Source organism: Knoellia aerolata DSM 18566 (genome assembly GCF_000768695.1).
GTDB classification, from domain to species: Bacteria; Actinomycetota; Actinomycetes; order Actinomycetales; family Dermatophilaceae; genus Knoellia; species Knoellia aerolata.
The window spans coordinates 1-99,067 of sequence record NZ_AVPL01000007.1 but is presented as its reverse complement, the minus strand read 5'-3'; the positions used below and the strand labels follow the sequence as shown (position 1 = coordinate 99,067).

Sequence of the window (99,067 nt, the reverse complement as noted above, 5' to 3'; positions counted from 1 at the left end):
CGCGCCGCTCGACGTCCTCGGCGAGGAGGTCCGCGAGCCGGCCCACTCCCCCGACGAGCCCCGCGAAGGGCGGCCGGGACGCGGCGCCCGCGGACGACGCGGTCGACGAGCTCCCCGAGGTGGCCGGCGGTGGCTCGAGCAGCGACCCGCGGCGGCTCGCGATCTCCCAGACTCCCGGCATCGTCGCGCGCAGGGACAGCCGACGGGCGTGACCGGCATACACCCCGCCGAGCATCGGCTCGACGAGCCGCTCGACGACGGCGTCACCGAGCCGGGCGCCGACGTACTCCCCGACGGACACGTCGTCACCGACCTCGGGCGCGGGGGTCTCGGCGCGCATCCGGCGCTCCTCGGCCTCGTCGAGCAGCCCGGCGACGACGGAGTCGGCGAACGGCACCCCGACCCGGGTGCGCGGCAGCGGGTGCAGGGCTCCTCGCGACCACACGCGCGCCGAGGTCGTCGTCGGGGTGACGACGTCGTGGGGGTCGGCGAGGTCGGCGAGGAGCGCTGTGGCCTCGGGCCGCAGGGCGAGGACGGCCTCGGCCCCGACGTCGACGAGGTGGCCGCCCACCTCGGCGCGACGCAGCTTGCCGCCCACACGGTCGGCGGCGTCGAGGACGACGACCCGGGTGCCCGGTGCGGCGAGCATCACGTCGCGGGCGGCGGTCAGCCCGGCGAGGCCCCCGCCGACGACGACGACGGTGGGCTCGGGGCGGCTCGCGTCGGTCACCTCGTCACTCTCTCACCGGGCGTCACCAAGTCGTGACCCGCACCGAGGAACCGGGTGACGGCCACGCGTCGTCCAAGCCTCGACAACCGCAGCAGCCGGGGTCCGCCCCGAGAAGTGGAGAGCATCATGCGCACCTCGGTCCTTCGCCGGTCCCCCTCCGGGCGTCGCCGTCTCACCGCCCTCTCCCTCGCCGCCCTGCTCGGTCTCGGCGGCCTCACGGCCTGCGCCGGGGCCTCCGACGAGGCAGGCGGCGACACCAGCGGATCGGCGGCGGTCGACCAGTCCGAGGTCGCCCCGCAGCCGACCGACGGCGACCGCACGGCCGGCTTCGCGGGCGGCGCCAAGGTCGAGGTCGCACCCGACAGCATCCGGGTCGGCACCGGCGACAAGCTCGTCCGTCGTGCCAGTCTCCAGCTCAAGGTCGGCTCGCTGCGCGGTTCCGCCGAGCGGATCCGCTCGATCGCCACCAGCCAGGGCGGCGCAGTCGTGGCGGAGGAGCTGTACTCGCCGCGAGGGACGGGCGCCGACACCGCCGGGTCGATCACCATCAGCGTGCCCGCCAGCTCGCTCGAGTCGACGATCGGGCTCATCGAGAAGGTCGGCGACGTGCAGTTCCGGTCGAGCTCGAGCGAGGACGTCACGGCGACCTACGTCGACACGGAGGCGCGCGTGAAGTCGCTCACCGAGAGCGTCGGCCGCATCCGCGACCTCCTCGCGACCGCGAAGAGCATCAGCGACCTCGTCGCCCTCGAGAACGAGCTGTCCCGGCGCCAGGCCGAGCTCGACGCCCTCACCGCTCAGCTCGCGAACCTCAAGGACGCGGTGGCGATGTCGCCGATCTCCATCTCGCTCTCGACCGACGACTTCGAGCCGGTGACGGCGGGCGGGTTCCTGTCCGGCCTGCGGTCCGGGTGGGCGGCCTTCCTGTCGTCGCTGTCGGTCCTGGCCACCGCCCTCGGCGCCGTGCTGCCCTTCGCCCTCGCCGGCGCACTGGTCGGCGTCCCGGCCGTCATGTGGTGGCGGCGCCGACGGGTCGGCGCCGTGCCGGCCCTCGCCCACCCCGGCGGGACGCCCCCCTCGGCCTCAGCGGGCTGAGTGCTCGTGCACGACCTCGACGATCCGGGTGAGGACGTCGGGGTCGGCGTGCGGGGGGACACCGTGGCCGAGGTTGAAGATGTGCCCCGGGGCGGCGCGCCCCGCGTCGAGGATCGAGCGGACCTTGGCCTCGACGACCTCCCACGGGGCGCCGAGGAGGGCGGGGTCGAGGTTGCCCTGGACGGCATACGCGTCACCGAGCCGGGCGACGGCGTCGGTGAGCGAGACGCGGAAGTCGACCCCCACGACGTCGGCGCCGGCCTCGCCCATGAGGTCGAGCAGCTCCCCGGTGCCGACACCGAAGTGGATGCGCGGCACCCCGAGTCCGTCGACGGCCGCGAGCGCGGCAGCGGAGTGGCGCTGGACGTGGGTGACGTAGTCGGCGCGGGGCAGCGCGCCGACCCAGGAGTCGAAGAGCTGGACGGCGCTCGCACCGGCCTCGACCTGGACGCGGAGGAAGGCACCGGAGATCTGGGCCAGGCGCTCGCACAGGTCGTTCCAGAGCTGCGGGTCGCCGTGCATGAGCGCCTTGGTGTGCTCGTGCGTGCGGGACGGGCCCCCCTCGACGAGGTAGGACGCCAGCGTGAACGGCGCCCCGGCGAAGCCGATGAGCGGGGTCGCGCCGAGCTCGGCGACGAGGCGGCTCACCGACTCGGTGATGTCGGGGATCGCGTCGGGGGTGAGGTCCGGCAGGCGGTCGAGGTCGGCGCGGGTGCGGAACGGCGCGGGGACGACGGGTCCGGTGCCCGGGACGATGTCGACGTCGACGCCGACCGCTGCGAGCGGGACGACGATGTCGGAGAAGAAGATCGCGGCGTCGACCTTGTGCCGGCGGACGGGCTGGAGGGTGATCTCGGTGACGAGGTCCGGCGTCCGGCAGGCCTCGAGCATCGCCGTGCCCTCACGCAGCTCGCGGTACTCGGGCAGGGAGCGGCCGGCCTGCCGCATGAACCACACGGGGGTGTGCGGCACGGGCTGGCGGGTGGCGGCAAGGACGAGCGGGCTGTCGGCGATCACCGCGTGATCCTCTCACCACCCCCTTGCGTCTGCGGATGTGGTGGCTGGAGCCACCGCATCCGCAGACGCAAGGGGGCGGCGGATCAGAGGGAGATGACGGCGGCCCCGAGCAGGGCGCAGGCGACACCGGCGACCTGGATCGGCCGGAGCCGCTCCTTGAGGACGAGGCGGGCGAGCAGGATCGTCGCCACCGGGTAGAGCGACCCCAGCACCGCGGCGATGCTCACCTGCCCCCGGGACGACGCCGTCGCGAACAGGGCGTTGGCGAGCAGGTCGGCGCACCCGATGAGGGTCAACGGCACGAGGTCGCGCACCCGGACGCCACCGACCGAGCGCAGCACGAGGGCAGCGACGACGAACCCGGCGACCGACGTGCACCGCATCCCCCACAGCGTCATGAGCAGGGAGTCGCGTGCCCCCCGGTCGAGCGCGAACAGCGCCATGCCGAAGCACGCCGCCGCGACACCGGCCAGGACCACCGGCCTCGCCGACACCTCGCCGGACAGCTCCGGCCCGGACGCGAGGACGATCCCGACGACGGCGACGACGATCCCGACCCACACCCACGGCGACGGCGCCTCCCCCGAGGCGACGCCGAGGGTCACCGGGACGAGCACGCCCATCGACGCGATCGGGGCGACGACGCCCATCGTGCCGCTGGCCAGCGCCGTGTAGAACGCGACGAGGCCGGACGACCCGGCGACCCCGGCGAGCATCGCCCACCCCACCCATTCGCCCCGCTCGGGCGGGTGACCCAGGGCCAGCCGTGCGAGGACGACCACGCTGAGCACGAGGAAGGCGAGCCCCTGCGTCGTCCCCACGACGGCGACGGCGGGCAGACGCTTGGCGACGAGCCCGCCGAAGAAGTCCGAGGTCCCCCACACCGCCGAGGAGGCGAGGGCGAGGACGGCGAGCATGGGCGCAGCCTAGGGGTGACGTGCGGCGTGGCCTCACCCACGGACCCAGCCGACCGGCATACGCTCTCTGGGTGGCAACACGCTCCCTTCCCGGCCGCGAGTCCCCGGAGTTCACCGAGGCCCTCGAGGCCCTCCGGCACGCGCGGTTGCGTCCCGAGGTCCGCATCACCGAGGTGCCGGCTCCCCAGCGCATCGCCCCGTATGCCGTCGCCCTCACCGCCGACGTGCTCGGCGCCGCCGACGACGACGAGGAGCTCGCGTCCGGCCGGTTCGTCCTCCTGCACGACCCGTCGGCGCCCGAGCCGTGGGGCGGACAGTGGCGCGCGGTGACGTTCGCGCGGGCCGAGCTCGAGCCGGAGCTGGCCGCCGACCCGCTGCTCGGCGAGGTCGGCTGGTCATGGCTCATGGACTCCCTCGCGATGCGCGGCGTGCAGGCGACCGCCGAGGCGGGCACCGTCACCCGCGTCGTGAGCCAGAGCTTCGCCGCGCTGGCCGACCGCCCGGCCAGCGTCGAGATGGAGGTGCGCGCGTCGTGGACGCCCATCGGCCCCGACGCGGGAGCGCACCTGCTCGCGTGGTCGGACCTGCTGTGCACCATCGCCGGCCTGCCGCCGCTGCCGGAGGGCGTGGTGGCCCTGCCCGGGCCGCGACGCTGACATGAGCGAGCCCACCACCGCGTCCGCCGTCTCCGAGGAGCCCGTCTCCGAGGAGCCCGTCTCCGACACGTCCGTCTCCGACTCGTCCGTCTCCGCGGGTCAGGACGCGACGGAGGCAGTGGACTCACCCGAGGCGCCCGCCGAGCCGACGGCCCCGCCCTCCGTGCCGCTGGACGAGCCGGCCGACGGCGTCCCGCACGTCGTCGAGACCGAGCGCGGCCTGACCGAGGCGGCCGCCGCGATCGCCGCCGGTGAGGGTCCGGTCGCCGTCGACGCCGAACGCGCCTCCGGCTACCGCTACGGCCAGCGCGCCTACCTCGTGCAGGTGCGGCGCGAGGGCTCGGGCACGTGGCTCATCGACCCGATCGCCTGCCCCGACCTGGCTCCGCTCGACGAGGCCATCGGCCGGGCCGAGTGGATCCTGCACGCCGCGACCCAGGACCTCGCCTGCCTCGCCGAGGTCGGTCTGCGCCCGCGCCAGCTCTTCGACACCGAGCTCGCCGCACGGCTGCTCGGGCTCCCCCGCGTCGGACTCGCCGCCGTCGTCGAGCACTACCTGGGGCTCGCCCTCGCCAAGGAGCACTCGGCGGTCGACTGGTCGACCCGGCCGCTGCCCCAGCCCTGGCTGCGCTACGCCGCGCTCGACGTCGAGGTGCTCACCGAGCTGCGCAACCTCATGGGCGTCGACCTCGCCCTGCAGGACAAGTCCGAGTGGGCCCGCCAGGAGTTCGAGGCGCTGCTGCACTGGGAGCCGACCGAGCGGGTCGACCCGTGGCGGCGCACCAGCGGCCTCAACACCATCCGCAGCCGTCGCGGCGTGGCCATCGTGCGCGAGCTGTGGTACGCCCGCGACGACATCGCCCAGGACCGCGACACCTCCCCCGGCCGCATCCTCCCCGACGCCGGGCTCATCGCGATCGCGACGCAGGCCCCGATGTCGACTGACGACCTCCCGCGCGGTCACCGCGCCATCGCGCGCTACGGCCGCCAGTGGGTGGCCGCGGTCAAGCGCGCGTCGGCCATCGACGAGGCCGACCTGCCGCCTCGCACCCTGCGCTCCGACGGTCCGCCGCCGGCCCGGTCCTGGGCCGACAAGGACCCCGTCGCCGCCGCCCGCCTCAACGAGGTGCGCACCGACCTCACGACCTTCGCCGAGCAGCACCGCATCCCCGTCGAGAACGTCTGCTCCCCCGACCCCCTTCGCCGGGTCGTCTGGCGGCCCCCGGTCGCCCGTGACGTCGAGGGCTTCGCCGACGCCCTGAGGAGCCACGGCGTCCGCCAGTGGCAGGCCGACGTCGTCGCGCCCCTGCTGGCCAAGGCCTTCGAGACCCACCCCGACCCCGCCTGACGCACTGCCGCACTGCCGCACTGCCTCCTGCGTCCGCAACCCTGGTCACCTTCTCGACCACCCTTGCGGACGCTGCCGTATGCCGTCCCGCCCCGCCGCGTTGCGTCCGCAACCCTGGTCGGCTTCTCGACCACCCTTGCGGACGCACGCAACCGGGGGGTGACGGCTCTCACGGCGGGAAGGGTGACGCAGGTGAGCGCTCGCTTAGTAGCCTGACGAGCAACCACCCCTGCTCCGACCAGAGAGGCCCACCGTGCCCCGCACCCTGAATGAGGTCGTCTTCGTGGACGGCGTGCGCACGCCGTTCGGCAAGGCCGGGGAGAAGGGCATGTACGCCCAGACCCGCGCCGACGACCTCGTCGTCCGCTGCATCCGCGAGCTGCTCAAGCGCAACCCCCAGCTTCCCAAGGACCGCGTCGAGGAGGTCGCGATCGCGGCCACGACGCAGATCGGCGACCAGGGCCTGACGCTCGGCCGCCTCGCCGCCCTCCTGTCCGGGCTGCCCAACACCGTCCCCGGCTACTCCGTCGACCGCATGTGCGCCGGCGCGATGACCGCGGTGACCAACGTCGCGTCCTCGATCGGCTTCGGCGCCTACGACGTCGCCATCGCCGGCGGCGTCGAACACATGGGCCGCCACCCGATGGGTGAGGGCATCGACCCCAACCCGCGCCTGCTCGCCGAGAAGATCGTCGACCAGTCCGCCCTGTCGATGGGCAACACCGCCGAGAACCTGCACGACCGCTTCCCGCAGCTCACCAGGGAGCGTTCCGACGCGTATGCCGTGAGCAGCCAGGCGAAGCTCGCTGCGGCCTACGACGCGGGCAGGATCCAGCCGGACCTCGTACCCATGGCGACCCGCCACTCCGAGCGCGGCTTCGGCCTCGCCACGATGGACGAGCCGCCGCGCCCCGGCACGACGGTCGAGGAGCTGGCCGGTCTCAAGACGCCCTTCCGCCCCCACGGGAGCGTGTCCGCCGGGAACGCGGCCGGCCTCAACGACGGCGCCACCGCCTGCATCCTCGCGTCCGAGCAGGCCGCCGAGGAGCTCGGCCTGCCGGTGAAGATGCGGCTGGTGTCGTTCGGCTTCGTCGGCGTCGAACCCGAGGTCATGGGCATCGGCCCGGTCCCGGCGACGGAGAAGGCGCTCGCCAAGGCGGGCCTGTCGATCGAGGACATCGGCCTCTTCGAGCTCAACGAGGCGTTCGCCGTCCAGGTGCTCGCCTTCCTCGACCACTTCGGCATCGCCGACGACGACCCCCGGGTCAACGAGTACGGCGGCGCCATCGCCACCGGGCACCCGCTCGCGTCCTCGGGCGTGCGGCTCATGACCCAGCTCGCCGCCCAGTTCGCCGAGCACCCCGACGTCCGCTACGGCCTCACCGCCATGTGCATCGGCATCGGCATGGGCGGCAGCGTCATCTGGGAGAACCCGCACCACGCCGACTACGGCACGGAGGCCTGACATGACCGCGACCACCACCCCCACCACCACCGTCACCGCCACCAGCGCCCCGCGCGGCGAGGTCGTCACCCGCGCCCTCGTCCAGGACGTCGCCCTCGCCGGTGACGCCGGGACGCTGGCCCTGGTCACCCTCGACAACGGCCTCGACCACACCCGGCCCAACACCTTCGGCCCCGAGGGCATCGCCGCCCTCGGGCAGGTCGTCGGCACCCTCCGTCGCCGTGCCGAGGCCGGCGAGATCCAGGCCGTCGGCATCACCGGCAAGCCGTTCATCTTCGCCGTCGGCGCCGACCTCTCCGGCGTCCCCACGGTGAGCAGCCGCGAGCAGGCGCTCGAGATCGCCCGGGCCGGCCACGCCGCGTTCGCGTCGGTCATGGACCTGCCCGTCCCGACCTTCGCGTTCGTCAACGGAGCCGCCATGGGCGGCGGCGTCGAGCTGGCCCTGTCGTGCGACCACCGGACCATCAGCGCCGGCGTTCCCGCGCTCGCGCTCCCGGAGACCTTCCTCGGCCTCGTGCCGGGCTGGGGCGGCTGCTACCTGCTCCCGAACCTCGTCGGCCCGGCGAACGCGCTCAAGGTCATCATCGAGAACCCGATGAACACCAACCGGATGCTCTCCGGTCCGGCCGCCGCGAAGCTCGGCATCGCCGACGTGCTGCTCGAGCCGGCCGACTTCCTCGAGGAGTCCATCGCGTGGGCCGGCAGGGTCGTCAGCGGCGAGACCACCGTCGAGCGCCCCGTGGTGAGCCGCGACGAGGCCGAGTGGGCCGCCGCGCTCAAGGCGGCCAAGGGCCTCGTGCTCGCCAAGACGGCCGGCCGCTCCCCCGGTCCGCTGCGGGCGCTGGCCCTCGTCGAGGCAGCCCGCACCGCCACGCGTGACGAAGCCTTCGCCGCCGAGGACGAGGCGCTGGCAGACCTGCTCATGGCCGACGAGCTGCGCGCCGGCCTCTACGCCTTCGACCTCGTCCAGAAGCGGGCCAAGCGCCCGGCCGGCGCCCCGGACAAGGCCCTGGCCCGCAAGGTCACCAAGGTCGGCATCGTCGGTGCCGGCCTCATGGCGAGCCAGCTCGCGCTCCTCTTCGCCCGCAACCTCAAGGTGCCGGTCGTCATGACCGACCTCGACGAGGACCGGGTCGCCAAGGGCGTGGCCTGGGTCCACGCCGAGATCGCGACGTCCCTCGAGCGCGGCAAGATAGGCCGCGACCGCGCCAACCACCTCACCGGCCTGGTCACCGGTTCGACCTCCAAGGACGGCTTCGCCGACGCCGACCTCGTCGTCGAGGCGGTCTTCGAGGAGATGTCGGTCAAGAAGCAGGTGTGGGCCGAGGTCGAGGCCGTCGTCTCGCCCGAGTGCGTCCTCGCGTCCAACACGAGCTCGCTGTCGATCACCGAGATGGCCGCCGACCTGCAGCACCCGGAGCGGGTCGTCGGTCTGCACTTCTTCAACCCGGTCGCCGTCATGCCGCTCCTCGAGATCGTCCGGGGCGACCAGACCGACGACGCCTCGCTGGCCACGGCCTTCGCCACCGGAAGGGCGCTGAAGAAGACGACGATCCTCGTCAAGGACAGCCCGTCGTTCATCGTCAACCGCCTCCTCGCCCGCTACATGGGCGAGTTCAGCCGGATCGTCGACGAGGGCACGCCCGTCCCCGTGGCGGAGAAGGCCCTGGCCGGGCTCGCTCCGATGCCGCCGTTCGTCCTCATCGGCCTCGTCGGCCCGACGATCGCGCTGCACAACAGCGAGACGCTCCACCGCGCCTTCGGCGACCGGTTCCACGTCTCGCCCAACCTCAAGAAGATGGTCGAGCTCGGCAGGCCCGGCTACTACCAGCAGGTCGACGGACGTCTCGTCGTCGACCCCGCGCTCGAGGCGGCCCACATCGCGCCCGCGAACCCGGTCGAGCTGGACGTCACCCAGGTCCGCGAGCGGGTCCTCTCCGTCCTCGCCGAGGAGATCCGGATGATGCTCGACGAGGGCGTCGCCCAGGCCCCGATGGACATCGACCTCGCGCTCATCACGGGCGCCGGCTTCCAGTTCTGGAACGGCGGGGTCACCCCGCTGCTCGACCGCGAGGGCGTCTCCGAGAAGGTCACCGGGTCCCGCTTCCTGCCGCCCGGCGTGGCCAGCGTCCCCGCGTGAGGTGAGCGGGCGGCATACCTCCTCAGGGTCGTATGCCGTCCGCTCCGGCCCGTGCGGAGGGCAGACCCGGCTGACCAGCACACTTGCGATATCTCATATGTGACATACGCTGGATCGCATGACTGAGTCCAGCTACCTCACTCGTATCGGCACCCTCATCCGGGACGCGCGCCGCCATCAGGGCCTCACCCAGAACGAGCTCGCCGACAAGCTCGGCACGAGCCAGAGCGCCGTCGCCCGCATCGAACAGGGCCGCCAGAACCTCAGCCTCGAGATGCTCGCCCGCGTCGGCGAGACCCTCGGCAGCGAGTTCGTCTCCCTGGGCCACAGCGGCCCCCAGCACCTGCGGATCGTCGGCGGCGCGAAGCTGTCCGGCTCCATCCCCGTCAAGACGAGCAAGAACGCCGCCGTCGGCCTGCTCTGCGCCGCGATGCTCAACAAGGGCCGCACCACCCTGCGCAACCTCGCGCGCATCGAGGAGGTCAACCGCATCATCGAGGTGCTCACCTCGATGGGCGTCAAGGTTCGCTGGCTCGAGGGCACGAGCGACCTCGAGATCATCCCGCCGGCCGTCCTCGACCTCGACGGCATCGACATCGCCGCGGCCCGCCGCACGCGCACCGTCATCATGTTCCTCGGACCGCTGCTGCACCAGTTCGACTCCTTCTCCCTGCCGTATGCCGGCGGCTGCGACCTCGGGACGCGCACGGTCGAGCCGCACCTCACGACCCTGCAGTCGTTCGGCCTCGACGTCGCGGCCACGCACGGCTTCTACGAGGCCAAGGTCGACAAGAGCAAGCGGCCCGAGAAGCCCATCGTCCTCACCGAGCGTGGCGACACCGTCACCGAGAACGTGCTCTTCGCCGCGGCCCTGCACCCGGGCACCACGGTGATCCGCAACGCGTCGTCGAACTACATGGTCCAGGACGTCTGTTTCTTCCTCCAGAAGCTCGGCGTGACGATCGAGGGCATCGGCACGACGACCCTCACGGTCACGGGCCGCGACTCCATCGACGTCGATGTCGACTACTCGCCCAGCGAGGACCCGATCGAGGCCATGAGCCTCATCGCCGCGGCCGTCGTCACCGAGTCCTCGATCACCATCGAGCGCGCCCCGATCGAGTTCCTCGAGATCGAGCTCGCGACTCTCGACGGGATGGGCCTGCAGTACGAGATCTCCGACGAGTACCTCGCCAAGAACGGCCACACCCGGCTCGCCGACATCACGATCCTGCCGAGCCAGCTCACCGCGCCGATCGACAAGATCGCGCCGATGCCGTTCCCCGGCCTCAACATCGACAACCTCCCCTTCTTCGCGCTCATCGCGGCCTGCGCCGAGGGCACGACGATGATCCACGACTGGGTCTACGAGAACCGGGCGATCTACCTCACCGAGCTCACCAAGGTCGGCGCCCAGGTGCAGCTGCTCGACCCGCACCGCGTGATGATCACCGGCCGCACCGCCAAGTGGCGCCCGGCCGAGGTCATGTGCCCGCCCGCGCTGCGCCCGGGTGTCGTCGTGCTGCTCGCCATGCTCGCGGCGAACGGCACCTCGGTGCTGCGCAACGTCTACGTCATCAACCGCGGGTACGAGGACCTCGCCGAGCGCCTCAACGCCCTCGGCGCGACCATCGAGATCTTCCGCGACATCTGACCGTGACGACCACCTCGCTGGACGACTGGGACGACCTGCGCCGCTGGCCGGACGTCGAGGCACCGAACCTCCAGGCCTGGGACGCGAGCGACCGGCTCGTCCTCGACGAGGCCGGGCCACTGCCCGACGGTCGCGACGACGTCGTCGTCATCGGTGACCGCCACGGAGCCCTGACCCTCGGTGCCGTCGCCCTCGGGGCGTCCCGGGTGCGCGTGCACCAGGACGGTGTCCTCGGCGAACGCGCCCTGGCGGCCAACGCCGCCCGTCGCGGAATCGGCCGGGACGGCGAGGCCCTGCCCTTCGAGCACCACCCGCTCGACGCGACCCTCGTCGACGGCGCACGGCTCGTCCTGCTCCAGCTCCCGCGCTCGCTCGACGAGCTCGACGAGGTCGCCCAGCTCGTGGCCGCCCATGCCCACCCGGAGGTCCGGCTCGTCGCCGGCGGCCGGGTCAAGCACATGACGCGCAACATGAACGAGGTCCTCGCGGCGTCGTTCGGCGACGTGAACGCCAGCCTGGCCCGGCAGAAGTCCCGCGTCCTGCACGCCACCACGCCCCGCCGCGACGTCGCCGGCGACTGGCCGCACCGTCAGCGTCACGAGGATCTGGGCCTCACGGTCGTCGGCCACGGTGGCGTCTTCGCCGGGACGGGCATCGACATCGGCACCCGGCTCCTGCTCGAGCACATCCCCGACATGCGTGCGGCCGAGCGCGCCATCGACCTCGCCTCCGGCAGCGGCGTGGTCGCCGCCGCCCTGGCCCTCGCCCGACCGAACCTGCAGGTGCTCGCCACCGACCAGTCGTCCGCGGCCGTGAGGTCGACCGTCGCGACCGCGGAGGCCAACGGCGTCGCCGCCCGGGTGGACGTGGTCCGGGCCGACGCGCTCGAGACCGAGCCCGACGCCTCGGCGCAGCTCGTCGTCCTCAACCCGCCCTTCCACGTCGGCGCCGCCGTGCACTCGGGGCTCGCCGAGCGGCTCTTCGCCGACGTCGCCCGGGTCCTCGCGCCCGGCGGCGAGCTCTGGTGCGTCTGGAACACGCCCCAGAACTACCGCCCGATCCTCGACAAGATCATCGGCTCGACGAAACAGGTCCAGCGCACCGCCAAGTTCACCGTGACCTCCAGCCGCCGCCGCGCCTGAGCAGAAACCCCGAGCCGAACAGACCCGAGCCGAGCCACCCGGCGGAGGAGCCCGCACGTGTCTGTTCGCCGCTGGCTGGGCCTGGCGGGAGCGCGGAGTGCGCGCAGCGCGCGAGGCGCGGATGGGACTGCGGCGAACAGACACGTGCGGGCGACGACCTGCGGCGCATCGCCGTGTGAGGGCGACAGCCCCGCGCGTCAGTCAGTGAGCGGTCCAGCCACCATCCATCGTGAACGAGCTTCCCGAGATCGAGGCCGACGACGGCCCGCAGAGGAACGCGACGAGGTCGGCGACCTCGGACGGCTCGATGAGCCGCTTGACCGCGACCGGCGTCAGCATGACCTCCGCGAGGACCTGCGACTCCGGGATGCCGTGGGTCTGGGCCTGCGCGCTGATCTGCTTCTCCACCAGCGGAGTCCGCACGTAGGCCGGGTTGACGCAGTTGCTCGTGACGCCCTTGTCGCCGGCCTCGAGGGCGACGACCTTGCTCAGACCCTCGAGACCGTGCTTCGCCGAGACGTAGGCCGACTTGAACGGGCTCGCCCGCAGGCCGTGCACGGACGAGACGTTGACGACGCGACCCCAGCCCGCGGCATACATGTGGGGCAGGCACGCCCGCACGAGCCGGAACGGGGAGAGCAGCATGATCCGGTGGATCCGCTCGAACTCCTCGACGGGGAACTCGTGGACCGGGGCCACGTGCTGGATGCCGGCGTTGTTGACGAGGACGTCGATGTCGGTCGGCAGGCTGTCGTGCCCGTCGAGGTCGGAGAGGTCCATCACCCACGGGGTGACGTGCTCGACGCCGACCTGCTTGACGAGGCCGTCGAGGGCGTCCGCGGCGACGTCGACGGCGTGCACGTGGGCGCCGGCTGCGGCGAGGCGCTCGACGATCGCCGCGCCGATGCCGCTGGCCGCACCGGTGACGAGGGCGGTGCGGCCCTCAAGCATCGCGTCGACCCGGCGTCCTGCCGCGGCTGCGGATCCTGGCCACGAGGTCCGCGACGGTGCCCCAGATGCCCTTGCGGAAGAGCAGGACGATGAGGACGAAGATCGAGCCGGTGATGATGCCGATGCCGTTGAAGCCCGAGGAGGCGAGGTAGTCCTCGAGGAGGACCACGACGGCGGCGCCGAGGGGGCCACCCCACAGGGTGCCGATGCCCCCGAGCACGGTGATGAGCACGACCTTGCCCGAGGTCTGCCAGACGAGCTCCTGCAGCGAGGCGAACCCGTGGCTGACCGAGAACACTCCCCCGGCGAGGCCGGCGATGCCCGCCGAGATGACGAACACCATGATCTTGTAGCGCTCGACGTCGTAGCCGAGCGCGCGGGCTCGGGCCGGGTTGTCGCGGATGGCGAGGAGCACCCGGCCGAACGGCGAGGACACGGTCCGCCAGGCGATGAACGCTCCGAGCAGGATGAGCGGGAGGGCCGCGTAGTAGAAGTAGAACGGGTCGGTCTCGACCGTCTCGATCCCGAAGAACGACTTCGGGATCCCCTGGAGGCCGTTCTCACCTCCGGTGAGGTCTCGCGCCTGGTTGGCGATGAAGAAGATCATCTGGGCGAACGCCAGGGTGACCATCGCGAAGTAGATGCCGGTCCGGCGCACGGCGAGGTAGCCGGTGGGCACCGCGATGAGCATCGCGACCACGGCGCCACCGAGGATCGCGACCGGGAACGGCAGCCCGGACCTGATGGCGATGAGGCCGGTGACGTAGGCCGACGTGCCCCAGAACGCGGCGTGCCCGAAGCTGAGCAGTCCGGTGAAGCCGAGGAGCAGGTCGATCGAGATCGCGAACAGGCCCCAGGCGACGATGTCCATCGCCACCGGCGGGTAGATGTACCAGGGCAGGGCGAGCACGACGAGCAGGGCGAGGAGCAGCAGGCCGGCCCGCACGAACGGGTTGAGCCTGCGGTCCGGGGCGGACGACGCCGCCGTCTCCACGTGCGTCGTCTCGGTGAGCTGGGCGCTCATGAGGCCTCCTCGCGGCCGAAGAGTCCTGCCGGGCGGACGAGGACGACCGCGGCCATGAGGACGAAGATGAGGACCTGCGCGTAGGACGGCGCGTAGGCCTGGCCGTACGCCTCGACGAGCCCGACGAGGAACCCGGCCATGACCGCGCCGAGGATCGAGCCGAGCCCGCCGATGACGACGACGGCGAACAGGATGATGATGAAGTTGCTGCCCATGTCCGCGGTGATCGCGCGGAACGGGGCCGCCAGGACACCCGCGACGCCGGCCAGGGCGATGCCGAAGCCGAAGACGGGGGTGACCCAGCGACCGACGTTGATCCCGAGCGCACGGGTGCGCTCGGCGTCCTCGGTCGAGGCCCGCACGATCATGCCGATGCGGGTCTTGGTGAGGAGCAGCCACACCGCGATGCAGAGCGCCACCGAGAAGAAGGCCGCGAACAGCTGGTAGCTCGACAGGCTGAGACCACCGATGGTCACCCGCCCCTCCAGCCCGGCGGGGAGCTCGTACGGCAACCCGGAGACGCCGTAGCGGCGCTTCACGAGGTCGACGATGAGCAGCGTGAGGCCGAAGGTGAGCAGGAAGTTGTACAGCGGGTCGAGCGCCAGGAGCCACCGCACGAGCAGCCGCTCGACGAGGATCCCGAAGAGGAACAGCAGGACCGGGACGACGACGAGTGCACCCCAGAACGGCACGTCAGCGACGTCGAGGAGCACTGCCGAGCCGACGGCGCCGAGCATGTACATGGCGCCGTGGCTGAAGTTGACCACCCCCATGACGCCGAAGATGACCGCCAGCCCCAGGGCGGCGAGGGCGTAGAACCCGCCCGTCGCCAGACCCTGCAGCGTGTACTGGATGAATGCACTCATCGCCTACCTCAGTGACCTCTGGTGAACCGGTGGAGTGGGGACGTCACATCGAGCAGCCGGACTCGGCCACCGGCTTGAAGGCCTCGGCCGCGGGGATGGTGGCGACGATCTTCTCGTAGTCCCACTCCTCCTTGACCTCGCTGGCGGGCTTGACCTCGGCCAGGTACGCGTCGTGGATGACGCGGTGGTCGGCGGCGCGGACCTCACCGTTGCGCAGGAAGAAGTCGTTGATCTTCTTGCCCTCGAGCTTGGCGACGACGTCGTCACCGGTGTCGGACCCGGCCTCCTGGACGGCCTCGAGGTAGTTGAAGGCCGCGGAGTAGTTCGCGGCGTGCGCGAACGACGGGCGGGTCTTCGTCTTGGCCTGGAACTTGTCGGCCCAGGCGCGGTTCTGCTCGTCGAAGTTCCAGTACCAGGCCTCGGTGAACGTGACGCCCTTGAACTGCTCGGCGCCGAGGCTGTGGATGTCGGTGATGAACATCAGGCCGACCGCGAGCTTGATCTGGTCGGAGATCCCGGCCTGGTTGTACTGCTTGACGAAGTTGATGAGGTCACCACCGGCGTGCATGGTGCCGATGACGTCGGGCTTGTCGGCGGCGGCCTTGGTGATGTACGTCGCGAAGTTGTCGTTCGGGAACGGGGTCGGGACCTTCTGGCCGATGGCGCCACCGGCAGCGGTGATCTGACCCTCGAACGACTTGGTCATGTCCTGACCGAAGGCGTAGTCGGGGTAGACGACGTTCCACTTCTTGCCGCCGTCCTTGGTGAGCGTGCCACCGGTGCCCTTGGCGAGCATGTAGGTGTCGTAGGCCCAGTGGAAGGTGTACTTGTTGCACTGCGCGCCGGTCAGCGCCGTCGTGCCGGCACCGATGTTGATGTAGACCTTCTTCTTCGTCTTGGCCTGCGTCGCGACGGCCAGGGCCGCGGACGAGGTCGGGACGTCGAGGATGATGTCGGCCTTCTGCCGGTCGTAGAGCTCCTGCGCCTTGGTGTTGGCGATGTCGGGCTTGTTCTGGTGGTCCGCGGTGACGACCTCGATGTTCTTGCTGACCGCGTCGTCCTTGTGCTTGGCCTTCCAGTCCTCGACGGCCATCTTCACGGCCTCGACCGAGTTGGGGCCGGAGAGGTCCTTGTAGACGCCGGACTGGTCGTTGAGGACGGCGAGGACGATCTTGTCGTCGCTGATCTTGCCGGAGGCGGCGGCGGGCCCACCGCCCGCGCTGCTGCCGCATGCGGTGAGGACGAGGCCGGAGCCGGCCACCATGGCCGCGAGGCTGATCATTCGGGTGTGTCGCATTTTCCCCTCCTGGGGTGTGGTCTGCCGAAACCGGCGGTCGATGGTGGTGGTGTGTGAGGTGCTGGTCGTGCGTGAGCGGTGGTGCGCTCGGCTACATGCCGAGGTGCTGGAGGAGCTCGGTCGTGCGGGACTGGAACGCGTCGTTGTCGAGGCTCTCGACGACCTCGCCCTGGGCGAGCAGGTTGTGGCGGTCCGCCACCGTGGAGGCGAACTTCACGTTCTGCTCGACGAGCAGGACGGCAACACCCTGGCTGCGGATGTCGCGGATGATCTGGCCGATCTGGCTGACGATCACCGGTGCGAGGCCCTCGCTGGGCTCGTCGAGGAGCAGGAGCCGCGACCCGGCGCGCAGCGGGCGCGCCATGGCGAGCATCTGCTGCTCACCACCGGAGAGCTTGGTGCCCGGGAAGTCGCGTCGCTCGCGCAGGACCGGGAACTGCTCGTAGATCCGGTCCAGGCTCCACGAGGCGTCCTTGTCGACCACCGGGGGGAGGCTGAGGTTCTCCTCGACGGTGAGGGTCGCGTAGATCCCCCGGTCGTCCGGGACCCACCCGATCCCCAGCCGGGCCCGCTTGTCGGCGGACTTTCCGTCGAGGGTCGTGCCGTCGAGCGCGATCGACCCACGGGTGTTCTTGTGCAGACCCATGATCGAGCGCAGCAGGGTGGTCTTGCCGGCGCCGTTGCGGCCGACGAGGGTGACGACCTCGCCGACGGAGACGTCGATGGAGACGTCCCGCAGCACCTGCGCCTCGCCGTGGAAGGCCGACAGCGTGTCGACCGTGAGCAGCCGCTCAGCCATGCTCGCCTCCCGACTCTCCGAGGTATGCCGTGATGACACGTTCGTCGTTCCTCACGTCGTCGTAGGTCCCCTCGGCGAGCACCTCGCCGGACTGGAGCACCGTCACCTGGTCCGCGAGGGACCCGACGACGTGCATGTTGTGGTCGACGAAGACGACGGTGCGACCCACCGACGCCTTCTTGACGAGGGCGATCGTGCGGTCGACGTCCTCGAGGCCCATCCCGGCCGTCGGCTCGTCGAGCAGCAGCAGCGCGGGGTCGTTGGCCAGGGCGAGGGAGATCTCGAGGGCGCGCTTCTGCCCGTAGGCGAGCGAGCCGGCGGTGACACCGCTGCGGTCGGCGAGGCCGACCTCGGCGAGCAGCTCCATCCCGCGCTGCTTGAACCGGCCGAGGCTCTTGCGCGACGTCCAGAACTTGTACCCGAGTCCGGTCGGCGAGGCGAGCGCCAGCTCGAGGTGCTCGAGCAGCGTCATCTGCTCGAACAGGCTGGTGATCTGGAAGGACCGGGCCACACCGAGGTGGGCGATCTCCTCGGGCTGCCGGCCGGAGATGTCGTCGCCGCGCAGGAGGATCTGCCCGGACGTCGGGGTGAGGAAGCCGGTGAGCAGGTTGAAGAGCGTCGTCTTCCCGGCGCCGTTGGGGCCGACCAGCGCGTGGATGGTCCCCTCGGCGACATCGAGGCTCACCGCGTTGACGGCGGTGAAGCCGCGGAAGTCCTTCGTCAGGTCGACGGTCCGCAGGATCGTCGACGGTGTCGACACGGACCCCGGGGACGTCGGGGACGTCGCGGTCGCGGACGTCGATGCGCCAGTCGTCACCAAGCACCTCCTCGTGCGTCACCGTGCAGAGGGCTCTGCAGGCGATGAGGCCTCACCATAGGGCGACCAGCGGACCCCACCCATGTCCTCGGACACCATCGTCCGGCGTGTCTCATGGATGCGCAGCCCATGCGGCTCGTGCCACGGGGCCCTAGGATCGCCCTCATGCCCGACACCGTCGACGCCGGCACGCGACTGCTCGAGTCGCTCGCCTCCGGCGCGTCGCCCGCCGACCTCGCCGCGATCGACGTCGACCCGCACGCGCGGGACCTCGCGATGCGCATCGCCGGCGCCTTCGACGTCCAGCGCCGACGCGAGCAACAGCTCGCCGCGCTCGTCGACACCGCCCGTGAGCTCGCGTCGATGACCGACCCGTCCGTCGTCCTCGACGCGATCGTCCGGCGCGCCCGCGCGCTCATGGGCACCGACGTCGCCTATCTCACGCTCTACGACCCGACCAACGAGGACACCTACATGCGGGCGACCGCGGGCTCGGTGTCCGCGCAGTTCCAGGTCGTGCGCCTCGACTTCGGCTCCGGCCTCGGTGGGCTCGTCGCCCAGTCACGCAAGCCGTACTGGACCGCCGACTACTTCGCCGACGCCCGCTTCATGCACACGAGCTCCATCGACGGCGCCGTGGGCGACGAGGGCCTGGTCGCGATCTGCGGAACGCCGCTCATCGTCAAGGACGAGTTCGTCGGCGTGCTCTTCGCGTCGAACCGCACGCCGCGACCGTTCACCCACGACGAGGTGGCCCTGCTCGGCTCGCTGGCCGCACTGGCTGCGGTGACGATCGTCCAGGTGCGCGCCGCCGAGGACTCGGCCCGGACCCTGGCCGCCCTGTCCGAGGCCACCGAGCGGGTCCACCAGTACGCCGCCGGCATCGAGCGCGCGGCCACCGCCCACGACCGGTTCGCGGAGATCGTGCTCGAGGGTGGCGGGGTCGACGACCTCACGGAGTCGCTCACCCAGCTCCTCGGTGGGTGGGCCCTGCTCCTCGACGAGGACGGTGTCCTGCGCAGCGTGGCCGGCGCCTCCCCACCGACCGCTGACACCCTGCACGACCTCGCCGAACAGGTCGTGCACCGGGCCGAGGGCGCACGGCTCACCCGCATCGGCGACGTCTGGGCGGTGGCGATCAGCGCGACCGAGACGCGGATCGGCTACCTCGTCATCGGTGACGTCTCCACGATGGACGAGTCCGACCAACGCACCGTCGAGCGCGCGGCCGTCGTCACCGCCCTCGTCCTCCTCGGTGAGCGCAACCGCGCCGAGGCCCGCCAGCAGCAGCGCACCGACGTCGTCGCCGGTCTCGTGAGTGGGCACGGCGACCTCGGGGTCCTCTCCGCCGCGGCCCGTTCGCTCGGCGTCGACCTGCGCGAACCCAGCTGCCTGCTCGTCGTGCGCCGCGACGACGGCGGCCCGGCACGCTCGCTCGTCCTCGCCGTCAACGCCGCCCTGGGCGGCCTCGGTCTCGTCGGCGAGGTCGACGGCCACGCCGTCGCCCTGGTCCCCGGCACGGACCCGGGACCCGCGGCGGCCGAGCTGGCTCAGCGGCTCTCCCGCACGAGTGTGGTGACCGTCGGCGCCGCCGGACCCGTGAGCGAGGGGGCGGGCGCGAGCGCCGGCCGCCTCCTCGAGGACCTGGCCGCAGCGCACACCGAGGCCCTGCGCACCGCGGAGGCGCTCGTCGCCCTCGGGCGTCGCGGCGACGGGGCCTCGGCCGCCGACCTGGGCTTCGCGGGACTCATCGTGGGCACCCGACCCGAGGTCGCGGCATACGTCCACTCCGTCCTCGGCGCGCTGGTGGACTACGACGCGTCGCGGGGCACGGACCTCGTCGGCACCCTCGAGGCCTACTTCCTCGCGGGGTCCAGCCCGCGGCACGCGGCGACGCGGCTGCACGTGCACACCAACACCGTGGCGCAGCGGCTGGAGCGGATCAGCCGCCTCGTCGGCGACGCCTGGCAGTCACCGGAGCGCGCCCTCGAGCTGCAGCTCGCGCTCCGCCTGCGTCACCTCGTCGCGAGCTGACCGTCCACGGCGTCGGCCAGCGCCGTGATCGCCGTCGGCTGGAGGATGACCGAGTAGTGGTTCGAGCCCGCCACCTCGCTGGTGCGCAGTCCCGCGGGCGGGTCGAGCGCTCGCAGCCGGGTCTCGTCGTAGAGGCCCTGCGGTTCGTCGAGGAGCCCCCGTTCGGCGAAGAGGAGCTGGGTGTCCACGCCGGCCTCGACCGCGCGTCGGGCGGCCGTGTGCGCATCGGGGTCCGAGAGGACGCCGCGTCCGTCGGCCCGGACGGCGTCGAGGACGCAGCTCGAGCGCCAGCCGTCGCCGCTCTGGACGAGGTCGTGCTCGAGGTAGCGCTGCAACCACCCCCCGGTGGGGCCGGCCAGCAGCGGCCCGATGGCCGGGTGGCGACGCCAGAACGCGAGGTGGTCCTCGGGTGAGTCGAAGACCATGGACAGCCGCGCCATCGCCGGCCCGAGGACTGCGGAGAGCGCGTGGTCGGGGTCGCGCCCTGCCAGCGTCGGGAAGGCCAGTCCCCCGTCGACGAGGACGAGGGAGCGGTAGCGGTCGGGGTCCTCCGCCGCGGCGAGGGCGGCCACGAACGCGCCCATCGAGTGGCCGACGAGGATCGGACGCCCACCGAACGCGGAGGCGATGGCGAGCGTGTCCTGTGCGTGGACCGCCAGCCCGTAGGGGCCGGGCACGTCGCGGCTCGCCGCACGCCCTCTGAGGTCCGGGGCGAGCAGCCGCACGGTGCCGACGCCGTGGCGTCGCACGAGCTCGTCGGCCAGGGCCTGCCAGGCGAGCCCGTTGGCGGTGATGCCGTGCAGGGCGAGGACGACCGGCACGTCCGAGCGCGCCGCACCGGGGATGAGGTCGTGGACCGCGAGCGTTCCCGTCTCGACCTGCACGGTGAAGGCCGGGTCCACTCGCACTCGCTCACCTTCCGCGCCGGGGGCCGCGAAGGTGCCGCCCCAGGCGATGACCGTATGCCGCCCGCCCCCGACCGAGCATGGGCTCCGGCACCACATCCCGCCCGGATCGGTGTGCGGGCGGGACCCGCAGGTCACGCGGTGGCGCCGCCTCCGCGACGGCGGAGCCGGTACCACCGAGGACGCGTCCGGTTCATCGGCCAGCCCAGGCCCTCGGTGGTCGCGGGCTCGACGGTGAGCAGCTCCCACTCCCGGAACGCCCTCTCGACCTCGTCCCGGGAGACCCCTTCCACGAGCGCACGCAGTGCCGTGCGCCCGAAGGCAAGGAGCAGCAGGGTGGCTCCGGGATTCGACAGGGCCGTGACACCCCGGGCCTGCGCGTCACGCTGGCGTGCGTCGAGACCTTGGAAGCAGCCGACGTCGAGGAAGAAGTCGAACGTGCCGAGGTCGGCCACGCGCAGGTCCGTCACGTCCGCCACGACGTGGGTGGCGCCGCTCGTGTCCCTGCGCCGGGCTTCCTCGATCGCGGCCGGGACGTTGTCGACACCGACGACCGCCCAGCCACGTCCCGCGAGCAGCGAGGTGTACTGACCGCGGCCACAGCCCAGGTCGAGGGCCCGACCGGGAGGACGGTCGCGCTCGCTCTCCTCCCGGTCCAGGAGTGTCGCGATGCTGTCCGCCGCCGCGGCCGCGTAGCCCTCCCACGGCGTGATCCCGAGGCGGTACAGGTGGTCGTACTTCGTCATGGCCGTCGCCTCCCTCGACCCATGACAGCACAGCCGAGGGCGTGGTGCGCGTGTCCTGCTGGGTACGAGGAGGACATGAGCGGCACACCGTCGGACGACCCCGCCCAGCCCTGCGTCGACCTGACCGCACGGACGGACGATGAGGCGTGAGCGACCTGTACCGGTCCCCGGCCCACGCCAGGCAGGTCCGCGAGTGGTGTCGACGACGCCTGGGCGTGTGGGACGTCCCACACGACACCGACCACGTCGAGACCAGCCTGGGCCGCACGCACCTGACGTGGGCCGGAGCTCCCGGGGATGTCGTGTGTCTGTACCTGCCCGGCACCAACGTCAACGCGGCGGTGAGCACGACCGTCCTCACGGAGCTCAGTGGTCGCTTCCGGGTGGTGTGCGCCGACCTGCCCGGACAGCCCGGCCTGAGCGCCGCGGGCCGGCCACCCGACGAGGTCGCCGGCTATGGCCGGTGGACGGGCGAGGTCGTCCGGCACGTCAGGCACCGTCACCCTCGTGCGCGGCTCGTCCTCATGGGTCATTCCCGGGGGGCCGCAGCCGCCCTGTCCGTGGACCCACCGGATGTCGATGCGCTGGTGCTCGTCAGCCCGGCCGGCCTTGCCCGGGTGAGGCTCACCCCCTTGGTGCTTCGACGGAGCACTGCCTGGCTGCTGCGGCCCTCCCCCGCCCGGTCCAGGCGGCTGGTCGACCTCATGGCAGGTGCCTCGGGTGACCCGGGCCTCGAGCCGATGGTCGACTGGATGACCGTGGTCGCGAGGTGCACCCGGACCACGGGTGCACCCGGCCCCCTCCCGTCGGACGTGCTGGACCGCTGGCGCGGGCGACCCGTCCGAATCCTGGCTGGAGCGCTGGACGTGTTCTTCCGGCCGGCCCGCCTCGCCGAGGCAGCGGTCAGGATCGGGGCGCGACTCGACGTCGTGGAGGACGCCGGCCACCTGCTCGTCGACCAGAGACCCGACCTCGTGGCCACCGCCGTGACCGAACTCGTGTGACCGGCGTCGAGCGACCCTCAGGAGGGCTGCTGCTGCAGTCGACGGACGGCGACACCGACCTCCTCCTCGGTGACGGGGAAGCCGGGCATGCGGGTGAGGCGGACCAACGGCACCGCGCGCAACATCTCACCGTTGCGGGGGTCGGCCATCAGCCGGGCGAACTCGCTGTCCCCCATGGCCTGGTGCAGCCACGGCCCTCCCTCGGGGTGCGCGAACCACTGGTCGGCGGTCGAATCGGGGGTGAGCGGCGGTGCGAGGTCGTCACCCTCGAGGTCGACGGTGGCCGACAGGCGGACGTCCCGGGACGACGCGCCGACGCGGACGTCGAACGTGCCGCCCTCGACGACCCATCGCCCGAGCGCCGTGTGCCAGAACGCGAAGGCGCGGCGGTCGAGGACGAGGCCCACCTCGGCGGACTCCCCGGCGTCGAGGGAGACGCGGGTGAAGCTGCGCAGCTCCTGATCCGGCCGGTACACGCTGGCGTGCCGGTCGGCGACGTAGACCTGCACCGTCTCGGTGCCCGCGCGGGTGCCGGTGTTGGTCACCGTGAGCCGGACCTCGGTGCGAGGCCCGGCAGGGTCCACGACGTCGACGGTGAGACCGGTGTACGCGAACGTCGTGTACGACAGCCCGTGCCCGAAGGGGTAGGAGACGGGGAGCCGGTGGGCGTCGTACCAGCGGTACCCGATGAGCAGGCCCTCGCCGTAACGCACGTGGCCGTGCTCGCCGGGAAAGGCGCCGATCGTCGGGTTGTCCTCGTACCGGACCGGGAGGGTCTCGGCGAGGCGCCCCGAGGGGTCCGTGACGCCCAGGAGGAGGTCCGCGGTGGCGCTGCCGCCCGCCTGACCGAGGAGCCACCCCTCGAGGACCGCTCGGGCGTGGTGCTGCCACGGTGCGACGGTCACGGCTCCGCCGTTGGAGAGGACGACGACGACCCGGGGGTTGACGGCCGCGACCGCCCCGAGCAGCTCGACCTGCGCGGTGGGCAGGTCCATGGTCGAGCGGTCGTACCCCTCCGACTCCCACGACGGTGGTAGCCCCAGGAAGACGAGCGCGACGTCAGCGGCCGATGCCGCGGCGACTGCCTCGCCCACGAGGGCCTCGTCACCGGAGTCGGCGTCGACGACGTACCCGGCAGCGAAGACCACGTCGCGTCGACCACCGAGCGAGGTGGTGAGCGCGTCCAGCGCGGAGTCGAGACGGGTGGGGTTGACCTGTGAGGAGCCGGCGCCCTGGTACCGCGGGGTTCGGGCCATCTCGCCGATGACGGCGACGGAGCCGGCGCCCTCCGGGTCGAGCGGCAGAAGTCCGCCGTCGTTCTTGAGCAGCACCGCGCTGGCCGTCGCGGCGTCCCTCGCGAGCGCATGGTGCGCGTCGACATCGACCGGGTCGACCTGGACGGTGAGTCCCCGCAGGGCACGGTCCGCCAGCGTGAGGACGCGTTCTGCGGCCCGGTCGACCTCCGCCTCGGCGAGCGTGCCCGAGCGGACGGCATCGAGGACCGTCCGGGTTCCGCCGCCGCTGCTCGACGGCATCTCGAGGTCGAGCCCGGCGGCGACGGCAGCGTCGCGGCGGTTGACGGCGCCCCAGTCGGACACGACGAGGTCGTCGAACCCCCACTCCTCGCGCAGCACGGTCGTCAGCAGCCACGGGTCCTCGGAGGCGTACACGCCGTTGATCCGGTTGTAGGAGCACATCACCGTCCAGGGCCGTGCTCCGGTGACGACGCGCTCGAAGGCCGGGAGGTAGATCTCGCGCAGGGTGCGCTCGTCGACGTCGGCCGAGACCGTCATGCGGTCGGTCTCCTGGTTGTTCGCGGCGAAGTGCTTGAGGGACGTGCCCACCCCTTGCGACTGGACGCCCATGACGAGGGCGGTCGCGAGCTCCCCGGCGAGGTGCGGGTCCTCGCTGAGGTACTCGAAGTTGCGGCCGCACAGCGGCGACCGCTTCATGTTGATGCCCGGGCCGAGGAGCACCGAGACGCCGAGGGCGCGGCTCTCGCGACCGAGCGCCTCGCCGACCCGACGCATGAGGTCGGTGTCCCAGCTCGAGGCGATCGCCGACGCCGGGGGGAAGCACGTCGCGGGTTCGCTGCCGGTCAGACCGAGATGGTCGCCGCCCTCCTGCTGGGTCCGCAGCCCGTGCGGACCGTCGGACACGAGCAGGGACGGGACGCCCAGCCGCTCGATCGCGGTGGTGCGCCAGAAGTCCTCGCCGTCGAGGAGCGACACCCTCTCCTCCAGCGTCAGCTCCGCGAGGACGCGTGGAACGTCCAGCCCCTGCCCCGTCGGGTGCGTGTCGGTCATGACGGCTCCTACCGGTGGGTGGTCAGTCGTGAGGTCCAGTCGCAGGATGATCTCGCCGTCGGGGTCCGTGTCACCCCTCGGGGTGAAGCCGAGCCGGGCGTAGAAACCGGCGGGCCCACCCTCGCCCTGCCCATGGCTGGTGAGGAGCTCGGTGCCCCCGTGGGCACGCACGAGGTCCACGACCTGGCGAACCACCTCCCGGCCATGGCCCTGGTGCTGGTGCCGGTGGTCGATGAGGAGCTTCCACAGGAACCACGGCCCGTTGATGTCGGGAGGCCGGGGTTCCACGTCCCAGCTCACCATGACGAACCCCACCGGCAGTTCGTCGGCGTAGACGGCTCGGTACCAAGGGTTGCCCTCCGGGCAGTCCGCAGCCTCCTCCATCGAGTCCGCCACGGAGCTCACGAAGCGTTCCTGCTCGGGCGTCGTGCGCAGCGCGAGCACGGATTCGAGGTTGGCCGCGGTGATCTGCCGCAGCGTGAGCGTCACAGCCGAAACGATAGCGCTGGATGCGTGCGCCCGCCGGGGCCTCAGCGCGCCGCGACCCGGATCCAGGAGGTCGTGAGGTCGGCGTCAATGCAGACGGACTCCACACCCTGCCGGGCCTGAAGTCCGAGCGGGGTCACCACCACGCCGGTCAGGCGGGCGCCGGGGCGGGAGGCGGCGCATCCGTGAGGTGGGGGGTTCGTGCTGACCAGGGTCAGGTCTCCGGTCGCATCGAGGGCGACCGTGCCTCGGTCGACCGGGTCGCTGGCCAACGATCCCTGGTCGTCCAACCGGTAGGTGGCGAACGCCGGGTTGCGTGCCTCGATGGCCAGGAGCATCCCGGTCCCCCGCATGAGCCAGACCCCGCCGGCATCCGCCACGTCCCGCAGTGGTGTGGCGTCGGTCATGGACGGCATCGCGATCGCCGAACCCGCGGGCGAGGCCGGGGACAGTCGCGTCAGCGTGATGTCGTCACCGAGGTTGCCGCAGTGGTTCAGGACCTCGAGAGTCAAGGAGCCTGCGTCGTACCGGGAGACCACCCAGGAGTAGGCGCAGCCTCCAGGACGATCCCGTGCGCCGATGCTGTTTCCGCTCAGCGTGTAGACCCACGTGTTCTCCGTGGTGTTCGCGTTCGGGCTTCCCGATCCCGACCCGTCGGCGTTGAAGGTCCACAACCACGGGAACCCGCCGAAGAGCGAGTCGGCCTCCACGAGCCAGGTCCCGACGAGCTCGGTCGGGGAGATCAGCTGGGTCGTGCTGGGCCTCGGCGTCGCGGGCTGGAGCCGGTCGCGACCATCGCGGTCACCACCCTGCTGGAACGCGAGGATGCCTCCGAGTGCCAGGATCCCGACGACGACGGCTGCGACGGCCCAGCGGGTGACGTGCCTGAGCCGTTCGGCCCGGGAGGTGCGTGCCACGAACTCCCGGTAGGCCGGGTCGACGTTCGTCGAGGTGGCGTACCCGTCATCGGCGAGCGCCGTCAACGCCCTCTCGATGGCCCGGTCGTCGATGGTCATCTGCTCTCTCCCATCATGGCGTGCAGGGCGGTTCGGGCCCGGTGGGCGTGCTGCTTGACGCTGCTCACACCGATCTCCAGGGCCTCGGAGGTCGCGACCTCGCTCAGCTCGAGGAAGTAGCGACACACGAGCACCTCGCGCTGCCGTGCCGGCAGTGCGCGGATCGCCGCAGCGAGCCGGCGCAGCTCGTCGTGTTCGACGGCGGAGTCCTCCGAGCTCGCGGTGTCCGCGCGGGAAGGCAGCCGCGCCAGGGCACCCCTTCCCCTGATGAGCCGGCGCTGAGTGGTGCGGCACTGGTTGATCGTCGCCCGGCGCAGGTACGCCACCACCGCCCCGGAGCTCCTCAACCCCTCCCAGTGGCGGTGCAGGGACACGAAGGCCTCCTGCGCCGCGTCCTCGGAGGCGGCCCGGTCACCGATGAGGCAGTAGGCGAGCCGCACCAGGCTCGCGTAGTGGTCCCGGAAGAGCTGCTCGAGGACCACGTCCCGGTCGAGCGTGGTGCCGGGGTGCAGTGCCGTCGCCGAGTGATCGCCGTCGTTCACATCCGCCTCCAAGAATCGGCCTCTGAGCAGAGGTCGCCGGAGCACTCCCAGGGTTGACACGAGGCGTTCGCGAGTTCGAGTTATCCGCGTCGGCCGAACGGTCTCCCGAGGACCACGCATCGCGAGAACCATCGTGCCCCTCACGGAGGTTCTGGTCATCCCGTGTCAACCCCCGGGCGGGAGCGGCGACTTCCCGTGTGACCGGCTTTCGCGCCCTCCCCTGATCCGCGGCCCGACCGCATCCCACGCACCACCCTTCACCCACCACCCGACCCCGAAGGACTCCGCCATGTCCATCTCCGTGACGACCAGATCCGCACTCATCCAGCGCACCGCTGTGGTGGCCACCGCGACGAGTGCACTCCTCCTCCTTTCCGCGACCCCAGCGGCCTTCGCTCGGCCGGAACCCGGGCCGAGGACCGTGACCGACATCGGGACCTCCGTGCAGCACTGCCTCCTGCAGCGTGCCGGGACCCAGTACGTCCGGTGCGACGACCTGACCGGCAACGGCGTTCCGGCCCCCACCTGGGTGCCCGAGTACTGACACCCCCCAGGAACCACCCGGTGGACCAAGGGATGACGGCGTCGGGACCGACGGCCGTCAGCCCAGCGGGTCGCTGGCGCGGTGCGAGTCGGCGCCGGCGAAGGTGCTCCGCCTGCGGTGATGCCCGCCGTGCCAGCTCACCAGCATGACGGTGGCGTCGTCCTCGAGGGCGTGCCCGGTGGCATCCAGGACGCTGTCCGCGAGTCGACGGACCGCCTCGCGGGGGTGCAGGTCCGCGGTCTCCGCGATGGCCACGGACAGGTCGATGCCCGCGGCGTTCCGCTCGAGCATCCCGTCGGTGACGAGGACGACGCGGTCCCCGGGCTCCAGTGCCGTCGTGGTGCTGCGGAAGCGGGTGTCGCCGAAGAGTCCGAACGGGGGGTCGGCGGGAAGCGCGAGAGTGGTGACCACCCCTGCGCGCAGCAGGAACGGAGCCACGTGTCCGGCATTGACGAGCTCGAGCTCACCGCTGCGCAGGTCCAACCGTCCGATGAGGCCGGTCACGAAGTCGTCGAGCGCGTTGTCGGCCGAGTGACCCGCCAGCGCGGCGTTGGTGGCCGACGCCTGCTCGAGCAGTGACGCGCCCTGCCGTCGTGCGCCGCGCAGACCCCCCACGCACAGCGTGGCCGTCAGGGCAGCACCGACTCCGTGTCCCATCGCGTCCGTCATCGACAGGTGCAGGACGTCCCGGGCCAGGCTGTAGTCGAAGGTGTCCCCGGCGATCTTTGCCGCCGGCTCCAACCATGCCGCGAGGGTGAAGGCCCCTGCCTCGCAGGTTCGCGGACCGGGGAGGAGCCGCTGCTGGATCTCCGCGGACAGGCTCGACGGACGGCTGCGCTGGCCCCACTCGTACACGTCCGTGTGTCTCCGGTTCGCGATCGCCACGAACGCCAGCAGGTGCGCGAGTCTGGCGATCTCCGCCAGGGCGTCAGTGTCCGGTGCCTGCGGTACACAGAGCTCGAGCAGGCCGATGACCTCCCCGCGCTCGGTCATGGGGGCGAGGACCGTCCACTGTGGCGACCCCGACCCGGGCTCGGTCTCCGATGCCGACACCTGCACGGTCTGGGTGCGCACCGCCTGCTCGGCAGGGCCCCCGTCCAGCGGCACCACCATGGCCCGCTCGCCGGCGTCGCGCCGCTCGCCGGTCAGGCGCGGCGTGGCGTCCGCGGCGTCGTCGGCGTGCTGGAGGGGGATGTGCGAGAGGCGAACCAGGGCGCGCCCGGACTGGTCGACGATGAGGAACGACACCTCGGTGGCGCCCACCGCCCTGCCCAGCTCCTTGGTCACCGCCTCCACGGCATCGACCGGCGAGGCGGCCTCCGCAGCGTCCAGCACACGTCCCAGACTGGTGGACGACTGTTCAGGGGCCATGGGCGGAGCATAGGGGGAGGCCGCGTGTCGGTCAGGCAATGCGGAGAGACCTCCGGTCGACCCAGCGAGGCGTCGTGGCCCGGTAGTCCTCGTATGCCGGCCCGAACTTCTCGAGGAGCGCCGTCTCCTCCGCCCGGATCTGGACGCGGTCGATGAAGCCGACGAAGCCGACCAGCGGGAGGAGCGCGGCCCACGAGCCCCGCCCGACCGCGTGCGCCAGCAGCAGTCCCGCCATCCCCACGTACATGGGGTTGCGACTGACGGTGTTGGCGCCGCCGGTCACGAGCACCGTCGCGCGCCCGGGCTGGAACGGCTCGGTGGTCGTGCCAGCGCGGCGGAATCGGTTCGCTGCCGCACCGGCCATCGAGAGGGCGACCAGCGAGATGGCGGCCGCTGCAGCGCTGCGACTCCTCGTGGGAGGGCGCGCTCCGTCCGAGAGCGCCCGCTGGACCAGGGCAGCCCCGACGGCCACTGCGGGAGGTGGGATGCGTGGCACGGTGCCCACCCTGCTCCCACGGGCTGGGTCCTGTCGAGTGCCTGCGACCCCGCAGCCGAGAGGCGGCCTCGGTCAGCGGCGGCTGGAGGCGAGCAGCCGGGCGGCGATCGCTTCGGGGGTGAGACCCACACGGTCGAGGACCTGACCCCGGGAGCCGTGGTCGAGGAACTCGCGCGGCAGCCCGAAGAGGTCGATGGGGACGTCGATCCCCCTGTCGCGCAGGGCTGTCGACACGTGTGAGCCGATACCGCCGGCGAGGGAGTTGTCCTCGACCACCGCGACCCGGCCGGCGTCGCCGGCGAGCTCGTCGAGCACCGGGTTGACCGGCAGCGCCCAGACCGGGTCGACGACCCGCACCCGCAGGCCCTCGGCGCCGAGCTTGTCGGCGACCGTGAGCGCCGTCGCGGCCATGGAGCCGACCCCGACGAGGAGGAGGTCGACCGCACCCTCGTCCGGCTCCATGAGGACGTCGACCCCGGCGACACTGCGCACCGCCCCGATCGGGTCGGCCACCGACCCCTTGGGGAAGCGGATCACCGACGGCGCGTCCGCGATGTCGACCGCCGTACGGAGCGCAGCGGGGATCTGCTGCCCGTCCCGAGGCGCCGCGAGGTGGAGTCCCGGGACGATCCCGACCAGCGACATGTCCCACATGCCGTGGTGCGAGGCGCCGTCGGGTCCGGTGATGCCGGAGCGGTCGAGGACGAACGTCACGCCGGCGCGGTGCAGGGCGCAGTCCATGAGGAGCTGGTCGAAGGCGCGGTTGAGGAAGGTGGCGTAGATCGCGACGACCGGGTGCAGGCCGGCATACGCCAGCCCGGCGGCCATCGTCGTCGCGTGCTGCTCGGCGATCCCGACGTCGAACGTCCGCTTCGGAAAGCGCTTCGAGAACGCGTCCAGCCCGACCGGGATCATCATCGCCGCGGTGATGGCGACGATGTCCTCGCGCTCCTCCCCCAGCTCCACGAGGGCGTCGCTGAACTCCTCGGTCCAGCTCCGCCCGGAGATCTCCAGGGGCAGACCGGTCTCGGGGTTGATGACGCCGACCGCGTGGAACTGGTCGCTCTCGTCGTTGATGGCGTGGTCGTAGCCCTTGCCCTTCTGGGTGATCGCGTGCACGAGCACCGGCCCCCCGAAGGCGCGCGCCCGCCGCAGCGCCTGCTCCAGCGCCGCGATGTCGTGACCGTCGACCGGGCCGACGTACTTGAGCCCGAGGTCCTCGAAGAGCCCCTGCGGGGCGACGATGTCCTTGATCCCCTTCTTCATCCCGTGGAGGGTCTCGTACATCGCTCCCCCGACGACGGGGGTGCGGTGCAGCGCCGACTTGCCCCAGTCGAGGAACCGTTCGTAGCCGCGGGTCGTCCGCAGCGTCGCGAGGTGGTCGGCGAGCCCGCCGCGGGTCGGCGCGTAGGAGCGCTCGTTGTCGTTGACGACGATGACGAGCGGCAGGTCCGACTCGGCGGCGATGTTGTTGAGCGCCTCCCAGGCCATGCCGCCGGTGAGCGCGCCGTCCCCGATGACCGCGACCGTGTGCCGGTCGCGCTGACCCGTGACGACGCGCCCGGCCGCGATGCCGTGCGCCCACGAGAGCGAGCTCGAGGCGTGCGAGCTCTCGACGACGTCGTGCTCGGACTCCGCCCGGCTCGGGTAGCCCGAGAGCCCGCCCTGCTTGCGCAGCCCGGAGAAGTCGTGGCGCCCGGTGAGCAGCTTGTGCACGTAGGACTGGTGGCCGGTGTCGAAGACGACGGCGTCGGACGGGCTGTCGAACACCCGGTGGATCGCGATGGTCAGCTCGACCACCCCGAGGTTGGGTCCGAGGTGACCGCCGGTGCGGGAGACCTCGTCGACGAGGAACGTCCGGATCTCCTGGGCCAGGGTCGCCAGCTCGGGTCGGGTGAGGTCCGTGAGGTCACCAGGTCCCTGGATGCGCTCCAACACGCTCACACGCTCTCCCTCTCGCTGCCGTGGTCCATCCGCACAAGTCTAGGTGCTGGCCGGGGGCGTGCCCGCTCGGGCAGGGCTCTCCGGGCGAACCCTCACCGGCCCGTGAGGAAACTCTCACAACCTCGGCACGAACGCGTGCCCCTGCATGGCCTCCAGCAACAGCCCGGCCGCCCGACGGGCCGCGAGCAGCCGGGCGCCCTCGGCCTCGAGGGCGGCCAGCGCCGCGGCGACCCCCTCCGGCTCGACGTGGTCCGCGAGGTCGACCCGCAGACCCCGGTATGCCGTCCGCATCGCTCCCAGCTGACCGTCGAGGTGGTGCGTGGTCACCCACGCGAGGGCGAGCGGGTGGCGGCGCCACACGGCATACATGCGGTACTCCGACGGGCAGTGGTCGAGCAGCCAGCCCACCGCCGGAATCTGCCAGCCCGGCGCGCCCGGCGGCGGCACCCGAGCGGGCCACCCCGGCGGACCGCTGCGGGCCCCGCCCGGTGCGCCGGGGCTGGCGGCCCGCCGCAACGGGGGCGGCGGGTTGTCGAACATGCGTTCGAGTCTAGCCCGGCCCACCCCCGCCGGGCAGGCCCCGGGGTCGTGGGCCACATCGTGGACCGCCCGAGACCTAAGCCATAACTCGCTCTTATGCTTCCCATCAACGTTTCAACCCTATTGAGGATCGAGGACCCATGACGAGCGTCGCCTCCGGCAGCCGCGCCCTGCGGCCGCCTCGCACCGGCCGGTCCAACGGCCAGTGGGCCGTCGACGGTCGCGAGCCGCTCAACCCCAACGAGGCGTTCAAGGCCGAGGACAACGGCCTCAACGTCCGCGAGCGGATCGAGACCATCTACGCGCGCGACGGCTTCGACGCCATCTCCGGCGACGACCTCCACGGCCGGTTCCGCTGGTGGGGCCTCTACACGCAGCGCAAGCCCGGGATCGACGGCGGGCGCACCGCCTCGCTCGAACCGCACGAGCTCGAGGACCGCTTCTTCATGCTCCGCGTCCGCACCGACGGACAGCTCCTCTCCCCCGACCAGCTGCGCGTCCTGGGAGTCATCTCCACCGAGTTCGCCCGCGAGAGCGCCGACATCAGCGATCGCCAGAACATCCAGTACCACTGGATCGCCATCGAGGACGTCCCCGAGATCTGGCGTCGGCTCGAGGCCGTCGGGCTCCAGACGACCGAGGCCTGCGGCGACACCCCCCGCGGCTTCCTCGGCTCGCCCGTCGCGGGAGTCGCCGCCGACGAGATCATCGACCCCACGCCGGTCATCCGCGAGATCACGTCACGATGGCTCGGCGACCAGGAGCTCTCCAACCTCCCCCGCAAGTTCAAGACCGCCATCACGGGGCACCCGAGCCTGGACGTCGTGCACGAGATCAACGACGTCTCGCTCGTCGGCGTCGTCCACCCCGAGCTCGGCCCCGGCTTCGACCTCTGGGTCGGCGGTGCCCTCTCGACCGCGCCACGGCTCGCCGAGCGCCTCGGCGTCTTCGTGTCCGAGGCCGACGCCCCCGATGTCTGGCACGGCGTCGTCTCGATCTTCCGCGACTACGGCTACCGCCGGATGCGCACCAAGGCCCGCCTGAAGTTCCTCCTCGCCGAGTGGGGCCCGGAGAAGTTCCGCGAGATCCTCGAGACCGAGTACCTCGGTCGCGCCCTGCCCGACGGGCCGGCGCCCGCACCGGCGAAGGGTCCCGGCGACCACGTGGGCGTCCACGCCCAGAAGGACGGCCGCTTCTACGTCGGGGCCGCACCGACGGTGGGACGCGTCAGCGGAACCATCCTCACCAGCCTCGCGGACCTCGTCGACCGCGTCGGTGGCGACGGGGTGCGGCTCACCGCCCACCAGAAGCTCGTCGTCCTCGGCGTCCCCGAGGCGGGCGTCGAGGACCTCGTCACCGGCCTGGAGGGCCTCGGGCTCACGGCCAGGCCGAGTCCGTTCCGCCGCTCGACGATGGCGTGCACCGGCATCGAGTACTGCAAGCTCGCGCTCGTCGACACCAAGGACACCGCGACGGTCGTCATCGCCGAGCTCGAGAGGCGCCTGGCCGGCATCGAGCTCGACACGCCGATCTCGTTGCACGTCAACGGGTGCCCCAACTCGTGCGCCCGGATCCAGACCGCCGACATCGGCCTCAAGGGGCTCATCACGACGACGGACGTCGGCGAGCACGTGCCCGGGTTCCAGGTCCACCTGGGCGGGGGACTCGCCTCCCCCGAGCGCGACGAGGCCGGTCTCGGACGGACGGTCCGCGGCCTCAAGGTGCGGTCGGCCGACCTCGCCGACTACGTGGAGCGGGTCGTCCGCCGGTTCGTCGAGCAGCGCACCGCCGGTGAGTCGTTCGCCACGTGGGCCCACCGCGCCACCGATGAGGAGCTGACATGAGCACCGCCACCACCCGGAGCACCCGGCGCAGCGAAGGTGAGCTGCGGGCCCTGGCCGTCGAGGGCTCCCTCCTCGATGACACCGATGCCGTCGGCGTCGCGCGCTGGGCGGCCGAGACCTTCCCCGGCACCCTGGCCGTCGCCTGCAGCATGGCCGAGGGCGTCCTCCCCCACCTCGTCTCGCAGCACGCGCCCGGCGTCGACGTCCTGTTCCTCGAGACCGGCTACCACTTCTCGGACACCATCGGCACCCGCGCCCGGGTGGCCGACGAGCTGGACGTCACCGTCGTCGACGTCATGCCCGAGCTGACCGTGGCCGAGCAGGACGCGAGGTTCGGCCCCCGCCTCCACGACCGCGACCCGGTGTCCTGCTGCGCGATGCGCAAGATGGAGCCGCTGGCCCGGACGCTCGACGGCTACGAGGCCTGGGTCACCGGGGTGCGCCGCGACGAGGCGCCGACCCGGACCCACACCCCGCTCGTGACCTTCGACGAGAAGCACGGCCTCGTCAAGGTCAACCCCCTGGTGACGTGGTCGCTCGACGACGTCACGGCATACGCCATCACCCACGCGGTCCCGGTGAACCTCCTTCTCTCCGACGGGTACCCGTCGATCGGGTGCGAGCCCTGCACGAAGCGGGTCGCCCCGGGCGAGGACCCCCGGTCCGGCCGCTGGGCCGGGCTGTCCAAGACCGAGTGCGGGATCCACACATGAGCGCCCCCGTGACCGCCCGCCCGGCGGTGGACGACACCGTGACGCACGACGAGCACGTCCTGAACCAGCTGGACGCCCTCGAGAGCGAGGCGATCCTCATCATCCGCGAGGTCGTCGGCGAGCTCGAGCGCCCGGTGCTGCTCTTCAGCGGGGGCAAGGACTCCGTCGTCATGCTGCACCTCGCCGCCAAGGCGTTCTGGCCGGCGCCGATCCCCTTCCCCGTCCTGCACGTGGACACGGGCCACAACTTCCCCGAGGTCCTCGACTACCGCGACGCGACCGTCGAGCGGCTCGGCCTGCGCCTCGAGGTGGCCAGCGTCCAGGACTGGATCGACGACGGACGCCTCCGGGACCGGCCCGACGGCACCCGCAACCCGCTCCAGACCCTCCCCCTGCTCGACGCGATCACGAGCCACCGCTTCGACGCGGTCTTCGGCGGCGGCCGGCGCGACGAGGAGAAGGCCCGCGCCAAGGAGCGCGTCGTGAGCCTGCGCGACGAGTTCGGCCAGTGGGACCCGCGCACCCAGCGGCCCGAGCTGTGGAACCTCTACAACCCGCGGCACGCCCCCGGCCAGCACGTCCGGGTCTTCCCGATCTCGAACTGGACCGAGCTCGACGTCTGGCGCTACATCGAGCGCGAGGCCATCGACCTGCCCGGCCTCTACTACTCCCACGAGCGCGACGTGTTCGAGCGCGACGGCATGTGGCTCGCCGTCGGCCCACACTCCCGGCCGCGCGACGGCGAGGACGTCCGGACCCGCACGGTGCGCTACCGCACCGTCGGTGACATGTCGTGCACCGGCGCCGTCCTCAGCGAGGCCCGCACCGTCGCCGACGTCGTCGTCGAGGTGGCCGCCTCGACGCTCACCGAACGCGGGGCCACCCGGGCCGACGACCGGATGTCCGAGGCCGCCATGGAGGACCGCAAGAAGGAGGGCTACTTCTGATGCCGACCCTGCTCCGCCTGGCCACCGCCGGCTCCGTCGACGACGGGAAGTCCACCCTCGTCGGCCGCCTCCTCCACGACACGAAGAGCGTGCTCGCCGACCAGCTGGCCGCCGTCGAGCGCGTCTCGCGCGACCGCGGCCTCACCGCCGCCGACCTCGCCCTCCTCACCGACGGTCTGCGCGCCGAGCGTGAGCAGGGCATCACCATCGACGTCGCCTACCGCTACTTCGCCACGGCCGAGCGGTCGTTCATCCTCGCCGACTGCCCTGGGCACGTGCAGTACACCCGCAACACCGTCACCGGGTCGAGCACCGCCGACGTCGTCGTCCTCCTCGTCGACGCGCGCAAGGGCGTGGCCGAGCAGACGCGGCGACACCTCGCCGTGACCGCCCTGCTGCGGGTCCCGCACGTCGTCGTCGCCGTGAACAAGATCGACCTCGTCGACGACGCGGAGGCCGTCTTCGCGCAGGTGAGCCGCGACGTGCGCGAGGTGGCCGGGCAGCTCGGCATCGCCGACGCGCACGCCGTGCCCGTCTCGGCCCTGCTCGGCGACAACATCGTCGAGCCGTCCGCGAACACGCCCTGGTATGCCGGCCCCAGCCTCCTCGGGCTCCTCGAGACCCTCTCCCCCAGCGCCGAGGCGGACGAGGAGCCGTTCCGCTTCACGGTCCAGCTCGCGATCCGGCCGCAGGGCGCCGCTCGCGACCCACGCCACGTCGACTACCGCGGGTATGCCGGCCAGGTCACCTCCGGGGTCGTCGCGACCGGGACCCCGGTCGTCGCGCTCCCCTCCGGACAGCGCACGACGGTGGTCGGCATCGACCTCGGCGAGGCCGAGCTGGCCGAGGCGGCCGCGGGGCGGTCGGTGACGCTGCGGCTCGCGGACGAGGTCGATCTCTCCCGTGGTGACACCCTCGTCGCCGCCGACGACGTGCCGTCCCTCACCCAGGACCTCACGGGTGTCCTCTGCTGGCTCGGCGACACGTACCTGCGTCCCGGCGCCCGCGTCCTCGTCAAGCACCGGTCCCGCACCGTGCCCGCGATCGTCCGGGCCATCGACGGCCGGCTCGACCTCGACACGCTCCGGACCGAGCCGTCGGACCGGCTCTCGCTCAACGACATCGGGAAGGTCGTCCTGCGCACGGCCTCGCCGTTGCCGATCGAGGACTACGCCCGCAGCCGCGCCGGTGGCGCGTTTCTCGTCATCGACCCCGCCGACGGCAACACCGTGGCCGCCGGGATGGCCGGCACCCCATGAGCCTGCCCGTGGCGCTCGACCTCACCGACCGTCTCGTCGTGCTGGTGGGCGGTGGGCCGGTGAGCGGACGTCGTCTCCACGCCTTCCTCGACGAGGGCGCCCTCGTGCGCATCGTCGCCCCGTGGGTGTGCGAGGAGGTCGCGGACGCCCTGTCGGGCCGTGCGGACCGGGTGCAGTGGGTGCAGCGCGACTACGCGGGCCCCGTCGACCTCGAGGACGCCTGGCTGGTGCACACGGCCGCCGGCGATCCCCACGTGGACGAGGCCGTGCGCACGGACGCCGCCGCGCTGCGCGTGTGGTGCGTCGACGCGACCGACGCCTCCGCGACGAGGGCCAGCGTCCTGGCGCGCACGGACGTCACCACTCCCGACGGCGTCGTCACCGTCGCCGTGCACGCCGGCGGGGACCCGCGCCTCGCGACCACCGTCCGGGACGGCATCGACCTCGCCCTGCGCAGCGGTGGGATCGACCTGCGCCGCCGTCGCCCCCGCGAGACCGGGTGGGTCGCCCTCGTCGGGGGCGGGCCCGGCAGCGACGGGCTCCTCACCGCGCGCGGCCACGAGCTCCTGGCCTCGGCCGACGTCGTCGTCGTCGACCGCCTCGCCCCGCGCGGCGTCGTCTCCAGACTCCCCCGGTCGGTGCGGGTCATCGACGTCGGCAAGACCCCGCACCACCACCCCGTGCCCCAGGACCGGATCAACGCGATCCTCGTCGAGGAGGCCGAGCGCGGCCACGGCGTCGTGCGCCTCAAGGGTGGCGACCCCTACGTCCTCGGCCGCGGCAGCGAGGAGCGCCTCGCCTGCGAGGCTCACGGCATCGCGGTCGAGGTGGTCCCCGGCGTCACGAGCGCGATCGCGGTCCCGGCTGCGGCCGGCATACCGGTCACGCACCGTGGCCTCGCCAAGTCCTTCACGATGGTCACCGGACACGAGCAGATCCCCTCTCTCCCCACCGGATCGGACCACACGCTCGTGCTGCTCATGGGCGTCTCGATGCTCGCCGACATCGCCCGGGAGCTCATCGCGCAGGGGCGGCCGACCCACTGCCCGGTCGCCGTCGTCGAGCGGGGCTTCCTCCCGACCCAGCGGGTGACGATCGGCGACCTCGGCGACATCGCCGACCGCGCAAGGACGCGCGGCGTCGCGTCCCCGGCGGTCATCGTCGTCGGTGACGTGGTGTCCCTGGCCACCCCGGTCGGGGCCGCTGATCCGGACGAGCGGTTGCGCTAGTCCGGGAGTTGGGTATTGGGTGAGACCCAGGTCACAGTGACGTGGTCGGGAGGAGCCAAGATGTCCAGTCACCAGATCCCGGTCTCGCGCCGGACGCGGCGAACGAGACGGCTGGTCGCCGGCGCCGGCGCGATCGCCCTCACCGCCGGTCTCACCGCGGCCTGCTCCAGCAGTCCGGACGGCACGGTCGTCAACCTCTACGGTGGTGCCTCGGCGGTGAAGTTCGACGAGCTCATCAAGGCCTGCAACGCCGAGGCCGGCGGTCGGTACACCATCGTCGGGAACCTGCTCCCGAGCGACGCCGACGGGCAGCGGGAGCAGTTCGTCCGGCGCCTCGCCGCCAAGGACGACGGCATGGACCTCCTCGGCATGGACGTCACCTGGACCGCCGAGTTCGCCGAGGCCGGGTGGATCCGCGAGCTGACCGGCGAGAAGAAGGACGCCGCCGTGGAGGGGGTGCTCCAGCCGCCTGTCGACACGGCCACGTGGAAGGACAAGCTCTACGCCATCCCCCGGACGACCAACGTCCAGATCCTCTGGTACCGCAAGAGCCTCGTGCCGGAGCCGCCCGAGACGTGGGACGAGCTCCTCGAGCAGGCGCAGGCCCTCAAGGACGCCGGCAAGACCCACCAGATCGGGTTCACCGCGGCCCAGTACGAGGGCTACGTCGTCAACATCAACAACGTGCTCAACGCCTACGGAGCCACCTTCGTCAACGAGGACAGCACCAAGGTGACCCTCGACGACAAGGCGGTCCAGGGACTCGCGTTGATGAAGAAGCTCGCGACGTCCGGTCTCGTCAGCGGGTCCCTGTCCAACGCGCAGGAGCCGGAGGTCTTCGCCGACCTGCAGGCGGGCCGGTCGGCCTTCTCGCTCAACTGGCCCTACGTCCTGTCCGCGATGCGCACCGCCAACCCCGAGGTCGCCGCCGACCTGGGCTACACGACGTTCCCGAGCGTCGAGGCCGGCCAGCCCCCCAAGGTGACCCTCGGTGGCATGAACTACGCGGTGAGCACGTACAGCAAGCACCCGGAGGAGACCTACGAGGCGGCGATGTGCCTGCGCAACGAGGAGCACCAGGTCAAGGCCGCGATCGACGCCGGCGACGCACCGGTGCTCGAGCGCATCTACACGAGCAACGCCGAGTTCCGGGAGCAGTACCCCATGGGTGACGTCATGCTCGAGGAGCTGAAGAACGCGGTGCCACGTCCGAGGACGCCGCTCTACCAGAACATCTCCACCCTGGTCTCGACGAACCTCTCTCCTCCGGGCTCCATCGACCCGGAGGCCTCCACGTCCGAGCTGCGTGACCTCATCGCGCAGACGCTCGAAGGAAAGGGGATCCTGCCGTGAGCAGCAGCACGAATGCAGCCGAGGCCGCCGGAGCCAGGGTCATCGAGGGCGGTCTCGACGGCTCGAACACCGGCGGCGACGACGGCACCGAGATCGCGAAGAAACGCTTCAGCGAGGGAAAGCGCGCCGAGCGCAACCTCGGGATCAAGCTGGTCGCCCCCGCGGTGATCATCATGCTGGCCGTGACGGCATACCCGATCTTCTACGCCCTGTGGCTGTCACTCAACCGCGCCGACCTGCGCACCCCCGACGCCAACGAGTTCATCGGACTCGAGAACTACGTCACCGTCCTGTCCAGCTCGATCTGGTGGCAGGCGTTCGGGATCACGATGTTCATCACGGTCGTCAGCGCCTTCCTCGAGCTCATCTTCGGGATGCTCCTCGCGATCGTCATGCACCGCACCATCGTCGGCCGCGGTCTCGTGCGCACCTCGGCGCTCGTGCCCTACGCGATCGTCACCGTCGTGGCGGCCTTCTCGTGGCGCTTCGCCTGGACCCAGGACCTCGGTTGGCTGGCCGGCAGCAACGCCCCACTCACCGGCAAGTGGTCCTCGATCGCGATCATCATCCTCGCCGAGGTGTGGAAGACCGTGCCGTTCATGGCCCTGCTCCTCATGGCGGGACTGGCGCTCGTGCCCGAGGACCTGCACAAGGCGGCGGCGATGGACGGCGGCTCGGCCTGGCAGCGGTTCTGGGCCATCACGGTGCCCCTCATCAAGCCGTCGATCCTCGTCGCGCTCCTGTTCCGCACCCTGGATGCGTTCCGGATCTTCGACAACATCTTCGTTCTCACCGGCGGCGCGAACGAGACGGCGTCGGTGTCGATGGTGGGCTACAACAACCTCATCCGGGGGCTCAACCTCGGCATCGGGTCGACGATGGCGGTGCTGATCTTCCTGTCCATCGCCATCATCGCGTTCATCTTCATCAAGGTCTTCGGGGCCGCCGCCCCGGGGTCCGATGACGGCGGGAGGCGCTGACATGCAGCAGGAGACGACCCAGCGGAAGCTGACCTGGACGGCGGTCAACACCCTGGTGCTCATCTACGCGTTCGTGCCCGTCGTCTGGATCATCTCGCTGTCGCTCAAGGACTCCGCGAGCCTCAACGACGGGAACTTCCTCCCGGTGTCGCCGTCGTGGGCGAGCTACCAGCAGATCTTCGACAACCCGGACTTCACACGGGCGCTCATCAACTCGATCGGCATCTGCCTCATCGCGACCTTCGTGGCGATCATCTTCGGCACGATGGCCGCCTACGCCATCGCCCGGCTCGACTTCCCCGGCAAGAGGACGATCGTCGCGCTGTCACTGCTCATCGCCATGTTCCCGCAGATCGCCCTGGTCACGCCGCTCTTCAAGATCGAGACCGCGCTGGGGCTGTTCGACACCTGGCTCGGCCTCATCATCCCCTACATCACGTTCGCCCTGCCGCTGGCGATCTACACCCTCTCCGCGTTCTTCCGGGAGATCCCGTGGGAGCTCGAGAAGGCGGCCAAGATGGACGGAGCCACGCCCTACCAGGCCTTCCGTCAGGTCATCACCCCACTGGCGATGCCGGGGGTCTTCACGACCGCCATCCTCGTCTTCATCAGCTGCTGGAACGACTTCCTCTTCGCGATCTCGCTGACGTCGACGTCGGCCTCGCGCACGGTCCCCGCCGCCATGGCGTACTTCACCGGCGCCACGACGTTCGAGAAGCCGACCGGGCCGATCGCCGCCGCCGCCGTCATCATCACCATCCCCATCGTCATCTTCGTCCTGCTCTTCCAGCGACGGATCGTGGCCGGACTGACGTCCGGCGCCGTCAAGGGCTGAGCAGGGACCCGCACGCACCCCGAAGGAGCAGCCATGGCTGAGATCGTCCTCGACAACGTCGTCAAGCGGTACCCGGACGGCGCGCTCGCCGTCGACAACTTCAACCTCGAGATCGCCGACGGGGAGTTCATCATCCTCGTCGGACCCTCGGGGTGCGGGAAGTCCACGACCCTCAACATGGTGGCGGGGCTGGAGGACATCACCCAAGGTCGCCTCCTCATCGACGGCGACGTCGTCAACGACAAGGCGCCCAAGGACCGCGACATTGCCATGGTGTTCCAGTCCTACGCCCTCTACCCGCACATGACGGTCGGCGAGAACATGGGCTTCCCGCTCAAGCTCGCTGGCGTCGACAAGGGGACGATCGCCAAGAAGGTCGGTGAGGCAGCGGAGATGCTCGAGCTCACCCAGCACCTCGACCGGCGCCCGTCGAACCTCTCCGGTGGCCAGCGCCAGCGCGTGGCGATGGGACGCGCGATCGTGCGCTCCCCCAAGGCGTTCCTCATGGACGAACCGCTGTCCAACCTCGACGCCAAGCTGCGCGTGCAGATGCGCACCCAGGTCTCGAGGATCCAGAAGAACCTCGGCACGACGACGATCTACGTCACCCACGACCAGACCGAGGCCATGACGCTCGGGGACCGGGTGGTCGTCATGCGCGGCGGGGTCGTGCAGCAGGTCGGCTCCCCCACCGAGCTCTACGAGCACCCGACCAACCTGTTCGTGGCCGGGTTCATCGGCAGCCCGTCCATGAACTTCCTGCCGGGACGGCTCGAGGGTGGCGGCAGGATCACCACGTCGCTGGGCGACGCCACCCTGCCCGACGAGCTCCGGCAGGCGCTCGACAAGGCCGCGTCGAGCTCCCAGGACGTCATCGTCGGCATCCGGCCCGAGCACTTCGAGGACGCCCGGCTCGTGCCCGAGGCCAAGGGAGGCGCGCGGTTCAACGTGCCCATCGACATCGTCGAGGCGATGGGCTCGGACATCTACGCCTACTTCACCGTGCGCGGCGAGGGCGCCCACTCCGCCGACCTCGACGACCTCGCAGCCGACGCCGGCAACGACATGCACGGCGGCGACGGGACCTCCGTCACCGCACGGCTCGACCCGGCCGCCCGCACCCGTCAGGGACAGGAGGCGGAGCTCTGGTACGACACCTCGCAGCTGCAGATCTTCGACGCCAAGACCGGGGACAACCTGCTCGAGGGCGTCACCCGCGCCAAGACGGGGTCGGAGAACGCCCCGACCTGACCCACCGTCAGCCCTTCGACCTGCCCTTGGCGCGGGCGATCTGCTCGAAGACCTCTTCGGACCACACATGCTCTCCGAAGAGCTGGTAGCGCGTGCCCGCGAGCCGCACGTAGGCGTCCCCCTCCGCCTCGTGCGCCTCGACGAAACCGCCGTCGCGGGCGAGCTCCATGACCATGGTGAACTCCTCGCAGTACCACCGGGCCGCGGCGTGCGCGGCCGTGAGCAGGGTGCCCTCACGGAACATCAGCCGCGCCGCCCACGCCTCCACCATCTCGGCCAGCAGCGGGTAGTTGAGGGGGTCCTCACACTTCACCTCGGCGCGGGCGAGCCGGGCCAGCGGGACCCGCTCGAGGAAGATGCGCCGCAGGTTCTTGCCGCGCAGGTCACTCCGGCCGCGGATGCCCTCGGGCGCCAACGTCGTCCGGATCCGCGTGACGTCGGCCTCGATGAGGCTGTCACCGAGGGCGCGCACGACCGAGACGCGGTGGTGCCCGTCGCGCACGAAGTACATGTCGCCGACCTGGTAGACGTCGATCGGCGGGATCGGCTCCCCTCGGCGGACCGCCTCGGCCAGACGCTCCCACCGTGCCCGGTTCCGCCCGGACGTGGGCCGGAAGCTCGGGTCGAACTCGCGCACCTTGTCCACCGACCCGACGATCTGGGAGACGGGGATGCTCTGCACCCCGAGCGACTGCTCCCCCCGGTTGCCGAGGGCCTTGAGGACCTCGTCCAGTGACAGCACCCGCGCCTGGTCGCCCCGCACCTTGCGGGCCAGCCCGGACATGCGTTGCTGCCGTCGGACCTTGAGGAAGTCCGCCTCGGCGTCGGCCCGGGGGAAGCCGGTGTCAGAGACCATCGTCGGCGCCGCCTCGCTCGATCTCGAACAGCCGCACCGGCACGACGTTGCGGACCGTGGTGCCGCCCACTCGCCGGTCGGGTCGCGCGTGTCCGTGAGGGTGGATGTGGCCGTGCAGCAGCCACGTGGGATGCAGCCGCTCGAGGAGCCCGTGCAGCGCCTCGATCCCGACATGCGGACCGTCGTCCTCGTCGCCCAGCCCCAGGGGTGGGGCGTGGGTGAGGAGGATGTCGACGTCACGGCGCCCCCGTCCTCGCAGGCCCCACCCGCCGTGCGCCCGCCACGCGAGCCGACGAGCCCTGAGGTGGTACTCGCGCTGCGAGTACATGTTGGGCCCCGGCCGGTAGCGGACGCAGCCACCGAGGCCCGCGATCCGCAGTCCTGCGACCTCGACGACGAGCCCGTCGACGTTGACCGCCCCGACGGGACGGGGTGCGTCACAGGGCATCCCGGAGTCCAGGTGCAGCCCACCGCGCGAGAGCGTGGTCGTCACGACGAGCGGGTCGTGGTTGCCCGGGACGAAGACCACCGGTGCGTCGACGGCCGAGGCGACCGACTCGATGTAGTCCCAGGGCAGGTCGCCGGCGCTGACGACGAGGTCGGGTCGCATCCGGGTGAGCCGCTCCCCCACGAGGGAGTGGTCCACCTCGTCGGCGATGGCGAGGACACGCACCATCGCCCCAGTATGCCGGTGTGACCCGGAGGCGTCACCCAGCCGATCGTCACCTCGGGGCCCCCGGTTCTCGGCGCGGCTCAGCCGGGTCCAGCGCGAGGAGCGCACCGGACCCGGCTGAGTCGTGTCTCAGCGACCCTCGAACGAGTCGCCTCAGACTGCGAGCTCTCGTCGCCGAGCGCCCATGAGGAGCAGTCCACCGAAGGCGAACAGTGCGAGGGCGAGACCCAGCAGCAGGCTGGCCTCGGCCCCGGTCTGCGCCAGGTTGCCCGTGGGTGGTCCCATCGCCACCACGCCGGTCGGAGCGGAGCGGACGGTGCCGGCGCTTCGGCTGGTCTGCGGAGTTCCGTCGCGAACGCCTCCGACGTCGGTGAGACTCATCGGCCCGGAGGGGCTGGCCGGGCTGGCCGGGTTGGCCGGGTTGGCCGGGTTGGCCGGGTCCACGGGATCCGTCGGGTCGACGGGGGTCGTCGGGTCGACGGGGGTCGTGGGATCGGTCGGGTTCACCGGGGTGGTCGGGTTGACCGGGTCGGTGGGGTTGGCGGGCAGCACCGGCGGGGTGGAGCCGTCGGTCGTGCTGCCTCCGGTGCTGGAGTCGCCGATGACCGAGACGGCGTTCCCGCCGACGGTCACCGGTGCGGTGACCGGAGCCAGGACCTGGTTGCCACCGAGGACCGAGTCCTCACCGGAGGTCACGACGTCATTACCGACGCCGTCGCCGACAGTGCCCGACGTGGTGTCGGAACCCTCGGTGCTGGAGTCGCCGACGACCGAGACGGCGTTCCCGCCAACGGTCACCGGGGCGGTGACCGGAGCCACGACCTGGTTGCCACCGAGGACCGAGTCCTCACCGGAGGTCACCACGTCGCCACCGACGCCGTCACCGACGGTGCCCGACGGAGTACCCGACGTGGTGTCGGAACCCTCGGTGCTGGAGTCGCCGACGACCGAGACCGCGTTCCCGCCGACGGTCACCGGGGCGGTGACCGGAGCCACGACCTGGTTGCCACCGAGGACCGAGTCCTCACCGGAGGTCACGACGCCACCACCGACGGTGTCACCGGTGGTGCCCGACGGAGTACCCGACGTGGTGTCGGAACCCTTGCTGCTGGAGTCGCCGATGACCGAGACCGCGTTCCCGCCGACGGTCACCGGGGCGGTGACCGGCGCCGAGACGTGGTTGCCGCCAGCGACCGAATCCTCGCCCGAGGTCGACGACGAGCCACCGGTCGCGCCCGAGCTGGGAGTCGCGGCGGACGTCGTCGCCTGCTTGCTGCTGGAGTCGCCGATGACCGAGACGGCGTTCCCGCCGACGGTCACCGGGATCGTGACCGAGACGACGGACTGGTTGCCGCCGAGGATGCTGCCGACTCCTGTGGTGTCGTCAGCGTGTGCCTGGGCGGAGAAGACGAGTCCCCCGCCGACGACGAGGGCGATCTTGAGCCCTCGCCTCATTGATGCGCGCATGGTGGTTCCTTCCGTGATTGATGTGGGTGAGCCCGCGAACGCGGGAACTGCTCGAACAGCGCCAGTGAGCAGGCGCCGGAGCGGCATCAATCAGGGCGGGAGCCCGGGTCCAGGGCAGGCCCCGGACAGGGCAGCGACGTGTGCGACGTCAGTGCGGCAGAGGAGCTGATGGGCAGGGTGAGCGTGCTGGGAGCGGTCGCTGCGTCCGAGCCAACGGACCCTGCGGATCCTGCGGTGCCCGACCCGGGGACGACGGCGGGACTGAGAAGCGACGGGGCTGGCGTCGGCGTGTCCGACGGACGGTGTGCACCGGTCGGCCGGACGACGGCCGTGGCCCGCTCGACGCTGGTGGCGGGCAGGGCCGCGGGCGAGGCTGCCGTCGCACCGAGGCGGTCGACGGCCACCGGGGACGCCGGCAGCGCCACCACGGCGGCGGTCCCGGTGCGGGTGTCCGTCGAGACACGTTCGACGTCGATCGGCGCTCCGGTCGCTCGCGGAGTGTCGGTCACGGGGGTCGACGGAATGACGGCGACCACAGGCTTCACGACGCCCACCGCGGGATCGAGCACCGCTGCGACGGGTTCGAGCACCGATCCGACAGGTTCGAGCACGGGGAGGACGGGCGTGACGACGGCGTCGGTCACCGGAGCAACGATGGGCTCAACAGCGCGAACGACGGCGTCCGTCGCCGGCTTCACCGCGGACGTGGTCGATGAGATCACGGCGCTGGTGGTCTTCGCGACGTCCGCGACAGGCTCGGCCACCACGGCGGTCACCGCCTCGAGAGGCTGGGTCACCACGGCTTCGACGGGCCTGACCGGCTCTTCGGCGACCACGTTCGACCCCGCCACGACGCTGTCGACGACTGCGGCAGTGCTGCTGACGACCGTGGTGACGGACGCCGAGGCGACGCCGAGAGGTCCGGCATCGTCGGCCCGTGCTTGCGTCGTCGACGCGAGGAAGAACCCGAGGATCATGAACGCAGCGCCCATCACCAGCCTGACCAGGCCGATGCGAGACGACACAGCGCTCACGACACACCCCCGTTCCTCAACTCGTCGGACCTCGATCCTCCCCGGTCGCGCGCACCTCTGGCGGGAGAGCATCGGGTGGAAAGGAACACGCGAGCGAGTGACTACGTGCCGGTACCACCCCTCTGAACTGCGATCTTGTGCCAATTGCCCTGTACGCCAACGCTCCTCACGAGGCGGCAGGTGGGAAAGGCACGGCGGACCCCGTCCGAAAGATAGTCCCTGCCACGTGGCCTCGGGTCACCCGATGACGACCTCGAGCCCCGGTGCCTGCACATCGACGACCTCACCGTCGGCGTTCACCGAGACCGACACCTGGACGTCGCCGACCCGGATGCCCCGCACCGTCGTCGCGCCGAACGGTGCGGGACTGATCGGGGAGATCGCGAGGGTGCGGTTCGGAGCGTCGGCGCTGAGGCCGAGCACCACCTCGACGAGTGCACCCGCGGAGGCTGCGGCCCACGCCTGCGGTCGGCACGACGCGGGGTAGGGCACCGGGCGTCCGATGAGCAGCTCTCCCCCGAACAGCTCGGGCCAGCGGTTGCCGGTCCACGAGCCGACCTCGACGAGGGCGCCGAGCACCCGTGCGGCCTCGTCCGTGAAGCCCTCCTGGGCGAGCCCCAGAGCTGCGATGGCGTTGTCGTGCGTCCAGACCGATCCGGTGTGGTAGCCCACGGGGTTGTATGCCGGGTTGTCCCGTGACAGCGTGCGCACCCCGGCCGCCCCGAGCATGTCCGGGGCGGTCAGTGCGTGCGCCGTGCGCCGGGCCTCGGGGGCGCTGAGCACGCCCGTCCCGAGGACGTGTCCCATGTTGCTCCCGACCCCGTCGACGGGCCGGCCGTCGCCGCCGATCGCCATCGCCAGGTGGCGGACCGACGGGGAGTCGACCCAGAAGCGTTCGCGCAGTGTGTCCGTCATCTCGTCGGCCCAGGTGCGCCACTCGTCGCCGGACTCACCGAAGACGGACTCGAAGAGGTGCGCCGCACCGCGAGCCGCCGCGACGGCATACGCCTGCGTCTCCACCAACGCGATGGGCGCGTCGGCGATCGTGCCGTCGCTGCGGCGCATCGAGTCCCCCGAGTCCTTCCACCCCTGGTTCTCGAGACCCGAGCCGCTCTCGTCGACGTAGCGCAGCATCCCGTCCCCGCGCCCGGCCTCTGCGCGCATCCACGAGAGGGCGGCACGGAGGTTTGGCTCGAGCTCGCGGACGACCTGCTCGTCCAGGCCCCACCTCCATGCGTCGTGCAGCAGCCGAACCCACAGCGGCGTGGCGTCGACCGAGCCGTAGTAGACCGGCGGCAACCGCATGCCCGTCACCGGGTCGACGTAGGTGCTGCGCCGCACCTCGTGCAGGACCTTGCCCGGCGCGGACGCGGTGATGCTGTCGGTCGCAGTCCCCTGGCGACGCGCCAGTGCGCGCAGGGTCCCTCGGGCGAGGTCGGTGCCGAACGGGAGCATGAAGCGGGCCGTCCACAGCGAGTCCCTGCCGAACAACGTGAGGTACCAAGGGGTCCCGGCTGCGGCGAAGACGTCCCCGGGCGCCTCGGGGTCGGTGAGCAGGAGCCCGCGCAGGTCGGCGAGCGACTGGGCCATGAGCCGGCCGGGCCGGGGGTCCGCGGACTCGATCGCCACGCCGTCCCAGTCGATCGCGTGCCAGCCGGCGTCGGTCGCGAAGACCGGTTTGCCGCGCCGCCGGCTCGTGACGCGGGTCCGCAGGGAAGCCGTGCCTCCCGGTACGACCGTGGTCGACCAGACCCAGGTCGTGCCGCCCCCGTCGTCAGGGCCGACGGCGCCGCCGTTCGCCGTGAACGTCGTCGTGTGCCGTTCGTCCTCCCACGTCACGCAGTCCCCCGCGGCCAGGGTCGGCAGGACCTCGCCGGAGACGCCTCCCTTGACCGTGCCCACGTCGGCGCCGTCACCGCCGAGCCGGATCGAGAGCCGCACCTCGACCGGTGCCGCGGCGTGCGAGGCGATCGTCAAGGTCTCGTGCATCCCCTGGTCCACGAGCACGCGCTCGCGAAGGAGCTCCACCGTCGGGTCCGCGCCCGCGTCCCCGACGGAGCGAAGGAGGGTCGAGACGGTCGTCGTCGGGCCGGAGCTGGCCGCCGCGAGCCACGCCGGTCTCTCCCCCTCGGCGCGGACCTCCCACACCGAGAGGACGCGGCGGTCGTCCACGAACAGGCCGGTGCCGGGACGGCCGGCGTCGCCGTGCCGGTCCGACACGCTGGTGACGTTCCCCCGCACCGCGATCTCGAACTCGTGGAGCCAGGGCTGCACGTAGCGGGTCATCCTCGCGCTCGATCCGCGGTGCCGCGATCGGCGCGCTGCATCACTTGACAGCCAAACGTGGTGGGGGTCACAGTGAGCACCTTAGCGATTTGAAGGTTCAAATTCGAGTGAACGCTCGACAGGCCGTCAGCCGCACCGCTTCTCACCGTCGAGGAGGTCCGCCATGGCGACACCGCCGTCCGCCCGAGCCCGCGCGACCGTCAACGACGTCGCGCTCGCCGCCGGTGTGTCGCGCCAGACCGTCTCGAACGCCCTCATGCACCCCGAGCGGGTCCGCCCCCAGACGCTGCAGCGGGTCCACACCGAGATCGAGCGGCTGGGCTACACCCCCTCCACGGCCGCCAGCTCGCTGCGGCAGCAACGGGCCGGCGCCGTCGGCATGGAGCTCACCGGGCAGGGGGCGGACACGCTCAGCGACGCCCTCGCTCCGTTCCTCGTCTCGCTCACCATCTGCGCCCCCCGCCACGAGTGCCACATCGTGACGTTCGGGTCCGACGGGGGCGGCCCGGTCCTCGAGCAGTACCGCGAGATGTGGCGGAGCCGTCTCGTCGACGCCTTCGTCCTCATGGACACCCACCACGACGACCCCCGCCCGGCGTGGCTGACCGGTCACGGGATCCCGTTCGCGTCATTCGGCCGGGTCTGGGACGACCCCTCGTTCACCGCCTGGGCCGACGTCGACGGCCGCGCGGGTACCGACGCCGCGGTGGAGCACCTCGTCTCCCGCGGCTACGGGCCCATCGGGTTCCTCGGCTGGCCCGCGGGCTCCCTCGTCGGCGACGAGCGCCGCCAGGGGTGGGCCGACGCCACGGCCCGCCACGACCGGTCGCACGCCACGCTGCAGGCCACGACCGAGCAGCGGTTCCCCGACGCGGTCGCCGCGGCCGGCCCCCTGGTCGAGCGGGTCGGGCGCGGCGGCGCGGTCGTCTGCGCCTCGGACATGCTCGCCCTGGCCGTCCACGAGGTTCTCCTCACGCGCGGGATGACGCCGGGCCGAGATGTGGGGATCGTCGGCTTCGACGGCTCCCAGTCGGCCCGGGCCCACGGCCTCACCAGCATCGCCCAGCCCTACCGGGCCATCGCCGACGAGCTGCTCACCCAGGTCCACGACCAGCTGACGACCGGTCGCGCGCACTCCACCGGCTCCATGCTCACCCCGACCCTCGTTGCGGGCTCCAGCTCACAACCCTGATCCACCTCCGTCCCTGCACCCCACCACCCAGGAGAAGTCATGAACACCAACCGCGCTCGCCGCTCCCGCGCCGCCATCGTCTGCGCCGCAGGAGTCATCCTCTCCCTCGCCGCCTGCGGCGGCGGCGGAGGTTTCGAGGAGGAGTCCTCGGCCCCGCAGCAGTCGACCGGACCGGCCAAGCTGCAGATCCTCATCGGAACCTCGGGTGACGCCGAGACCGCGGCGGTCAAGGCCGCTGCGGACGGCTGAGCGAAGAAGACGGGCAACACCGCCGAGGTCCTCGTCGCCTCCGACCTCAACCAGCAGCTCGGCCAGGGCTTCGCCGGTGGGACCCCGCCGGACATCTTCTACGCCGACGCGGCTCGCATCGGCGACTTCGCCAAGGCCGGGAACCTCTTCGCCTACGGCGACCAGGTCAAGGACGCGGGCTTCCTCGACACCCTCGTCAAGACCTACACGTACGACGACAAGCTCCAGTGCGCGCCCAAGGACTTCTCGACGCTGGCGCTCGTCATCAACACCGACCTGTGGACCAAGGCCGGCCTCACCGACGCCGACATCCCCAAGGACTGGGCCGGTCTCGAGGCCGCCGCCACCAAGCTCACGAGCGGCAAGGTCACCGGCCTCGTCGTCAGCGGTGAGTGGGCCCGGCTCGGCGTCTTCATGCGGCAGGCAGGTGGCTGGGTCGTCAACGAGGACGGCACCGAGGTCACGGCCGACTCCGCCGAGAACCTCGCGGGGCTCACCCAGGCCAAGAAGATGCTCGCGGCGGGGACGATGAAGTACGCCAAGGAGGTCGACTCCGGCTGGGGCGGCGAGGCGCTCGGCAAGGGTGTCGCCGCCATGACGATCGAGGGCAACTGGATCCGCGGCGCCCTCACCAAGGACTTCCCCAACATCAAGTCCAAGGTCGTCGAGCTCCCCGAGGGCCCCGCCGGGAAGGGCACCCTCCTCTTCAGCAACTGCTGGGGCATCGCCGCCAAGTCCAAGGCGCAGGCCGCCGCAGTCGACCTCGTCAAGACGCTGACGTCGACCACCCAGCAGATGGAGTTCGCCAAGGCCTTCGGTGTCATGCCGTCGACCAAGGACGGCAGCCAGCAGTACGCCCAGCAGTTCCCCGACGACGCCGCCTTCGCTGCCGGTGGTGAGTACGGTCAGGGCCCGGTCAACGCCCCCGGGTTCGACCCGGTCATGGCCGCGTTCAACACCGATCTCGAGCAGCTGAAGACCAAGGAGCCCAAGGCCATCCTCGAGAGCCTGCAGAAGAACGGCACCTCCGCCCTCGGCGGGAAGTGACCGATGTCAACAGCCACGACACCCCGCCGCGGCCGGAAGGCTCCCGGCCGCGGCGGTACCCGCGGGGGTGAGACGACCGCCGGATGGCTGTTCACCGCACCCATGCTCGTCATCCTCGGGATCTTCCTGTTCATCCCGGTGGTCATGGCCTTCTACGTGAGCCTGACCAGCTGGAACGGCAACGGTTCGCCGTTCACCGGCGGGGAGAACGCGAAGTTCGTCGGGGTCGACAACTACACGTCCCTCTTCGCCGAGGACGGCCTGCGGCGGCAGAACTTCATGCAGAGCATCGGCAACAACTTCTGGTTCGTCTTCTTCGTCGTCCCGCTCCAGACCGCGTTGTCGTTCTTCCTCGCCATCATCGTCAACAACAAGTTCCTCAAGGGCAAGGGCTTCTTCCGCACCGCCTTCTACTTCCCCTCGGTGACCAGCTCCATCGCCATCTCGGTCGTCTTCATCTTCCTCTTCGCGAACTCGGGGGCGGTCAACGCGGTCCTGGGCAAGCTCGGCGTCGACGGCCCGGCGTGGTTCAGCGACTCGCGTGGCCTGTTCCACATCGCGGCCGGAGGGGTCGGCGTCGACACGGCCCCGGGCTTCGCCCAGGCCGAGGTGTTCGGCCGAAGCCTGTGGGACTGGTTCTCCGGGCCATCAGTGGCCATGTGCGTCGTCATCATCCTCGTCATCTGGACGACGACGGGCACGTTCATGCTCATGTTCCTGGCAGCGCTGCAGGACGTCCCGGTCGAGGTCGAGGAAGCCGCCATGCTCGACGGCACCACGGGGTGGCAGAAGATGCGTCACGTCACGGTGCCGATCCTCAAGCCGGCCTTCTTCCTCGTGACGACCCTCGGACTCATCGGCACGTGGCAGATCTTCGACCAGATCTACGTCATGGGCAAGGGCGCGCCGGCCAACACGACGTTGACGCCGGCGTTCCTCTCCTACAAGCAGGCGTTCACGACTCTCGACTACGGCACGGGAGCGGCGATCTCGTTCGTCGTCTTCGCCCTCATCATCGCCCTCACCTCCGGCCAGCGATGGCTCCTGCGAGATCGTGACGTGCCGTCGAGACGCAAGGCGCGAGCGGCGAGCATCGCGGCCTCCAACACCCAGACCGGAGCAAGGAAATGACCCTCCGCACACCCCAGTGGAAGCTGCTCGTGCTCTATGGCCTGCTCATCCTGTTCGCGATCGGGTTCATCTACCCGTTCTTCATCCAGATCGCCACGTCGTTCAAGTCCAACCCGGCAGCCACGGAGGACCCGCTCAGTCTGATCCCCAACCCGCTCGACCTCGACGCCTGGCGGCGGATCTTCGGACTCGAGGGCGGCTCGGCGGTTCCCATCCCCCTGTGGACCCTGAACTCCTTCTTCGTGGCCTCCGTCGTCACCGTCCTGCGGGTCTTCCTCGACAGCCTCGCCGGGTACGCACTGTCGCGGCTGAAGTTCCGCGGCCGCGGCTTCATGTTCGCGACGGTGCTCGCCGTGATGAGTGTGCCCGGGGTGGCGCTGCTCCTTCCCAGGTTCCTCATCGTCAACTACCTCGGCATCTACGACACCTACACCGCGATGATCCTCCCCCTCATCGTCGACGCCGCCGGCGTCTTCATCATGAAGCAGTTCTTCGACTCGATCCCCATCTCGATCGAGGAGGCCGCCCGGATCGACGGCGCCAGCGTCTTCCGCACCTTCTGGTCGGTCGTGCTCCCCATGGCCAAGCCCGCGCTCATCACCCTGACGATCCTGTCGTTCCAGGGATCGTGGAACGAGTTCACCCACTTCCTCGTCGTCACGCAGGACGTCGAGAAGCGCACCCTCGTCACCGGCCTGGCGAGCCTCGCGAGTGGTGAGCTCAGCGCGGGGACGCAGTACCCACTCAAGCTCGGCGCCGCCCTCATCACGACCATCCCGGTCGCGATCCTGTTCTTCATCTTCCAGCGCCACTTCACCTCGGGCGCCAACGAGGGCGGGGTCAAGGGGTGAGCCACTGACGAGGTCCGTGCGCACCGGTAGCGTCTCGTCATGGACATCGAACGATCCGACCTCATCGAGTTCCTGCGGACGCACCGCCAGTTCCTGCGGTTCACCGTGCAGGGCATCACCGACGAGCAGGCGCGGCAGCGCACCACGGTCAGCGAGCTGACCCTCGGCGGTCTCATCAAGCACGTCGCCGCCACCGAGCGGCAGTGGGCGACCTTCATCACCGACGGTCCGCAGCAGTCAGCCGCGGTGGACTGGGAGAGCGTCGACTGGAGCGACCCGCCGCCGGAGGTCAAGGCCTTCATGGACACGCACCGGATGACCGAGGACGAGACCCTCGAGGGCCTGCTCGCGACCTACGCCGCGGTCGCTGCGGAGACCGACTCGCTCGTCGAGACGCTGCCCGACCTCGATGCGAGCCAGCCGCTGCCGGAGGCCCCGTGGTACGAGCCGGGTGCGCGCTGGACGGCGCGACGGGTCCTGCTGCACATCGTCGCCGAGACCGCGCAGCACGCGGGCCACGCCGACATCATCCGGGAGTCGCTCGACGGCCAGAAGACGATGGGCTGACCCCCGTGTGACGACGTCCTGACCCTCTCGGCAGGAACGCACGACGCCGGTATGCCGTGAGCTCACGGCATACCGGCGTCGTCGTCTCCCGACGGGGTCGGGACTACTTCACGAGGGAGCGCAGGACGTACTGGAGGATGCCGCCGTTGCGGTAGTAGTCGGCCTCACCGGGGGTGTCGATCCTCAGGACCGCGTCGAAGGACACGTCCTCGCCACCCTCCTTGGAGGCGACGACCCTGACGGTCCTCGGCGTGCGGCCCTCGTTGAGCTCGGTGACACCGGAGACCGCGAAGGTCTCCGTGCCGTCGAGGCCGAGCGAGTCGGCGTTCTGGCCCTCGGGGAACTGCAGCGGCAGGACGCCCATGCCGATGAGGTTGGAGCGGTGGATGCGCTCGTAGCTCTCGGTGATGACGGCCCGCACGCCCAGGAGCGCGGTGCCCTTGGCGGCCCAGTCACGCGAGGAGCCGGAGCCGTACTCCTTGCCGGCCAGGATGACGAGCGGGGTGCCCGCCGCCTGGTAGTTGGCCGAGGCGTCGAAGATCGTGCTCTGCTCCCCGCCCCGGGTGAAGTCGCGGGTGAAGCCACCCTCGACCCCGTCGAGCAGGAGGTTCCTGAGGCGGATGTTGGCGAAGGTGCCGCGGATCATGATCTCGTGGTTGCCGCGTCGCGAGCCGTAGGAGTTGAAGTCCTTGCGCTCGACCCCGTGGTCCGCGAGGTACCTGCCGGCGGGGCTCTCCGTCTTGATCGCACCGGCCGGGCTGATGTGGTCGGTGGTCACCGAGTCGCCGAGCTTCGCGAGGACGCGGGCGCCCTCGATGTCGGTGACCGGGGTCGTCTCCATCTGCATGCCGTCGAAGTACGGGGGCTTGCGGACGTAGGTCGACTCGGGGTCCCAGTCGAAGGTGTTGCCCTCGGGGGTGGGCAGGCTCTGCCAGCGCTCGTCACCGGCGAAGACGTCGGCGTAGTCGTCGGTGAAGAGCTTCTTGCTGATGGCACCGGCGATGGTGGACTCGACGTCGGTCGGGCTCGGCCAGATGTCCTTGAGGAAGACGTCGTTGCCGTCGTGGTCCGTGCCGAGCGAGTCGGTGTCGAAGTCGAAGTCCATCGTCCCGGCGAGGGCGTAGGCGATGACCAGCGGTGGTGACGCGAGGTAGTTCATCTTCACGTCGGGGTTGATGCGGCCCTCGAAGTTGCGGTTGCCCGACAGGACCGACACGACGGCGAGGTCGTGCTCGTTCACGGCCTGGCTGACCTCGTCGATGATCGGGCCGGAGTTGCCGATGCAGGTCGTGCAGCCGTAGCCGACGAGGTGGAAGCCGAGCTTCTCGAGGTAGGGCCACATGCCGGCCTTCTCGTAGTAGCCGGTGACGACCTTGGAGCCGGGGGCCATCGAGGTCTTGACCCACGGGGCGACGGTGAGTCCCTTGTCGACCGCGTTCTTGGCGAGCATGGCGGCCGCCATCATGACCGACGGGTTCGAGGTGTTGGTGCACGACGTGATCGAGGCGATCGCGACGATGCCGTGGTCGACCTCGGTCGCCTGGCCGTCGATGGTGATCGGGACCCTGCGCGTCGGACGGTCGAGGCCGCTGCCCTGCTCCGCCGGCTTGTCGCCGCCGTTCTGGCCCTCGGGCGAGCCCTGCGGCGTCGGGTCGCTCGCGGGGAAGGAGCTGGCGAGACCCTCGTCCCCCTCCTGGTGCGACACGTACGTCGGGAGGACCTTGCGGAAGGACTCCTTGGCGGCGGTGAGCGAGATCCGGTCCTGCGGGCGCTTCGGCCCGGCGATGGAGGGGACGACCGTGGACAGGTCGAGCTCGAGGCGCTCGGAGTAGCGGGCCTCGGGCTGGTCCGGCCCGGCGTGGAGCCACATGCCCTGCTCCTTGGCATAGGCCTCGACGAGGGCGACGGACTCCTCGGAGCGGCCGGTGAGGCGCAGGTACTCGAGCGTCACGTCGTCGATCGGGAAGATCGCACACGTCGACCCGAACTCCGGGCTCATGTTGCCGATGGTGGCGCGGTTGGCCAGGGGGACGGCCCCGACACCCTCACCGTAGAACTCGACGAACTTCCCGACGACACCGTGCTTGCGCAGCATCTCGGTGATCGTGAGGACGACGTCGGTCGCCGTCGCACCCTGGGGCACGGAGCCGGAGAGCTTGAAGCCGACGACGCGCGGGATGAGCATCGAGACGGGCTGGCCGAGCATGGCCGCCTCGGCCTCGATGCCGCCGACGCCCCAGCCGAGGACGCCGAGGCCGTTGACCATCGTCGTGTGGCTGTCGGTGCCGACGCAGGTGTCGGGGTAGGCCACGGTCCTGCCGTCGAGCTCACGCGTCATGACGGTGCGGGCGAGGTGCTCGATGTTGACCTGGTGGACGATGCCGGTGCCCGGCGGGACGACCTTGAAGTCGTCGAACGCGGTCTGGCCCCAGCGAAGGAACTTGTAGCGCTCGTGGTTGCGCTCGTACTCGATCTCGACGTTGCGCTCGAAGGCGTCCGAGCGGCCGAACACGTCGATGATGACGGAGTGGTCGATGACCAGCTCGGCGGGTGCGAGCGGGTTGATCTTCTCCGGGTTGCCCCCGAGGTCGGCGACGGCCTCGCGCATGGTGGCGAGGTCGACGACGCAGGGCACGCCGGTGAAGTCCTGCATGATCACGCGCGCCGGCGTGAACTGGATCTCGGTGTCGGGCTGGGCGTTCTCGTCCCAGCCGCCGAGGGCGCGGATGTGGTCGGCGGTGATGTTCGCGCCGTCCTCGGTCCGCAGGAGGTTCTCGAGGAGGACCTTGAGGCTGTACGGCAGCGTCTCGCTGCCCTCGACCGCCACGAGGCGGTAGATGTCGTAGGCCTTGTCGCCCACCTGGAGTTCGCCGTGTGCCTTGAAGCTGTCAGTGCTCGTCACGAGCCTGCTCCTTCCACGCGTCATCGCGTCTGATCGACCATTTATCTTGACATCAAGATACTATGGTGAGCCGTCACTGTCCACCTTCCCACGCCGAGGTCACGTGGACCGCTGCGGCATCGAGCGGCTCGGGCCCTCACGGGCTTCCCGGCTCGAAGATCGCGACGCACTCGACGTGGTGGGTCATCGGGAACGCGTCGAAGGCCCGCAGCGACCCGAGCGCGTAGCCGCGACCCATGAGGTATGCCGTGTCGCGGGCCAGCGCTGCCGGGTCGCAGGCCACGTAGGCGAGGGCGCGGGGTCGCAGGGCGACCACGGCGTCGACGACCGCCTTGCCCGCCCCGGTGCGCGGCGGGTCGAGCACGACGACGTCGGCCGACGGCGGGAGGTCGCTGTGGGGACGGCGGGGCGCAGCGCGCCGGCGATCTCGCCGGGGGCCGGCGACGCGACCGGTCGACTCGACGCCGAAGACGTGGTCGACTCGCCCCTGGACGTAGTGGACCCACGGGGTGGACCCGAGGTTGAGGCGCGCCTGCGCGACCGCGACCGGGTCGGACTCGACCGCGACGACCTGCCCGCCCTCCCCCACCGCGAGGGCGAGTGCCGAGGCGAAGACGCCGACGCCGGCGTAGAGGTCGAGGCAGCGCTCACCCGCACGCGGCTGCAGCCCGTCGAGGACCGCGTCGACGAAGGTGGCAGCCGCACCGGGGTGGACCTGCCAGAAGCCACGGGCGCTCACGTCGACGTCACGGGACAGGGCCCGTGCGGCGACGCGTTCGGTGACGACGGGCGCAGCGTCGGCACCGGACGGGACGCGGACGACGACCGGCGACCCGACGCTCGGGGCGACGACGTCGACGGCCTTCTCCCCGGACCAGTCGCCCTGCAGCACACCGGTGCCGATGACGTGCTCGCTCGCGATGAGGCAGTCGTCGACGGGCAGGATGTCGTGGGAGCGGTGACGTCGCATGCCCGCCCGGCCGGAGGCGTCCACGGCGAACTCCGTGCGGGTGCGCCACCTCAGTCCGTCCTCGTCGCCGGGCACGGGCTCCACCGTGACCTCACGGTCGAGACCGGCCAGCCGGCGCAGCTGCTCCTGCACGACCGCGGCCTTGAGCCGTCGCTGCTCGGGGACCCGGACGTGCTGGAAGTCGCAGCCCCCGCAGAGTCCGGGGCCGGCATACGGGCAGGGCGGTTCGACCCGCTCCGGTGAGGCGTCGAGCACCGCGACGGCGTCGGCGCGCAGGAACCGGTCCCCCGCACCGCCCTCGGTGACGCGGGCCCGCACGCGCTCGCCCGGGATCGCGTGCCGCACGAAGAGGACGCGGCCCTCATGACGGGCGACGACGAACCCGCCGTGGGCGATCGGTCCCGCGTCGACCTCGACCTCGTCACCGACGCCGAGCGCGTCCACGGCAGGGTCCGGGACGGGCGGAGTCCCCTCGCTCATCCTTCGCCGCGTCGCACGTCACCGGCGACCGGTCCGTCGAGTCGGTCCTCGACCCCCGCGGACGAGGCGAGCTGCCACGGCACGCTCGAGACCATGACGCCCGGCGTGAAGAGCAGCCGGGTCCGCAGGCGCAGCGCGCTCTGGTTGTGGAGCACCTGCTCCCACCAGTGGCCGAGGACGTACTGGGGAATGTAGACGACGACGAGGTCGCGCGGGTTGTCGCTGCGCACGGACTTGACGTAGTCGACGACCGGTCGGGTGATCTCGCGGTACGGGGACTCGAGCACCTTGAGCGCCACGGGAATGTCGCGGGCGTCCCACTCGCGCTGGAGCGTGGCGGTCTCGTCGGGGTCGACGTCGACCGTGAGCGCCTCGAGGACCGAGGGGCGGGTGGCGCGCGCGTAGGAGATGGCCCGCAGCGTCGGCTTGTGGATCTTGGACACGAGGACGATGGCGTGGACGCGGGACGGCAGCAGCTGCGCCTTCGTGTCCCCCGGCACCACGGCGAGCTCGTTGCGGACGTGGTCGTAGTGCTTGCGGATGGCGACCATGATCGCGAAGAGCGTGGCCATCGCCGCGATCGCGTAGCCGGCGCCGTGGAGGAACTTCGTCGCGAGCACGACGAGCAGGACGAGCCCGGACATGGCCGCGCCGACACCGTTGATGATGCGACTGCGCTGCATGCGCGTCCGCACCCGCCGGTCCCGCTCCAGCGCCAGGTGGCGGTTCCAGTGCCGCACCATGCCGACCTGGCTCAGCGTGAACGAGACGAAGACGCCGACGATGTAGAGCTGGATGAGCTTAGTGACCTGTGCGTCGTAGACCGCGATGAGGCCCGCGGCCGCACCGGCGAGCAGGAGGATGCCGTTGGAGAAGGCGAGCCGGTCACCCCGCGTGTGGAGCTGGCGCGGCAGGAAGCCGTCGCGCGCGAGGATCGAGCCGAGCACCGGGAAGCCGTTGAAGGCGGTGTTGGCGGCCAGCACGAGGATGAGGCCGGTGACGATCGAGACGAGCACGACGCCCGGGTGGAAGCCGTCGAACACCGACTTCGCGACCTGACCCATGACGGTGTCCTGCACGTGCCCCTCCCCGAGCGGCCGACCGTCCTGCAGCAGCTGCGTCTCAGGGTCCTCGGCGATCTTGACGCCGGTCCACCGGGCGAGAGCCACCATCGAGACGAGCATCGCGATGGCCACCCCGCCCATGAGCGCCAGCGTCGTGGCCGCGTTGCGGCTCTTGGGCTTCTGGAAGGCCGGGACGCCGTTGGAGATGGCCTCGACGCCGGTGAGGGCGGCGCAGCCGGAGGAGAAGGCGCGCAGGAGGAGGAAGGCCATGGCGGCCGTGCCCAGGGCGCCCATGCCCTCGACGGGCGCGAGCTCGTACGCGGCGCTCTCGGCCTGCGGGAGCGTCCCGGCCGCCTGTCGGAAGAAGCCGATGACGGCCATGCCGAGGATGGTGACGATGAAGAGGTAGGTCGGCGTGGCGAAGGCCTTGCCCGACTCCCGGACCCCGCGCAGGTTCATCGCCGTGAGCAGCACGACGATCGTGACGGCGGCCGCGACCTCGTGCCCGCGAAGGAACGTGAAGGCGGACGCCGCGTTCTGGACACCCGCCGAGACGGAGACGGCGACGGTGAGGACGTAGTCGACGAGGAGGGCGCTGCCCACGGTCAGCCCGGCCCGCGGCCCGAGGTTGACGCTCGCCACCTCGTAGTCGCCGCCACCGGAGGGGTAGGCGTGCACGTTCTGGCGGTAGCTGAGGATGATCACCGACATCACGACGACGACAGCCAGGGCGATCTCCCACGAGTGGGTCGCGGCGAGGGCGCCGCCGGCGAGACCCAGGGTCAGCAGGATCTCGTCCGGCGCGTAGGCGACGGAGGACAGGGCGTCACTGGCGAAGACGGGGAGCGCGAGTCGCTTCGGGAGAAGGGTCTCGCCCAAGCGGTCCGACCGCATCGCGCGGCCGAGAATGACGCGTTTGACGACGCGACCCGATGAGCTCACGGCGCCACTCTATGCACCTGCGCGCCGCGACGCGGTGCGGGTGCGCCGGTGTAGCGTCGAAGCGTGCATTTCGTCATCATGGGCTGCGGCCGCGTCGGTTCCTCCCTGGCTCGAGCCCTCGAGCGGGCCGGCCACGAGGTCGCCATCATCGACCAGGACGAGACGGCCTTCCGCCGGCTGGGGACGTCCTTCGAGGGGCGGCGTGTCGTCGGGGTGGGTTTCGACCGGGACACGTTGCGGCAGGCGGACATCGAGAAGGCCTACGCCTTCGCCGCCGTCTCCAGCGGTGACAACTCCAACATCCTCGCGGCCCGGGTGGCCCGCGAGAAGTTCGGCGTCGAGAACGTCGTCGCCCGCATCTACGACCCCGGTCGCGCCGAGATCTACCAGCGCCTCGGCATCCCCACCGTGGCCACCGTGAAGTGGACGAGCGACCAGGTGCTGCGTCGGCTGCTCCCCCAGGGCCACGTGCCCGAGTACACCGACCCCAGCGGCCGCGTCGTCATCGCCGAGATGCCGATCAACGAGGCCTGGGTCGGGCACCGCCTCTTCGACCTCGAGAAGGCGGCGGGTGGGCGCGTGGCCTACGTCAGCCGTCTGGGCGAGGGCCTCATCCCCGGCGCCGACACCGTCTTCCAGGACGGCGACCTCGTCCACCTCGCCCTCGACCGAGACCGCCTCGCCGAGGCGGAGCGGGTCCTCGACGCCGCCCCCACCACCCGCTGACAGCTAGGACCACACCACATGCGCGTCGTCATCGCCGGAGCCGGCAGCGTGGGCCGCTCCATCGCCCGCGAGCTCATCCGCAACGGGCACCAGCTCCTCCTCATCGACCGTGACGCCGACGGCGAGCGGGTGGCCAAGGTCCCCGATGCGGCGTGGCTGCAGGCCGACGCCTGCGAGCTGAGCGCGCTCACCGAGGCCGGGGTCGCCGACTGCGACGTCGTCGTCGCGGCGACCGGTGACGACAAGGCCAACCTCGTCGTGTCGCTGCTCGCCAAGACCGAGTTCGGCGTCCCCCGGACGGTCGCCCGCGTCAACAACCCCAAGAACGAGTGGATGTTCGACGAGGCGTGGGGCGTCGACGTCGCCGTCTCGACCCCGCGGCTCATGACGGCGCTCATCGAGGAGGCCGTCTCCGTCGGGGACCTCGTCCGGATCTTCGAGTTCCAGCAGGGGCACGCGGCCATGGTCGAGATGACGTTGCCCGAGGGGAGCCCGTATGCCGGCGCGCGCGTCGGTGACATCGCCTTCCCCGCCGACACCGTCCTCACCGGCATCATCCGCGGCGGGCACCCGATCGCCCCGAGCCGCGACGACGCGCTCGAGCCGCTCGACGAGCTGCTCTTCATCACGACCGTCGACGGCGAGGCGGACCTCGAGTCGATGCTCAGCCCCGGCACCCGTCAGAAGCGTCAGCTCGACGACTGAGCGGGTCCTCTCGGGTCCTCGGGCTCTGCGACCAGGCGCGGGTCGAGCTCCTGAGGGGTGCTGCCTCGCATGAGCAGCCACCCCATGACGGCGACGCCGGCGATCCACAGGGGCCAGCCGAGGACGATCTTGGCCACGCCGAGGGCCTCGACCTGCGCGGCGAGGTACAGCGGGACCTGGATGGAGAGCCGGATGGCGTACAGGGCGACGAGCACCCAGCTGAGCCGCGAGCAGACCCGGATCATGCCCGAGTCGCGACGCCAGCCGAAGGGGTCGTCCGCGGCGCGCGGGTCGCCGGCACCGACGAGGAAGCCGACGACCGGCCACCGGACGAGGATCGAGACGATCGTGCCGACGAGGTAGCCACCGGAGAGCAGCATCCCGGGGAGGAACGCGTCCTCCGCCCTGCCGCTGCGCATCGCGAAGAACGCGGCGATGGCCGTCGCGAAGACGGCGCCGAGGACGTGCTGGAGGCTGGAGCGCTGCACGACGCGGACGACGGCGAGCACGACCGCCACCCCGACCGCGGACCACACGGCGAGGCGCAGGTCCTGGCGCCAGCTCCACAGGGCGATGAAGGCGACCGTCGGCAGCGCGGTCTCGAACGAGCCGCGCCAGCCGCCGAGGGCGGTGGACAGCCGGTGCCGGATGAGCTGCTCGACGGTCTGCGCGGTCTGCCTCTCGGCGGGCGTGGTCACGGCGGTGGCATCGGGCGTGCTGTCGGCGGTCACTTGGTGGGGACGATCTGGTAGGTCGGGTTGAAGATCGTCGCGTGGCCCTTGACCTTGGCGACCCGGCCCTCGGCGACGAGGAAGACGCCGGGCTCGATCCCCGCGATGCGTCGCCGACCGACCCAGACGAGGTTGACCGACCGCTCCCCGTCGAAGAGCTCGGCGACGAGCACGGGGACGCTCTGGCGGGGCGGCATGGTGATGCAGCGGATGCTGCCCGCGACGGTGGCGGGGCGGCGGTCGACGAGCTCGCCGGCGCAGGCCACGGCCGACTCGGGGTCGGCCAGGGTCCGCTCACGGATCTCGTCGGCCTCGAGCTGGGTCTCGGTCCGGGCGAGGTCGCGCAGTCGCTCCTTGAGTCCCATCACCGCACCTCGGTGATCTCTGGCCCGCGCTCGAAGGGGTTGAGGTCGTCCGTCGACGTCGGGGGAAGGTCGGTGGGGGCCGTCGGCATGGGCGCCGCGTCCTCCTGCGGGAGTCGCAGCGGGAGCAGCTCGCGCGGAGCCATGGGGTCGCTCCCGCGCACCACGACGGTGCCGCGGAAGATCTCGAGGAGCGGGGCCGCCGCCGCGTCGTCGATGGCGCCGCGGCCGGAGATCACGCCGCGCAGGAACCAGCGCGGGCCGTCGACGCCGAGGAAGCGCGCCGGCGCGAAGACGGTGCGGCCGTCGGGCCCGGCACTGGGCATGCGGGTGCGCAGCTCCGCGCCGAGGTCGCCCTGCTCGACGTCCGCCGTGCCGCCCTGGGTCTCGATGGCCACGGCGATCTCGGAGCGGATGTCGGCCCAGAGGCCACCGCTCCGGGGAGCGGCGAAGGCCTGCATCTGCAGCGCGGACTCGCCGAGGACGGCGGTCGCGGCGATGACGTGCTGCTGCTCCTGGTCGATCTCGAGGCGCAGCTCCATGCCCTCACGTCCGTGGAGCCGGAGGGCGCCGAGGTCCAGCCGGCCGTCGTCGTCCTCGACCTCGGTGGCGTCGAACGGACCGGTGGAGCGGTCGACGGGGGCGTCGGGGACGGCGGTCTCCGCGTCGTCCGCGGCCTCGTCCTGCTCGCTCGGGTCGGTGGCACCGGTGTCGGTGTCGCGTTCGACTGCGGTCTCTGCGTCGGCCTTGCGCCGGCGAAAGATGCTCACGGTGTGGTCACTTCCTCGAAGGTTGCTGGAGGCGTCGTGCCGAAGCCTCCGGTGGATCCATGTCCAGTGTCACCCCGATCGCTCTCCGGGAGCGAACCGGCCTCGGTGAACTCGGCGTGGAGGTACTCCTGGACGACGAGCTGGGCGATCCGGTCCCCCACGTGCACGGTGAACGGCTCGGTCGGGTCGAGGTTCACGAGGTTGACGAGGATCTCGCCGCGGTAGCCGGAGTCGATCGTCCCGGGCGCGTTGACGACGGAGATCCCGTGGCGCGCGGCCAGGCCCGACCGGGGATGGACGAGGCCGACGGTGCCGGGTGGAAGCGCGAGGGCGATGCCGGTCGGCACGAGCGCACGCTCACCCGGGGCGAGGGTCACGGTGGCCGTCGCCGAGAGGTCGGCTCCGGCGTCACCCTCTGCGGCGTATGCCGGGGTGCGGGCCTGCGCGGACAGCCGCCGGAAGGCGACCGGAATGCGAGAAGGGCCAGTCACGGTGACTGACCCTATCTCGAACTCCGGCTCGTTCCGGCCGGTGTCGCCCTCGCTCAGGCGGCGCACTCGCTGCAGACCATCTGGCCGTTCTTCTCACTCGCCAGCTGGCTGCGGTGATGCACGAGGAAGCACCGCGAACACGTGAACTCGTCGGCCTGGCGCGGGATGACCCGCACCGACATCTCCTCGCCCGACAGGTCCGCTCCCGGGAGCTCGAACCCCTCGGCCTGCTCCGTCTCGTCCACGTCGACGCTGGAGGACCGCTTGTCGTTGCGACGTGTCTTCAGCTCCTCGATGGAGTCCTCTGACATCTCGTCGTCGGTCTTGCGTGGCGCGTCGTAGTCAGTTGCCATTGCTCTCCTTTCCACATGTCCTGTGGCCCGTCACCGGCACAGCCGCCGGTGCGTGGCATCCCTGCTTCGCCAGTCAACGCACGGACTGATGGTTTTGTGCCCTTGGGAGCCGTGATTGTGCACCATCAGCCGCAGGTACGCCACCGAGTGCCTGAGATTAGTCCTCCAGGTGCTCCCGCGTCCCTGCTTCGACGAGACCGGGGAAGGTCGCGGACAGTCCCGGCGCGCAGGCCCAGGTCAGCGCCTCGCCGGGCCCGTGGAAGCCTCCGACGTCCGCACCGGCCTCGGTCGCGACGAGCCACCCGGCCGCAAGGTCCCACGGGTTGAGACCCGTCTCGTAGTAGGCGTCGAGCAGCCCGGCCCCCACCGCGCAGAGGTCGAGCGCGGCGCTGCCGATCCGGCGGATGTCGCGCACCTGCGGGAGCAGGTCGAGCACGAGCCGACCCTGGCTCTCGCGGCGCCGCGCGGCATACCCGAACCCGGTCCCGACCAGCGCCTGGGCGAGCTCGGAGCACGAGGTGGGCGCCAGGCGGCGCTGCCCGTCGCCGACGACGAGGTGGGCCCCACCACCGGTCCGGGCCCGGTAGAGCTCATCGGTGACCGGGTTGTAGACGGCGCCTGCGAAGGGGCGCCAGGCTCCGGCCGTCGTGGGGTCGCCGACCACGGCGGCGACGGACACGGCATACGCGGGTATGCCGTAGAGGTAGTTGACCGTGCCGTCGATCGGGTCGATGACCCAGGTGATCCCGGAGGTGCCGGACGCTCCCCCGCTCTCCTCGCCGAGGACGCCGTCGTCGGGGCGGGCCTCGTGCAGGCGGGCGACGAGGTGGTCCTGCGAGCGCTGGTCCATCTCGGTGACGACGTCGGTGGCGCTGGACTTCGTCGCGGAGACCTCGACGGCGTCGGGTCGCTCGTCGACCACGAGCCGACCGGCCGAGCGAGCGACGTCGGCCGCGAGGGCCTCGAGCGCCGAGGCGAGCGCGTCGTCGGGGAGGGTCAGGTCCATGTCAGTCCCTGCCGCACAGGGCGGGCTTGGCCGCGCGCAGGTTCGGGCAGCAGCCCGGGTCGCACACGGAGGGTCGCAGGTCGCCCTGGTCCGCGCGGGCGGGGACGACCACCTCGTCACGCGCCTCGGCGGCCCGTTCCTGGAGCAGGTCGACGAGCGTCTCGACGAAGACCGGGTGGGTGCCGGCGGTGGGGACGCGGACCATCCGGACGCCGACCCGGTCGGCCGTCTCCTGTGCCTCGCGGTCGAGGTCGTTGACGACCTCCATGTGGTCGGAGACGAAACCGATGGGGGCCACGACGACGGTGGAGACGCCCTCGGCGGCCAGCTCCTCGATCCGGTCGTTGACGTCGGGCTCGAGCCACGGGGTGCGGGGGCTGCCCGACCGGGAGCAGAAGACCAGCTCGTGCTCGAGGGTCGTGCCGGTGCGCGCCGCGAGCCCCTGCGCGATGAGGTGGCCGACGCGGAGGTGCTGCTCGACGTAGAGGTTGCCGTCACCGTCGCCCGGACCGGAGGTGTCGTCCATCGCCTCGGGCACCGAGTGGGTGACGAAGAGCAGCCGCGCTGCGGCGAGGTCGGCCGCGGGGACGTCGGCGACGGCCTCGACGAGGCGTTCGGTGTTGACCGCGACGAAGCCGGGGTGGAGGGCGTACGGGCGGACCTTGTCGATCTCGAGGTCGACACCGGCGCCGCCGAGCCCCTCGGTGGCCGCGGCCAGGTCCTCGCGGTACTGGCGGCACCCGGAGTACGACGAGTAGGCGGAGGTGACGACGACGCAGATGCGCAGCATTCCCTCGGCCCGGGCCGCCCGGAGGGTGTCGGTGACGTAGGGGTCGCTGTTGCGGTTGCCCCACAGGACCGGGACCGTCGAGCCGCGACGCGCGACCTCGGCCTCGAGGGCTGCGCGGAGCTCCCGGTTCTGGTCGTTGATGGGGCTGCGCCCACCGAAGTGGTGGTAGTGCGTCGCCACCTCCTGGAGGCGGTCCTCGGGGACGTCCCGGCCCGCGGTGACGCGCCTCAGGAAGGGCATGACCTCGTCGGGCGCCTCGGGCCCCCCGAAGGACAGCAGGAGCACGGCGTCGTACGGGGCGAGGGCGTCGTCGTGGGACGTGGTCGGCATGGGTCCAACCTAACGAGGTGAGGTACGGGGATCGTGACCGGCGTGGGCTGCTTTGCCGTGCGGGTCAGGGATGGCACAGTCAGGGGGACCGCACCACAGCCCGGGAGAGTTCAGATGAAGGACCTTCGCCTCATCGGCGTCCACGAGGACGGCGAGCACGTCCTCCTGTCCGACGCCGAGGGGCAGCGCTACCGGGCCCCCCTCGACGAGGCCATGCGCGCTGCTGCGCGGCGCGACCGGCCGCGGCTCGGCCAGCTCCAGATCGAGATCGACGGGGGGCTGCGTCCGCGCGACGTCCAGGCCCTCATCCGGTCGGGGCTGTCCACCGAGGAGGTCGCCGACCGTGCCGGATGGACGATCCAGAAGGTGCAGAAGTTCGAGGGCCCGGTGCTGGCCGAGCGCGAGTACATCGCCCAGCAGGCCCGCTCCTGCGTCGTCGGGCACATCCGGTCCGCGTCCGGTTCCGCCGGTCCGGAGCAGACCCTCGGGTCTCGCTCCGACGAGCGGCTCAAGGAGCGCGGCGTCCGCGGCGAGCTCGTGCAGTGGGACTCCGCACGCCTGGACGACGGCCGCTGGACCGTTGCCGTGACCTTCCCTGCCGGTGGGCGTGAGCGGACCGCGTCGTGGCGCTTCGACCCGCGCCTGCGCTCGCTCATTCCCGTCAACGACGAGGCCCGCTGGCTGAGCGAGGAGGTCAGCGCCGACTCGGCGATCCCCACCCCGCACGTGGCGAGCAGCGCCAACCCGGCCAACGCGGTCTTCGACCTCGAGGCCGAAGGTGGAGTCGACGCGTCGACTCCGGCGCGCCGTGCGTCCTCCTCGTCGGTTCGTGAGCCCATCGACCTCATGGCGGCGATGCGGGAGCAGTCGACCCGCTCGCGCCGTGGGCGCTCTCGTGGCCGCTCGACGCCGACCCACACACCGCTCACGGACTCTCCGCGCGAGGACGCCCTCCCCCTCGAGGACCTCGTCATGGACCCCGCGGACGCACCTGAACCTCCGGCTGCCCGGGGCGAGCACCCGGTGAGCGCACACCTCGACGAGCGTGCCGAGGCTGACGCGGACACGACTCCGGAGTTCTCCGACGTCGACGCGCACGACGAGCTGTCGTCCGACCCGAGCGCGTCCTTCTCCGACGACGAGCTCTCCGGATCGCCGGCGGCGGACGACGACGTGGCGCTGGCCGGCTCGGCGGACACCGACTCGGTCGCCGGCGACACGGACGAGGTCGAACCGGACGACGTCCCGGCCGACGACGTCCCGGCCGCGCAGGACGAACCGGCCGAGTTCGGCGACCAGAACCCGGCGCAGGACGAGCCGGTGGCCGTTCCGACTGCGTCCCCGCGTGGCCGCAAGAGCGGGGGCCGCAAGGCCGGCCGCACCAGCGTCCCCAGCTGGGACGACATCATGTTCGGCGGCCGCGGCGGCAGCAGCGCCTGACCGTCTCGGGTGGTGTTCGACGATCACCCCCTGCGCTGTGCCCGTCCGGGCCTACGCTGGACCGGTGCTGACGGGTAGGTCCGTGACCCTGCGGCCGGTCCGCGACGTGGATCTGGACGCGCTGTACGACGCACACACGAACATCCGCAACCGAGGTGCGTACTTCCCGCTCGGGGTCATGTCGCAGACCGCCTTCCGTCGCGAGTTCGCCGAGCACGGCTTCTGGCAGAAGACCGAGGGAATGCTCGTCATCGAGTCCCCCAACGGCGAGATCGCCGGGCACATCGAGTTCTTCCGTCCGGTCGCCTACTGGGATGCGTTCGAGCTTTCCTACCAGCTGTACGACGACCGGTACGCCGCACGGGGGTTCGTGACCGAGGCCGTCCAGCTGCTCGTGGACCACCTCTTCGGCACCAAGAAGGAGCACCGGATCCACTTGGTGATCGTCCCGGAGAACGCGGCCTCCCGACGCATCGCGGACAAGTGCGGCTTCGTGCTCGAGGGCACCGTCCGCGGCGCGTTCTTCAACGACGGTCGCAACCAGGACGTGCTGCTCTACTCGCTGCTGCGGACCGACCCCCGGCCCTGGCGCGACGGCGTCGCCGGTCCCTGATCGTTCGAGCCACGGAATGCGGGTTCGTACCTCGTCCCGGGGTGGTCGGACACGATTCACGCTGACCTGAGTGGGTATCACCCACAGTCAGTCCTTCACGGAAGGAGACCCGCGATGTCGAGGGACCTGAGTGACCGCTCCAACCCGAGGAAGCCGGAGACGTCCGCCAGAGGGTCGCGGTCCCACCATCTTGAGACGTCGTCCTCGGCACAGAGGAGCGAGGGGAACCGGCGGGCGGCGGCGCTCGGGGTGTGGCTGCTGCCGGTCTACGCCCTGCTCCTGGCACTGAGCACCCTCACTCACGAGCCGGACCATGCCGAGGACTTCGAGGCCTGGTCGCGCTATGTGACGACCGACGTGTTCGTCGTGAGCCACGTGGGTGCCAGCATCCTCGGAGCGGGGCTGGGGCTGGTGGGGGTCGTCTGCGCCATGGTGCTCATGCTGCGTGGTCCCGCCGCGGGCACGGCTCTGGTCGCCACGGCGCTGACGATCCTCGGGAACGTCCTGTTCACCAGCATCTTCGCCGCCGCTGCATACGCGCAGCCCGCCATCGGCCGCGCCTTCCTCGCGGAGATGCCCGGAGCGGAACGCCTCTATGACGACGTGTACGGCGCCCCGTTGCTGACTGCCCTCGCTCTCGGCGCGGTGACGTTCGTCGCGGGGGCACTGCTCCTCGGTCGCGCGTTCGCCCGCACGGACCCGTCACTGCGGTGGGCGGGCTGGACCTACGGCGCCAGCCTGGTGGTGTTCCTCATCGCGGGGTTCACGGTGTCGTTCCTCCAGCCCGTGGCGGCTGCCGTCGCCTGTGTCGCCGCCGTCGTGGTGTCGCTCCGCCTGCCGACCCTCGCGGCGTAGCCGGACGCCGTCCACGTGGTTCCTCGGTCCGTCAGCCCGGCGGGACGCCGAGCAGCCCTGACCGCGTCCGGGGGAGGCTGTTGGCCCCGCCGGGACCCGGCCTGACGGCGAGGACCTGGTTGACGCCGAGCCGGTGTGACTGGAACGCCAGAGCCGACCCGGCCATGTAGAGGCGCCACACCCGCGCCCGGCCGGCGCTGGACAGCCGAACGGCCGCGTCCCAGTTCTGTTCGAGGTTTCCGACCCAGGCGCGCAACGTGTCCGCGTAGTGCTCCCGGATCGACTCGACGTCACGGACCTCGAACCCGGCCGACTCCAGCGCGTCGACGACCGTCGACAGGGGATGCAGCTCACCATCGGGGAACACATAGCGGTCGATGAAGGAGGTCCGGTCTCCCCGGGGGTCACCGGGCGGCCCTGGCCGGCGGGCGATCGCGTGGTTGAGCAACCGCCCGCTCGGTGACACGAGGCCGTGGAGGTGGGCGGCGTACTCGCCCAGCCGGGACAGCCCGACGTGCTCCGCCATCCCCACGCTGGCGATGGCGTCGAACGGACCGTCGGTGACGTCCCGGTAGTCCTGGACACGGACCTCGACCCGGTCCTGAAGTCCCAGCTCAGCGATCCGGGAGCGTGCGTAGGCGGCCTGCGGCTGCGACAGGGTGACCCCCACGGCCCGCACGCCGTACTCGCGGGCCGCGTGGACGATCAGGGCCCCCCACCCGCAGCCCACGTCCAGCAGGCGCATGCCCGGGGTCAGGCCCAGCTTGCGTGCGACGAGGTCGAGCTTGGCGCGCTGCGCGTCCTCGAGGGTGTAGCTGGAGGAGGGTGCCCGCTCGAAGTACGCGCAGGAGTAGACCATCGACGGGCCCAGGACGAGCTCGTAGAAGTCGTTGCCCACGTCGTAGTGGTGGGACACCGCCCTGGCATCCCTGCCCCTGTCGTGACGGTGACCGGACAACCGGATCTCCTCGCTCGGGGGCCGAGGTGGTGGACCCAGCGCGCCGAGCCGCACCACCGCCCTGGCGACGGCGGCGCGGGTGTCGGGGCCGACCCGCACCCCTGGCCCCCTCTCGGGGTCGGCGAGCTGGTCGAGGCGGGTCAGCGCATCGAGGAGGTCGCCCTCCAGCTGGATGTCGCCGGACACGTAGGCGCGCGCGAACCCCAGCTCGTTAGGAGCCCAGACCAGGCGGCGAAGGGCTCGACGGTTCGTGAAGCGGACGACGACGTCGGCGTCCGACGGACCGATCGAGCTCCCGTCCCAGCAGTCGACCCGGACCGGAAGGTCGGTGCCGAGGGCGGCGTCGACCACGGGGCGCAGAACCGCGGCGGCGTTCATCCCACACCTCCCAGGAGATGCTGTGACCGTACCCGCGCCGCACCCACGCATGCGGGGTGTCGGCCCAGAGCCCCGCACGTGCCGTGGCCGTGCACACTCGCTGGTGTGAAGACCTACACCCTGCTGGATCACGATCGCCGGCCCTTCCAGTCACCCGTCCCCGGAACGTTCGGCGGACACCGGCGCGGGAAGATCTATGGCCGGCTCGACTGCCCGACGGCCCTCCGCTCCATCGCCAACGGCCAGTACGTCCAACACCGGGTGTTCTTCGCCGACGAGGACGTGGCCATCGCTGCCGGGTACCGCCCCTGCGGCCACTGCCTCCGGTCGAGGTACCGCCAGTGGATGGCGGACGAGGAGGCGCGCCCGGCCGCGAACCCCGAGCCCTGAGCCTCGCCGCGCAGGGCGAGCCGCGTTCGTGCCGCACCGACGTCCCCGCCACCGGCCTCGGCGTTGCAGCGGAGCCCGTACGCGGTTCAGAACGGTGGCTGCACCGTGGTCCGGGGCGACCACCACAGCGTCACCGGCGTCGGCGCCCCGTCCCGTTCCAGCAGCTCGACCTGTCGCCACAGGTGGTCCTCGAGCAAGGACGGGACCTCACGAGCATCGAGCTCGCGCATCCGGGACGAGCGCTCCGCTGAGCCGGTCGGTGCTTCCCCGTCGTGATCGCTGCCACACCTGGTCGGGGCATCGGGAGGTGACGTCGAGGACGCGAGGGGGACGGTGGCGCGGTCGAGGTGGTCGATGGGGTGGGTCGTTGACCTTCGGCCGGTGGGGTCGGTCCAGTGCGCGGTCCCGTCGGGGTCGAGTCGGACGGTCCACCCACGTCGCTGCTTGATGCGGTGGTGGCGGCGGCACAGGCACATGAGGTTGGTGGGCGTGGTGGCACCGACGGGCCAGGCGATGACGTGGTCCTGGTCGGTGAACATCGCGTTGGTGGAGCAGTTCGGGAACCGACATCGCCCGTCGCGGAGCCGGACCAGGCGCGCCATGTCCGGCGGGACGACATACCCGTCGCTGCGGCGTGCGGCGTCCTTGCGAGCACGCTTCGCCAACGACGCCGGGACGGCGCCACCGACGACGGCGCCGGTGTCCGGGTCACAGAGCAGCGGCGTCGACGACACCAGCGACGCACCCGCTGCGAGGCGGTCGAGGTCCATCAGCGTGGGCACCGTCGACCCCAACCCGCCGACCTCGGTCAGCCGCGAGCCGTCATCGGTCACATCCGTGGCCGCGCCCGGCTCAACGGGAGCCCCTGTCGCGGGGTCGGTGGGGTCTGCCGGGACGGTCGCATGGAGGTGGACGGTGACGTCGGCTTGCGCCAGGACCAGCTGGGCCAGTGCGTCGGCGCGGGCCTGCGCCAGCGTCAGGTCGGGGTCGGCACGACGCAGGGTGCGCGCCAGGGTGTCGACGGCCTGCCACATCGGGGCCGACTGCTCCACCGGGAGCTCGGCCTCCCAGTGGTCGGTCCCCATCGTCGCCGGCGAGCGACGCACCGAGCGCCCCTCCCGTACCGCCTTGGCCTGCGCCGCCACCAGCTTCGGGTGAGCCCGCGCGATCATCCGCCGCACCCGCGCGCGCAACGGACCCGTGGTCTCGTCCCACCCGCCCCGCGCGCCGTAGTGCGCCACCAGCGCGTCGACGATCGCGTGCGCACCCCCCTCGGGGCACACCTCGACCTCCGTCGTCACCACCCGCGCCCTCCACGCGTCGAGGTCGCCGGCCACCATCTCCGTGACCAACCGCGGGGTCGTGGTCACCTGGTGGATCGCGACCTCGACCCGGGTCGCCGCAGCCTGCTCCGTGATCCCCAGCATCGGCCCGACGAGCTCGGGGGCGTCGAGGGCCCGGTGCCCCAGCCCGCGGTGCTGCTGCACCCACCCGCCGTTGCGGTCGACGACGTCCTCCACCGCGGCGACGTGCGCCACCGCGACCGTCTGCACGCCGGCCAGGGTGTTCGTCGACCGGTGCGTCTCCTCGACGACCGCGAGCAGCTGCTCGCGCGACAGCACTGCGAGGTCCGTGTCGGCCAAGGCGCGCGCGACAGCGGCGGTGGACGCCCGCAGTGTCCGCAGTGCCTCGTCGATCTCCATACCTGAAACCTACCGACGACCACTGACAGTCACCCGTGGACGAAGGCCGTCACCAGGCCTGCGGGACAACGCCGTTGGTGGTGAGACCCCGTGCGCGACCACGACCGCGACCACGACCACGAGCACACGGCATACATCAGAAGGAAAGGGCCGCGTCAGTCGCGCGGAGGCACCGCGCACACGTCGAGGTCGAACGGCAGGACGTCCGGGGTCGCGGACGCGAGGCGCGCCGCGTGGCTGTTCATCCGGCGCATGTAGTGGCGGCGGCAGAGCACCTCGTACTCGACGAGGCTGTCGCTCGCGGCCGCCGTGTCGCCGACGACGACCTGCTCCCCCTCGACGACCATGACGCCGTCGATGATGCGCGCGTTGTGCGTCGCCCGGGCGCCGCACCAGCAGAGCGCCGCGACCTGGAGCACCTGGACCCGGTCGGCGAGCTCGAAGAGCCGCTTCGACCCGGGGAACAGCTCCGTGCGGAAGTCCGCGGTGATGCCGAAGCAGGTGACGTCGATGCCGAGCTCGTCGACGATCCGGGCGAGCTGCTCGATCTGCACGGCGGTGAAGAACTGGGCCTCGTCGCAGATGAGGTAGTCGGCCCGCTGCCCGTGGGTGAGGTGTTCGACGACGACGTCCCAGAAGTCGAGGTCGTCGGAGACCTCGTGGGCCTCCATCGAGAGGCCGAGGCGCGAGGAGAGCACCGACTCCCCCATCCGGTCGAGCTTGGTGAAGATCAGCCCGACCCGCTGGCGTGCCCGATGGTTGTGGTCCATCTGGAGCGCGAGGGTGGACTTGCCGCAGTCCATCGTCCCGGAGAAGAACACCAGCTCAGCCACGAGCCGACACCCTATGACGCGCGCGCGGGGACGTGGAACATCGGCACCGGCACCTCGTCGTCGGTGAGCGAGCCGTGCAGGCCGACGAGGGCCAGCAGCTCCGGGCGGTGGTGGCGCGAGTCGACGACGGCGTGCGGCTCGCGCATGGCGACGACGACGTCACCGATGCGGGCGAGGTGGTCGTCGTGGACGGCACCGAAGAGTCCGCCCGAGACCGCCTCGTCCTGGGACAGCACCCAGGCCACGTCGCCCAGTCGGGCCCGCCACGTCGCCAGGACGTCGTCGACGGCGCCCGGCTCGCAGTACAGCTGGGGTGCCCGCGGCTCACCGCCGGTGTGCCGCACTCCCGCGGCGAGCTCCGAGTCGTACGCGACGTCCACGCGGTTGGCCATCGGGACGTCGACCATCCCGTGGTCCGCGGTGATGGTGAGCGAGCAGTCGGACGGCAGCCCGTCCGCAAGCCGCGCCAGCGCGCGGTCGATCGTCTCGAGCTCGTCGCCCCACTGCCACGACTCGCACCCGTGGACGTGGCCGACCTTGTCGAGGTCGCCCCAGTACAGGTAGGTCAGCGACGCCGGGCGGGACCGTGCGTGGGCGAGGGTCGCGTCGACGCGGGCGTCGAGGGTCTTCGCGGAGACGAAGCGCCCTCCCCGCAGGGCCGCGCGGGTGAGCCCTGACCCGTCGAAGAACGCCGGGCCGATCCGGGCGACGTCGAGGCCGCCGGCGACGGCCCGCTCGAAGCAGGTCGCGCGCGGCTGCCAGCGCTCGGGCACGGGGCCGTTCTCCCACGACAGCTCGTTGAGCAGCCGGTCCTCGCCGGGGACGAGCACCTCGAACCCGACCAGCCCGTGCGATCCGGGGGTCAGACCCGTGCCGAAGGACCCCATCGAGACGGGCGTGGTCGACGGGAACCCACTGGCCACCCGCAGCCCGTCGGCGAAGAGGGTGCGCAGCCAGGGGGCGTGCCCGCCGCGGCGGCGCAGCAGGTCGTAGCCCAGACCGTCGACGAGGACGACGACGGCGCTGCGGGCCGGTGCCAGCGCCCAGCGAGCCCCGGAGCCGGGGACGCCCAGGGCGGCGAGGACGGACGGGAGGACGTCACCGAGCCCGCCGGCGGCATACGACGGAGCGGGAGCGAGTCCGGGTGCAGCCCGGGACGACGGCACCGGCGCGCTCGGCGTCACCGGCCGAGCGAGGCCGACAGGGCGTGCGCGAACGAGATGGCCTGCTGGAGCGCCGAGTCGCCGTCGGCCGTGGCCGAGACGCGCAACGCGATGTCGTCGCTCGAGATGGTGCCGTCGTAGCCGTGGTCGGCGTCGCATCCCGGCTCCCCGCACGTCGCGGGGAGCAGGTCGACGCGGCTGACGGCGCCCCAGCCGAGGGTCAGCGTGAGCTCGCGACCGAGGGACCCGGGGACGTAGTTCTGGGGGTCCTCGACGACGTGGGTCAGCATGACCCCGCGCACGGCGGAGAGCGGGATGCTCTCGGTGGTCGCGGTGGCGACCTCCTGCTCGGGGACACCGGCGGGCGCGCCCTCGGCCTCACCCGCGCCCTCGTCGGCGTGGTCGTCGGCGTGGGCGATGACGAGCCGCGACGGCGTGAGCACGAGGACGGTGACGTGGCGACGGATGACGTCGCGGTCGAACGTCGTCTCGAGGTGGACGAGGTGCGAGCGCACCTCCTCACCGGCGAGCGCGGCCGAGACGACGTCGCCGACGAGCGCCGGGTAGTAGCCCGCCCGCTCGATCGCGGAGGTGAGGTCCACCGGCAGGGTGGGGACGTCGAACGAGGGCTTCATACCCGCCATTCTGCCGCACGGCACCGACCGCCCCGTCCGCCCATGTGCTCAGGTGAGCGAGCGCCGCCCCGGGTCGGTGCGGCGGGCCATCGGTGCCACGGTGACCTCGGCGCCGAGCACCTCGACTCCCCCGGGGTGCGCGTTGACCGGGTTGAGCCGCATCGAGACCACCTCCGGCATGTCGTCGCTGATGACCGACACCCTGGCGATGAGGTCGGCGAGCGCGGCGCGGTGCACCGGGGTCGAGCCGCGGTGCCCGTGCAGCACCGGCGCAGCCTTGACCGAGGAGATGAGCTCCGAGACGGCGACGTCGGTGAGCGGTGGGATGCGGTGGGCGATGTCGTCGAGCAGCTCGGTCGGCAGCCCCGCCACCCCGAAGCTCACCACCGGCCCGAAGAGCGCGTCCTCGTCCGACGACACGAGGCACGCGACACCGGGGGTCGCCATCCGCTGCACCTCGAGCTGGCCGGCCGCGAGCGGCGAGAGCCGGTCGTGGAGCGAGATCCACGCCTCGGTCACGGACTGCGCGTTGCCGAGGTCGACCCGGACCCCGGTGATCCCGCCCTGGTGACGCAGCATCGGAGCGGCCGACTTGAGGACCACGGGGTAGCCGATCTCCTCGGCCGCCTCGACGGCCTCCTCGACGGTCGTGACCCGCCGGGACGGCCACACCTCGATCCCGTAGGCGGTCAGCAGCGCCCGCGTCTCGTCCGGGTTGAGGCGCCGGCCCTCGGGGCTCACCGACAGGACCGTGTGGACGACGTCCTCGGCCACCCGCCGGTTGATCCCCGCCGGGGCGACCGGGACGCCGTGGTCCTTGTTGCGCCACTCGGCGTACTTCGTCGCCTTCGCGAGGGCGTAGGCCGCGTCCTCCGGCATCGCGTAGACCGGGATGGCCTGCCCGGTGCCGCCCTCGTCGATGTGGGTGGAGGAGTCCACGCCCCGCATCCCGAGGAACGTCGCGACGCAGGTCTTGTCGGACCCGCGGGCCGCGGCGCGCACGGCCTCGGTGACGTCCTCGTCGTGGGCGACGATCGGGGGGATGAAGCAGGTCATCACCGAGTCGACGTCGGGGTCGTCGAAGGCCGTGGCCAGCACGTCCCGGAACTCCTCGAGGGTGGCGTCCGAGGGCAGGCTCACGGGCCCGTGCGTGACGGTGAGCCCGCGACCGGCGACTGCACCGGCCGACAGCGCACCCAGCGCCGCCGAGTTGCCGACGATGGCCACGCGCCGCCCGGCGGGCAGGGGCTGGTGGACGACGAGCTGCGCGACGTCGAAGAGCTGGTGGACGTTGGAGACCCTCACCACCCCGGCCTGCCGGAGCATCGCGCCGAACACCGCCGGGCGCACCTTCGTCCGGCGGACCCGGTGCCCGGGCGGGGTGCCGTACGCCGAGATGCCGGACTGGACGACGATGACCGGCTTGATGAGGCCGAGGTTGCGCGCGATCCGCGAGAACTTGCGCGGGTTGCCCATCGACTCGAGGTAGAGGCCGACGGCGTGCGTGTCGTCGTCGTCGATCCAGTACTGCATGAGGTCGTTGCCCGAGACGTCGACCCGGTTGCCCGCCGAGGCGAACGTCGAGATCCCGAGGTTGCGGCGGGCTGCCGACGCGAGGACGGCGATCCCGAGGGCGCCGGACTGCGAGAAGAGGCCGAGGTGCCCGACCGGGGGCATCGTCGGCGACAACGAGGCGTTGAGCGACATCCCGGGGTGGGTGTTGATGATCCCGAACGAGTTGGGCCCGACGATGCGCATCCCGGACCCGCGCACCCGACGCACGAGCTCGGCCTGCAGCTCGTCTCCCTCTCCCCCGCCCTCGCCGAACCCGGCGCTGACGACGAGCAGCGCCGCGACCCCCGCCTCCGCGCACTCGTCGACGACCTTGAGCACCTTCGGCGCCGGGACCGCGATGACCGCGAGGTCGACCGGACCGGGGACGTCACCGATCCTGTCGTATGTCGTCCGCCCGAGGATCGCCTTCGCCTTGCGGTTGACGGGGTGGACCTCGCCCGTGAACTCGGCCTCGAGGAGGTTCTTGAGGAAGTGGTGCCCCATCGTCTTCGGGGACCGTCCGGCGCCGATGACCGCGACGATCCGCGGGCGCATGATCCGGCTGACGCTGATCGCCTCGGCGCGGTGCTCGCGCGACATCGCGACGGCCTTGGAGCGGTCGGTCGGCTCGATGTCGAAGTGCAGGGCGACGATGCCGTCCTCGACCTTGCGGCTGACCTCGTAGCCCGCCTCCGAGAACACCGTGAGCATCTTGCGGTTCTGGGGCAGCACCTCGGCCGTGAAGCGGGTGATGCCGAACTCCTGCGCGATCGCGGCCAGGTGCTCGAGCAGCACCGACCCGATGCCACGACCCTGGTAGTGGTCGCTGACGTTGAAGGCGACCTCGGCCGAGGTCGCGTCGATCCGGTCGTAGCGCCCGATGCCGAGGATCTCGTCGCTCACCGTGATGACGAGTGCGACGCGGTCGACGTAGTCGACGTGGGTGAAGCGGTGGACGTCCTTGTCGGAGAGTCGCCGCAGTGGCGCGAAGAACCGCATGTAGATCGACTCGTCCGACTGCCGCGCGTGGAACGCGTGGATCTTCTCCTCGTCGGTGGGCAGGATCGGGCGCAGGTGGCCGACGCTGCCGTCACGGAGCACGACGTCGGCCTCCCACTGCACCGGGTAGCCCGGTGGCAGCTCGACGTCCTCGCTCATGGGCACATCGTGGCACGGCACCATGTCGACCATGGATCTCATCGACGCGGTGTCGCGGCGCCGGATGGTGCGACGCTTCCGGCCCGACCGCGACGTGCCCTTCGACACGGTCGAGCGCCTCGTCCGGCTGGCGCAGCGCGCCCCCAGCGCCGGGCACACCCAGGGCTGGGACGTCCTCGCGCTCACCGACGCGGCCGACCGTGAGCGCTTCTGGGACGTGACCCGCGACAGCACGGCCACCGAGCCCGACGCGCGTTCTCCCTGGCTGAGCGGGGTGTCGGCCGCCCCGGTGCTGCTCGTCATGCTCGCCGACCCGACGGCCTACCTCGACCGCTACGCGGAGCCGGACAAGGGGTGGACCGACCGCTCCCTCGACCGCTGGCCCATCCCGTACTGGGACACCGACACGGCGATGGCCGCGATGATCGTGCTGCTCGGGGCCGTCGACGCCGGGCTCGGAGCCCTGTTCTTCGGCGTTCCCGGGTCCCGTCACGACGCGCTCAGGGCGGCGTATGCCGTTCCGTCCGACCGGCGGGTCGTCGGTGTCATCGCGCTCGGGCACGAGGCGGAGCGGGTGCGGAGCCCTTCCCTCGGGCGGGGGCGGCGCCCGGTCGCGGAGGTCCTGCACCACGGGCGGTTCGGCGAGTCGGGGTCGGGGACGTCAGGCCCCTGAGGGAGGATGCGGTGATCGACCCGCGGCAGGTCCGCGAGACCACGACACCACCGAGGTAGACCCCCGCCCCATGGCCAAGCGCACGACGACCACCCCTCCCGACGACCTCGCGGTCGGTGACGGCCGCGTCGTCGACATCGACGTCGGCCTCGAGATGCAGAACGCCTTCCTCGAGTACTCCGTGTCGGTGATCCACTCGCGGGCGCTGCCCGACGTCCGTGACGGCCTCAAGCCGGTGCAGCGTCGGATCCTCTACTCGATGAGCGAGATGGGGCTGCGGCCCGACCGCGGCCACGTGAAGTCCTCCCGGGTCGTCGGCGACGTCATGGGCAAGTACCACCCGCACGGCGACACGGCCATCTACGACGCCCTCGTGCGCATGGCCCAGCCGTTCACGATGCGCCTGCCCCTTGTCGACGGCCACGGCAACTTCGGCTCGCTCGACGACGGGCCCGCCGCCTCCCGCTACACCGAGGCCCGCCTCGCCGCCGCGGCGCTCGTCATGACGGCCGGCCTCGACGAGGACACCGTCGACTTCGTGCCGAACTACGACGACCAGCTGCTCCAACCGGGCGTGCTGCCCGCCGCCTACCCCAACCTGTTCGTCAACGGGGTCGCCGGGATCGCGGTCGGGTTCGCGACGAACATGCCGCCGCACAACCTCGTCGAGGTCGTCGGTGCCGCCCGCCACCTCATCGCGCACCCCGACTGCAGCCTCGACGACCTCATGAAGTTCGTCCCCGGCCCGGACCTGCCCCTGGGTGGTCGGATCGTCGGCCTCGACGGCATCCGCGACGCCTACCTCACGGGCAAGGGCAGCTTCCGGACCCGCGCGACGGTGCGGATCGAGAAGATCACACCGCGCCGGGCCGGGATCGTCGTCACCGAGCTCCCCTACCTCGTCGGTCCCGAGAAGGTCATCGAGCGGATGAAGACGCTCGTCCAGGGCAAGAAGCTCCAGGGCGTCAGCGACGTCAAGGACCTCACCGACCGCAAGCACGGGCTCCGGCTCGTCATCGAGGTCAAGAACGGCTTCAACCCCGAGGCGGTCCTCGAGCAGCTCTACAAGCTCACGCCGATGGAGGACTCGTTCGGCATCAACAGCGTCGCCCTCGTCGACGGGCAGCCGCAGACCCTCGGCCTCAAGGACCTGCTCCGCCACTACGTCGAGTTCCGCATCGACGTCGTCCGACGACGCACCGCCCACCGGCTCGCCAAGGCCGAGGCGCAGCTCCACCTCGTCGAGGGCCTGCTCGTCGCGATCCTCGACATCGACGAGGTCATCCAGCTCATCCGCACGAGCGAGGACACCGCGACGGCCCGCACCCGGCTCATGAGCGTCTTCGACCTCTCCGAGATCCAGGCCAACCACATCCTCGACCTCCAGCTGCGCCGGCTGACGAAGTTCTCCCGCCTCGACCTCGAGACCCAGCGCGACGAGCTGCGGACCCGGATCGAGGAGCTGTCCGCCATCCTCGGCGACGAGAAGCTGCTCCAGCGGACCGTCTCCAGCGAGCTCGCCGACGTCGCGAAGAAGCACGGCACCCCCCGCCGCACGGTGCTCCTCGAGTCGGCCGGCAACCCGGTGAGCTCCACCGCGCCCCTCGAGGTCACCGACGACCCCTGCTGGGTGCTCCTCTCCTCGACCGGGCTGCTCGCTCGCACCTCCACCGACGACCCGATCCCCGTCGAGGGCCCGCGGGCCAAGCACGACGCCGTCGTCGCCGCAGTCCGCACGACCGCCCGCGGCGAGGTCGGACTCGTGACCAGCCGGGGCCGGATGGTCCGGATCAGTGCCCTCGAGCTGCCCACCCTGCCCCCGCTCGGTGGCGCGCCGAGCCTGTCCGGCGGCGCCCCCCTCGCCGCCTACGTCGACCTGCCCCGCGGCGAGGAGCCGGTCAGCATCGTCTCGCTCGCGGCCGACGGGCCCGGGCTCGCGCTCGGCACCGCCCAGGGCGTCGTCAAACGCGTCACCGCCGACCAGCCCAAGGCGCACGACTGGGAGGTCATCTCGCTGAGGGACGGCGACCGGGTCGTCGGCGCCGGCCAGGTGGTCACCGGCGACGAGGACCTCGTGTTCGTCACGACGGACGCCCAGCTGCTGCGCTTCCCGGCCGGCGGCGTGCGTCCCCAGGGACGCAGCGGCGGCGGCATCGCCGGGGTCCGCGTCACCCCCGGCCAGCAGGTCGCCTTCTTCGGCGTCGTCGACCCGTCCCGGGAGGCGGTCGTCGTCACGGCCAGCGGCTCCTCCGACGCCCTGCCCGGCACGCAGCCCGGCGCCATCAAGGCCACGCCCTACGCCGAGTACCCCGCCAAGGGCCGCGGCACCGGCGGGGTGCGGGCACACCGCTTCCTCAAGGGCGAGGACACGCTCGTCCTCGCGTGGGTCGGGGCCACCCCGGCCCGGGCCAGCGGGGCCGGAGGGGTGGCGATCGAGCTGCCCGAGGCGACCGGTCGCCGCGACGGCTCGGGCGTGCAGGCCTCCGCCATCATCACGGGGATCGCCGGTCCGCCCCGCTGAGGTGCCCCCGGGTCCCACGCTCTGCGTGGGCCGTCATACTCCGCGTATGCCGTCCAGCCCCGTCCCGCGGGCCGGTCGTGTTACGCGATCGTGACCGGACAAAGTCGGAGAAACCGTTCCCCTCGTATGTAACCGCTTTTACACTGCCAACGGATCCCTCAGCGCCGAGGACCTGGATTCAGGGCCCGGTGCGTCCCCCAACAGATGGAGGCGGGCAATGGCCCACAAATCACAGCGCCGATCCGCGATGCTCCTCTCGAGCCTCGTGGCGGTCTCCCTCGGTGTCGCAGCGTGCGGCTCCTCCGAAGACGGAGGCGACGGCGCCGACGCCGGCGCATCCGGCGACGCCAAGACCAAGATCGACTGTGCGCCCTACGAGGCGTTCGGTGACATCAAGGGCAAGACCGTCACGGTTTACACCTCGATCACCGCCCCCGAGGACGAGCCGCACATCAAGTCCTACCAGCCGTTCATCGACTGCACCGGCGCCGAGATCAAGTACGAGGGCTCCAAGGAGTTCGAGGCGCAGCTGCCCGTGCGCGTCAAGGGTGGCAACGCCCCCGACATCGCCTACCTGCCGCAGCCGGGTCTGCTCAAGACCATGGTCGCCACCGGCAAGGTCATCGAGGCTCCCCCGGAGGTCGCGGCCAACGTCGACAAGAACATGCCCGACTGGAAGGAGTACGGCACCGTCGACGGCAAGTTCTACGGAGCCGCGCTCGGCGCCAACGTCAAGTCGTTCGTCTGGTACTCGCCTGCCGCCTTCGAGGAGAAGGGCTACGAGATCCCGAAGACGTGGGACGACCTCCTCACGCTCAGCGACAAGATCGCCGCCGACGACCCCGACAGCAAGCCGTGGTGTGCCGGGATCGAGTCCGGTGACGCCACCGGATGGCCGGCCACCGACTGGGTCGAGGACGTCATGCTGCGCACCGCCGGTCCTGAGGTCTACGACAAGTGGACCAACCACGAGATCCCGTTCAACGACCCCGCGGTCGCCACGGCACTCGCCGAGGTCGGCAAGATCCTCAAGAACGACAAGTTCGTCAACGGTGGACAGGGCGACGTCAAGACGATCGCCTCGACGTCCTTCCAGGACGCCGGTCTGCCGGTCCTCGACAACGGCGGGTGCTACCTGCACCGCCAGGCCTCGTTCTACGCGGCCAACTGGCCCGAGGGCACCAAGGTCGCCGAGGACGGGGACGTGTGGGCGTTCTACCTCCCCGCCAAGGACGAGACCACCAAGCCGGTCCTCGGTGGTGGCGAGTTCGTCGCTGCCTTCGCCGACCGTCCGGAGGTCAAGGCCTTCCAGACCTACCTCTCCTCGGTCGAGTGGGCCAACGAGCGCGCCACGACCTGTGGCACCGGTGGCTGCGTGACCGCGAACAAGAACGCCGACCCGGAGCTGCTCAAGAACCCGGTCGACAAGCTCTCCGCCCAGATCCTCACGGACGAGAGCGCGACGTTCCGGTTCGACGCGTCCGACCTCATGCCGGGTGCCGTCGGCTCCGGGACGTTCTGGAAGGGCATGACCAACTGGATCACCGGACAGGACGACAAGGCCACCCTCGACTACATCGAGAACTCCTGGCCCAAGTCCTGACCTGATCCTCGGATCGGTCTCTCGCCGGGGTGGGGTGGATTCCCACCCCACCCCGGCTTCCTTTCGTGCAGTCCTCACCCTGGAGGTGGAGTCATGGTCGCGAGCGTGCTGAGCGTCGCACCGTCGGGAATCATCCCTGAGCCGTTCCTGCGAGCCGAGAGCGTCGCAGGCAAGTTCTTCCTCATGTTCTTCGCGGTCGCGTTCTTCGCCGCCGTGTTCGGCGGAGTGCTGTTCCTGGCCTCGCTGTTCAAGGGCCGCAAGGGCGAGCAGGCGCAGGGCGCACTGTTCGCCGCACCGGCCGTCCTGCTCCTCTCCATCGGTCTCGTCTACCCGGCCGTCCTCACGATCATCCAGTCCGTCCGCGGCAAGTCGGGTGAGGGCGGCTTCTCCCTGTCGAACTACTCGGCGATGTTCACCCAGCCCGAGCTGCTGCTCGTGCTGCGCAACACGGCGCTCTGGGTCATCCTCGTGCCGTTCCTCGCGACGGCGATCGGCCTGCTCTACGCGATCCTCATCGACCGGGCCCGGGGTGAGGCCTTCGCGAAGGCCCTCATCTTCCTGCCGATGGCCATCTCCATGGTTGGTGCGGGCATCATCTGGAAGTTCGTCTACCAGTACAAGCAGACCGAGCGCCCCCAGATCGGCCTGCTCAACCAGATCCTCAAGAGCCTCGGCTTCGAGACCCAGCAGTTCCTCCTCGAGGCTCCCCTCAACACGCTCATGCTTATCGTCGTCATGGTCTGGATCCAGGCCGGCTTCGCGATGACGATCCTCTCTGCGGCGATCAAGGCGATCCCGGACGACATCATCGAGGCGGCCCGCCTCGACGGCGTGTCCGGGCTCAAGATGTTCCGGCACATCACCCTGCCGAGCATCCGCGCGGCGCTCGTCGTGGTCCTCACGACCATCGCCATCGGCACGCTCAAGGTCTTCGACATCGTCCGGACCATGACCGCCGGCCAGTTCGACACCTCGGTCGTCGCCAACGAGTTCTACAGCCAGAGCTTCCGCTACAACGCCCCCGGCCTGGGCGCCGCGCTGGCCGTGCTGCTCTTCATCCTCGTCATCCCGATCGTCGTCTACAACATCATCCAGATGCGCAAGGAGGCCTGAGCCGTGAGCACTGTCCAGACGGGCGCGCTGCCCGAGTCGTTCGAACCCGCGGACCTCGAGCCGCCCAGCAAGCAGCAGAAGCTCAAGAAGTCCACCGGCGAGGCCGCCGGCGCTCTGCAGTCCCGGTGGGCCTCCCTCGTCGCGGTGCTCATCGCCGTGCTGTGGACCACCCCCACGCTCGGCCTGCTCGTCACGTCGTTCCGCAGCCAGCGGGACATCAACCGCAGCGGCTGGTGGACGGCGCTGACCGACCCCGGTGGCTTCACGCTGGAGAACTACCGCCAGGCCCTCGAGCCCGGCAGCTCGGCCAGCCTCAGCCAGTACTTCATCAACACGATCGTCATCACGGTCCCCGCGGTCCTGCTCCCCCTCTTCCTCGCGTCGCTCGCGGCCTACGCCTTCGCCTGGATGCCGTTCCCGGGGCGCAACGCGCTTTTCGTGGCGGTGTTCGCGCTGCAGATCGTGCCCCTGCAGATCGCCCTCATCCCCCTGCTCGACATCTACGTCAACAAGCTGGGCTTCGGGGCGTCGTACTGGAGCGTGTGGCTCTCGCACACGATCTTCGCGCTGCCGCTGGCAACGTTCCTCATCCACAACTTCATGCGCGAGCTCCCAGCGGAGCTCATGGAGGCCGCCCGCGTGGACGGTGCAGGTCACGTGACGATCTTCTTCAAGATCCTCCTGCCCCTGCTCACCCCCGCGCTCGCGGCGTTCGGGATCTTCCAGTTCCTCTGGGTCTGGAACGACCTGCTCGTCTCGTTGGTCTTCCTCGGTGGGACGCCCGACGTCGCACCGATCACCGTGCGGGTGGCCGAGCTGTCCGGGTCCCGAGGCAGCGCCTGGTACCTCCTCTCGGCAGGTGCGTTCATCTCGATGATCGTCCCCGTCGCGGTGTTCCTCGCCCTGCAGCGCTTCTTCGTCCGCGGCCTGCTCGCAGGTGGCCTGAAGGGCTGACATGACAGCCCCAGACCGGCGTCGGCGGATGAGCACGATCACCGATGTCGCGCGGGAGGCCGGGGTCTCGGTGGCCACGGTCTCCCGCGCGCTCCGCGGCCTGGACCGCGTGAGCCCGCACACCCGTGAGCGGGTGTTCAAGGTCGCCGAGCGGCTCGACTACGTCGCCAGCCCCACGGCGACGTCGCTGGCCTCGGGTCGCACCCAGGTCGTCGGCGTCGTCGCGCCGTTCCTCACCCGCTGGTTCTTCGCGACCGTCGTGAGCGCCATCGAGAAGACGCTGCGCCAGCACGGCCACCACGTGCTGCTGTTCGACCTCGAGGACGAGTCCTACGACCGACGCCTCCCCCTGAAACAGAACATGCTGTGGAAGCGCGTCGACGGCGTCATCACCCTCAACCTCCCCATGACGGCCGAGGAGCTCGAGCTCGTCGACCGGCTCGGGCTGCCGCTGGTCGCGATCGGGACCCCTGTCGCCGACCGCCCCAACGTCCGCATCGACGACGCCCAGGCGATGCGGGACGCCACCGAGCACCTCGTCTCCCTCGGGCACGAGCGCATCGCCTACGTCGGCGCCGTCCCCTCCAACGTCGCCCACATCCAGACGCCCCAGGCCCGCCTCGACGCCTTCCGCGAGGTCATGCACAGCCACGGGCTCGCCGAGCACAAGCAGTGGATCCTCGGCTCCGACTGGAGCGCGGACAGTGCCGCCGCCGACACGCGGATCCTGCTGCGCGCCCCCGAGCGGCCGACCGCCGTCGCCGCCGCCTCGGACGAGATGGCCATCGGCGTCATGGCGGCTGCGCGAGCGGAGGGTCTGCGCGTCCCCGAGGACCTCTCGGTCATCGGGATCGACGACCATGCGCTGAGCAACGTCCTCGGCCTGAGCACGGTGCGCCAGGACGTCACGGCGCAGGGACGGCTCGCGGCCGAGATCCTGCTCCGGCAGCTCGGGATCAGCGCGGGCGAGGACGCGGGCACCCACGTCGTCGTGCCGACCGAGCTCGTCGTGCGCGCCAGCACCGCTCCCCCGGCCTGACCACCCACTGACCGCGCGGTCAGTGGTGCGCGTGGTCCGGGTCCGTGAGCTCCTCGGGGTCGCGCATGTAGGTCTTCTTGGCGAAGAGGAACCGGTTGGCCAGCCAGGTCAGGGCCCACAGCACGACACCGATGGCGAGCAGCCACCCGGCGATGCGGTACTGGATCGTGTCGCGTCCGGTCCACGGGCCCACCATGAAGGCGCAGGCCAGCGCCCCGATGATCGGCAGCGCCGTGGGTGCGACGAAGTGCTTGCGGTCGATCGGGTCCTTGCGCAGGACGAGCACGCAGATGTTGACGATGGTGAAGACCCCGAGCAGGAGCAGGGCGGTGGTGCCCCCCAACGCCGCGATGATCTCGGAGTCGGACTGGGTCGACACGAAGTAGATGAGCCCGAACGAGATCGCCGTGGTGAAGAGGATGGCCACCCACGGGGTGCGGCGGCTGCGGTGCACGCGGCCGAGCACGGGCGGAAGCACCTCCTGCTTCGCCATGCCGTAGAGCAGCCGGCTGGCCATGAGCATGTTGATGAGCGCCGAGTTGGCCACGGCGAACATGCCGATGAACGGGAAGACCTTGTCGAACGGGAAGTCCGGCGCGCCGGTCGCGACGACCTGCGTGAGCGCCGACTCGTTGTCCGGGTTGGCGAGCTCGCCCACCGGGACGAGCGCCACGGCCGTGATCGAGACGAGGACGTAGATGAGGCCCGTGACGCCCAGTCCGGTGAGCATCATCCGCGGGAAGTCCCGCACCGGGTCCTTGGTCTCCTCCGCCATGTTGACCGAGTCCTCGAAGCCGACCATGGCGAAGAACGCCAGCGAGGTCGCCGCCGTGATCGCGAAGAACGTGCTCTTGTCGCTCGGGCTGTCGAACACGATGGTCCGGGAGAAGTCCGCCTTGCCCTGCGTGACGGCATACACACCGATGAGGATGATGAGGAGCAGACCCGAGAGCTCGACCATGGTGAGGACGACGTTGGCCTTGACGCTTTCACCGACACCGCGGAAGTTGACGGCCGCGACGAGCGCCATGAAGCCCAGGGCGATGAGGAGCAGCGGGGTGCTGCCGGCGACCCAGTCGGCGCCGATGCCGTCGCGCAGGAAGCCGGCGAAGGCGTTGGAGGCGGTGGACGCCGAGGTGATGCCCGAACACATGACCGCGAACGCCACGAGGAACGTCACGAAGTGGATGCCGAACGCCTTGTGCGTGTACAGCGCCGCACCGGCCGCCTGGGGGTACTTGGTCACGAGCTCGAGGTAGGAGAACGCCGTGATGGTCGCGATGATGAAGGCGACGAGGAAGGGCGCCCAGGCGGCGCCACCGACCTCGCCCGCGACGGAGCCGGTCAGGGCGTAGACGCCGGTGCCGAGGATGTCGCCGACGATGAAGAGGAGCAACAGCTTCGGGCCCATGACGCGGTTGAGCTCGGGCTCTCCGTGGTGGGGCGTGTCGATGACCCCGGTGCCACCGCGGTCGTCGGTGTGACCACTCATCTGCAAGCCTCCTCGTCCGGGGCCCCGGAATCGGGACGCCTAGGGGCTCACTGTGGCCCAGATCACGTCCGAGAGCAACGCGAACGCGCGGTGCGCCGCGAGATGGGTGCTGCGGGTCAGGCGTCGATGCGCTCGCGGTCGAGCTGGGCCGAACCCCGGACGATGAAGTCGCGACGGGGCGCGACCTCGTTGCCCATGAGCAGCTCGAAGACGCGCTCGGAGTCCTCGGCATCGGCCATCGTCACCTTGCGCAGCGTGCGGTGGCGTGGGTCCATCGTCGTCTCGGCCAGCTGGTCGGCATCCATCTCGCCCAGGCCCTTGTAGCGCTGCATCGGCTGCTTGATCGTGCGGCCCCGCTTCGTCAGGGACGCGACGGTCCGGCGCATCTCCGCCTCGGAGTAGGTGTAGAGCAGCTCGCCCTTGCGGGCGCCCGCCGCCGAGACCTCGATGCGGTGCAGCGGGGGCACGGCGGCATACACCTTGCCGGCCTCGACGAGGGGACGCATGTAGCGGAAGAAGAGGGTGAGCAGCAGCGTGCGGATGTGGGCGCCGTCGACGTCGGCGTCGGTCATGATGATGACCTTGCCGTAGCGGGCGGCGTCGACGTCGAAGCTGCGACCGGAGCCGGCGCCGATGACCTGGATGATCGCCGCGCACTCGGCGTTGCCGAGCATGTCGGTGAGCGAGGCCTTCTGGACGTTGAGGATCTTGCCGCGGATCGGGAGCAGGGCCTGGACGTCGGAGTCGCGCGCGAGCTTCGCGGTCCCGAGCGCACTGTCGCCCTCGACGATGAACAGCTCGGTGCGCTCGATGTCGTTGCTGCGGCAGTCGGCCAGCTTGGCCGGCAGCGACGAGGTCTCGAGCGCGTTCTTCTTGCGCTGGGTCTCCTTGTGCAGCCGCGCGCTGATCCGCGACTTCATCTCGGCGGTGACCTTCTCGAGGAGCATCGCCGCCTGCTGCTTCTCGCCCCGCTTGGTCGAGGTGAGGGCGTTCGTCAGCTCCTTCTCGACCACGCGCGCGACGATGGCGCGCACGGCGTTGGTGCCGAGCACCTCCTTGGTCTGGCCCTCGAACTGCGGCTCGGCCAGGCGCACGGTGACGACCGAGGTGAGCCCGGCGAGGATGTCGTCCTTGTCGACCTTGTCGCTGCCGACCTTGAGACGGCGGGCGTTGACCTCGAGCTGCTTGCGGAAGACCTTGAGCAGCGCCTGCTCGAAGCCCGCCATGTGGGTGCCGCCCTTGGGCGTGGCGATGATGTTGACGAACGAGCGCACCTTGGCGTCGTAGCCGGTGCCCCACCGGACGGCGATGTCGACCTCGCACTCGCGCTCGACGTCCTGCGGGCTCATGTGCCCCTTGGCGTCGAGCACCGGCACGGTCTCGGTGAAGTGGCCCGTGCCCCGCAGGCGCCACACGTCGGTCACGGACGGGTCCGGCGCGAGGAACTCGGCGAACTCGCTGATGCCGCCGTCGTGGACGAAGACCTCCTCGTGCGGCCCGTGCTCCCCCGGTGTGCCCGGCAGGCGGCGCTCGTCACGGATGACGAGGGTGAGCCCGGGGACGAGGAAGGAGGTCTGGCGGGCGCGACCGACGAGGCCCTCGTAGTCGAAGTCGGCGTCCTTGAGGAAGATCTGCGGGTCCGACCAGTAGCGCACGCGCGTGCCGGTCGCCCCCCGCTTGGACTTGCCGATGACGGCGAGCTCGCTGGTGCGCTCGTAGGGGGTGAACTCGTGGTCGGGGCTCTTGTCCGAGCTCGCGACGTCGGGGAAGTACCCGGGCTCCCCGCGACGGAAGCTCATCGCGTAGGTCTTGCCGCCGCGGTCGACCTCGACGTCGAGGCGGGCCGAGAGCGCGTTGACGACCGAGGCGCCGACGCCGTGCAGGCCACCGGAGGCGGTGTAGGAGCCGCCGCCGAACTTGCCGCCCGCGTGGAGCTTGGTGAAGACGACCTCGACGCCGGTGAGGCCGGTGCGCGGCTCGATGTCGACGGGGATGCCCCGGGCGATGTCGCGGACCTCGACCGAGCCGTCCAGGTGGAGGATGACCTCGATCCGGTCACCGTGCCCACCGAGCGCCTCGTCGACGGCGTTGTCGATGATCTCCCAGAGGCAGTGCATGAGGCCGCGGCTGTCGGTCGACCCGATGTACATGCCCGGCCGCTTGCGCACGGCCTCGAGGCCCTCGAGGACCTGGAGGTGGTGGGCGCTGTAGTCGGACGACGACTTGCTCGTCGCGACCTTCTTGGCCGTGGATGCGGGGGTCATGCGGTCCTCTCGGGGAGCTCGTGCGGGCGGAGTCCACAGGCTAACCGGGGCCCCTGACGACCCCGCCGAGGCGCGCTGTCGGACCCGTGGGCAAGAATTCCTCGTGTTGGCATCGGAACGGTCACATCACGGGCGCCTCCCCCTCGGGAAGAGCTGGGCGTGTTTGACTGTTGCAACGCCTGACGCCCACGTAATCGCGTGGGCCCATTGACGAGATCAGCCGAGGAGGCCGATGTGACCACCGCACTGGCACCCATCCTGACCACCGCGGACCGCTGCGACCGCTGTGGTGCCCAGGCCTATGTGCGAGCGACGCTCCACGTCGGTGGTGAGCTGCTCTTCTGCGCCCACCACGGGCGCGAGCACCTGCCCAAGCTGCGCGACCACGCCGACATCGTGGACGAGAGCGACCGACTCACGGAGCCGCCCGCCGCGGCGGACATCGACGTCTGACCCCGCGTTGAACCTCCTGCCGGAGGGCACCAGCGTCTGGGTGCCGGCGATCCTCATCATCGTGGGGATCGTCGGCATCGTCGTTCCGGTCGTCCCCGGCCTGCTCGTCGCGGTGGTCGGGGTGCTCCTCTGGGCCTACGAGACCGGTGGCTCCACCGCGTGGACCGTCTTCGGCATCTGCGTCGCGATCTACCTCGCGGGCGTGGTCATCCAGTTCCTCGTGCCGGGCAAGCGGCTGCGCTCCCAGGGCGTCACGACCTCGACACTGCTCCTCGCCGTCCTGCTCGGCGTCGTCGGGATGTTCGTCATCCCGGTGGTCGGCTTCGTCATCGGATTCGTCGGCGGCATCTTCCTCGTCGAGCAGGGGCGCAGCCGTGACCGGGCCCAGGCGTGGGCCCGCACCAGGCACGCCGTCGTCGCCGTCATGACGAGCATGGGCATCGAGCTGTGCGCCGGCGTCATCATCGCCGCGACGTGGGTCGTCGGCGTCCTCGCCACCTGAGCGGGACCCGGGAAGGCGCCCGGACGGCATACGCCGCCGTGCTGCTCGTCCCCCGGCGGTCAGCTCCAGCCGTCGCGGCCGCGCCGGTCCCAACGGTCGTCGAGCTTGTCCATGAACCCCGAGCCGCTCTTCTGGCGACGCCCTGACCCGGCCGGACCCGCGGTGCCGTCGTCGCGCACCACGGCGAGCTTGCCGCGTCGCGGCGGGGTGAGCGAGAAGGCGACCGCCGCCACCATCACGGCGAAACCGGCCGCACCGACCCACATCGTCGTGTTGATGCCGACGAGGACGAGGCCGAGGCCGACGACCACACCGGTGACGCCGATGATCCAGCGCAGACGCGTGGGACCGCCGCGGCGAGTGCCCTCCATGCTCGAGGCGAACTTGGGGTCCTCCTCGGCGAGGGCCTGCTCCAACTGCGCGAGCATCCTCTGCTCGTGCTCTGAAAGCGGCACGGCGTCCTCCCGGTGTGCGACGGTGCGTGGTCCTGTGATGATCCTCCACCAGGGACAACGCATGACGTCGCGGTTTCGTTGCATTCGCCAGCTGGGGTGCTGGTCACCTCAGGATAGGTCGCGATCGGTCCGGGGGGAAGGTTGGCCCCGGGTGATCAGGCTCGCAGGGCGGACCGACCCCGCGCCGAAGCGCGCACTGGCCTTGTCGACGGCCCGGTCGGCCTCGCGCCACCCGTGTTCGGCCTCGCCGAGCATGCCCTGGATCGGGGCGGCCTCGACGGCGACGAGCTTCTCGAGACGGACGCCGACGAGGCGGATCCGGGCCCGTTGGAGCCCGAGGGCGTCGTAGAGCGACGTGGCCGTCTCGTAGATCTCGCGGCTGCCGTCGGTCGGCTCGCGCAGGGTGCGGGCCCGGGTGATGGTCGTGAAGTCGGCGAAGCGGACCTTGATCGACACGGTGCGCCCGGTGAGGCCGGCCGCACGGAGCCGGGCCGCGACGCGGTCGCTGAGCTTGAGCAGGTGGCGGTGGATCTCGCGGGGGTCGTCGATGTCGTACTCGAAGGTCTCGTCGGCGCCGACGCTCTTCTCGCGCTGCTCGCGCTGGACCGTGCGCGGGTCGCGGCCCCACGAGAGCTCGTGCAGGTGGTGGCCCGTCGCCTCCCCCAGCCCCCGGACGAGGGTCGGGAGGGGGGTGTGCGCGATGTCGGCGACGGTGCGCAGCCCGAGCCGGGTCAGCTGCTCCTCGGTCTTCTCCCCCACGCCCCAGAGCGCCCCCACGGGCAGCTGCTGGACGAAGGGGATGACCTCGTCGCGCGGGACGACGACCATCCCGTCGGGCTTGGCCAGCCCGGACGCGATCTTGGCGACGAACTTCGTCGAGGCCACCCCGACCGAGCAGGTGATGCCCTGCTCGTCGTGGACCGTGTCACGGATGCGTGCGCCGATGCTCGCCGGTGAGCCGAGCCTGCGGATGGCGCCCGCCACGTCGAGGAAGGCCTCGTCGAGCGACAGCGGCTCGATGTCGGGGGTGACCGCGCGGAAGGTCTGCATCACGCCGGCCGAGATCTCGGCGTAGAGCGCGTGGTCGGGCGGGAGCACGACCGCCTGGGGGCAGAGACGGCGGGCACGGGTCATCGGCATGGCAGAGGCGACCCCGAACCGGCGCGCCTCGTAGGTCGCCGACAGGACGACGCCGCGGTTGCCGCCCCCGATGATGACGGGGGTGCCGACGAGCTCGGGGTGCGAGAGCAGGGTCGCCGACGCGTAGAAGGCGTCCATGTCGACGTGCAGGACGGTGCACCCGGTGTCGTCGGGAGGTTCGCTCGACGAGCGCTGCGGAAGGCTGAACTGGCGACGGCTCATGGCCGCTCTCAGGCTCGGGTGGCGATGACGTGCAGGGAGGTCCCGAGGTCGGCGAGGGCGGCGAAGTCGGGGTGCGTGGCGACGGCCCGCTCGAGGTCGAGCAGGGCCGCCCGGTCGGCGTCGGAGTCGACGAGGACCGAGGGCACGAGGTCGCTGAAGATCCGTATGCCGTGTGCTCGCGTCGTCGTGAGGCCGGCGGTCTCGAGGAGGGCGATGATGCCGTCCCGGTCGAAGCGTCGCGGGACCGGGTCGGCGTCGCCCCAGCGCCCGTCGGGGCGCTCCATCGCCGCCCGGGCCTGGGCGAACTGGCCGGCGAGGGCTCGCGCCACCACGGCCCCGGCGCGCTGCGGGACGACGAGGCTGAGGATGCCGCCGGGCGGCAGGACGGCGGCGACCTGGGCCAGGGTGGTCGCCGGGTCGTCGACGTACTCGAGGGTGCCGTGGCAGAGCACGAGGTCGGGCTGGTCACGACCCACGAGGGACGACAGGGTGTCGGCGTCACCCTGGACGGCACTCACCCGCGAGGACGCCTGGGCCTCCGCGGCCCGACGACGGAGCGAGGCGAGCGCGTCGGGGCTGGGGTCGACGACGGTGACGTCGTGGCCGGAGACGGCCAGCGGCACGGCGAGCCCCCCGGTGCCTCCTCCGAGGTCGATGACGCGGAGCGGGCGCTGGAGCTCGTCCGATCGGGCGCGGACGACCTCGTCGACAGCTGCCCACATGGCGGCGGTCCGGGGTGAGGTCGAGACTCCCGCACGTCGGGTGCTCGACGGGTCGTCACTCACGGTGTCACCTCTCTGGGGGCGCTGGGAAGGCACAGCCGACGTCGCGGTGTGCGCGACCGAGCCTAGTTGGCGGCGGCGACAGCCAGCCCACGAGCGGCGTCGTGGACGATCGAGTCCTGAGTCAGGAGCCGCTGGTACCCCCGTCGGCTCCTTGATCCAGCCCGGGGTGCTTCCGTGTCAGCGTGACAACACGGACGTTTGCGTCAGAAAGACGCGGGCACCGCGGCAGAGATCCGGTCGAGCCGCGGGCGTTACGAAACCGGCACGCGAGGCGGCGGTGAGCCACGCCCCCATTCGAGCCTCAGCCCGGGAGCCCGATCAGCACACCGCGCCCGGCCAATCGGTGGATTGAGGCGTAGGCGGCGGGTGTGGTGGTCGCCTGGGCAGAGGAGCCGGCCTCAATCGGTTCTGTCCAGGACCAGTCGGATCGCTTCGTGCGGTGCGTCCCATTGAGGGAAGTGACCGCACCGCTCGAACCAGTGCAGCACCGCGTCGGGGAACAGCTCCGCTGCACGTGCGGCCTGTCTCGGCACGGTCACTAGGTCACGACGCCCCCACCCGATCGTGACCCGGCCGGGCACTGTGCCTGCCGGGGCGCCCTGTTGCTTGGGCCCTTTGGTCAGGGCATCCAAGGCGGCGCCGGTCGCTGGGGAGTCGGCCAGCCCGCTCACGTCCGGCAGCACGGTCTCGGGCGAGAGCGCCCAAGGCCGCGCTGACAGCTGCGCGAGCAGCAGGGTCCTGCCCACCGGTGTGGCGAGCAGTGACGGCAGCCTTCCTCGGACGGCTCGGGCCAGAGCAATTGACGGCCGTAGTGTGGCGCTGAAGACGGCGAGCTCGCGGTCGCTCCAAAAGCCGCCCGGGTCTAGAGCCACGGTGTCGCCGCCGACTCCTCGTCGCGCGAGCTCAAGCACCATTCGGCCGCCCATCGACTGGCCGACAGTGGCAACCCCGTCCAGTCCCTCTTCGCGGATGAAGTTCGCGACGGAGTCGGTCAGGGTGGCGATCGAAACCTCGCCGGTCAAGGGTGGCGTTTCTCCGAACCCAGGTAGGTCGACGGCGATGACCTCACGGTGCTCGGCCAGTTCCTTGATGATGGGCATCCAGGATCGCCACCCTGCGCCGAGACCGTGCACGAGCAACAGCGGACTGCCGCTTCCGCGTCTCACATGGTTCAACGTCACGACGCCACGCTAGTTCACGCGCCTCCGCGTCGGCTTCTGGAGAGGCCTTGATCCACGCTGATCTCGCCCTGATCCCGCCATGGGACGCGGCGGTGGGGTCGGCGAGCGTTCTAGGTAGAGCTTGCGCAGGTGGGTGCCGCAGATCAGCTTCCACTCTCCGCAAAGCGTGGGTAGGCGGATCCGGGGCGGGTCCCACCTCAGCTTGTGTTGGCGAGAATGAATTGGGCAGCCTCGGCCGGTGCGCTCCGTTGGGCGGAGTGACTCACTCTCATCAAGTGGAGTGACTCACTCTCATCAAGTGGAGTGACTCACTCTCATCAAGTGAGTGGCTGACCTGTCATCGTGGCCGACAGCGCTGGCGCCTCAGGGCCACTATCCAAGGGTCAGCCGATCGTTGATCCAGTCTTTGGGGGCGCCTGACGTCGACGTGGCGTCACAGGCATTCGCGGCGTTACGTCGACGTGGCGTTACAGGCATTCGCGGCGATGAGACGCACCATTGATCCGTCCGTAACTGCTTGTCATGCGCACCGTCTGCGAGGACGTTTTCGATCATCCGTGGGGGTTACATGCCGCTGGAGCTGGAGGGCCTAAAGTACCCGTTCTGGTGGAGTGTGATCCGCTCTGGTGGAGTCGATGGTGCGCTGGCCCGTCTTGGTTCGCCCTCCCGGTGGTGGGCCGAATCTGCGGATCGGCCTTCCGGATCGTCGCCGGGTCGGCAAGGCTACCCACCATGGCTACGACGTGGGGCATCCACAACAATCAGACCAGCGTTGATCCTCTCGCGGACGAGGCCGTGCGGATCGGCTGGGACGAGATGGGCGACCTGTCGGAACTCGGAGCCACGCGCGAGGCCTTCAAGGCAGCGGTGGCTGAGCGGATGCCACAGATCGACGAGGCCAGCATCCCCAACCAGGCCGGCACGGTGTATCGGTTCGTCCATGCCATGAAGGTCGGCGACATCGTGGTTTGTCCGGATCGCCAGACCAGCACGCTAAACATCGGCCGAGTGTCGGGTCCCTACGAGTTCCACCCCGAGAGCGACGTGCACAAGCAGTGGCGACCTGTGGAATGGATTCGCAAGGCTGTTCCTCGCGACGAGCTGTCGTACGCAGCCCAAGAGGAAATCAGCTCAGCGACAACGCTCTTCCAGATCGTGACAGGCGAGGACGAGATCGGACATCTCCTCGCCACGCCGCAGCCGGACACAAAACCGGACTACTCGTGGTCGGATTTCTACCCGCGGTTGGCTGACGCACTGATGCAGTTCCGCGGAGACCGGACTGCACTCCTCGACAAGATGTGGGCGGCTTCTACCGCGTCCCAGCGCCCCCAGCTGTTCAAGTATCTGCGGGGTGACCGTCGCGTTGACGGGTCCAGGGGTCCAGTGCGCGACATAGACCCGTTCACTCTGCTCGGCTCGTTCAACCGCGGCATTCGCAACGACGCACGCGCTCTGATCGCCGCGGCGTACGGCGAGGAGTTCGGCGTCGCGCCGCCGTATCCCACGTCGTTCGCGGGGGTGCCGGTCCTCAACAATCTCAACTCGTGGTTCTTCAACTGGGAGAAGGACCGTGGAGAGCACGACATCGACGCACTGTGGGACCTCGGGCGTGCGGCAGTCGACTACGCAGCCGACGCGAACGAGGCCACCCGAGAGCGCCTGGTCGCAACGTTCGACGCATGCCCGGGTGTCGGTGCGCGCAAATTGTCCATCGCGATCTACTGGATCCGGCCCGGGTCGTTCGCCTCCTACGACTCGACGAGCACCGCGTTCCTGAAGACGAAGTTCCCCGACATCGCCGTCCGGCTGTCTCTCGACGCCAAGCTAGACGGCGAGCAATTCCTGGCCAACACGGAGATTCTGGCGGCCTGGATCGCGGACTCCACGTCGCCCTTCAACTCGTTCCCCGAGTTCTCTCACGCAGCGTGGAACGCCTTGTCGATACCCGAACCAGGCCCGGGTCCCGACGATCTGAGCGACACTGAAGCAGACGTCCTTGGTGGCGAGAGCTACGACCTGGAGTCGATCCGCGACCAAGGGTGCTTCATCCCTGAGACGGAGCTGGAGCCGATGCTCGAACGGCTCCAGTCCAAGAAGAACATCATCCTGCAGGGCCCACCCGGCACCGGAAAGACCTGGTTGGGCCGACGGCTCGGCTGGGCGCTCTGCAACCAGAAGAACAGCAAGCGGGTCCAGGTCTTGCAGTTCCATCCGTCGCTCACCTACGAGGACTTCGTCCGAGGATGGCGGCCGACGTCGTCCACGGGACTCGAGCTCGCGGACGGCCCGTTCCTGGACATGTGTACTCGGGCGAGCGCGGACCCGGACAACGAGTACGTCCTGGTGATCGAAGAGATCAACCGCGGCAACCCGGCCCAGATCTTCGGCGAGCTGCTGACGCTGATCGAGGCGGACAAGCGCTCTCCCGAGCAAGCGATGCGGCTGGCCTACCCTCGCAGCAAGGACGAGGTGTTCTTCGTTCCATCGAACCTCCACCTCATCGGCACGATGAACGTCGCCGACCGGTCGTTGGCCATCGTAGACATGGCGCTGCGGCGGCGGTTTGCCTTCATCGAGCTCAAGCCCGAGTTCGGTGACGACTGGGTGGAGTACGTGTCCGGGCTGGGCTACGACAGAGAGCGGCTTGAGGTTTACGGCAAACGGCTGGATGCGCTTAACGAAGACATCACGCAGGACACCGCTCTCGGGCGGCAGTACTGCATCGGCCACAGCTACTTCACACCGGCGGTGAGCCTCGATCAGACCGGGCTTGACACGCGCGACTGGTGGCGGCGCGTCGTCGAGACCGACGTCCGTCCACTTCTCGAGGAGTACTGGTTCGACAGGCCGGAGCTCCCCGAGAGCTCCTGTCAGGCTCTGCTCGGACCGTGAATCCGAGGATCCCGATCCGGAACGTATGGCTGCTTCAGCTGTACGCGTCATCCCTGTACCGCGCGGTCGGCCAACAGCTGGTGGCCGCCGAGGACAACCCCGAGGACCTCCCCGCCCTCGTCGCCGGCATTCTCGCCGACGCTGTTACGCAGCGGATACACACCGGCCTTTCCGTGGGGTTCCGGCAGACCGCTCGGCCGGTGACCAGAGTCCGCGGCCGGATCAACGTTCTGCCGACGGCGCGGCACCAGCTGTTAACCCGCGGGCAGGTGCACTGCACGTTCGACGAGGTCGTCACCGACACCCCGGCCAACCGTCTAGTGAGGGCCGCGCTCTGGCGGGCTGCAGTCCTCGTCCCAGGTGAGCCGCGCCTCCGGTCGCTCGCCCTCCAGCTCGAGGCCGCGGGTGTCCGCGGCCCATGCCCACCGCCGAGCCACGTGCCAAGCCTGCACCGCGAGCGGCTTCTTGTCCGCGACAGGCAGATGATCGCGGCCGCCGACCTGCTACTCAACTTCTCGCTCCCCACGACCGACCAAGGTGGCAAGTTCCTGCCGGCTCCGGACATGGACGAGGGCTACCTTCGCGACCTGTTCGAGAGAGCATGCGCGGGCTTCTACCGGCTGCGCCTCACACCGCAAGGGTGGAAGGTCAGTCACGGCTCCCAACTGAAGTGGGACACCTCCTCCATGTCCTCGGGCATGGCGGCAATACTCCCCGGCATGAAGCTCGACATCGAGCTCGTCAAGCCGGACCGGACGGGGCCTGGCCGTCGCCGAATCGTCATCGACACCAAGTTCACGTCCATCACCAAGACGAACCAGTTCGCCGACCTCAAGCTGAGGAGCGGCTACATCTACCAGATCTATGCCTACCTGATGTCCCAAGAGGCGTCAGAGACCAACCCGAAGTCGGAAGGGCTGATGCTGCACCCAGCGGTGGGTAAGCCAGTCGACGAGGAAGTCATGATCCAGGGACATCGGATCAGATTCGCCACGGTCGACCTGGCAGCCGACTCGGCGACCATCGCCGACCAGCTGCTCGAGGCGATCACACCGACCCAGCCGAGTGATTCTCCAGCAACTCCCGTACGGGCCCGACCGCCCGACCAGGGACTATGAGTGCGGCTACCCCGCGCGGCAGCGCCAGCGCTACGCGCGTGGTGGTCTGTATCGATCCGCACTCATCCACCTACATCGGAAGGGCGAACAGGCGGCGGAAAGACGCACTGTTGCCACGTTTCAGGGCATGTGGTGGCAGTCTGCGTGCGGATCTCTGGTGGGTTGCGCCGCGACGTCGGTGGCCCAACCTCGAAACGGCCCACCGGCTCCGGTGCGAGGCGTCAGACTTGGGGACGGGAACCATCGCCAGCCTGCGTCTGGAGGTCGCAATGAGCGGTGTCTGGAAGTCCGAATACGAGAAGCTCCTTGATCTCGTGACTGCACTGCTCGCCACACCGGACCCGAGTGAGGCGTGGGCGCTCGTTGGGGAGCATTTCCTGGACGCACATTTCGACGCCGAGGTCTTCACCGCCAATGCCGTTTCTACGAGCGCCGGGAGCCAGGTTCCCTACTCGACACCTAGTTGGGTCGCCCAGCGAGTCCCTCCGCCGAACGAACTCCACACACTCTTCTCGCACCACCCACTGGTCGAGCACCTGCAGAATGCACCAGATCGGATGGCGCCACGGCGCAGCAGCGATGCCATCGCCATGTCGAAGTGGCTGAACTCGCCTACCCACTCCGAGTTGAAGGGCACCCTCGGCATCTCCCACCAGCTCGCGATACCGCTCCCGCGACTGGCAGGGGTGATGCGCACCGTTGTACTCATGCGCTCAGGCGGGACTGCTGCACGATCAGG

Annotated in this window: 86 protein-coding genes and 1 pseudogene; 42 read left to right on the top strand and 45 right to left on the bottom strand. The window is 70.9% G+C overall.

All coding sequences use genetic code 11. The annotated features are described in order from the left end of the window. The coding region (hemG, locus tag N801_RS04965; protein WP_035933670.1) for a protoporphyrinogen oxidase at positions 1-730 on the bottom strand (730 nt) is incomplete at its 3' end. A gap of 126 nt (positions 731-856) precedes the next feature. On the opposite strand from hemG, the gene N801_RS19565 reads away from it, so the two are divergent. Continuing rightward, complete coding sequence (locus N801_RS19565; protein WP_156996486.1) at positions 857-1,825, top strand: DUF4349 domain-containing protein; 969 nt, start codon at positions 857-859, stop codon at positions 1,823-1,825. On the opposite strand, the gene hemE is transcribed toward N801_RS19565, so the two are convergent. After that, positions 1,814-2,842: a uroporphyrinogen decarboxylase gene (hemE, locus tag N801_RS04955; protein ID WP_035933667.1), complete on the bottom strand. Its 1,029-nt coding sequence runs from the start codon at positions 2,840-2,842 to the stop codon at positions 1,814-1,816. The genes N801_RS19565 and hemE overlap by 12 nt on opposite strands. 83 nt (positions 2,843-2,925) lie before the next feature. Further along, positions 2,926-3,759 carry an EamA family transporter gene (locus N801_RS04950; protein WP_035933664.1) on the bottom strand — a complete coding sequence of 278 codons (834 nt, stop codon included), beginning with the start codon at positions 3,757-3,759 and terminating at the stop codon, positions 2,926-2,928. A 71-nt stretch (positions 3,760-3,830) separates the two neighbouring features. Here N801_RS04950 and N801_RS04945 point away from each other — a divergent pair, with 71 nt between their 5' ends. From N801_RS04945 to N801_RS04920, 6 genes are all read left to right on the top strand, one after another. Further along, on the top strand, positions 3,831-4,415 hold the full coding sequence (locus N801_RS04945; protein WP_035933740.1) for a DUF3000 domain-containing protein: 585 nt from the start codon (positions 3,831-3,833) through the stop codon (positions 4,413-4,415). Position 4,416: 1 nt separating this feature from the next. After that, complete coding sequence (locus N801_RS04940; RefSeq protein ID WP_084108218.1) at positions 4,417-5,763, top strand: HRDC domain-containing protein; 1,347 nt, start codon at positions 4,417-4,419, stop codon at positions 5,761-5,763. A gap of 253 nt (positions 5,764-6,016) precedes the next feature. Continuing rightward, positions 6,017-7,228, top strand: a complete 1,212-nt coding sequence (locus N801_RS04935) for a thiolase family protein (RefSeq protein ID WP_035933661.1) — start codon at positions 6,017-6,019, stop codon at positions 7,226-7,228. 1 nt (position 7,229) lies between these two features. Continuing rightward, positions 7,230-9,368 carry a 3-hydroxyacyl-CoA dehydrogenase NAD-binding domain-containing protein gene (locus N801_RS04930; protein ID WP_035933659.1) on the top strand — a complete coding sequence of 713 codons (2,139 nt, stop codon included), beginning with the start codon at positions 7,230-7,232 and terminating at the stop codon, positions 9,366-9,368. A 118-nt stretch (positions 9,369-9,486) separates the two neighbouring features. Continuing rightward, a complete protein-coding gene (locus tag N801_RS04925) occupies positions 9,487-11,022 on the top strand; it encodes a helix-turn-helix domain-containing protein (protein ID WP_035933655.1) in 1,536 nt (511 codons plus the stop codon). 2 nt (positions 11,023-11,024) lie between these two features. Continuing rightward, the gene (locus N801_RS04920; RefSeq protein WP_035933652.1) at positions 11,025-12,164 is read left to right on the top strand and encodes a class I SAM-dependent methyltransferase; all 1,140 of its coding nucleotides are present in this window, start codon (positions 11,025-11,027) and stop codon (positions 12,162-12,164) included. A 201-nt stretch (positions 12,165-12,365) separates the two neighbouring features. Here the strand turns inward: N801_RS04920 and N801_RS04915 are convergent, their stop codons facing one another. From N801_RS04915 to N801_RS04890, 6 genes are all read right to left on the bottom strand, one after another. Beyond that, the gene (locus N801_RS04915; RefSeq protein WP_035933649.1) at positions 12,366-13,115 is read right to left on the bottom strand and encodes a 3-hydroxybutyrate dehydrogenase; all 750 of its coding nucleotides are present in this window, start codon (positions 13,113-13,115) and stop codon (positions 12,366-12,368) included. Then, positions 13,108-14,139 carry a branched-chain amino acid ABC transporter permease gene (locus N801_RS04910; protein WP_035933647.1) on the bottom strand — a complete coding sequence of 344 codons (1,032 nt, stop codon included), beginning with the start codon at positions 14,137-14,139 and terminating at the stop codon, positions 13,108-13,110. Before N801_RS04910 ends, N801_RS04915 begins: the two co-directional genes overlap by 8 nt. Next, the gene (locus N801_RS04905; protein WP_035933644.1) at positions 14,136-15,005 is read right to left on the bottom strand and encodes a branched-chain amino acid ABC transporter permease; all 870 of its coding nucleotides are present in this window, start codon (positions 15,003-15,005) and stop codon (positions 14,136-14,138) included. The genes N801_RS04910 and N801_RS04905 overlap by 4 nt, the downstream gene beginning before the upstream one ends. 43 nt (positions 15,006-15,048) lie before the next feature. Beyond that, positions 15,049-16,302, bottom strand: coding sequence for an ABC transporter substrate-binding protein (locus N801_RS04900; RefSeq protein ID WP_084108216.1), 1,254 nt, complete (start codon positions 16,300-16,302; stop codon positions 15,049-15,051). A gap of 91 nt (positions 16,303-16,393) precedes the next feature. Then, positions 16,394-17,101 (bottom strand): ABC transporter ATP-binding protein, encoded by a 708-nt coding sequence (locus tag N801_RS04895; protein ID WP_211254670.1) that lies wholly within the window; start codon positions 17,099-17,101, stop codon positions 16,394-16,396. Next, positions 17,094-17,918, bottom strand: coding sequence for an ABC transporter ATP-binding protein (locus N801_RS04890; RefSeq protein ID WP_245618222.1), 825 nt, complete (start codon positions 17,916-17,918; stop codon positions 17,094-17,096). The genes N801_RS04895 and N801_RS04890 overlap by 8 nt, the downstream gene beginning before the upstream one ends. Positions 17,919-18,083: 165 nt before the next feature. On the opposite strand from N801_RS04890, the gene N801_RS04885 reads away from it, so the two are divergent. Then, positions 18,084-19,952 (top strand): helix-turn-helix domain-containing protein, encoded by a 1,869-nt coding sequence (locus N801_RS04885; RefSeq protein WP_035933642.1) that lies wholly within the window; start codon positions 18,084-18,086, stop codon positions 19,950-19,952. Here the strand turns inward: N801_RS04885 and N801_RS04880 are convergent. Further along, positions 19,934-20,860 carry an alpha/beta fold hydrolase gene (locus N801_RS04880; RefSeq protein WP_035933639.1) on the bottom strand — a complete coding sequence of 309 codons (927 nt, stop codon included), beginning with the start codon at positions 20,858-20,860 and terminating at the stop codon, positions 19,934-19,936. The two genes, N801_RS04885 and N801_RS04880, sit on opposite strands and share 19 nt — an antisense overlap. Before the next feature lie 131 nt (positions 20,861-20,991). Continuing rightward, on the bottom strand, positions 20,992-21,603 hold the full coding sequence (locus N801_RS04875; protein ID WP_035933637.1) for a class I SAM-dependent methyltransferase: 612 nt from the start codon (positions 21,601-21,603) through the stop codon (positions 20,992-20,994). A gap of 146 nt (positions 21,604-21,749) precedes the next feature. Between N801_RS04875 and N801_RS04870 the strand changes: the two genes are divergently transcribed. Then, positions 21,750-22,607 (top strand): alpha/beta fold hydrolase, encoded by an 858-nt coding sequence (locus N801_RS04870; RefSeq protein ID WP_035933635.1) that lies wholly within the window; start codon positions 21,750-21,752, stop codon positions 22,605-22,607. Between the two features lie 17 nt (positions 22,608-22,624). Here N801_RS04870 and N801_RS04865 read toward each other — a convergent pair whose 3' ends face one another. From N801_RS04865 to N801_RS04855, 3 genes are read right to left on the bottom strand one after another with little or no spacing between them, the layout of a single operon-like run. Next, positions 22,625-25,402, bottom strand: coding sequence for a GNAT family N-acetyltransferase (locus N801_RS04865; RefSeq protein ID WP_084108214.1), 2,778 nt, complete (start codon positions 25,400-25,402; stop codon positions 22,625-22,627). 41 nt (positions 25,403-25,443) lie between these two features. After that, on the bottom strand, positions 25,444-26,415 hold the full coding sequence (locus N801_RS04860) for a hypothetical protein (protein ID WP_035933632.1): 972 nt from the start codon (positions 26,413-26,415) through the stop codon (positions 25,444-25,446). Beyond that, positions 26,412-26,957 (bottom strand): RNA polymerase sigma factor, encoded by a 546-nt coding sequence (locus tag N801_RS04855; RefSeq protein ID WP_052112612.1) that lies wholly within the window; start codon positions 26,955-26,957, stop codon positions 26,412-26,414. The genes N801_RS04860 and N801_RS04855 overlap by 4 nt, the downstream gene beginning before the upstream one ends. 289 nt (positions 26,958-27,246) lie before the next feature. On the opposite strand from N801_RS04855, the gene N801_RS04850 reads away from it, so the two are divergent. Beyond that, complete coding sequence (locus tag N801_RS04850; protein WP_035933630.1) at positions 27,247-27,501, top strand: hypothetical protein; 255 nt, start codon at positions 27,247-27,249, stop codon at positions 27,499-27,501. A gap of 57 nt (positions 27,502-27,558) precedes the next feature. Here the strand turns inward: N801_RS04850 and N801_RS04845 are convergent, their stop codons facing one another. From N801_RS04845 to N801_RS04830, 4 genes are all read right to left on the bottom strand, one after another. Continuing rightward, a complete protein-coding gene (locus tag N801_RS04845; protein WP_035933626.1) occupies positions 27,559-28,872 on the bottom strand; it encodes a PP2C family protein-serine/threonine phosphatase in 1,314 nt (437 codons plus the stop codon). 31 nt (positions 28,873-28,903) lie between these two features. After that, on the bottom strand, positions 28,904-29,368 hold the full coding sequence (locus tag N801_RS04840) for a methyltransferase family protein (RefSeq protein WP_211254669.1): 465 nt from the start codon (positions 29,366-29,368) through the stop codon (positions 28,904-28,906). A gap of 72 nt (positions 29,369-29,440) precedes the next feature. Next, complete coding sequence (gene dxs / locus N801_RS04835; protein ID WP_035933619.1) at positions 29,441-31,312, bottom strand: 1-deoxy-D-xylulose-5-phosphate synthase; 1,872 nt, start codon at positions 31,310-31,312, stop codon at positions 29,441-29,443. Between the two features lie 114 nt (positions 31,313-31,426). Continuing rightward, entirely contained in the window at positions 31,427-31,852 is a 426-nt protein-coding gene (locus N801_RS04830) for a hypothetical protein (protein ID WP_245618221.1), read from the bottom strand. A gap of 140 nt (positions 31,853-31,992) precedes the next feature. Between N801_RS04830 and N801_RS04825 the strand changes: the two genes are divergently transcribed. Genes N801_RS04825 through N801_RS04785 form a run of 9 tightly spaced genes read left to right on the top strand, consistent with a single transcriptional unit; the run spans position 31,993 to position 42,263 of the window. Then, positions 31,993-33,696: a nitrite/sulfite reductase gene (locus tag N801_RS04825; RefSeq protein ID WP_035933614.1), complete on the top strand. Its 1,704-nt coding sequence runs from the start codon at positions 31,993-31,995 to the stop codon at positions 33,694-33,696. Continuing rightward, entirely contained in the window at positions 33,693-34,409 is a 717-nt protein-coding gene (locus tag N801_RS04820) for a phosphoadenylyl-sulfate reductase (protein ID WP_035933612.1), read from the top strand. The genes N801_RS04825 and N801_RS04820 overlap by 4 nt, the downstream gene beginning before the upstream one ends. Further along, entirely contained in the window at positions 34,406-35,356 is a 951-nt protein-coding gene (cysD, locus tag N801_RS04815; protein WP_084108208.1) for a sulfate adenylyltransferase subunit CysD, read from the top strand. Before N801_RS04820 ends, cysD begins: the two co-directional genes overlap by 4 nt. Next, complete coding sequence (locus N801_RS04810) at positions 35,356-36,615, top strand: sulfate adenylyltransferase subunit 1 (protein ID WP_035933609.1); 1,260 nt, start codon at positions 35,356-35,358, stop codon at positions 36,613-36,615. The genes cysD and N801_RS04810 overlap by 1 nt, the downstream gene beginning before the upstream one ends. Beyond that, on the top strand, positions 36,612-37,844 hold the full coding sequence (gene cobA / locus N801_RS04805) for a uroporphyrinogen-III C-methyltransferase (protein WP_052112610.1): 1,233 nt from the start codon (positions 36,612-36,614) through the stop codon (positions 37,842-37,844). Before N801_RS04810 ends, cobA begins: the two co-directional genes overlap by 4 nt. A 60-nt stretch (positions 37,845-37,904) precedes the next feature. Beyond that, positions 37,905-39,197, top strand: a complete 1,293-nt coding sequence (locus N801_RS04800; RefSeq protein WP_035933606.1) for an ABC transporter substrate-binding protein — start codon at positions 37,905-37,907, stop codon at positions 39,195-39,197. Beyond that, positions 39,194-40,177 (top strand): carbohydrate ABC transporter permease, encoded by a 984-nt coding sequence (locus N801_RS04795; RefSeq protein ID WP_281175663.1) that lies wholly within the window; start codon positions 39,194-39,196, stop codon positions 40,175-40,177. Before N801_RS04800 ends, N801_RS04795 begins: the two co-directional genes overlap by 4 nt. A 1-nt stretch (position 40,178) precedes the next feature. Continuing rightward, entirely contained in the window at positions 40,179-41,012 is an 834-nt protein-coding gene (locus N801_RS04790) for a carbohydrate ABC transporter permease (RefSeq protein ID WP_156996484.1), read from the top strand. Between the two features lie 33 nt (positions 41,013-41,045). Further along, positions 41,046-42,263 carry an ABC transporter ATP-binding protein gene (locus N801_RS04785; RefSeq protein ID WP_052112609.1) on the top strand — a complete coding sequence of 406 codons (1,218 nt, stop codon included), beginning with the start codon at positions 41,046-41,048 and terminating at the stop codon, positions 42,261-42,263. 7 nt (positions 42,264-42,270) lie between these two features. Here N801_RS04785 and N801_RS04780 read toward each other — a convergent pair whose 3' ends face one another. The 5 genes from N801_RS04780 to N801_RS04760 all read right to left on the bottom strand — a co-directional run bounded on the left by N801_RS04780 (position 42,271) and on the right by N801_RS04760 (position 48,579). Beyond that, the gene (locus tag N801_RS04780) at positions 42,271-43,119 is read right to left on the bottom strand and encodes a ParB N-terminal domain-containing protein (protein ID WP_035933601.1); all 849 of its coding nucleotides are present in this window, start codon (positions 43,117-43,119) and stop codon (positions 42,271-42,273) included. Further along, positions 43,109-43,795, bottom strand: a complete 687-nt coding sequence (locus N801_RS04775) for a metallophosphoesterase family protein (RefSeq protein ID WP_035933599.1) — start codon at positions 43,793-43,795, stop codon at positions 43,109-43,111. The genes N801_RS04780 and N801_RS04775 overlap by 11 nt, the downstream gene beginning before the upstream one ends. Before the next feature lie 150 nt (positions 43,796-43,945). After that, positions 43,946-45,259, bottom strand: coding sequence for a hypothetical protein (locus N801_RS21505; protein ID WP_035933596.1), 1,314 nt, complete (start codon positions 45,257-45,259; stop codon positions 43,946-43,948). Between the two features lie 86 nt (positions 45,260-45,345). Further along, positions 45,346-46,293 (bottom strand): hypothetical protein, encoded by a 948-nt coding sequence (locus N801_RS19560; RefSeq protein WP_156996482.1) that lies wholly within the window; start codon positions 46,291-46,293, stop codon positions 45,346-45,348. A 237-nt stretch (positions 46,294-46,530) separates the two neighbouring features. Further along, on the bottom strand, positions 46,531-48,579 hold the full coding sequence (locus N801_RS04760; RefSeq protein ID WP_035933592.1) for an amylo-alpha-1,6-glucosidase: 2,049 nt from the start codon (positions 48,577-48,579) through the stop codon (positions 46,531-46,533). A gap of 163 nt (positions 48,580-48,742) precedes the next feature. Between N801_RS04760 and N801_RS04755 the strand changes: the two genes are divergently transcribed. The 6 genes and pseudogenes from N801_RS04755 to N801_RS04735 all read left to right on the top strand — a co-directional run bounded on the left by N801_RS04755 (position 48,743) and on the right by N801_RS04735 (position 53,616). Beyond that, positions 48,743-49,771: a LacI family DNA-binding transcriptional regulator gene (locus N801_RS04755; RefSeq protein ID WP_035933589.1), complete on the top strand. Its 1,029-nt coding sequence runs from the start codon at positions 48,743-48,745 to the stop codon at positions 49,769-49,771. 39 nt (positions 49,772-49,810) lie between these two features. Further along, a complete protein-coding gene (locus N801_RS21500; RefSeq protein WP_245618220.1) occupies positions 49,811-50,020 on the top strand; it encodes a hypothetical protein in 210 nt (69 codons plus the stop codon). A gap of 15 nt (positions 50,021-50,035) precedes the next feature. Further along, positions 50,036-51,067, top strand: a pseudogene (locus tag N801_RS04750) (extracellular solute-binding protein); the annotation flags it as partial. A gap of 3 nt (positions 51,068-51,070) precedes the next feature. Next, positions 51,071-52,198, top strand: a complete 1,128-nt coding sequence (locus N801_RS04745; RefSeq protein ID WP_035933587.1) for a carbohydrate ABC transporter permease — start codon at positions 51,071-51,073, stop codon at positions 52,196-52,198. Further along, positions 52,195-53,049 (top strand): carbohydrate ABC transporter permease, encoded by an 855-nt coding sequence (locus N801_RS04740; protein WP_035933586.1) that lies wholly within the window; start codon positions 52,195-52,197, stop codon positions 53,047-53,049. Before N801_RS04745 ends, N801_RS04740 begins: the two co-directional genes overlap by 4 nt. Positions 53,050-53,088: 39 nt before the next feature. Next, positions 53,089-53,616, top strand: coding sequence for a DinB family protein (locus N801_RS04735; protein ID WP_035933584.1), 528 nt, complete (start codon positions 53,089-53,091; stop codon positions 53,614-53,616). 103 nt (positions 53,617-53,719) lie between these two features. Here N801_RS04735 and N801_RS04730 read toward each other — a convergent pair whose 3' ends face one another. From N801_RS04730 to N801_RS04720, 3 genes are all read right to left on the bottom strand, one after another. Then, on the bottom strand, positions 53,720-56,518 hold the full coding sequence (locus tag N801_RS04730; protein ID WP_035933580.1) for an aconitate hydratase: 2,799 nt from the start codon (positions 56,516-56,518) through the stop codon (positions 53,720-53,722). 136 nt (positions 56,519-56,654) lie between these two features. Then, the gene (locus N801_RS04725; RefSeq protein WP_052112605.1) at positions 56,655-57,968 is read right to left on the bottom strand and encodes a class I SAM-dependent RNA methyltransferase; all 1,314 of its coding nucleotides are present in this window, start codon (positions 57,966-57,968) and stop codon (positions 56,655-56,657) included. Then, positions 57,965-59,974: an APC family permease gene (locus N801_RS04720; RefSeq protein WP_035933573.1), complete on the bottom strand. Its 2,010-nt coding sequence runs from the start codon at positions 59,972-59,974 to the stop codon at positions 57,965-57,967. Before N801_RS04720 ends, N801_RS04725 begins: the two co-directional genes overlap by 4 nt. A 63-nt stretch (positions 59,975-60,037) precedes the next feature. Between N801_RS04720 and N801_RS04715 the strand changes: the two genes are divergently transcribed. Both N801_RS04715 and N801_RS04710 read left to right on the top strand, forming a co-directional pair. Further along, the gene (locus tag N801_RS04715; protein WP_035933571.1) at positions 60,038-60,700 is read left to right on the top strand and encodes a potassium channel family protein; all 663 of its coding nucleotides are present in this window, start codon (positions 60,038-60,040) and stop codon (positions 60,698-60,700) included. 18 nt (positions 60,701-60,718) lie between these two features. Further along, complete coding sequence (locus N801_RS04710; RefSeq protein WP_035933569.1) at positions 60,719-61,405, top strand: potassium channel family protein; 687 nt, start codon at positions 60,719-60,721, stop codon at positions 61,403-61,405. On the opposite strand, the gene N801_RS04705 is transcribed toward N801_RS04710, so the two are convergent. The 7 genes from N801_RS04705 to N801_RS04675 form a co-directional block, all read right to left on the bottom strand. Continuing rightward, positions 61,390-62,136 carry a DUF3159 domain-containing protein gene (locus tag N801_RS04705; protein WP_084108205.1) on the bottom strand — a complete coding sequence of 249 codons (747 nt, stop codon included), beginning with the start codon at positions 62,134-62,136 and terminating at the stop codon, positions 61,390-61,392. The two genes, N801_RS04710 and N801_RS04705, sit on opposite strands and share 16 nt — an antisense overlap. Continuing rightward, the gene (locus N801_RS04700) at positions 62,133-62,501 is read right to left on the bottom strand and encodes an OB-fold nucleic acid binding domain-containing protein (RefSeq protein WP_035933567.1); all 369 of its coding nucleotides are present in this window, start codon (positions 62,499-62,501) and stop codon (positions 62,133-62,135) included. The genes N801_RS04705 and N801_RS04700 overlap by 4 nt, the downstream gene beginning before the upstream one ends. Then, a complete protein-coding gene (locus tag N801_RS04695) occupies positions 62,501-63,268 on the bottom strand; it encodes a DUF3710 domain-containing protein (protein WP_035933566.1) in 768 nt (255 codons plus the stop codon). The genes N801_RS04700 and N801_RS04695 overlap by 1 nt, the downstream gene beginning before the upstream one ends. Continuing rightward, entirely contained in the window at positions 63,265-63,759 is a 495-nt protein-coding gene (gene dut / locus N801_RS04690; RefSeq protein ID WP_052112615.1) for a dUTP diphosphatase, read from the bottom strand. Before dut ends, N801_RS04695 begins: the two co-directional genes overlap by 4 nt. Before the next feature lie 53 nt (positions 63,760-63,812). Beyond that, entirely contained in the window at positions 63,813-64,112 is a 300-nt protein-coding gene (locus N801_RS04685) for a DUF4193 domain-containing protein (protein WP_035933564.1), read from the bottom strand. A 157-nt stretch (positions 64,113-64,269) separates the two neighbouring features. Further along, on the bottom strand, positions 64,270-65,118 hold the full coding sequence (locus N801_RS04680) for an inositol monophosphatase family protein (protein WP_035933561.1): 849 nt from the start codon (positions 65,116-65,118) through the stop codon (positions 64,270-64,272). Position 65,119: 1 nt separating this feature from the next. Then, on the bottom strand, positions 65,120-66,238 hold the full coding sequence (locus N801_RS04675) for a ferrochelatase (protein ID WP_035933558.1): 1,119 nt from the start codon (positions 66,236-66,238) through the stop codon (positions 65,120-65,122). Positions 66,239-66,352: 114 nt separating this feature from the next. On the opposite strand from N801_RS04675, the gene sepH reads away from it, so the two are divergent. From sepH to N801_RS04660, 3 genes are all read left to right on the top strand, one after another. After that, positions 66,353-67,678, top strand: coding sequence for a septation protein SepH (sepH, locus tag N801_RS19555; protein ID WP_052112604.1), 1,326 nt, complete (start codon positions 66,353-66,355; stop codon positions 67,676-67,678). Positions 67,679-67,742: 64 nt separating this feature from the next. Then, a complete protein-coding gene (locus N801_RS20935; protein ID WP_169744205.1) occupies positions 67,743-68,291 on the top strand; it encodes a GNAT family N-acetyltransferase in 549 nt (182 codons plus the stop codon). Positions 68,292-68,405: 114 nt separating this feature from the next. After that, positions 68,406-69,146, top strand: a complete 741-nt coding sequence (locus N801_RS04660) for a hypothetical protein (RefSeq protein WP_156996479.1) — start codon at positions 68,406-68,408, stop codon at positions 69,144-69,146. Between the two features lie 31 nt (positions 69,147-69,177). Here N801_RS04660 and N801_RS04655 read toward each other — a convergent pair whose 3' ends face one another. Next, positions 69,178-70,482, bottom strand: a complete 1,305-nt coding sequence (locus N801_RS04655) for a class I SAM-dependent methyltransferase (protein ID WP_035933554.1) — start codon at positions 70,480-70,482, stop codon at positions 69,178-69,180. Positions 70,483-70,587: 105 nt separating this feature from the next. Here N801_RS04655 and N801_RS04650 point away from each other — a divergent pair, with 105 nt between their 5' ends. Then, positions 70,588-70,872, top strand: a complete 285-nt coding sequence (locus N801_RS04650; protein ID WP_035933551.1) for an Ada metal-binding domain-containing protein — start codon at positions 70,588-70,590, stop codon at positions 70,870-70,872. Positions 70,873-70,958: 86 nt separating this feature from the next. On the opposite strand, the gene N801_RS04645 is transcribed toward N801_RS04650, so the two are convergent. The 5 genes from N801_RS04645 to N801_RS04625 all read right to left on the bottom strand — a co-directional run bounded on the left by N801_RS04645 (position 70,959) and on the right by N801_RS04625 (position 77,918). Beyond that, on the bottom strand, positions 70,959-72,575 hold the full coding sequence (locus tag N801_RS04645) for an HNH endonuclease signature motif containing protein (protein WP_035933548.1): 1,617 nt from the start codon (positions 72,573-72,575) through the stop codon (positions 70,959-70,961). A gap of 155 nt (positions 72,576-72,730) precedes the next feature. Continuing rightward, positions 72,731-73,408, bottom strand: coding sequence for a thymidine kinase (locus tag N801_RS04640; protein WP_035933546.1), 678 nt, complete (start codon positions 73,406-73,408; stop codon positions 72,731-72,733). A gap of 11 nt (positions 73,409-73,419) precedes the next feature. After that, positions 73,420-74,592 carry an alkaline phosphatase family protein gene (locus N801_RS04635; protein ID WP_245618219.1) on the bottom strand — a complete coding sequence of 391 codons (1,173 nt, stop codon included), beginning with the start codon at positions 74,590-74,592 and terminating at the stop codon, positions 73,420-73,422. Next, positions 74,589-75,215, bottom strand: a complete 627-nt coding sequence (locus N801_RS04630; protein WP_035933540.1) for a DUF5998 family protein — start codon at positions 75,213-75,215, stop codon at positions 74,589-74,591. The genes N801_RS04635 and N801_RS04630 overlap by 4 nt, the downstream gene beginning before the upstream one ends. Before the next feature lie 39 nt (positions 75,216-75,254). After that, positions 75,255-77,918 (bottom strand): bifunctional acetate--CoA ligase family protein/GNAT family N-acetyltransferase, encoded by a 2,664-nt coding sequence (locus tag N801_RS04625; RefSeq protein WP_035933537.1) that lies wholly within the window; start codon positions 77,916-77,918, stop codon positions 75,255-75,257. A gap of 31 nt (positions 77,919-77,949) precedes the next feature. On the opposite strand from N801_RS04625, the gene N801_RS04620 reads away from it, so the two are divergent. The 6 genes from N801_RS04620 (at position 77,950) to N801_RS04595 (ending at position 85,821) form a co-directional block, all read left to right on the top strand. Then, complete coding sequence (locus tag N801_RS04620) at positions 77,950-78,591, top strand: nitroreductase family protein (RefSeq protein ID WP_035933702.1); 642 nt, start codon at positions 77,950-77,952, stop codon at positions 78,589-78,591. Positions 78,592-78,661: 70 nt separating this feature from the next. Next, positions 78,662-81,112: a DNA gyrase/topoisomerase IV subunit A gene (locus N801_RS04615; RefSeq protein WP_035933535.1), complete on the top strand. Its 2,451-nt coding sequence runs from the start codon at positions 78,662-78,664 to the stop codon at positions 81,110-81,112. 217 nt (positions 81,113-81,329) lie between these two features. After that, positions 81,330-82,715 (top strand): ABC transporter substrate-binding protein, encoded by a 1,386-nt coding sequence (locus tag N801_RS04610; RefSeq protein ID WP_035933532.1) that lies wholly within the window; start codon positions 81,330-81,332, stop codon positions 82,713-82,715. A 93-nt stretch (positions 82,716-82,808) separates the two neighbouring features. Then, positions 82,809-83,828: a carbohydrate ABC transporter permease gene (locus tag N801_RS04605; RefSeq protein WP_084108196.1), complete on the top strand. Its 1,020-nt coding sequence runs from the start codon at positions 82,809-82,811 to the stop codon at positions 83,826-83,828. A gap of 3 nt (positions 83,829-83,831) precedes the next feature. After that, positions 83,832-84,782 carry a carbohydrate ABC transporter permease gene (locus tag N801_RS04600; protein WP_084108187.1) on the top strand — a complete coding sequence of 317 codons (951 nt, stop codon included), beginning with the start codon at positions 83,832-83,834 and terminating at the stop codon, positions 84,780-84,782. A 28-nt stretch (positions 84,783-84,810) separates the two neighbouring features. Continuing rightward, positions 84,811-85,821 carry a LacI family DNA-binding transcriptional regulator gene (locus N801_RS04595; RefSeq protein WP_035933530.1) on the top strand — a complete coding sequence of 337 codons (1,011 nt, stop codon included), beginning with the start codon at positions 84,811-84,813 and terminating at the stop codon, positions 85,819-85,821. 19 nt (positions 85,822-85,840) lie between these two features. Here the strand turns inward: N801_RS04595 and N801_RS04590 are convergent, their stop codons facing one another. Both N801_RS04590 and N801_RS04585 read right to left on the bottom strand, forming a co-directional pair. After that, on the bottom strand, positions 85,841-87,313 hold the full coding sequence (locus N801_RS04590; protein ID WP_052112602.1) for an APC family permease: 1,473 nt from the start codon (positions 87,311-87,313) through the stop codon (positions 85,841-85,843). Positions 87,314-87,429: 116 nt separating this feature from the next. After that, on the bottom strand, positions 87,430-89,577 hold the full coding sequence (locus N801_RS04585) for a DNA gyrase/topoisomerase IV subunit B (protein WP_035933528.1): 2,148 nt from the start codon (positions 89,575-89,577) through the stop codon (positions 87,430-87,432). 234 nt (positions 89,578-89,811) lie between these two features. Here N801_RS04585 and N801_RS04580 point away from each other — a divergent pair, with 234 nt between their 5' ends. Together N801_RS04580 and N801_RS04575 are read left to right on the top strand one after the other, a co-directional pair. Beyond that, positions 89,812-90,030, top strand: coding sequence for a DUF7455 domain-containing protein (locus N801_RS04580; protein WP_035933525.1), 219 nt, complete (start codon positions 89,812-89,814; stop codon positions 90,028-90,030). A gap of 7 nt (positions 90,031-90,037) precedes the next feature. Beyond that, positions 90,038-90,532, top strand: a complete 495-nt coding sequence (locus N801_RS04575) for a DUF456 domain-containing protein (RefSeq protein ID WP_035933523.1) — start codon at positions 90,038-90,040, stop codon at positions 90,530-90,532. 59 nt (positions 90,533-90,591) lie between these two features. On the opposite strand, the gene N801_RS04570 is transcribed toward N801_RS04575, so the two are convergent. The 4 genes from N801_RS04570 to N801_RS04555 form a co-directional block, all read right to left on the bottom strand. Then, positions 90,592-90,987 carry an SCO2097 family morphological protein gene (locus tag N801_RS04570; RefSeq protein ID WP_035933521.1) on the bottom strand — a complete coding sequence of 132 codons (396 nt, stop codon included), beginning with the start codon at positions 90,985-90,987 and terminating at the stop codon, positions 90,592-90,594. 108 nt (positions 90,988-91,095) lie between these two features. Beyond that, positions 91,096-92,349 (bottom strand): DNA polymerase IV, encoded by a 1,254-nt coding sequence (dinB, locus tag N801_RS04565; RefSeq protein ID WP_035933516.1) that lies wholly within the window; start codon positions 92,347-92,349, stop codon positions 91,096-91,098. Positions 92,350-92,357: 8 nt separating this feature from the next. Beyond that, the gene (locus N801_RS04560; RefSeq protein WP_035933513.1) at positions 92,358-93,134 is read right to left on the bottom strand and encodes a methyltransferase domain-containing protein; all 777 of its coding nucleotides are present in this window, start codon (positions 93,132-93,134) and stop codon (positions 92,358-92,360) included. Positions 93,135-93,532: 398 nt separating this feature from the next. Beyond that, the gene (locus tag N801_RS04555; RefSeq protein WP_281175664.1) at positions 93,533-94,267 is read right to left on the bottom strand and encodes an alpha/beta fold hydrolase; all 735 of its coding nucleotides are present in this window, start codon (positions 94,265-94,267) and stop codon (positions 93,533-93,535) included. Positions 94,268-95,047: 780 nt separating this feature from the next. Between N801_RS04555 and N801_RS04550 the strand changes: the two genes are divergently transcribed. From N801_RS04550 to N801_RS04540, 3 genes are all read left to right on the top strand, one after another. Beyond that, the gene (locus N801_RS04550) at positions 95,048-97,210 is read left to right on the top strand and encodes a DUF8426 domain-containing protein (protein WP_052112600.1); all 2,163 of its coding nucleotides are present in this window, start codon (positions 95,048-95,050) and stop codon (positions 97,208-97,210) included. Next, on the top strand, positions 97,207-98,328 hold the full coding sequence (locus N801_RS04545; RefSeq protein ID WP_211254668.1) for a 5-methylcytosine restriction system specificity protein McrC: 1,122 nt from the start codon (positions 97,207-97,209) through the stop codon (positions 98,326-98,328). The genes N801_RS04550 and N801_RS04545 overlap by 4 nt, the downstream gene beginning before the upstream one ends. Before the next feature lie 269 nt (positions 98,329-98,597). Continuing rightward, positions 98,598-99,067: hypothetical protein (locus N801_RS04540; RefSeq protein WP_035933507.1), on the top strand; the 470-nt coding region annotated here is incomplete at its 3' end.

Excerpts from the sequence above, each read along its gene's own strand:
- N801_RS04850 (WP_035933630.1), top strand. The coding sequence starts at position 27,247 with ATGTCCATCTCCGTGACGACCAGATCCGCACTCATCCAGCGCACCGCT.
- N801_RS19565 (WP_156996486.1), top strand. The coding sequence starts at position 857 with ATGCGCACCTCGGTCCTTCGCCGGTCCCCCTCCGGGCGTCGCCGTCTC.
- N801_RS04550 (WP_052112600.1), top strand. The coding sequence starts at position 95,048 with ATGGCTACGACGTGGGGCATCCACAACAATCAGACCAGCGTTGATCCT.
- N801_RS04820 (WP_035933612.1), top strand. The coding sequence starts at position 33,693 with ATGAGCACCGCCACCACCCGGAGCACCCGGCGCAGCGAAGGTGAGCTG.
- N801_RS04825 (WP_035933614.1), top strand. The coding sequence starts at position 31,993 with ATGACGAGCGTCGCCTCCGGCAGCCGCGCCCTGCGGCCGCCTCGCACC.
- cysD (WP_084108208.1), top strand. The coding sequence starts at position 34,406 with ATGAGCGCCCCCGTGACCGCCCGCCCGGCGGTGGACGACACCGTGACG.
- N801_RS04675 (WP_035933558.1), bottom strand. The coding sequence starts at position 66,238 with ATGCCGACCACGTCCCACGACGACGCCCTCGCCCCGTACGACGCCGTG.
- N801_RS04800 (WP_035933606.1), top strand. The coding sequence starts at position 37,905 with ATGTCCAGTCACCAGATCCCGGTCTCGCGCCGGACGCGGCGAACGAGA.
- N801_RS04780 (WP_035933601.1), bottom strand. The coding sequence starts at position 43,119 with ATGGTCTCTGACACCGGCTTCCCCCGGGCCGACGCCGAGGCGGACTTC.
- N801_RS04655 (WP_035933554.1), bottom strand. The coding sequence starts at position 70,482 with ATGAACGCCGCCGCGGTTCTGCGCCCCGTGGTCGACGCCGCCCTCGGC.
- N801_RS04735 (WP_035933584.1), top strand. The coding sequence starts at position 53,089 with ATGGACATCGAACGATCCGACCTCATCGAGTTCCTGCGGACGCACCGC.
- N801_RS04775 (WP_035933599.1), bottom strand. The coding sequence starts at position 43,795 with ATGGTGCGTGTCCTCGCCATCGCCGACGAGGTGGACCACTCCCTCGTG.
- N801_RS04760 (WP_035933592.1), bottom strand. The coding sequence starts at position 48,579 with ATGACCCGCTACGTGCAGCCCTGGCTCCACGAGTTCGAGATCGCGGTG.
- N801_RS04645 (WP_035933548.1), bottom strand. The coding sequence starts at position 72,575 with ATGGAGATCGACGAGGCACTGCGGACACTGCGGGCGTCCACCGCCGCT.
- N801_RS04940 (WP_084108218.1), top strand. The coding sequence starts at position 4,417 with ATGAGCGAGCCCACCACCGCGTCCGCCGTCTCCGAGGAGCCCGTCTCC.
- N801_RS04590 (WP_052112602.1), bottom strand. The coding sequence starts at position 87,313 with ATGAGTGGTCACACCGACGACCGCGGTGGCACCGGGGTCATCGACACG.
- N801_RS04755 (WP_035933589.1), top strand. The coding sequence starts at position 48,743 with ATGGCGACACCGCCGTCCGCCCGAGCCCGCGCGACCGTCAACGACGTC.
- N801_RS04950 (WP_035933664.1), bottom strand. The coding sequence starts at position 3,759 with ATGCTCGCCGTCCTCGCCCTCGCCTCCTCGGCGGTGTGGGGGACCTCG.
- N801_RS04680 (WP_035933561.1), bottom strand. The coding sequence starts at position 65,118 with ATGGACCTGACCCTCCCCGACGACGCGCTCGCCTCGGCGCTCGAGGCC.
- N801_RS04745 (WP_035933587.1), top strand. The coding sequence starts at position 51,071 with ATGTCAACAGCCACGACACCCCGCCGCGGCCGGAAGGCTCCCGGCCGC.
- N801_RS04740 (WP_035933586.1), top strand. The coding sequence starts at position 52,195 with ATGACCCTCCGCACACCCCAGTGGAAGCTGCTCGTGCTCTATGGCCTG.
- N801_RS04860 (WP_035933632.1), bottom strand. The coding sequence starts at position 26,415 with ATGACCATCGACGACCGGGCCATCGAGAGGGCGTTGACGGCGCTCGCC.
- N801_RS04700 (WP_035933567.1), bottom strand. The coding sequence starts at position 62,501 with ATGGGACTCAAGGAGCGACTGCGCGACCTCGCCCGGACCGAGACCCAG.
- N801_RS04610 (WP_035933532.1), top strand. The coding sequence starts at position 81,330 with ATGGCCCACAAATCACAGCGCCGATCCGCGATGCTCCTCTCGAGCCTC.
- N801_RS04625 (WP_035933537.1), bottom strand. The coding sequence starts at position 77,918 with ATGAGCGAGGACGTCGAGCTGCCACCGGGCTACCCGGTGCAGTGGGAG.
- N801_RS04605 (WP_084108196.1), top strand. The coding sequence starts at position 82,809 with ATGGTCGCGAGCGTGCTGAGCGTCGCACCGTCGGGAATCATCCCTGAG.
- N801_RS04585 (WP_035933528.1), bottom strand. The coding sequence starts at position 89,577 with ATGACCCCCGCATCCACGGCCAAGAAGGTCGCGACGAGCAAGTCGTCG.
- N801_RS04845 (WP_035933626.1), bottom strand. The coding sequence starts at position 28,872 with ATGGCCCCTGAACAGTCGTCCACCAGTCTGGGACGTGTGCTGGACGCT.
- N801_RS04905 (WP_035933644.1), bottom strand. The coding sequence starts at position 15,005 with ATGAGTGCATTCATCCAGTACACGCTGCAGGGTCTGGCGACGGGCGGG.
- N801_RS04910 (WP_035933647.1), bottom strand. The coding sequence starts at position 14,139 with ATGAGCGCCCAGCTCACCGAGACGACGCACGTGGAGACGGCGGCGTCG.
- N801_RS04710 (WP_035933569.1), top strand. The coding sequence starts at position 60,719 with ATGCGCGTCGTCATCGCCGGAGCCGGCAGCGTGGGCCGCTCCATCGCC.
- sepH (WP_052112604.1), top strand. The coding sequence starts at position 66,353 with ATGAAGGACCTTCGCCTCATCGGCGTCCACGAGGACGGCGAGCACGTC.
- N801_RS04930 (WP_035933659.1), top strand. The coding sequence starts at position 7,230 with ATGACCGCGACCACCACCCCCACCACCACCGTCACCGCCACCAGCGCC.
- N801_RS04925 (WP_035933655.1), top strand. The coding sequence starts at position 9,487 with ATGACTGAGTCCAGCTACCTCACTCGTATCGGCACCCTCATCCGGGAC.
- N801_RS04615 (WP_035933535.1), top strand. The coding sequence starts at position 78,662 with ATGGCCAAGCGCACGACGACCACCCCTCCCGACGACCTCGCGGTCGGT.
- dinB (WP_035933516.1), bottom strand. The coding sequence starts at position 92,349 with ATGAGCCGTCGCCAGTTCAGCCTTCCGCAGCGCTCGTCGAGCGAACCT.
- N801_RS04875 (WP_035933637.1), bottom strand. The coding sequence starts at position 21,603 with ATGACGAAGTACGACCACCTGTACCGCCTCGGGATCACGCCGTGGGAG.
- N801_RS04830 (WP_245618221.1), bottom strand. The coding sequence starts at position 31,852 with ATGTTCGACAACCCGCCGCCCCCGTTGCGGCGGGCCGCCAGCCCCGGC.
- N801_RS04900 (WP_084108216.1), bottom strand. The coding sequence starts at position 16,302 with ATGCGACACACCCGAATGATCAGCCTCGCGGCCATGGTGGCCGGCTCC.
- N801_RS21500 (WP_245618220.1), top strand. The coding sequence starts at position 49,811 with ATGAACACCAACCGCGCTCGCCGCTCCCGCGCCGCCATCGTCTGCGCC.
- N801_RS04620 (WP_035933702.1), top strand. The coding sequence starts at position 77,950 with ATGGATCTCATCGACGCGGTGTCGCGGCGCCGGATGGTGCGACGCTTC.
- N801_RS04595 (WP_035933530.1), top strand. The coding sequence starts at position 84,811 with ATGAGCACGATCACCGATGTCGCGCGGGAGGCCGGGGTCTCGGTGGCC.
- N801_RS04685 (WP_035933564.1), bottom strand. The coding sequence starts at position 64,112 with ATGGCAACTGACTACGACGCGCCACGCAAGACCGACGACGAGATGTCA.
- N801_RS04895 (WP_211254670.1), bottom strand. The coding sequence starts at position 17,101 with ATGGCTGAGCGGCTGCTCACGGTCGACACGCTGTCGGCCTTCCACGGC.
- N801_RS04790 (WP_156996484.1), top strand. The coding sequence starts at position 40,179 with ATGCAGCAGGAGACGACCCAGCGGAAGCTGACCTGGACGGCGGTCAAC.
- N801_RS21505 (WP_035933596.1), bottom strand. The coding sequence starts at position 45,259 with ATGCGCGCATCAATGAGGCGAGGGCTCAAGATCGCCCTCGTCGTCGGC.
- N801_RS04660 (WP_156996479.1), top strand. The coding sequence starts at position 68,406 with ATGTCGAGGGACCTGAGTGACCGCTCCAACCCGAGGAAGCCGGAGACG.
- N801_RS04915 (WP_035933649.1), bottom strand. The coding sequence starts at position 13,115 with ATGCTTGAGGGCCGCACCGCCCTCGTCACCGGTGCGGCCAGCGGCATC.
- N801_RS04725 (WP_052112605.1), bottom strand. The coding sequence starts at position 57,968 with ATGAGCGAGGGGACTCCGCCCGTCCCGGACCCTGCCGTGGACGCGCTC.
- N801_RS04885 (WP_035933642.1), top strand. The coding sequence starts at position 18,084 with ATGCCCGACACCGTCGACGCCGGCACGCGACTGCTCGAGTCGCTCGCC.
- N801_RS04630 (WP_035933540.1), bottom strand. The coding sequence starts at position 75,215 with ATGGCGGGTATGAAGCCCTCGTTCGACGTCCCCACCCTGCCGGTGGAC.
- cobA (WP_052112610.1), top strand. The coding sequence starts at position 36,612 with ATGAGCCTGCCCGTGGCGCTCGACCTCACCGACCGTCTCGTCGTGCTG.
- N801_RS04810 (WP_035933609.1), top strand. The coding sequence starts at position 35,356 with ATGCCGACCCTGCTCCGCCTGGCCACCGCCGGCTCCGTCGACGACGGG.
- N801_RS04785 (WP_052112609.1), top strand. The coding sequence starts at position 41,046 with ATGGCTGAGATCGTCCTCGACAACGTCGTCAAGCGGTACCCGGACGGC.